The organism is Nocardioides sp. NPDC023903, from assembly GCF_040639295.1.
Taxonomy (GTDB): domain Bacteria; phylum Actinomycetota; class Actinomycetes; order Propionibacteriales; family Nocardioidaceae; genus Nocardioides.
The window spans coordinates 111432-225341 of sequence record NZ_JBEZZS010000005.1 but is presented as its reverse complement, the minus strand read 5'-3'; the positions used below and the strand labels follow the sequence as shown (position 1 = coordinate 225341).

General features: G+C 69.1%; 104 protein-coding genes (1 of these 104 cut by a window edge). 67 read left to right on the top strand and 37 right to left on the bottom strand.

Going from position 1 to position 113910, the window contains the following annotated elements:
• The 3 genes from AB0F44_RS08790 to AB0F44_RS08780 form a co-directional block, all read left to right on the top strand.
• A protein-coding gene (locus tag AB0F44_RS08790; protein WP_357354573.1) for an acyl-CoA dehydrogenase crosses the window boundary here: on the top strand, positions 1-1725 show its 3' portion. The gene continues 189 nt to the left of window position 1, outside the view; the window shows 1725 of its 1914 coding nt (coding positions 190-1914); the start codon falls outside the window, past its left edge; it ends in the stop codon at positions 1723-1725.
• 362 nt (positions 1726-2087) lie between these two features.
• Positions 2088-2891 carry a hypothetical protein gene (locus tag AB0F44_RS08785; protein WP_357354571.1) on the top strand — a complete coding sequence of 268 codons (804 nt, stop codon included), beginning with the start codon at positions 2088-2090 and terminating at the stop codon, positions 2889-2891.
• A gap of 26 nt (positions 2892-2917) precedes the next feature.
• Positions 2918-3469 carry an AAA family ATPase gene (locus AB0F44_RS08780; RefSeq protein ID WP_357354569.1) on the top strand — a complete coding sequence of 184 codons (552 nt, stop codon included), beginning with the start codon at positions 2918-2920 and terminating at the stop codon, positions 3467-3469.
• 126 nt (positions 3470-3595) lie between these two features.
• Here the strand turns inward: AB0F44_RS08780 and AB0F44_RS08775 are convergent, their stop codons facing one another.
• Positions 3596-4087, bottom strand: a complete 492-nt coding sequence (locus AB0F44_RS08775) for an inorganic diphosphatase (RefSeq protein WP_350660226.1) — start codon at positions 4085-4087, stop codon at positions 3596-3598.
• Between the two features lie 86 nt (positions 4088-4173).
• Here AB0F44_RS08775 and dacB point away from each other — a divergent pair, with 86 nt between their 5' ends.
• The 6 genes from dacB (at position 4174) to folE (ending at position 11033) form a co-directional block, all read left to right on the top strand.
• Positions 4174-5553, top strand: a complete 1380-nt coding sequence (dacB, locus tag AB0F44_RS08770) for a D-alanyl-D-alanine carboxypeptidase/D-alanyl-D-alanine-endopeptidase (protein ID WP_357354567.1) — start codon at positions 4174-4176, stop codon at positions 5551-5553.
• A gap of 24 nt (positions 5554-5577) precedes the next feature.
• On the top strand, positions 5578-6627 hold the full coding sequence (locus tag AB0F44_RS08765) for a zinc-dependent metalloprotease (protein ID WP_357354565.1): 1050 nt from the start codon (positions 5578-5580) through the stop codon (positions 6625-6627).
• The gene (tilS, locus tag AB0F44_RS08760; protein ID WP_357354563.1) at positions 6624-7607 is read left to right on the top strand and encodes a tRNA lysidine(34) synthetase TilS; all 984 of its coding nucleotides are present in this window, start codon (positions 6624-6626) and stop codon (positions 7605-7607) included. Before AB0F44_RS08765 ends, tilS begins: the two co-directional genes overlap by 4 nt.
• 10 nt (positions 7608-7617) lie before the next feature.
• Complete coding sequence (hpt, locus tag AB0F44_RS08755; protein ID WP_141801736.1) at positions 7618-8169, top strand: hypoxanthine phosphoribosyltransferase; 552 nt, start codon at positions 7618-7620, stop codon at positions 8167-8169.
• Between the two features lie 151 nt (positions 8170-8320).
• Entirely contained in the window at positions 8321-10384 is a 2064-nt protein-coding gene (ftsH, locus tag AB0F44_RS08750) for an ATP-dependent zinc metalloprotease FtsH (RefSeq protein ID WP_357354561.1), read from the top strand.
• Positions 10385-10394: 10 nt separating this feature from the next.
• The gene (gene folE, locus AB0F44_RS08745; RefSeq protein ID WP_350660221.1) at positions 10395-11033 is read left to right on the top strand and encodes a GTP cyclohydrolase I FolE; all 639 of its coding nucleotides are present in this window, start codon (positions 10395-10397) and stop codon (positions 11031-11033) included.
• Between the two features lie 5 nt (positions 11034-11038).
• Here folE and AB0F44_RS08740 read toward each other — a convergent pair whose 3' ends face one another.
• Entirely contained in the window at positions 11039-12559 is a 1521-nt protein-coding gene (locus AB0F44_RS08740; protein WP_357354558.1) for a polysaccharide pyruvyl transferase family protein, read from the bottom strand.
• Positions 12560-12664: 105 nt separating this feature from the next.
• On the opposite strand from AB0F44_RS08740, the gene folP reads away from it, so the two are divergent.
• The 8 genes from folP (at position 12665) to AB0F44_RS08700 (ending at position 19109) form a co-directional block, all read left to right on the top strand.
• Complete coding sequence (gene folP, locus AB0F44_RS08735) at positions 12665-13468, top strand: dihydropteroate synthase (protein WP_357354597.1); 804 nt, start codon at positions 12665-12667, stop codon at positions 13466-13468.
• A complete protein-coding gene (gene folB, locus AB0F44_RS08730) occupies positions 13468-13848 on the top strand; it encodes a dihydroneopterin aldolase (protein WP_357354556.1) in 381 nt (126 codons plus the stop codon). The genes folP and folB overlap by 1 nt, the downstream gene beginning before the upstream one ends.
• Positions 13845-14411 carry a 2-amino-4-hydroxy-6-hydroxymethyldihydropteridine diphosphokinase gene (folK, locus tag AB0F44_RS08725; protein WP_350660218.1) on the top strand — a complete coding sequence of 189 codons (567 nt, stop codon included), beginning with the start codon at positions 13845-13847 and terminating at the stop codon, positions 14409-14411. Before folB ends, folK begins: the two co-directional genes overlap by 4 nt.
• 82 nt (positions 14412-14493) lie before the next feature.
• Positions 14494-14931, top strand: coding sequence for a DUF3180 domain-containing protein (locus AB0F44_RS08720; RefSeq protein WP_357354554.1), 438 nt, complete (start codon positions 14494-14496; stop codon positions 14929-14931).
• Between the two features lie 15 nt (positions 14932-14946).
• Positions 14947-15540 (top strand): hypothetical protein, encoded by a 594-nt coding sequence (locus tag AB0F44_RS08715; RefSeq protein ID WP_357354552.1) that lies wholly within the window; start codon positions 14947-14949, stop codon positions 15538-15540.
• A gap of 225 nt (positions 15541-15765) precedes the next feature.
• A complete protein-coding gene (locus AB0F44_RS08710) occupies positions 15766-16446 on the top strand; it encodes a hypothetical protein (protein ID WP_357354550.1) in 681 nt (226 codons plus the stop codon).
• The gene (locus AB0F44_RS08705) at positions 16437-16805 is read left to right on the top strand and encodes a hypothetical protein (protein WP_357354548.1); all 369 of its coding nucleotides are present in this window, start codon (positions 16437-16439) and stop codon (positions 16803-16805) included. Before AB0F44_RS08710 ends, AB0F44_RS08705 begins: the two co-directional genes overlap by 10 nt.
• A gap of 9 nt (positions 16806-16814) precedes the next feature.
• Positions 16815-19109: a glycosyltransferase family 2 protein gene (locus tag AB0F44_RS08700; protein WP_357354546.1), complete on the top strand. Its 2295-nt coding sequence runs from the start codon at positions 16815-16817 to the stop codon at positions 19107-19109.
• A gap of 12 nt (positions 19110-19121) precedes the next feature.
• Here the strand turns inward: AB0F44_RS08700 and AB0F44_RS08695 are convergent, their stop codons facing one another.
• The 5 genes from AB0F44_RS08695 to AB0F44_RS08675 are packed head-to-tail and all read right to left on the bottom strand — an operon-like array spanning position 19122 to position 24407.
• Entirely contained in the window at positions 19122-20756 is a 1635-nt protein-coding gene (locus AB0F44_RS08695) for a hypothetical protein (RefSeq protein ID WP_357354544.1), read from the bottom strand.
• Positions 20753-21592 (bottom strand): hypothetical protein, encoded by an 840-nt coding sequence (locus tag AB0F44_RS08690; RefSeq protein ID WP_357354542.1) that lies wholly within the window; start codon positions 21590-21592, stop codon positions 20753-20755. The genes AB0F44_RS08695 and AB0F44_RS08690 overlap by 4 nt, the downstream gene beginning before the upstream one ends.
• Before the next feature lie 60 nt (positions 21593-21652).
• Positions 21653-22411 (bottom strand): class I SAM-dependent methyltransferase, encoded by a 759-nt coding sequence (locus tag AB0F44_RS08685; RefSeq protein ID WP_357354540.1) that lies wholly within the window; start codon positions 22409-22411, stop codon positions 21653-21655.
• Positions 22408-23412 carry an NAD-dependent epimerase/dehydratase family protein gene (locus AB0F44_RS08680; RefSeq protein ID WP_357354538.1) on the bottom strand — a complete coding sequence of 335 codons (1005 nt, stop codon included), beginning with the start codon at positions 23410-23412 and terminating at the stop codon, positions 22408-22410. Before AB0F44_RS08680 ends, AB0F44_RS08685 begins: the two co-directional genes overlap by 4 nt.
• Positions 23409-24407, bottom strand: a complete 999-nt coding sequence (locus AB0F44_RS08675; RefSeq protein ID WP_357354536.1) for a glycosyltransferase — start codon at positions 24405-24407, stop codon at positions 23409-23411. Before AB0F44_RS08675 ends, AB0F44_RS08680 begins: the two co-directional genes overlap by 4 nt.
• Positions 24408-24480: 73 nt before the next feature.
• Between AB0F44_RS08675 and AB0F44_RS08670 the strand changes: the two genes are divergently transcribed.
• Positions 24481-26778: a hypothetical protein gene (locus tag AB0F44_RS08670; RefSeq protein ID WP_357354535.1), complete on the top strand. Its 2298-nt coding sequence runs from the start codon at positions 24481-24483 to the stop codon at positions 26776-26778.
• 24 nt (positions 26779-26802) lie between these two features.
• Here AB0F44_RS08670 and AB0F44_RS08665 read toward each other — a convergent pair whose 3' ends face one another.
• The 4 genes from AB0F44_RS08665 to pseB form a co-directional block, all read right to left on the bottom strand.
• Positions 26803-27948, bottom strand: coding sequence for a hypothetical protein (locus tag AB0F44_RS08665; RefSeq protein ID WP_357354533.1), 1146 nt, complete (start codon positions 27946-27948; stop codon positions 26803-26805).
• Positions 27949-28024: 76 nt separating this feature from the next.
• Positions 28025-28747, bottom strand: coding sequence for a glycosyltransferase family protein (locus tag AB0F44_RS08660; RefSeq protein WP_357354531.1), 723 nt, complete (start codon positions 28745-28747; stop codon positions 28025-28027).
• A complete protein-coding gene (locus AB0F44_RS08655; RefSeq protein WP_357354529.1) occupies positions 28744-29865 on the bottom strand; it encodes an aminotransferase class I/II-fold pyridoxal phosphate-dependent enzyme in 1122 nt (373 codons plus the stop codon). The genes AB0F44_RS08660 and AB0F44_RS08655 overlap by 4 nt, the downstream gene beginning before the upstream one ends.
• Complete coding sequence (gene pseB, locus AB0F44_RS08650; RefSeq protein WP_357354527.1) at positions 29865-30899, bottom strand: UDP-N-acetylglucosamine 4,6-dehydratase (inverting); 1035 nt, start codon at positions 30897-30899, stop codon at positions 29865-29867. Before pseB ends, AB0F44_RS08655 begins: the two co-directional genes overlap by 1 nt.
• 111 nt (positions 30900-31010) lie before the next feature.
• Here pseB and AB0F44_RS08645 point away from each other — a divergent pair, with 111 nt between their 5' ends.
• A complete protein-coding gene (locus AB0F44_RS08645) occupies positions 31011-32066 on the top strand; it encodes a spore coat protein (protein ID WP_357354525.1) in 1056 nt (351 codons plus the stop codon).
• Here AB0F44_RS08645 and pseI read toward each other — a convergent pair.
• Positions 32063-33118, bottom strand: coding sequence for a pseudaminic acid synthase (pseI, locus tag AB0F44_RS08640; protein ID WP_357354523.1), 1056 nt, complete (start codon positions 33116-33118; stop codon positions 32063-32065). The two genes, AB0F44_RS08645 and pseI, sit on opposite strands and share 4 nt — an antisense overlap.
• The gene (locus tag AB0F44_RS08635; protein ID WP_357354521.1) at positions 33118-33654 is read right to left on the bottom strand and encodes a GNAT family N-acetyltransferase; all 537 of its coding nucleotides are present in this window, start codon (positions 33652-33654) and stop codon (positions 33118-33120) included. The genes pseI and AB0F44_RS08635 overlap by 1 nt, the downstream gene beginning before the upstream one ends.
• Positions 33655-33706: 52 nt before the next feature.
• Between AB0F44_RS08635 and AB0F44_RS08630 the strand changes: the two genes are divergently transcribed.
• From AB0F44_RS08630 to AB0F44_RS08610, 5 genes are read left to right on the top strand one after another with little or no spacing between them, the layout of a single operon-like run.
• Positions 33707-33958, top strand: a complete 252-nt coding sequence (locus AB0F44_RS08630; RefSeq protein ID WP_165109426.1) for an acyl carrier protein — start codon at positions 33707-33709, stop codon at positions 33956-33958.
• A complete protein-coding gene (locus AB0F44_RS08625; protein ID WP_357354519.1) occupies positions 33955-35175 on the top strand; it encodes an AMP-binding protein in 1221 nt (406 codons plus the stop codon). The genes AB0F44_RS08630 and AB0F44_RS08625 overlap by 4 nt, the downstream gene beginning before the upstream one ends.
• Entirely contained in the window at positions 35168-35914 is a 747-nt protein-coding gene (locus AB0F44_RS08620) for an SDR family NAD(P)-dependent oxidoreductase (RefSeq protein ID WP_357354517.1), read from the top strand. Before AB0F44_RS08625 ends, AB0F44_RS08620 begins: the two co-directional genes overlap by 8 nt.
• Entirely contained in the window at positions 35914-36336 is a 423-nt protein-coding gene (locus tag AB0F44_RS08615) for a hypothetical protein (protein WP_357354515.1), read from the top strand. Before AB0F44_RS08620 ends, AB0F44_RS08615 begins: the two co-directional genes overlap by 1 nt.
• A gap of 59 nt (positions 36337-36395) precedes the next feature.
• A complete protein-coding gene (locus AB0F44_RS08610; RefSeq protein ID WP_357354513.1) occupies positions 36396-39965 on the top strand; it encodes a CDP-glycerol glycerophosphotransferase family protein in 3570 nt (1189 codons plus the stop codon).
• Between the two features lie 90 nt (positions 39966-40055).
• Here the strand turns inward: AB0F44_RS08610 and AB0F44_RS08605 are convergent, their stop codons facing one another.
• Positions 40056-42401, bottom strand: coding sequence for a hypothetical protein (locus AB0F44_RS08605; RefSeq protein ID WP_357354511.1), 2346 nt, complete (start codon positions 42399-42401; stop codon positions 40056-40058).
• Between the two features lie 147 nt (positions 42402-42548).
• Between AB0F44_RS08605 and AB0F44_RS08600 the strand changes: the two genes are divergently transcribed.
• Positions 42549-44486: a glycosyltransferase gene (locus tag AB0F44_RS08600; protein ID WP_357354509.1), complete on the top strand. Its 1938-nt coding sequence runs from the start codon at positions 42549-42551 to the stop codon at positions 44484-44486.
• A 10-nt stretch (positions 44487-44496) separates the two neighbouring features.
• Here AB0F44_RS08600 and AB0F44_RS08595 read toward each other — a convergent pair whose 3' ends face one another.
• Genes AB0F44_RS08595 through AB0F44_RS08585 form a run of 3 tightly spaced genes read right to left on the bottom strand, consistent with a single transcriptional unit; the run spans position 44497 to position 48613 of the window.
• Positions 44497-46062, bottom strand: coding sequence for a class I SAM-dependent methyltransferase (locus AB0F44_RS08595; protein WP_357354507.1), 1566 nt, complete (start codon positions 46060-46062; stop codon positions 44497-44499).
• A gap of 9 nt (positions 46063-46071) precedes the next feature.
• On the bottom strand, positions 46072-47193 hold the full coding sequence (locus AB0F44_RS08590; RefSeq protein ID WP_357354505.1) for an acyltransferase: 1122 nt from the start codon (positions 47191-47193) through the stop codon (positions 46072-46074).
• A 4-nt stretch (positions 47194-47197) separates the two neighbouring features.
• On the bottom strand, positions 47198-48613 hold the full coding sequence (locus AB0F44_RS08585; protein WP_357354503.1) for a bifunctional cytidylyltransferase/SDR family oxidoreductase: 1416 nt from the start codon (positions 48611-48613) through the stop codon (positions 47198-47200).
• Between the two features lie 300 nt (positions 48614-48913).
• On the opposite strand from AB0F44_RS08585, the gene AB0F44_RS08580 reads away from it, so the two are divergent.
• From AB0F44_RS08580 to AB0F44_RS08545, 8 genes are all read left to right on the top strand, one after another.
• Positions 48914-49834: a DUF2520 domain-containing protein gene (locus AB0F44_RS08580; protein WP_357354502.1), complete on the top strand. Its 921-nt coding sequence runs from the start codon at positions 48914-48916 to the stop codon at positions 49832-49834.
• Positions 49834-50700, top strand: coding sequence for a pantoate--beta-alanine ligase (gene panC / locus AB0F44_RS08575; protein ID WP_357354500.1), 867 nt, complete (start codon positions 49834-49836; stop codon positions 50698-50700). The genes AB0F44_RS08580 and panC overlap by 1 nt, the downstream gene beginning before the upstream one ends.
• Complete coding sequence (panD, locus tag AB0F44_RS08570) at positions 50697-51122, top strand: aspartate 1-decarboxylase (protein WP_350660187.1); 426 nt, start codon at positions 50697-50699, stop codon at positions 51120-51122. The genes panC and panD overlap by 4 nt, the downstream gene beginning before the upstream one ends.
• A gap of 92 nt (positions 51123-51214) precedes the next feature.
• Complete coding sequence (locus AB0F44_RS08565) at positions 51215-52891, top strand: L-aspartate oxidase (RefSeq protein WP_357354497.1); 1677 nt, start codon at positions 51215-51217, stop codon at positions 52889-52891.
• Positions 52891-53820, top strand: a complete 930-nt coding sequence (gene nadC / locus AB0F44_RS08560; RefSeq protein ID WP_357354495.1) for a carboxylating nicotinate-nucleotide diphosphorylase — start codon at positions 52891-52893, stop codon at positions 53818-53820. Before AB0F44_RS08565 ends, nadC begins: the two co-directional genes overlap by 1 nt.
• A gap of 11 nt (positions 53821-53831) precedes the next feature.
• Positions 53832-54614 carry a type III pantothenate kinase gene (locus tag AB0F44_RS08555; protein ID WP_357354493.1) on the top strand — a complete coding sequence of 261 codons (783 nt, stop codon included), beginning with the start codon at positions 53832-53834 and terminating at the stop codon, positions 54612-54614.
• A 123-nt stretch (positions 54615-54737) separates the two neighbouring features.
• The gene (locus AB0F44_RS08550; protein ID WP_141801691.1) at positions 54738-55061 is read left to right on the top strand and encodes an Lsr2 family protein; all 324 of its coding nucleotides are present in this window, start codon (positions 54738-54740) and stop codon (positions 55059-55061) included.
• 216 nt (positions 55062-55277) lie between these two features.
• Entirely contained in the window at positions 55278-57863 is a 2586-nt protein-coding gene (locus AB0F44_RS08545; protein ID WP_357354490.1) for an ATP-dependent Clp protease ATP-binding subunit, read from the top strand.
• A gap of 137 nt (positions 57864-58000) precedes the next feature.
• Here AB0F44_RS08545 and AB0F44_RS08540 read toward each other — a convergent pair whose 3' ends face one another.
• On the bottom strand, positions 58001-58867 hold the full coding sequence (locus AB0F44_RS08540) for an A/G-specific adenine glycosylase (RefSeq protein ID WP_357354488.1): 867 nt from the start codon (positions 58865-58867) through the stop codon (positions 58001-58003).
• Positions 58868-58947: 80 nt separating this feature from the next.
• On the opposite strand from AB0F44_RS08540, the gene AB0F44_RS08535 reads away from it, so the two are divergent.
• Entirely contained in the window at positions 58948-59667 is a 720-nt protein-coding gene (locus tag AB0F44_RS08535) for a hypothetical protein (RefSeq protein ID WP_357354486.1), read from the top strand.
• Positions 59668-59768: 101 nt separating this feature from the next.
• Here AB0F44_RS08535 and disA read toward each other — a convergent pair whose 3' ends face one another.
• Positions 59769-60851 (bottom strand): DNA integrity scanning diadenylate cyclase DisA, encoded by a 1083-nt coding sequence (gene disA, locus AB0F44_RS08530; protein ID WP_141801687.1) that lies wholly within the window; start codon positions 60849-60851, stop codon positions 59769-59771.
• A gap of 88 nt (positions 60852-60939) precedes the next feature.
• Positions 60940-62325: a DNA repair protein RadA gene (radA, locus tag AB0F44_RS08525; protein ID WP_357354484.1), complete on the bottom strand. Its 1386-nt coding sequence runs from the start codon at positions 62323-62325 to the stop codon at positions 60940-60942.
• 122 nt (positions 62326-62447) lie between these two features.
• On the opposite strand from radA, the gene AB0F44_RS08520 reads away from it, so the two are divergent.
• Both AB0F44_RS08520 and AB0F44_RS08515 read left to right on the top strand, forming a co-directional pair.
• The gene (locus AB0F44_RS08520) at positions 62448-63485 is read left to right on the top strand and encodes a LacI family DNA-binding transcriptional regulator (RefSeq protein ID WP_084100324.1); all 1038 of its coding nucleotides are present in this window, start codon (positions 62448-62450) and stop codon (positions 63483-63485) included.
• A gap of 28 nt (positions 63486-63513) precedes the next feature.
• Positions 63514-64674: an FAD-dependent oxidoreductase gene (locus AB0F44_RS08515; RefSeq protein ID WP_357354481.1), complete on the top strand. Its 1161-nt coding sequence runs from the start codon at positions 63514-63516 to the stop codon at positions 64672-64674.
• A gap of 5 nt (positions 64675-64679) precedes the next feature.
• On the opposite strand, the gene AB0F44_RS08510 is transcribed toward AB0F44_RS08515, so the two are convergent.
• The 4 genes from AB0F44_RS08510 to AB0F44_RS08495 form a co-directional block, all read right to left on the bottom strand.
• On the bottom strand, positions 64680-65444 hold the full coding sequence (locus tag AB0F44_RS08510; RefSeq protein WP_357354479.1) for a M15 family metallopeptidase: 765 nt from the start codon (positions 65442-65444) through the stop codon (positions 64680-64682).
• A 66-nt stretch (positions 65445-65510) separates the two neighbouring features.
• A complete protein-coding gene (locus AB0F44_RS08505; protein ID WP_357354477.1) occupies positions 65511-66332 on the bottom strand; it encodes a class I SAM-dependent methyltransferase in 822 nt (273 codons plus the stop codon).
• Positions 66221-66877 (bottom strand): VOC family protein, encoded by a 657-nt coding sequence (locus tag AB0F44_RS08500; RefSeq protein WP_160026421.1) that lies wholly within the window; start codon positions 66875-66877, stop codon positions 66221-66223. The genes AB0F44_RS08505 and AB0F44_RS08500 overlap by 112 nt, the downstream gene beginning before the upstream one ends.
• Before the next feature lie 88 nt (positions 66878-66965).
• The gene (locus tag AB0F44_RS08495) at positions 66966-67727 is read right to left on the bottom strand and encodes a hypothetical protein (protein ID WP_357354475.1); all 762 of its coding nucleotides are present in this window, start codon (positions 67725-67727) and stop codon (positions 66966-66968) included.
• Between the two features lie 58 nt (positions 67728-67785).
• On the opposite strand from AB0F44_RS08495, the gene AB0F44_RS08490 reads away from it, so the two are divergent.
• From AB0F44_RS08490 to AB0F44_RS08480, 3 genes are all read left to right on the top strand, one after another.
• Complete coding sequence (locus AB0F44_RS08490) at positions 67786-68163, top strand: hypothetical protein (RefSeq protein ID WP_357354473.1); 378 nt, start codon at positions 67786-67788, stop codon at positions 68161-68163.
• A gap of 310 nt (positions 68164-68473) precedes the next feature.
• On the top strand, positions 68474-68776 hold the full coding sequence (locus AB0F44_RS08485; RefSeq protein WP_357354471.1) for a hypothetical protein: 303 nt from the start codon (positions 68474-68476) through the stop codon (positions 68774-68776).
• Positions 68776-69099, top strand: coding sequence for a hypothetical protein (locus AB0F44_RS08480; protein ID WP_357354469.1), 324 nt, complete (start codon positions 68776-68778; stop codon positions 69097-69099). The genes AB0F44_RS08485 and AB0F44_RS08480 overlap by 1 nt, the downstream gene beginning before the upstream one ends.
• Before the next feature lie 42 nt (positions 69100-69141).
• On the opposite strand, the gene sigJ is transcribed toward AB0F44_RS08480, so the two are convergent.
• Positions 69142-70026: an RNA polymerase sigma factor SigJ gene (sigJ, locus tag AB0F44_RS08475; RefSeq protein ID WP_357354467.1), complete on the bottom strand. Its 885-nt coding sequence runs from the start codon at positions 70024-70026 to the stop codon at positions 69142-69144.
• A 135-nt stretch (positions 70027-70161) separates the two neighbouring features.
• On the opposite strand from sigJ, the gene AB0F44_RS08470 reads away from it, so the two are divergent.
• From AB0F44_RS08470 to AB0F44_RS08435, 8 genes are all read left to right on the top strand, one after another.
• Complete coding sequence (locus AB0F44_RS08470) at positions 70162-70749, top strand: NAD(P)H-dependent oxidoreductase (protein ID WP_357354465.1); 588 nt, start codon at positions 70162-70164, stop codon at positions 70747-70749.
• A complete protein-coding gene (locus AB0F44_RS08465) occupies positions 70746-71177 on the top strand; it encodes a nuclear transport factor 2 family protein (protein WP_357354463.1) in 432 nt (143 codons plus the stop codon). The genes AB0F44_RS08470 and AB0F44_RS08465 overlap by 4 nt, the downstream gene beginning before the upstream one ends.
• A gap of 161 nt (positions 71178-71338) precedes the next feature.
• Positions 71339-72601, top strand: a complete 1263-nt coding sequence (locus AB0F44_RS08460) for an MFS transporter (RefSeq protein WP_357354461.1) — start codon at positions 71339-71341, stop codon at positions 72599-72601.
• A gap of 42 nt (positions 72602-72643) precedes the next feature.
• Entirely contained in the window at positions 72644-73231 is a 588-nt protein-coding gene (locus tag AB0F44_RS08455; protein WP_357354459.1) for a helix-turn-helix domain-containing protein, read from the top strand.
• Positions 73224-73721: a hypothetical protein gene (locus AB0F44_RS08450; protein ID WP_357354457.1), complete on the top strand. Its 498-nt coding sequence runs from the start codon at positions 73224-73226 to the stop codon at positions 73719-73721. The genes AB0F44_RS08455 and AB0F44_RS08450 overlap by 8 nt, the downstream gene beginning before the upstream one ends.
• Positions 73722-73832: 111 nt before the next feature.
• Complete coding sequence (locus AB0F44_RS08445) at positions 73833-74342, top strand: hypothetical protein (RefSeq protein ID WP_357354455.1); 510 nt, start codon at positions 73833-73835, stop codon at positions 74340-74342.
• A 58-nt stretch (positions 74343-74400) separates the two neighbouring features.
• Positions 74401-75357 carry a Ppx/GppA phosphatase family protein gene (locus AB0F44_RS08440; protein WP_357354453.1) on the top strand — a complete coding sequence of 319 codons (957 nt, stop codon included), beginning with the start codon at positions 74401-74403 and terminating at the stop codon, positions 75355-75357.
• A gap of 11 nt (positions 75358-75368) precedes the next feature.
• A complete protein-coding gene (locus tag AB0F44_RS08435) occupies positions 75369-76139 on the top strand; it encodes a sugar phosphate isomerase/epimerase (protein WP_357354451.1) in 771 nt (256 codons plus the stop codon).
• A 21-nt stretch (positions 76140-76160) separates the two neighbouring features.
• On the opposite strand, the gene AB0F44_RS08430 is transcribed toward AB0F44_RS08435, so the two are convergent.
• Positions 76161-77366 carry an MFS transporter gene (locus AB0F44_RS08430; RefSeq protein ID WP_357354449.1) on the bottom strand — a complete coding sequence of 402 codons (1206 nt, stop codon included), beginning with the start codon at positions 77364-77366 and terminating at the stop codon, positions 76161-76163.
• Between the two features lie 74 nt (positions 77367-77440).
• Here AB0F44_RS08430 and AB0F44_RS08425 point away from each other — a divergent pair, with 74 nt between their 5' ends.
• The 10 genes from AB0F44_RS08425 to AB0F44_RS08380 all read left to right on the top strand — a co-directional run bounded on the left by AB0F44_RS08425 (position 77441) and on the right by AB0F44_RS08380 (position 89277).
• Positions 77441-78631, top strand: a complete 1191-nt coding sequence (locus AB0F44_RS08425; RefSeq protein WP_357354447.1) for a heparan-alpha-glucosaminide N-acetyltransferase domain-containing protein — start codon at positions 77441-77443, stop codon at positions 78629-78631.
• Positions 78632-78640: 9 nt separating this feature from the next.
• A complete protein-coding gene (locus AB0F44_RS08420) occupies positions 78641-79237 on the top strand; it encodes a TetR family transcriptional regulator (RefSeq protein WP_357354445.1) in 597 nt (198 codons plus the stop codon).
• Positions 79238-79280: 43 nt separating this feature from the next.
• Positions 79281-79994 (top strand): ABC transporter ATP-binding protein, encoded by a 714-nt coding sequence (locus AB0F44_RS08415; RefSeq protein ID WP_357354443.1) that lies wholly within the window; start codon positions 79281-79283, stop codon positions 79992-79994.
• Positions 79991-80728, top strand: coding sequence for an ABC transporter permease (locus AB0F44_RS08410; protein WP_357354441.1), 738 nt, complete (start codon positions 79991-79993; stop codon positions 80726-80728). Before AB0F44_RS08415 ends, AB0F44_RS08410 begins: the two co-directional genes overlap by 4 nt.
• 142 nt (positions 80729-80870) lie before the next feature.
• Complete coding sequence (locus AB0F44_RS08405) at positions 80871-82910, top strand: molybdopterin oxidoreductase family protein (RefSeq protein WP_357354440.1); 2040 nt, start codon at positions 80871-80873, stop codon at positions 82908-82910.
• The gene (locus tag AB0F44_RS08400) at positions 82907-84364 is read left to right on the top strand and encodes an FAD-dependent oxidoreductase (RefSeq protein ID WP_357354438.1); all 1458 of its coding nucleotides are present in this window, start codon (positions 82907-82909) and stop codon (positions 84362-84364) included. Before AB0F44_RS08405 ends, AB0F44_RS08400 begins: the two co-directional genes overlap by 4 nt.
• Entirely contained in the window at positions 84361-86988 is a 2628-nt protein-coding gene (gene nirB / locus AB0F44_RS08395; RefSeq protein WP_357354436.1) for a nitrite reductase large subunit NirB, read from the top strand. Before AB0F44_RS08400 ends, nirB begins: the two co-directional genes overlap by 4 nt.
• Complete coding sequence (gene nirD / locus AB0F44_RS08390; protein ID WP_357354434.1) at positions 86985-87344, top strand: nitrite reductase small subunit NirD; 360 nt, start codon at positions 86985-86987, stop codon at positions 87342-87344. Before nirB ends, nirD begins: the two co-directional genes overlap by 4 nt.
• Before the next feature lie 107 nt (positions 87345-87451).
• Positions 87452-88606 carry a uroporphyrinogen-III synthase gene (locus tag AB0F44_RS08385; protein WP_357354431.1) on the top strand — a complete coding sequence of 385 codons (1155 nt, stop codon included), beginning with the start codon at positions 87452-87454 and terminating at the stop codon, positions 88604-88606.
• Positions 88603-89277 (top strand): CbiX/SirB N-terminal domain-containing protein, encoded by a 675-nt coding sequence (locus AB0F44_RS08380; RefSeq protein WP_357354429.1) that lies wholly within the window; start codon positions 88603-88605, stop codon positions 89275-89277. The genes AB0F44_RS08385 and AB0F44_RS08380 overlap by 4 nt, the downstream gene beginning before the upstream one ends.
• Positions 89278-89287: 10 nt before the next feature.
• On the opposite strand, the gene argJ is transcribed toward AB0F44_RS08380, so the two are convergent.
• Together argJ and AB0F44_RS08370 are read right to left on the bottom strand one after the other, a co-directional pair.
• Positions 89288-90436: a bifunctional glutamate N-acetyltransferase/amino-acid acetyltransferase ArgJ gene (gene argJ / locus AB0F44_RS08375; RefSeq protein WP_357354427.1), complete on the bottom strand. Its 1149-nt coding sequence runs from the start codon at positions 90434-90436 to the stop codon at positions 89288-89290.
• 172 nt (positions 90437-90608) lie between these two features.
• The gene (locus AB0F44_RS08370) at positions 90609-91070 is read right to left on the bottom strand and encodes a hypothetical protein (RefSeq protein ID WP_350660154.1); all 462 of its coding nucleotides are present in this window, start codon (positions 91068-91070) and stop codon (positions 90609-90611) included.
• Positions 91071-91402: 332 nt separating this feature from the next.
• On the opposite strand from AB0F44_RS08370, the gene AB0F44_RS08365 reads away from it, so the two are divergent.
• The 3 genes from AB0F44_RS08365 to AB0F44_RS08355 all read left to right on the top strand — a co-directional run bounded on the left by AB0F44_RS08365 (position 91403) and on the right by AB0F44_RS08355 (position 94337).
• Positions 91403-93244 carry a phosphoenolpyruvate carboxykinase (GTP) gene (locus tag AB0F44_RS08365; protein ID WP_357354425.1) on the top strand — a complete coding sequence of 614 codons (1842 nt, stop codon included), beginning with the start codon at positions 91403-91405 and terminating at the stop codon, positions 93242-93244.
• 164 nt (positions 93245-93408) lie between these two features.
• Positions 93409-93783 (top strand): DUF805 domain-containing protein, encoded by a 375-nt coding sequence (locus AB0F44_RS08360; RefSeq protein WP_357354423.1) that lies wholly within the window; start codon positions 93409-93411, stop codon positions 93781-93783.
• Between the two features lie 56 nt (positions 93784-93839).
• Positions 93840-94337, top strand: a complete 498-nt coding sequence (locus tag AB0F44_RS08355; RefSeq protein WP_350660150.1) for a PGPGW domain-containing protein — start codon at positions 93840-93842, stop codon at positions 94335-94337.
• 6 nt (positions 94338-94343) lie between these two features.
• On the opposite strand, the gene AB0F44_RS08350 is transcribed toward AB0F44_RS08355, so the two are convergent.
• The 3 genes from AB0F44_RS08350 to AB0F44_RS08340 all read right to left on the bottom strand — a co-directional run bounded on the left by AB0F44_RS08350 (position 94344) and on the right by AB0F44_RS08340 (position 98264).
• Positions 94344-96251 carry a DUF5107 domain-containing protein gene (locus AB0F44_RS08350; protein WP_357354420.1) on the bottom strand — a complete coding sequence of 636 codons (1908 nt, stop codon included), beginning with the start codon at positions 96249-96251 and terminating at the stop codon, positions 94344-94346.
• Positions 96252-96359: 108 nt separating this feature from the next.
• Entirely contained in the window at positions 96360-97733 is a 1374-nt protein-coding gene (locus AB0F44_RS08345) for a hypothetical protein (protein ID WP_357354418.1), read from the bottom strand.
• A 3-nt stretch (positions 97734-97736) separates the two neighbouring features.
• Positions 97737-98264, bottom strand: coding sequence for a hypothetical protein (locus tag AB0F44_RS08340; RefSeq protein WP_357354416.1), 528 nt, complete (start codon positions 98262-98264; stop codon positions 97737-97739).
• 97 nt (positions 98265-98361) lie between these two features.
• Between AB0F44_RS08340 and AB0F44_RS08335 the strand changes: the two genes are divergently transcribed.
• From AB0F44_RS08335 to recD, 4 genes are all read left to right on the top strand, one after another.
• Positions 98362-98892 (top strand): hypothetical protein, encoded by a 531-nt coding sequence (locus AB0F44_RS08335; RefSeq protein ID WP_357354414.1) that lies wholly within the window; start codon positions 98362-98364, stop codon positions 98890-98892.
• Between the two features lie 114 nt (positions 98893-99006).
• Positions 99007-102393 carry an exodeoxyribonuclease V subunit gamma gene (gene recC / locus AB0F44_RS08330; protein WP_357354413.1) on the top strand — a complete coding sequence of 1129 codons (3387 nt, stop codon included), beginning with the start codon at positions 99007-99009 and terminating at the stop codon, positions 102391-102393.
• Positions 102393-105680: a UvrD-helicase domain-containing protein gene (locus AB0F44_RS08325; RefSeq protein WP_357354411.1), complete on the top strand. Its 3288-nt coding sequence runs from the start codon at positions 102393-102395 to the stop codon at positions 105678-105680. The genes recC and AB0F44_RS08325 overlap by 1 nt, the downstream gene beginning before the upstream one ends.
• Positions 105677-107434 carry an exodeoxyribonuclease V subunit alpha gene (gene recD / locus AB0F44_RS08320; protein WP_357354409.1) on the top strand — a complete coding sequence of 586 codons (1758 nt, stop codon included), beginning with the start codon at positions 105677-105679 and terminating at the stop codon, positions 107432-107434. The genes AB0F44_RS08325 and recD overlap by 4 nt, the downstream gene beginning before the upstream one ends.
• Before the next feature lie 9 nt (positions 107435-107443).
• Here the strand turns inward: recD and AB0F44_RS08315 are convergent, their stop codons facing one another.
• The 5 genes from AB0F44_RS08315 to AB0F44_RS08295 all read right to left on the bottom strand — a co-directional run bounded on the left by AB0F44_RS08315 (position 107444) and on the right by AB0F44_RS08295 (position 109923).
• Positions 107444-108025, bottom strand: coding sequence for a DinB family protein (locus AB0F44_RS08315; protein WP_357354407.1), 582 nt, complete (start codon positions 108023-108025; stop codon positions 107444-107446).
• 7 nt (positions 108026-108032) lie between these two features.
• On the bottom strand, positions 108033-108644 hold the full coding sequence (locus AB0F44_RS08310; RefSeq protein WP_355017536.1) for an amino acid-binding protein: 612 nt from the start codon (positions 108642-108644) through the stop codon (positions 108033-108035).
• Between the two features lie 71 nt (positions 108645-108715).
• Positions 108716-109165 carry a nitroreductase family deazaflavin-dependent oxidoreductase gene (locus AB0F44_RS08305; RefSeq protein ID WP_357354405.1) on the bottom strand — a complete coding sequence of 150 codons (450 nt, stop codon included), beginning with the start codon at positions 109163-109165 and terminating at the stop codon, positions 108716-108718.
• A 45-nt stretch (positions 109166-109210) separates the two neighbouring features.
• Entirely contained in the window at positions 109211-109546 is a 336-nt protein-coding gene (gene trxA, locus AB0F44_RS08300; protein WP_357354403.1) for a thioredoxin, read from the bottom strand.
• Positions 109543-109923, bottom strand: coding sequence for a MerR family transcriptional regulator (locus AB0F44_RS08295; protein ID WP_357354401.1), 381 nt, complete (start codon positions 109921-109923; stop codon positions 109543-109545). The genes trxA and AB0F44_RS08295 overlap by 4 nt, the downstream gene beginning before the upstream one ends.
• Before the next feature lie 73 nt (positions 109924-109996).
• Here AB0F44_RS08295 and AB0F44_RS08290 point away from each other — a divergent pair, with 73 nt between their 5' ends.
• Entirely contained in the window at positions 109997-110944 is a 948-nt protein-coding gene (locus AB0F44_RS08290) for a 1,4-dihydroxy-2-naphthoyl-CoA synthase (RefSeq protein ID WP_357354399.1), read from the top strand.
• A gap of 33 nt (positions 110945-110977) precedes the next feature.
• Here the strand turns inward: AB0F44_RS08290 and AB0F44_RS08285 are convergent, their stop codons facing one another.
• A complete protein-coding gene (locus AB0F44_RS08285; RefSeq protein ID WP_357354397.1) occupies positions 110978-111592 on the bottom strand; it encodes a TetR/AcrR family transcriptional regulator in 615 nt (204 codons plus the stop codon).
• 95 nt (positions 111593-111687) lie between these two features.
• Here AB0F44_RS08285 and AB0F44_RS08280 point away from each other — a divergent pair, with 95 nt between their 5' ends.
• Positions 111688-113178, top strand: a complete 1491-nt coding sequence (locus tag AB0F44_RS08280; RefSeq protein ID WP_357354395.1) for an FAD-dependent monooxygenase — start codon at positions 111688-111690, stop codon at positions 113176-113178.
• Positions 113175-113840 carry a DUF4386 family protein gene (locus tag AB0F44_RS08275; protein ID WP_357354393.1) on the top strand — a complete coding sequence of 222 codons (666 nt, stop codon included), beginning with the start codon at positions 113175-113177 and terminating at the stop codon, positions 113838-113840. The genes AB0F44_RS08280 and AB0F44_RS08275 overlap by 4 nt, the downstream gene beginning before the upstream one ends.
• The last annotated feature ends 70 nt before the right edge of the window (positions 113841-113910 follow it).

Sequence of the window (113910 nt, the reverse complement as noted above, 5' to 3'; positions counted from 1 at the left end):
GGGCTCGGGTTCCCGAAGGAGTACGGCGGGGGCGGTGACGTCGGCGCCTCCATCGCAGCCTTCGAGGAGATGGCCGGCGGCGACCTGTCGCTGCTGGTGAAGTCGGGCGTGCAGTTCGGGCTCTTCGGTGGCGCGATCCTGCAGCTCGGCACGGCGCGTCACCACGATCGCTATCTCGCCGACATCGTCTCCGGGCGCCTGCTCGGCTGCTTCGCGATGACCGAGCACGGCCACGGGTCCAACGTGGCCGCGGTGGGGACCGTGGCCACCTACGATCCGGCTGCGCAGGAGTTCGTCATCGAGACGACCCGGGAGGATGCGTACAAGGACTACATCGGCAACGCCGCGGCCCACGGTGAGGTCGCGGTCGTCTTCGCGCAGCTCGTGGTCGGCGGCGAGGAGCGTGGCGTCCATGCTCTGGTGGTGCCGATCCGGATCGACGGCGCGCCCGCTCCCGGCGTCCGGATCGAGGACGACGGGCCCAAGATGGGGCTCAACGGCGTCGACAACGGACGGCTGTGGTTCTCGGGCGTGCGGGTGCCGCGTACGTCTCTCCTGAACCGCTTCGCGGACGTCACCGAGGCCGGCGAGTACGTCTCCGAGATCGAGTCCGCCGGACGGCGCTTCTTCACCATGCTCGGCACGCTTGTGCAGGGCCGCGTCTCGGTCGGCGGCGCCGGGATCCGGGCATCGGAGGTCGCGCTGACGATCGCGGTCCGCTACGCGCTGCGCCGCCGGCAGTTCGAGGCGTCCTCGGACGCCGAGGAGTCGCTGCTCCTCGACTACGGCCAGCACCAGCGGCGACTGCTGCCGCTGGTCGCGCGGACCTACGCGCTGCGCTTCGCGCAGGAGGTCGTACGCGACGACCTGCACGACGTCTTCTCCGGCGTCGCCACCTCCGAGCACGCCCGGCGCGAGCTCGAGTCGCGAGCGGCCGGCACCAAGGCCCTGGCGACCTGGCACGCGACCCGGACGATCCAGGAGTGCCGGGAGGCCTGCGGCGGGGCGGGCTATCTGGCCGCCAACCGGTTCGCGGCCCTGAAGGCCGACACCGACGTCTTCACGACCTTCGAGGGCGACAACACGGTGTTGTTGCAGCTGGTCGCCAAGGGGCTGCTCACCAACTACTCCGGCGAGTTCGAGGAGATGGACCAGCTCGATCTGGTCCGCTTCGTGGCCGGTCTCGCCGTCGAGACGGTCCTGGAGCGGACCGCCGTGCACAAGCTGCTCGAGCGGGTCCGCGACGTCGTCCCCGTGGCAGGGGAGCGCGAGCCGGACATCCTCGACTCCGACTACCACCTGGCGATGCTGCGCTTCCGCGAGGAGCACATGCTCGCCGGCGTCGCCCGCCGCCTGCAGTCGGGGGTCAAGGCCGGGCGTGAGCCGGGGGCGGTCTTCTCGACCGTGCAGGACCACGTCATCGGCGTCGCTTACGCGCACGTGGAGCGGCTGATCCACGAGGCGTTCCGGGAGAAGGTCCGCGGGCTCCCCGAGGGTCCCGTACGCGACCTGATGGACCTCCTCTGCGACCTCAGCGCCCTCTCCGTCATCGAGGCCGACCGCGCCTGGTTCATGGAGCACGGCCGCCTCTCCTCCGAGCGCTCCAAGGCCATCACCGCCGAGGTCAACCGCCTCTGCCGCCAGCTGCGCCCGGATGCAAGGTTGCTCGTCGACGGCTTCGGCGTGCCGGAGGAGCTGCTGCGGTCGAAGGACCTGCTCGGCTGAGGGGCGGTGGATGCTCACCGAGGTAACTCGGTCGGGTGTCGCTTACTTCGTGGAGTTCCGCGAGGTAAGCGGGTGTCCACCGAGGTACCTCGGCGAGCATCCACCCGGCGCACCACGCGAAAGTGGGCCGCTGACTCTCCACAGGCGACGTTCGGGTCTGGGTTATCCACAGCCAGCCGATATCTGGTCGGAAACATCGGTGTGAGGGCAAACCCTGGGACGCATGGACCCACTACGACTCATCACCGCCACAGAAGGCTTCTTCACCCGCCGCGAGGCCAAGAACGCCGGCTAATGCAGACCGTGAGATCACTGGTGTCGTCCGCCAGGGCGCATGGCATCGGATCAGACGCGGGGCATACGTGTTCGCCGACGAGTGGGCAACGCTGGACCCGGTCGGACGACATCGCGTGCGTGCCCGAGCCGTGCAGCGCTCGCTGGGCAGCAAGATCGCTCTGAGCCACGTGTCCGGCATGGTCGCTCACGGGATCGACCTGTGGGGTGTGGACCTCGCGAAGGTACACGTGACCAGGCTCGATGGTGCAGGAAGACCGCTCGAGGGAGACGTCGTCCATCACCTGGGTGTCGTCGGGGAGGAAGAGGTCGAGACACGCGACGGGCTACGTACGCTGCCTGCGGTGCGATGCGCGCTGGAGACGAGCCTCCAGGCCAACGACGAGGTCACTCAGTGCCTTCTCGAGGCCGGCCTTCGAGCGAAGGCATTCACCAAGGAGGAGCTGATCGCCGAATACAAGCGGATGAACCAGTGGCCCTTCAGCCATCCGCTCGGAGCCGCCGTCGCACACGCTGATCCGTTGTCGGGATCGATCGGGGAGTCGCGATGCCTGTGGCTGTTCCGCGTCGGAGGTCTGCCGCGTCCGCAGCTGCAGGTGCCGGTCTACCGAGCGGACGGTTCGCTGGTCGGCATCGTCGACTGGGCTTGGCCCCAGTTCCGGTTGTTCGGTGAGTTCGACGGCAAGGTCAAGTACGGAAAGCTGCTCAGGCCCGGCCAGTCGCCCAGCGATGCGGTCTTCGAGGAGAAGCGGCGCGAGGACGAGATCCGAGAGATCACCGACTACGGTTTCGTTCGCTTCATCTGGGAGGACCTGGACAGTCCCCGGCGGACGTTGGCTCGGGTCGAGTCCCGGATGCGAATCGCCAGCTGAACGCCCACGGGTGGTTGACTGGTCACGTGGCCAGGCTGATCCTCATCAACGGAATGCCCGGTGTAGGAAAATCGACGCTCGCCAGGCGCTTCGCGGCCGACCACCCCGGCACGCTGGTGTGCGACATCGATCTGCTGCGTACCTTCATCAGCGGGTGGAGAGACGACTTCATCGGGGCCGGCGCACGGATCAGGCCCGCGGCGCTGGGGCTGATCCGCGGCTATCTCAGCGAGTCCGGCGACGTCGTGCTTCCACAACTGTTCGCCCGAGTCAGCGAGCTCCAACGCTTCGAGCGGGCGGCGCACGACGCCGGCGCCGAGTTCGTAGAGGTCATGCTCGAGGCAGTCGAGGACGACGCACTACGTCGTTTCCACGCACGGGATGACGGCAATGATCCCTGGCATCCGCTCGTGAGGGAGATTGTGGCGGAGTCCGGTGGCGACGAGCATCTGCGTGCGTACGCCTCCAAGCTCGCCGAACTGGTGGCCCAACGCCCCGCGACGAAGGTCCTCGCGACCGTCGCGGGCGAGGTGGACGCGGCCTACGCCTCCTTGCACGCCGCGCTGGGCGAATGCTGACCGAGTTACCTCGGTGAACGAACACTTCCTTCGTGGAACTCCACGAAGGAAGTGACACTCAACCGAGTTACCTCGGTCAACATTCGCGCGCCCCGACCGAGTTACCTCGGTCAACAAGCGACGGCCTCAGTGAGCGGTGTTCTTGAACCGGTCGATGGAGGCGGCGATCTCCGACTCCGCGGCGGCCTTGCCGACCCAGTCGGAGCCCTTGACGGACTTGCCGGGCTCGAGGTCCTTGTAGTGCTCGAAGAAGTGCTTGATCTCGTTGAGCGTCCACTCGTCGACGTCGGCGAGGTCCTGGATGTGGTCGAAGCGGGGGTCGCAGGGGACGCAGAGGACCTTCTCGTCCTGGCCCTGCTCGTCCTCCATGACGTACATCGCGACGGGGCGGGCCTCGACCAGCACACCCGGGAAGAGCGGGTAGGGGGTGAGCACCAGCGCGTCGAGCGGGTCACCATCCCCACCGAGGGTGTCCTCGATGTAGCCGTAGTCTGCGGGGTACATCATGGAGGTGAACAGCACGCGGTCGAGTCGAAGCCGGTTCGACTCGTGGTCCACCTCGTACTTGTTGCGGGATCCCTTGGGGACCTCGATCAGTACGTCGAACTCCTGCGTCACTTCTCTGCCTCCAGACAAACCCAAAAACGGAATGCCGGACAGTCTGACATCGATCGGCGTCAGATCCGGCATCGAGGAGGATATCCGTGGAGCCCCAAAGCGCGCCGAAGTGGCCTTCCGAGGAGCCGGAGGAGAGCCGCGGAAAGCTCGTGGTCGTGCTGCCGCTGGTGCTCGCGCTGCTGGTGGGCGCGGCGGCCGCGGCGTACGCCTTGGGGTGGGCGCGCTATGCCCGCGGCAACGTCGCGCCGACCCCTCCACCGGCCCCGCTGAGCATCGCCGCGGTCAGCCCCGCGGCGGTCGCGGGCGAGCAGACGAGAGCCCCGGGAAAGCCTGATCAGGCCGCGCTGGAGCAGGTGATGCGGGAGATGGTCGGCGACAAGCGGCTCGGCAAGCACCTCAAGGCGGCGATCGCGCCGCTCGAGGGCGCCCCGCTGGTCACCCACGGCTCCGGGGCCGCGACCCCGGCGAGCGTCACGAAGGTGCTGACCAGCGTGGCGGTGCTGGAGGCGTACGGCCCGGAGCGCCGGTTCGAGACCAGCACCACGCTCCAGGGGAGCACCGTGACCCTCGTCGGGGGAGGTGACGCATCTCTCAGCACCAGCGACCTCGACGACCTCGCCGCGGAGACGGCGCGGGAGCTCGGCACCACCAAGTCGGTGACCCTCGCCTACGACGACACTCTCTTCGGCGGCCCGACGCTGAGTCCCACCTGGCGACGCACCTACCTGGGCGAGGAGGTCGGCGGGATCACCGCGCTGCTGGTCGACCACGGCGGCTCCCAGTCGACCGGCTACAGCCGGGACCCGTCCACGCAGGCCGCCGAGCAGTTCAAGAAGGCCCTGGTCAAGCACGGGATCAAGGTCAACGGGAAGCCCGCGCGGGGGACGAAGGCAGGCACCCAGCTCGCCGTACGGCAGGGCGACACCCTCCGCGAGATCGTCGAATACACGCTGCAGCACAGCGACAACCAGCTCGCCGAGGTGCTCGCCCGGCAGGTCGGGCTCGCGGCGGGCGCGCCGACGTTCGACGGTTCCACTGCGGCGATCACGGCCACGCTGAAGGACCTCGGCATCGACACCACCGGCCTGGTCCTCCGCGACGGCTCCGGCCTCTCCCGGCAGAATCTGATCCCGCCGGCGCTGCTGGTGAGCACGCTCCAGACCGCCGCCAGCCCCAACCGTCCCGAGCTGGCCCCGGCGATGACCGGCCTCCCGGTCGCCGGCTGGGTCGGCTCCCTCTCGCGGCGGTTCAACTTCGACGCCGAGCCGGGTCGCGGCCGCGTCCGGGCGAAGACCGGCACCCTCACCGGCGTCTCCGGGCTCGCCGGCATCGCGATCGACGCCCGCGGCACGCCGTTCGTCGTCGTACTCATGGCCGACGGGTTCAAGCCCGAGCAGACCCTGGACGTACGCGACGCCCTCGACGACGCGATCACGGCGGTCGCGACGTGTCGATGCTCGGCATAGGTCCGGTCGGATACGGTCGTACGCATGACCCATCGTGCTGAGGACCCCGCCCCGTCCGGAGCCGCCATGGTCGACTGGGACCTGGCCGTACGCCTCGGCGCGAAGGTCGCCGGAGATGGCCCGATCGTCTCGCGCAGCGAGGCCCAGCACGCCGTCGAGGAGCTGCGGGCGGACGCCGCCAAGGCGACCGAGTTCGTGCGCGCCTTCACCGGCCTGGACGCGCCCCGCGACACCGCGCCCGTCCTGGTGGTCGACAGAAGGGGCTGGATCCAGGCCAACGCCGACACCTTCGCCCACGTGATCTCGCCGGTGGTCGACCGGATCACCGCGAAGCGAACCCCCGGCGCCCTGACCATGGCGGTCGGGTCCAAGGTCAGCGCGGCCGAGGTCGGCGGCCTGCTCGGCTTCATGGCCTCGAAGATCCTCGGCCAGTTCGACCCGTTCTACGGGCCGTCGGGGCGGCTGCTGCTGGTCGCGCCCAACGCCGTCCACGTCGAGCGCGAGCTCGGCCTGGACCCGACCGACTTCCGGCTGTGGGTCTGCCTCCACGAGGAGACCCACCGGGTCCAGTTCACCGCCAGCCCGTGGATGCGCGAGCACCTCTTCGCTCAGATCGAGGGCCTCTCCGAAGCGATGGACCCGGCCTCGATCTTCGACGGCGGGCTGCAGCGCGTCACCGAGGCGCTCAAGGGCAACGGCAGCATCGTGGACGCCTTCGCCAAGCCCGAGCAGAAGGAGATCATCGACCGGGTCACCGGGATGATGTCGCTGCTCGAGGGCCACGCCGACGTGGTCATGGACGACGTAGGTCCCGGCGTCATCCCGAGCGTCACCACGATCCGCAAGGCCTTCAACAAGCGTCGTCAGGGCATCGGCGTACTCGACCGCCTGCTGCGCCGCCTGCTCGGGCTGGAGGCCAAGATGGCGCAGTACCGCGACGGCGCGAAGTTCGTACGCCACGTGGTCGACCGAGTCGGTATGGAGGAGTTCAACGCCGTCTTCGCCGGCCCCGAGAACCTCCCGTCGAAGGCCGAGATCGTCGACCCGGACGCCTGGGTCACCCGGGTCCTGTGAGCCTGCACCCTTCGATCGCAGCCGTACGCCGCCCCGTCCGCGCCACACTCGCCCGGCTCGAGCCGGGCGAGAAGGTGATGGTGGCCTGCTCCGGGGGAGCGGACTCCCTGGCGCTGGCCTCGGCCGCGGTCTTCGAGGGCCACAAGCTCGGGCTGCACATCATCGGCGCGACCGTCGACCACGGGCTGCAGGACGGCAGCCAGGCACAGGCCGCGAGGGTCGTCGGACAGCTCGCCGAGATGGGCGTCGACGAGACCGTGACCGCGACGGTGGAGGTCAAGGCCGACGGGGAGGGTCCCGAGGCTGCGGCGCGGCAGGCCCGCTACGCGGTCCTCGACCAGCTCGCCGAGCGCGTCGGCGCGAGCGTGATCCTGCTCGGCCACACCCGCGACGACCAGGCCGAGACCGTGCTGTTGGGGCTGACCAGGGGCTCGGGTGCGCGCAGCCTCTCCGGGATGCGCGCGATCTTCGACCGCTATCGACGGCCGCTCCTCGCGACGACCAGGATCGACACCGAGACCGCCTGCCAGGTCGAGGGCCTCGACGTCTGGCAGGACCCTCACAACCGCGACTTCGCCTACACCCGCGCGCGCATCCGCCACCGCGTCCTGCCCACGCTCGAGGAGGACCTCGGCCCGGGGGTCGCCGACGCGCTGGCTCGCACGGCCGAGCAGCTCCGCGAGGACGCTGACTTCATCGACGACATCGCCGAGGCGATGCACCGCGAGCTCGGCGGGACCCTCCCGGTCGAGACCCTCGCCGCGTATCCGTCCGCCGTCCGGACCAGGGTCCTCCGGATCGCGGCGATCGAAGCCGGCAGCCCGCCCGCGGAGCTCACCCGTGAGCACGTCAAGGCCGTCGACGAGCTGGTCACCGGCTGGCGCGGCCAGCGTTGGATCGACCTCCCAGGACACCTGCGGGCGAAGCGTACGAACGGTCGTATCGTCTTCGAATCGGGACCGTTCACACCAAGCCCTTAGAGTGACGGACATGGACACCGAGTACGTCGGCGACGACCTCGTGAAGACCCTGTTCACCCACGACGAGATCCAGGCGAAGGTCGAAGAGCTGGCCCGCCGGATCGAGAAGGACTACGAGGGCCAGGAGCTGCTGATCGTCGGCGTCCTACGTGGTGCGGTGATGATCATGGCCGACCTCGCGCGCGCCCTGAACCGCCACGTCGAGATGGACTGGATGGCCGTCTCCTCCTACGGCTCCGGCACCAAGTCGTCCGGTGTGGTGAGGATCCTGAAGGACCTCGACACCGACGTCACCGGCAAGCACGTGCTCGTCGTGGACGAGATCATCGACTCCGGCCTGACCCTGACCTGGCTGACCTCAAACCTCACCAGCCGCGGCCCGGCGAGCATCGAGATCGCCACCCTGCTCCGCAAGCCCGAGGCGGTCAGCATGCCGGTCGACGTGAAGTACGTCGGGTGGGACATCCCCGACGAGTTCGTGGTCGGCTACGGCCTCGACTTCAACGAGAAGTACCGCAACCTGCGCGACATCTCGACCCTCGCGCCGCACATCTACAGCTGAGGCTGGAACTGAGCCGGCGAGCGCCTGCTGTTACGCCAACAGCGGAACCGCACAGATGGGGCGGGCACGATTTGGCGTGTACCGTCGTTCTAAATGACGTGCGCGCTGCCCTGCGTGCGTGTCTGACCCCGTAAACGGTTGAAAGAAGCCTGTGAAGCGCATATTCAAAGGTCCCTGGCTGTGGATCATCGTGGCAGTGCTCGGTGTGATCCTGGCGCTGCAGTATCTGGCCCCCCGCAACGGCGGCGACGAGATCACCACCAGCGAGCTGACCGAATACATCCAGGACGACAAGGTCAAGGAGATCACGTTCGTCGACGGCGACCAGGAGATCAAGGCGACCCTGGTCAAGGGCACCCGTGATGGCGGCTCCGAGGTCACGACCTCCTGGGTCGACGGTGACCAGGAAGCGCTCATCGAGATGGTGCGCAAGACCGAGGCCGAGGGTGAGAACCTCGAGGAGTTCAACTCCGAGGTGGCCAAGCCCTCCGTGCTCGGCTCGATCCTGAGCTTCGCTCTGCCGTTCGTGCTGATCATCGTGCTGTTCCTGTTCCTGATGAACTCGGTCCAGGGCGGTGGCGGTCGCGGGGTCATGCAGTTCGCCAAGTCCAAGGCGAAGCTGATCACCAAGGACATGCCGAAGACGACGTTCGCCGACGTCGCCGGTGCTGACGAGGCGGTCGAGGAGCTCCAGGAGATCAAGGAGTTCCTCCAGGAACCCGCGAAGTTCCAGGCCGTCGGCGCCAAGATCCCCAAGGGCGTGCTGCTCTACGGCCAGCCAGGCACCGGTAAGACCCTGCTCGCGCGCGCCGTCGCGGGCGAGGCCGGCGTGCCGTTCTACTCGATCTCCGGTTCTGACTTCGTCGAGATGTTCGTCGGTGTCGGTGCGAGCCGTGTCCGCGACCTGTTCGAGCAGGCCAAGGAGAACGCTCCCGCCATCGTCTTCATCGACGAGATCGACGCCGTCGGCCGTCACCGTGGTGCCGGCATGGGCGGTGGCCACGACGAGCGCGAGCAGACGCTCAACCAGCTCCTCGTGGAGATGGACGGCTTCGACGTACGCGGCGGGGTCATCCTGATCGCGGCGACCAACCGTCCCGACGTGCTCGACCCGGCGCTGCTGCGCCCGGGCCGCTTCGACCGCCAGATCCAGGTGGACGCTCCCGACCTCGCCGGTCGCGAGAAGATCCTGCAGGTCCACGCCCGCGGCAAGCCGCTGGCCGGCGACATCGACCTCGACTCGGTCGCCCGCCGAACCCCCGGGTTCTCCGGTGCCGACCTGGCCAACGTGCTCAACGAGGCCGCGCTGCTGACCGCTCGCAGCGACCAGAAGCTGATCACCAACAAGGCACTCGACGAGGCCATCGACCGGGTCATCGCCGGCCCGCAGAAGCGCACGCGTCTGATGAGCGAGCAGGAGAAGCTCATCACCGCCTACCACGAGGGTGGCCACGCGCTGGTCGCCGCGGCTCTGCCGGGCCCGGACGTGGTCCAGAAGATCACGATCCTGCCGCGCGGCAAGGCGCTGGGCTACAACCTGGTCATGCCCGACGACGACCAGTACTCGCAGACCCGGTCCTCGATGCTCAACAAGCTCTCCTACATGCTCGGTGGACGTGCCGCGGAGGAGCTCATCTTCCACGACCCGACCACGGGTGCCGGCAACGACATCGAGAAGGCGACCAACCTCGCCCGCGCGATGGTCACCCAGTTCGGTATGACCGAGCGCCTGGGTGCGATCAAGCTCGGCGAGTCCAACGGCGAGCCGTTCCTGGGCCGTGACATCGGTCACCAGCGCAACTACTCCGAGGAGGTCGCGGCCGTCGTGGACGACGAGACCAAGAAGCTCCTCGCCACCGCGCACCAGGAGGCCTTCGACATCCTCGAGGAGAACCGGGACGTCCTCGACAGCCTGGTGCTGGAGCTCCTCGAGAAGGAGACGCTCTCCAAGCACGAGGTAGCCGCGATCTTCGAGCCGCTGCGTCGCCGTGACCCGCGTCCGGCCTGGACCGGCTCCGACACCCGCCGCCCCTCCGAGCGCCCAGCGGTCGAGATCCCGCGGTGGATCGTCGAGCGCGACAAGGAGAACCTCGCCAAGGCGATCCGCGCGGCCGGGAAGCAGTCCGGCGTTCAGTCCGGCACCCAGTCCGCCAACGGTGTCGACGTCACGAAGCCGACCGAGGCCGGTTCGCCCGAGGGCACCCCGCCCGCCTGATACTGAAGACATGTCCGACAACTTCGATGACGTAGCGCCCGTCCATGTCCCCGAGCGGGACGTGGCGGACGTACCGGTGTTCGACCAGAAGCGGGCCGAGGCGGCCGTGCGCGAGCTGCTCTACGCGATCGGGGAGGACCCCGACCGCGAAGGGCTGCTCGAGACTCCCGCCCGGGTCGCCCGCGCCTACCAGGAGGTGACCCGCGGGCTGCACCAGACGCCCGAGGAAGTCCTCACCACGACGTTCGATCTCGGCCACGACGAGATGGTCCTGGTCCGTGACATCGAGCTGTGGTCGATGTGCGAGCACCACCTGGTGCCGTTCACCGGTGTCGCCCATGTCGGCTACATTCCGGCGTCCTCCGGCAAGATCACCGGCCTGTCCAAGCTCGCCCGGCTGGTCGACGTCTTCGCCAAGCGACCGCAGGTGCAGGAGCGGCTCACCACCCAGGTGGCCGACGCGCTCATGGAGCTTCTCGAGGCGCGCGGCGTCATCGTGGTGGTCGAGGCCGAGCACCTGTGCATGACGATGCGCGGCGTCAAGAAGGCCGGCGCTCGCACCATCACCAGTGCCGTACGCGGCACGATGCGCTCCAACGCCACCACCCGGGCCGAGGCCATGGCCCTGATCCGGGGCGGGACCCGCTAGGTCCCCTAGCTCGCGGAGCGCCGCAGCCGGCGGCGAACCCGTCGGACGAAGCCGCGCAGGCCCGCTCGTTCCTGGTGACGAGCGAGGTCTGCGCGCAGCTCGTCGATCAGGCCTCGCTGGCGGTCCAGGCGGCTGGTCTGCCGTTCGATCCGCGCCTGCTGCTTGCGCGTGGTCGACTCGAGGGCTGCGATTCGCTTGGCTTGGCCCTTCACCGACGCGGTGAGCTTCTTCTCGAGCTCCCGCTCGCGCCGCTTGGCGGCGGTGTCGGCGTACTCGGAGGCGACCTTGAGCGCGTGGATCCGGTCCTCGATGCGCCGGATGGCGTCATCGCCCGACCCGCGGAGCGTGGCGACGGGTGCCGCCGGCTCCAGCGCGGCGAGCTCGGCGTCGTACGCCGCACTCGACTGGTCGGGCTGCGCGACGTTCGCCAGACCGGCGTCGTCCAGGAACGCGGTCAGCCGCTTCCAGCCGTCGGCCAGGCGGTTGTGGAAGCTGGTGAAGTCGGCTGCCTGGAACAGCTCGTCGACCGTGGTCTCTGGCGTGATCGAGTCGAGCATCGTGTAGGGCAGACCGTGGTAGTCGCACAGCTCCAGCACGCGTGAGTCATGGGCGATGACCATGGCGGGGGTCCCGGCGAGCACCGCGGCGACGTTGCCGTGGATACGCGTGCCGAAGGCGAACCGCTGGGTGGCCAGGAACCGCATCCAGGATCCGGCGTCGAGGAACATCCGGGTCCGGTCCTCGAAGTAGAGCCGGTGGTCGCGGTCGATACCCATCTCGGGCTGACTGTGCCGACCCCACTGGAGCATCGCGAAGTCGTGGTGGGTCTGGCCGACGTACGTCATCTGCGGGTGCCGGTCGGCGAAGGCGTCGACGTACGTCTCGAACCAGGGCGAGGTCAGCGGGCTCATCGAGACCGCGATCGGGTCGTCGTCGGCGATCGGGGTGGAGCGCTCGTCGCGGACGGTGAGGTCCGGTCCGTTGAGGTAGATCGACGGACAGCCGATGATCTCGACGTGATCGTCGCCGTAGCCGAGACGCCGCAGGTACTCAGCGGTGATCTCGCCGCGTACGCCGACCTTCGGGGACCGTTCGAGGACGCTGTTCATGAACCGCCGGTGCAGAGCGGCCAGCTCGTCGTCGGGAGCGGTGTCGAGCTCGTCGAGGGAGAGCTGCGCGCCGATGCCGACGATGGTGGTCGGGATCGAGAGCTGCTCGATGAAGGCGGTCAGACGCGTCAACGGGCGGGTGAACTCCGGCCGGAGGGCGTTGGCCAGCGGCACCACGAAGTGGTCGTACTCGTCGTTCGTCGCCGCGACCTCGTCGGCGGTGAACGCACGCCGCTCATGGACGAAGCGGTTCGCGACGATCTCGGTTCCGGGCACGCTGAGGAGCCGGTGGGTCGAGTCGGCGAAGAGGAGGTTGCCGACGTTCGTGCCATAGAACCCGATGCCCCACGCACGCGGGTCGCCCGCCTCGATCACGTCGAACGGGTCCCTCGCTGAACGGAGCAGGATCTTGGCCACGATGCCTCCCTGGGTAAATGAGATGGCGGGCAGCCTGGCTGAGCCGGCCCACCTCGTCAAGTCTGCTCCTCCGGAACCGCCGGATAGGGTCGTGGCGTGCAGGTCATGGGAATCGTCAACGTCACGCCCGACTCGTTCAGCGACGGCGGACGATTCTTGGCGACCGATGACGCGGTGGCTCACGGTCATGCGCTCCTGGAGCAGGGGGCCGACCTCCTCGACATCGGCGGCGAGTCGACCCGTCCAGGGGCGACCAGGCCGCTGGTGGCCGACGAGCTGGCCCGGGTGGTGCCGGTCATCGAGACGCTGGCCGCGGAGGGGGCGACCCTCTCGGTCGACACGATGCGTCCTGAGGTCGCCGATGCCGCCCTGAAGGCCGGGGCGAAGATCATCAACGACGTCTCGGGCGGTCTGGCCGACCCGGGGATCCTGAAGGTCGCGGCCGACCACGGTGCGACGTACGTCGTGATGCATTGGCGTGCGCACGGTGCGGAGATGCAGCACCAGGACCATCTCGTCTACGCCGACGGCGTGGTCGCCACGGTCAAGGCGGAGCTGGAGCAGCGGATCGAGGCGGCGCGGGCGGCGGGGATCCAGGACGACAACATCGTCGTCGACCCCGGGCTCGGCTTCTCCAAGACGGCCGACGACAACTGGCGGCTGCTGGCGGGCGTGGAGGAGTTCCACAAGCTCGGCTTCCCGGTGCTCATCGGGGCCAGCCGCAAGACCTTCCTCGGCCGCCTGCTGGCCGCCCCCGACGGCACGCTGCGTCCGGTGACCGAGCGTGAGAGTGCTCACGATGCGATCACCGTCTTTCTCGCGCAACGCGGTGTCTGGGCCACGCGTGTTCATGACGTACGTGCCGCCAGGGACACCCTCGCGGCGGCAGCGAAACTGGAGAGCATTTGATGAACATTGTGGAACCCGCGGACGAAATCCAGATCCTCGGTCTGGAGTGCTTCGGCCATCACGGAGTCTTCGACTTCGAGCGCCGCGAGGGGCAGAAGTTCATCATCGACCTGGTCATCGGCACCGACTCCCGCAAGGCGGCGGAAACGGACGACTTGCATGACACCGTCGATTACGGAAGTCTCGCGATGGCGGTCAAAACCAATGTTGAGCGCGACCCGGTGGACCTCATCGAAACGCTTGCCCAGCGGATCGCGGACATTTGCCTTGCAGACATCCGCGCACTTTGGGTACGTGTTACGGTTCACAAACCGGGGGCGCCTATCGAAGCGACGTTCAAAGACGTCACCCTGACGATCACCCGGAGGCAGAGCACGTGACAGAGGTACCCAACCCGTACATCATCGACGCCGACACGCTCACCGGGGAGATGCGGCCGATCCGACGGGCGGTGCTGTCGTTGGGCTCCAATCTCGGGGACCGGTTGGCAAATCTGCAGGACGCGTTGAACACCCTCGCCGAGACCCCGGATGTCTGGGTGACCACGATCTCGCCGGTCTACGAGACCGAGCCGGTCGACTCGCCCGAGGATGCTGAGCTCTACCTCAATGCCATCGTCCTAGCCGACACCACGCTCACCCCGACGCGCCTGCTCGAGCGTGCGCTCACCATCGAGGACGCCTACGGCCGTTCGCGCAGCGGCATCTTCAACGAGCCGCGCACGCTCGACATCGACGTCATCTCGGTCGGCGACAAGATCCTCGAGGAGGAGTCGCTGACGCTGCCGCACCCGCGCGCGCACCAGCGGGCGTTCGTGCTCAAGCCGTGGCTCGACCTGGAGCCGAGCGCCGATCTTCCTGGCGTGGGTCCGATCGCCGAGCTGCTGGAGCAGTCCGACCAGTCCGGCATCACCCGCCGCGACGACCTCACCCTCGACCTCTGAGCCGGATCTGAGCACAGCACCCGAGGACCCCGACCAGGGTCCTGAGAAGGATCCAGCCGACGACGAGCGCCGGCTCCGCCCGATGTCGGGCGGAGCCATCACGGCGTGGGCCGTCATCGGGATCGTCGGTGGCTGGCTGGCTCACCCCGTGCTGGAGTCCTGGCGCGGCGTCGCTCCGGTGGTCACCTGGGCGCAGCCGGTGGTGCTGCTGCTGATCGCGGCGGCACTGGGCGTGACCGCCTGGATCACCCACCGCCAGCTGCAGGTACGCGGCGAGCGCATCGAGGCTCATCAGGCGGTCAACCGGCTGGTGCTCGCCCGCGCCTGCAGCCTGGTCGGCGCGCTCCTCGCCGGCGGCTATCTGGGCTACGCGGTGAGCTGGCTCGGCTACGACGCCAACACCGCAGCAGGGGAGCGGCTGGTGCGCTCGGCCCTCGCGGCCGTGGCCGGAACCGCGATCCTGGTGGCCGCTCGACTCCTCGAACACGCGTGCCGGGTCCGCAAACGCGATGAAAACTAGCCGTACCGTGGAAGCATGCCTTCCCCATCCGCAACTCCAGTCACACGCAGGCGTCAGCGCAGCACACGCCTGACGGTTGCTGTAGGCCTGCTGGCGCTGGCCGCCATCACGATCACCGCCGCGGTGGCCTCCGGGTCCTGGCTGGTTGTCGTGCTCGCAGCCGTTCTCGGGCTCGCCTGTGGCGCTGCCGCAACCAAGATCACCCACTCCGAACTCCTCCAGACCCGCCGCGACTGGGCGCGCGACCGCGCCGAGCAGGCCCAGGCCTACCGCGTCGAGTCCGAGAAGCGGGCCGAGGAGAACGCTGAGTTCCGCGAGCACATGGATGCCAAGCTCGCCGAGCGCGTCCAGGCCGTCGAGGAGCTCGAGTCCGCTCTGGCCGCCGCTCACCAACGCGCCGCCGAGGCCGTCCGTCGCCGTGGCGAGGAGGCCCGTCGGGCCGCCCAGGCCGAGATGCGTGGCGAGCAGCTCGAGGCGAGGCTCCAGGCCGTCGAGGCCGACGCCGCCGAGGCAGCCATCCGGGTCGCCGAGCTGGAGTCCGAGCTGGACGCCGTACGTGCCGAGCTCGAGGCCGAGCGTACGAGCTGGACCGGGGCTCAGTCCGCCTGACCAGCGCGCGACGCACAGATGTATGGATGGTGACGAGGCGCCAACAGCGTCGTGGCACTTTGCGTCGGAACGCGTGAAAACGCGCCGCGACGCTCAAATCGATACTCGGGTGGGTAACTGTCGGAGGTCTGGCTCGTTATGATTTTTCCGAACGGGTAACGCGCCTGCCGCGTCCCCGCGATCTGTGACGACGCTGCGACGAGAGTCGTCGGAAAGGGGAAGCCGGTGACGTTGATCGCCGAACGGGCAGTCACGATCACTGAAGGCTTCGCCTACCTACGCGACCTGATGACCACGTACGCCAAGAGGGCGCCGGTGAGGTCGGTCGCAGTGCTCGGGAATGCTCCTCTGGGGCCCAGCGACGACCGAGCGAAGGCCATCGACGACTCGGATCTGGTGATCCGGGTGAACAGCTTCGTGCTGGATGTCCCGGATGAGCCGCGCGCCCAGGGATCACGGGCCGACGTGGTGATCTGGAACCGGATCACCCGCCCGACGCGGTTCACCTTCGACCGCTACCGCGAGCGCCTCTACCTCCTCGCCGAACCGATGCGCTTCCATGGCCGCCTCGAGGTGTGGCCGATGTCCTGGCCGCCCGATCTGGGCTTCGTACCCATCCCGAACGGGGAGCTGCTCACCGGCACCGGGGCCGACCTCGACATCCCCTGGCGGACCGAGAAGCTGGCGCCGACCACGGGCTTCACCGCCGCGTGGCTGGCGGTCAACCTGTTCCCGGAGTCCGACATCCTGCTGTCGGGGTTCTCGTTCGTCGACAACCCTGGGCAGACGGAGTGGACCTATCAGGCCGGCGGCTCTTCGCCCGTGGCGCCGGAGCATCGGATCGAGGCGGAGGCACGCGTCATGACCGGCTGGCTCGAGGAGGAGCGCGTTTCCCTATGGCGATGAACCGACTGCGCGGCAAGGTCAACAGATTGGCCGGATCCGCAGCCGACCTGGACGAGGCTCGAGCCACCATCGAGGAGCTGCGTGCCATCACGGACCGGCAGCGCGTCCGTATCGGCGACCTCGAGCGCGAGCTCGCTCGGGTCAGCCCGCAGGTCGCGGCCCTCGAGGCACGTCTGGAGACCCTGCGTGACACCGTCGAGCGCGGCAACCTCACGGCCGGAGCGCCGTCGGACGGCCACGTCGACGCCTCCTCGATCTGGGCCGAGATCCAGCGTCAGCAGGAGCAGGTGCGTGCCCGCATCACGGCTGCCACGCGTTTCGAGGAGCGGTTGCGAAGGCTCGAGGACGGAGCGACTTAAGGTGAGTTTGTGCCGCATCCCGCTCTGAGCATCGTCATCCCGTTTCACAACGTGGAGCCCTTCCTTCAGACGTGCCTGGAGTCGCTTCGCGCCCAGACCTTCTCGGATTTCGAGGTGGTCATGGTCGACGACGCATCCACCGACGGGTCCGCGACAGTTGCCGACCGGTTCGCGTCGAGCGACTCGCGTTTCCGAGTGGTCTCCTCGGAGAAGGTCGGCGTCGGTGTGGCCCGAAACATCGGGGTCGAAGAGAGCAGCGGTGACCTGCTGGCGTTCGTCGACGCCGACGACTACGTCCCGGAGTACGCCTACCAGCTCATGACGGACACGCTGGCGCGCTCGGGCTCCGACTTCGTGGCGGGCAACGCCCGCCGGTTCGACTCGGTGTCGGTCTGGCAGTCGTGGTCCCACCGGCGCCCGTTCGTCACGACCCGCATCGCCACTCACTGCAGCCGGACCCACATCCTGGGCATCGACCGCTACATCTGGAACAAGGTCTACCGGCGCGACTTCTGGGACTCAGCCAGCCTCAGCTACCCGGACATGCTCTACGAGGACTACCCGGTCGCCCTCGCCGCGCACATCCGCGCCCGACAGGTCGACATCCTCGCCGAGCCGATCTACTACTGGCGCCACCGCGACGGCGGCGAGGCCTCGATCACGCAGAGCCACTGGAACCTCGACAACCTCGGTGACCGCGTACGTTCGGCCGAGATGCTCTTCGACATGGTCGAGGAGCAGGCTCCCTACCTGTCCGACCTGGTCAAGTCGCATCTCGCGGCGACGGATGTCCAGGTGCTCGCCCGATCGATCGAAGACCATCCGACCGATGAGTCCGGACGCATCTTCGACCTGGCGGAGCGCTACCTGGCGCGCGTCGACGACGCGATCCTCAACCGTCAGGGACCGTACGAGCGACTGGTGTTCGACCTGCTGAAGCGCCGTCAGCGTGACGCGCTGTCTGCGCTGACCCGTTATCGGGCCGAGAACGGGACCCAGGCGCCGCTGGCCCGACGGACGGATGGCTGGTACGCGAAGCTCCCGTCCTTCGAGGACGCCGCCGTCGGCGCACCTGACTCGGTGTTCCGTCTGGCGCCTGCGTACATGAAGCCCAAGGCAGTGGCGACCGAGGCCTGGTGGAGCGGCTCCCGGGTCACGGTCCGGGTCAACATCGGCGTCAACACCCTCGCCCTCGCGCCACGAACACGCTTCAAGGTGTGGCTGGAGAGCCCCAACGGCGGCAAGGTGCCCGTGGATCACGTCGCTCGTCCGCGGGCGATCCCGTTCGGCCAGGTGGACAGGTCCACGCTCGAGCTGAGCATCGACCCGTCGCGACTGGCCGGTGATCGCCAGTGGCGCCTCATGATCAGCATTCGCAACCGCGACGTCCGCGACGTGATCCAGGTGACGACGTCGGGGGACGGACGGGAGCGGTGGCAGGGCTGGCGGCGCATCGGCAACCGCTGGTGTCGCCCAGGACGCCTTCCCGGCGGCTTCGGGGTCACCGTTCGTGATCTCCCGGACGCGTGGGTGGATCACACCACCGACCTCGGCGACGAGATCGAGATCCGGGGCGCGTTCCGAGGCACTCCTCCTCAGCATGCGGAGCTGACGCTCACCGACCGCAGCGGTTCGGTGGTGACTCACGCGCTGACGATCGGCGAACGGGGCGAGCGAGGCATCACCCCGTGGCGACTGACGGTGCCCGTCGAGGCTGTCCTCGAGAAGTCCGGATTGGACATGCCCATGGAGGAGATCGTGCCGACCCGGGTGAAGCTGGCCAGGAAGGGACGTACGTCTCCGCTGCCGGTGCATCCGGACTTTCTCGGCTCTCGATCCCTGATGAAGGGGCGCGCGGTGAACGCCACCCGCGACCCGAACGGGTCCTTCGTGATCACCGCGACGCCCGACCGTCCCGTCGTTCACGACGCGTGGTGGCAGGGTGAGGACCTGGTCCTGCGTGGTCCGGACGGTCCCCGGCTGGAATCCACCGGCGCGGTCCTCCGGACCTGGCCGACCCCGGAGAAGCCCCTCGATGTCACCCTGGACGTGACCGACCGTGACGGCGTCTTCCTGATCACCGTGCCGGTGAGTGCGTTGCGGAGCACCGCGATCGAGCACGATGCCTGTGAGACGTCGCGGTGGTCGTTGCTGGACGGCCGCGACCACAAGCCGATCGTCGTCGCCCGTGAACTCTGTGAACGAGTGCCTCAGCCCACCGCGACCGAGGCAGCGAAGCTCGAGTTCGGCTGGTCGGACGAGATCCACCTGCGGCTCGTGCCGGCCACGCCCACCGAGGCGTGACCGGCTGACGTCCTAACGCTTGGCCACGCGTCGGATCCTGCGGAGAACCCTCCTGAGCAGGCGGGCCGCGCGCCGGGCCCCGGGCACACGCCCGAAGCCGGAACGCGCCCGCCCGGGGACGGCTGACGCACGCTTGGCGACCCGGCTGACGGCCGGGGCCTGCAGAGCGCTGAGCTGACCCTCCAGCTCCTTGATGCGATCGTTCAGTGCCTCGACGTCGCGTCGGGCCGCAGTGCGTACCTCGTGGGTCATCGTCTGACGTTGCCGCATCTGCTGCTTGAACCAGGTCACCTGACCGCGCAGCGCCTCGTTCTCCTCCGCCAGCTTCCGCAGCTCGCTCGGATCAGTGTCCTGCGCCGCCTGCCGACCTGCGACCACGGGAGTCATGCCGGTCGAGGAGAGCGCGGACTCACGCCGCTGACGTACCAGGCGAACCTCTGCCGGAGTGACCGCGACATCGATGGTCGCCGCGAGCAGGACGGCGAGCTCGTCCCGGCCGCGTCCGGCGGGCCAGGGGTGGCGCCACCCCGCCGCACAGAGGAACGCGGCAAGCTCGTCCAGCAGCCCGAGGAGGATCTCTTCGGCGGACTCGCCGAGCTTCACCGTCGACTCGTGGACAGGGACGACGACGCCGGCGTCGAGGCCGATCTCGTCGACCTGAAGACCGCACCACCGCTCAGGGGCGTCGGCGATCGCGTCGTGCAGCTGGCGTACGTGGCGGCGAAGGCCCGACGCGTCCCGCCGTGCCGACTCGCGCATGGCTTCGACCAGCCAGGACCGCTCGGCAGCGGTCCAGGACGTCTCGTCACCGGTCCGGTCGACACCGACGACAGAGGAGATCGGGTCGAGGCCCCGCGTGACCAGCCAGCCGCCAGCGGCGGCCGCGGGTCCCAGCGCGTCCAGTGCCTGGCCCAGAGCGGGCTGAACCTCGCGCAGCGTGGAGGTCTCGGAGGGCCGGCCGTGAGCGACCGCGAGCGCGACCGAACAGGCTTCGGGAACCGCGGCCAAGGTGGGCGAGCCGACGTCGGGCCACAGTGTGTATCCGCGACCGCCGAATCGTGCGCTCGCCTCCGCCAGGCTCAGCGGGTTCGCACGGTCATGGACGGGGAAGGACCAGTCGGCGTTCTCGTTGGAGGCTTCGGAGGGGACGGCCCTGAGCTGGGCGAGCGGGGATCCCGGGTTGGGGACGACCACCGCCAGACGGGAGTCAGCCGTCGCGAGGCCGGTGAGGTGCTCGGAGATCGCGTGCCAGTCCGCCGGGTCCGTGTCGATCGTCGCGACGCGTCCGAACCCGTCCAGCGCGAGCACGGCGTCGGCCGGCTGGACGGGGGTCCAAGCACGGAGATCGCCGCAGACGACGGCGACAGCCTTGCCTGCGTACCGCTCGGAGACGAGCTCCGCATCGGAATGTGTCCGGAGGACGATGGTCGTCGTCGCGGCTCGGTCGACGACCGCATCGAGGAGGTCGAGGTCGTGCGGGCCGACGACGAGCAGGTGGGAGGTACCGGTCGCCGTCGCGACGGCGAATCGGGTCAGGACCGGTCCGCGAGGGAGCGCGCCGCCGCCGGCCATGTCGGACCAGTCGTACATGTCGCCCGGGACGACGCTGTAGGCGGCGACCTTCGAAGGCGTGTCGGTGTCGTTCATGCGGTGATCTCCCATCCGAAGAGCGCGCGCAGCTCAGCAGGCGACGCCATGGCATCCAGCCCGAGCTCGCGCATGGTCGTGGCGCGTACTTCCTCTGCGTCGGTCTCCACCCCGTGGAACTCGGGGAACAGCCGCTTGGCCTGCTCGTTCCCGTCCCTCACGCTGGCGTCCCTGACGTCGGCGAAGGTCATCGGGTCGCCGTAGACCGCGACCTCGGAACCGACCGAAGCACCGTAGAAGATCGCCGTGGTCAGGCGGTTCGAAGCGACCCGGCGGTGGCGGATCTGCTCCGAGTACTGCTTGTGGAGGAAGCGGGTGTCCGTGCCCTGACGCAACGTGCCGCGCTTGCCGTGACAGATGACCCGAAAGCCGGCGTCCTCATAGCGGCGACGGATCTCGGGCATGTCGTACTCGATCCAGTAGAGACAGACGGTCACCGGGCCGTCCTCGGTGTCCCGGATCTCCTCGATCAGCCGGTCATGGTCGCCGCTGACCTCACCGTGGTCCCAGGTGTGGAACGGGTAGAAGATCGTGCCGTCGCGCTCCTCAGCCGGGGGAACGGGCTCGACGTCCTTCTTGAGCTCGAGCAGGTAGTTCCACGGAGCGCCGATCACGGCATAGTCGCGCCAGCCGACCGCCTGGCCGCGGCGCAGGTTCGCGTGGGACCAGACGAACTTGGGGAAGCCATAGGGCGGCTCGTGGCCCGGGCCGAAGCCGTGAAGAAGGTTCCAGCCGTGCTGGAGCACGCCCCAGATCGGGCGCGGCTGCTCGAACGAGAGTCCGCAGTACTCCGAGAGGATGTGGGCGTGTCCGTACCAGTGATTGCTCGTGTCCAAGTCTTCAGTCTCCACGGTCTGGCGAACGGCGACCGGCCCGCCCTTGAAGTGTAAGCATTTTCAGCCGGCCTTGACCGCCGCGACCAGCACGGAGGACCCGAACGGCAGATCGAGTCTCGGCAGCAGCCGCTCGTCGACGCGGGTGGCGCCGAGCAGAACCTTCTCGATCGCGGGCGAGACCTCGGGGAGCGGTGCGACGCCGCCGTCGGGAAGCTGCTGCGCACTGGCCGGACCGCGCTCCTTGACCCGGGTGACCAGGCGCTGAGCGGCGAACATCGGAAACGTCCCCGTGAAGCCGTACGTCGCTCGCAGAGGCGACAGCCCGGCTGCCCTGACCGCCGCCACCGCCCGCCGCCGGGTGTAGCGCCGATAGTGGTGGTTGAGGTCGTCGTGGCCGGTCCAGGCCCAGTTGTACGCCGGCACCGACATGAGGAAGCGGCCGCCGGGGGCGAGGACGCGCTCGATCTCGGCCAGGGCGTCGGCCTCGGGATCGCAGTGCTCGATGACGTCGAAGGCAGCGACCACGTCGAAGGAGCCGTCGGCGAACGGAAGTCGGATCGCGGAGCCGCACACGCCGCCGTCGGCGAGGCCACGCGGGTCGACGTCCAGCGAGACGTGATGCTCGGCGGTGCCCCGGAGCCAGGTCACGCTCGGCCCGTCGGCGCTGCCGACATCGAGGAGGCGGCGGGGTGTCCCGACGTACGGCTTCATGACGGTCTCGAGGATCCGGGTGCGCGCTCGGTACCACCAGTAGTCGCTCTGGGCGATCGATGGAGAGCCGCCCGTCCTGGTGCCCAGCAGCATGCCCGTTTCGGTCATCGGATGGAGATCTCACTCACGTGGGTCGGAAGTGCGGAGGTACCAGCAGCGTAGGCCAGCGCGATCTCATCGGCGATGCGACGCACGCCAACGGAGAAGGGTGTTTGTGTCCGTTTGTCGAGCTCCGGCCAGACGACGCTGCGGACGCGCAGGTCGCGTGCTTGGCCGGGCGTGCCTGCTCCCGGTAGGCGCAGCCTCGCCCGTCGCCGGAAGACGCGGTTGGTCTCGCCGATGACGGCCGAGAGGGTCACTCCGGTGCCGGTGGCCAAGATCTTGACGACGGCGTTCGATCCGGCGCCTCGGACGTGCTCGTGGAGCCCGTCGAGGGCGTCGACGACCATCTCGGCGCAGTCGCCGACATAGAGATAGTCCCGGATGGTGTCGAAGGAGACCCAGACCGGCAGTGGCGTGCCGCGCAGCTGAGCCAGACACAGCTGAGAGACCAGGCCTTGAGGCTTGGAGAGCTTCTGGCCGGGCCCGTAGAGGTTGGTGATCCGGCCGAGCAGCGCCACCGATCCGGTCTCGGCGCAGAACGCGGTCACCGCTTCCTCCATGGCCAGCTTGGCCCTGCCGTACGCCACCAGCGGGCGAGGCTCGGAGAGCTCGGTGAACGGGGGATCGGCGGAACCGGCGTAGACGCCACCGACGGAGGAGGCGAAGAAGAACGCGAGCCGGGTGGTCGGCCCTAGTGCCTGACGCAGGTCGGCGAGTACGTCGCGGAAGAGCGACACCTCGGTCTCGAGCTCGTCTGCCGGGGTGGCCACGACGCCCGCACCGGCACACCAGGCGATGTTGACCCGGCCGTCCGGTGAGGAGCCGATGAAGGAGGTGAGCTCGGACCTCAGGACGGCGCGGGCGGCGATCGGGTCGTGCCAGGGCACGCTCACCCTCCGCACAGGCGCCCCGGAGCGCTCGAACGCGCTGCTCACATGGCGGCCGAGCAGACCGCCGCCACCGACGACGAGCGTGGGCGGTCGGGATGGGCGCTGAGCGCCGGTCACTCGGGATGACCCGGCGGGGGTGACTCGCGAAGCGGGCCGTTCGCGGGGTCACTGACGATGACGTACAGCGGCTTGCCCATGGCCATGTTGACGGAGACGCCGAGGTATTCGGCGATCACTCCGAGGGTGAGCATGATGAAGCCGGAGCAGACCAGCACGGCCGCCATCAACGAGGTCCAGCCCTGGACCGGGACCCCGCCGGCAAGGCGGGCGACGACCAGCGCGACCGCGAGGACGATGCCGGAAGCAGCGAGCAGGGCTCCACAGATGCTGACCGCGCGCAGCAGACGGGTGCCGCCGGTGAGCACCATCCGCCAGAAGTGAGACATCAAGGAGCGGTAGTTGTAGCCGGAGGGCCGCTCGCCCTCCTCGCGCAGCTCCACCGGGCACGTCGCCACATCCGAGATCACCCAGCTCAGCGCGACGTCGAGGTAGACCCCGTTCGCGGCGTAGGCGGACACGCTCCGGCCGTACTCGCCCACGATCAGGCGGAAGCTGTTGAACTGCCGGGCGCTGCCGCCGGGCATGAGGCGGTCGATGACGACCTTCGAACCGCGCGACGTCAGGTTGCGCAGCGGACCGTGCGGCGCCGCGTTGGTGGGGCGGGCGTAGACGAGGGCGGCCCGCTCCTTGAGCGCGGTGTCGAGCATCGGCAGGATGTACGCCGGGTCGTGCTGTCCGTCCTCGTCCATCGTGACGATCCAGTCCGACCCCGACGAGGCCAGGCCGGCAAGGGTCGCGGCGTGCTGACCGAAGTTGCGGCTCAGCCAGATCGGGCGAACGATGTCGTACTTCTCGGCGAGCTGTCGCATGGCGAGATCAGAGGTGTCCGGGCCGTGGTCGTGGACCAGGAGGATCTCGGTGACACGTCCCTGGTGCCCGCTCGGGGTGGCGAACGGTTCGGCGAGGTCGACGACCTCGCTCACCACGTCCGGAAGCGTCTCGGCACCGCGGTAGACCGGGATGACGACGGAGACGGTGTGGGTGGGGGACATTGCTAGGAAAATAGCGCATTCGGAGGGGCTTCGGAGTACTCCGTGTAGGCGTTTTGTTGGCATGATCTCCCGGGTGACTGCAGACCCGGCAACCGTGGGCGTCGCACCCGACGCGAAGCCTTCCTCGGACCGCATGGGTTCGGGAAGGTCGTGGTCCGGACCTCTCCCGGGTGTGCTGGTTGTCGTCACGACGCTCGTTCTCGCGATGCGGGTCGCCGGGGTCGACCTCGGCGACGCGCTGCTCTACACCGGGTACGTCCTGGCGTTCCTCACCCTCCCGGGCACCGTGGTGTGGCGAGCGGTCGCCAAGCCGGGACCGAGCCTCGGCAACGACCTGATCCTCGGCACCATCCTCGGGCTCGTCCTCGAGGCTCCGCTCTACGTGCTGCTGCGGCTGTTCGATCTCACCGAGCTGATCTACGGCTATCCGGTCGCTGTGCTCGCCGGCGCGCTGGTCGTCGTCTGGCGCCGACGGCGGGTCGGTCCGGTGGTGATCGGTCGGGCGAGCCTGTGGTCGTGGGCCGGTGCGGGGGTGGCGTTCGTACAGATTCTTCTGGTCACGAACCAGATGTGGTCATACCGACCGATCGACGCCTTGCGGGCGCCGTACGTCGACGAGCCCTTCCACCTCGCGATCGCCGGCGATCTGCTGCACCACTTTCCCGCCCAGATGCCGTGGGTGGACGGCACCCCGCTCTTCTACCACTGGCTGGTCTACGTCCACCTGGCGTCGGCAGCGACGGTGACTCACATCGAGCTCATCGTGCTGATGCGCAGCCTGTCGATCGCGCTGCTCGTCCTGCTCGCCGTCGGCGGGGCGTATGCAGCGGCCACACGTCTCACCGGACGGAAGTGGCCCGGGTGCGTCGCCGCTCTCGTCTTCGCCATGGGTTCCACTCCGGACTTCTTCGGCTGGACGAGCCTGGTCAGCCCCGCGCAGCTGGCCTTCGACTCCGTCACCCGTGCGTTCTACAGCCCGACGCACGCTTTCGTGATGCCGCTCCAGATGGTCCTGATGGTGCTGGTCGTCGAGATGATCCGGCGGGAGCGATGGCAGTGGCGGCCGTGGTTGCTGACGGTGGTCGTCATGGTCGCTGTGGCCGGTGCGAAGTCTTCCGCCCTGCCGACGATCATCGGCGGCCTGTTCCTGGCTCTGGTGATCTCGGGCGTGCTGCGTCGCAAGCCGATGGTTCGCACCCTCGCCGCCCTGCTCGGTTCGGCTGTCGCGGTCTTTCTGGTCGCGCAGCAGCTGTTCTACGGCGGCGGCACCAGGGCAACAGGGATTGACCTCAACGGGAGCACCGTCCAACGGCTCGGCATCCTGATGCTGCCGGAGGGCGAGACCCTCCCCGGTTCCGCGCCGTTGTCGATCTGGGTCACCTTCACCGTCGGGTTCGCCCTCGTCGCCGTGCCGGTGGTCATCGGCTTGGTCCGTGGCGGCTGGCGACGACCCGAGCTGCTGTTCCTGGCGGGCACCTGGGCCGCCGGCGCCGGCGCGATGATGGTCCTGAGCCATCCGGCGCTGAGCCAGGCGTACTTCCTCCTGGGCGCCAGCGGGTTCATCGCCGTCGTCATGGCCGTCTCGCTCTCGGACCTCATCCCCGTCGACCTGTCGTGGCGCGACGGCCTTCGGATCGTCAGCTGCGCCGCTTTCGGCTGCCTCGCCCTCGTGACCGTGAGGCTGTTGGTGGGCGACGACATGCCGGAAGACGGCTCGGCGTTCACGCCGACGTTGCTGACCCAGCTCGTCATCGGGCTGCTCGTGCTCGCTGTCGCACTCGCCGTCGTGCTCGTGTACGCCAAGCGCTCGACGATCGCGGCGCTCCCGGCTGTGGCGGCGCTGATGATGGGGGTCGTGCTCGCCGGGGCGCCGCAGACCATCGCTCTGGCGACGGTCGGCCCCGCGCTTCCCCGGGCTCCTGACACAGACATCATCGGCCCAGGTGGGGTCGCCGCCGCACGGTTCGTCCGCGAGCACTCGCAGCCCGACGATCTGATCGCGACCAACGCCCATTGCATCGGGCTGCCCGTGCCCGACTGCGATCGGCGGAACTTCTGGATCGCGGCGTACGCCGAGCGCCGGGTCCTGGTGGAGGGATGGGCCTACATCGACCCGCTCGTGGTCGGGCTGCCGTCGACGGACCTCAACAACTCCGCCTACCTGCCGTTCTGGGATCCAGAGCTGCTCGAGGCCAACGATGCGGCCATCATGCACCCGTCTCCGGCCACGCTCGCCGCGCTGCGCGACGAGCACGAGGTCGACTGGCTCGTCGTCGATCGTCGCTATCGCGCCGACCTCCCCGGCCTGCGTCGCGAGCTCGGCCAGCCGCGCTTCAAGGGCGGCCTGTACTCCGTGTTCGACCTGCGCTAGCAGGGCGGACCGATCACGCTCCGGTCAACGGCGCAGGAGGCGACGGAGCCGGCCCCGCTGTGAGGCCTCCGCTTCCCTTCGACGGGCGCGGGCGTCCTCGACCTCCTGCTGGATCTCCTCCGGAATCGTGTGCAGGCCCTGCATGACCAGCTTCACGACTGCCATCACCTCGTCGCCGGGGATCGTGGCGTAGTCGCCGATGTTGTATTCGGGGAAGCTGCTCTGCTCGATCATGTCGGTGAACGAGAAGCCGCCGAGCTTGCCGATGAGGAGGTTGTCGTCGCGATAGTCGTCGAGCAGCTCCTGACGGAACTCGGAGGTCATGTAGACCGCGCTGGAGTCGTTCCAGCCGAGCTCGGTGGCCTTGGTGACGAACTCGCCGCGAAGGATCTGGATCCACTTCAGACGAGTGGCCTTCCAGGAGTCGACGCCTCGGAGCCGGCCACGCATCGGTGCCGCCGCCACGATCGGAGCCAGGTGCCGCGCGGTCTCGACGGTCCGCCAACCGGATCCGACGTTGCTCGACCCCGCCCCCTCGCCCTGGATCGGGAGCTCGCACGTGCTGAGGAAGTCCGCGACGGCGTTGCCGTGGCGCAGCTCCTTGCGGATGAAGGGGCGAAGCCGCAGGTCGACGTCGGGGATGGCAGTGGTGATGGTGTCCGCGAACTCTCCGTATCGCAGGAAGCTCATGTCGAGTGGTGACCACTCGCGAAACTCCTCGAAGGGGAGATCGACCAGCTCGGCGTGCTCTGGCCTCATCACCATCAGCCGCTCGACGTAGAAGGCGTTGTAGAACGTGGCCTGATCGCGAACGTAGTGGACCCAGCGGACCTTGGCGCCTGCTTGGCGGGCGTACTCACCGATCGCGCTGATGTGCTCGGGCTTGAGCAGCGAGAACGACTCGCACGAGATCACCGTGGTCTCGGCGCTGCCCGAGGCGATCGACTCGACGAGCTGCTCCCAGGTGCCGAGGGCGGGCGTGAAGAGCACCTCGCCGAGGAGCTGGGAGTAGAGGTTCTGGTGCTGGACGCTGTGCGTGCCTCGCCCGATCGTGGGATAGGCGACCTCGGGCGGAAGCTTTCCCTCGCGGCTCGCGCGGGCAAGGAAGGTCTGGATCGCCGTGCTCCCGGTCTTGAACGTGCCGGAATGGACGATCAGAGTCTTCTGCATGCACCGCTCCAAATGTCGCTGCTGGGATGGGGTGCGGCGCGACGTCCCGCGTGGCACGAATCTTACCGGCCGGGGCTTATTGGCCGAGCTTCTTCTGCTCGATCTGAGCGTTGATCTCGACCAGCTCGGGATGGCTCTCCAGGAGGGAGACGAGGCCATTGGTGTCGAGACGGTGAGCGTCGTGGTCCTCGATGAGGATCTGCAGGAGCCGCATGTCCTCGGGGGTGTCGAGGGTGATCCGGTACGCCGAGGCGTCCCGCTCCCACGGCAGGTTGAGCTTGGGCCGGGTGTCGTCGGTGTAGAGCCACGGGGTGACGTGCTCGCGGTGGGGCGTCTCGGTCGCGAGCCGGTCGGCCTCGAGCAGCGCCGCCGCTGAGAAGACCTCGAAGTCGAGCCCTCGCGGGTAGGTGCGTTCCAAGGCGTTGCTGGCATAGAGCGCGGGATCGTCGGCGGCGGCCCAGGCGTCGATGCCGCGGCGTACGACCTCGCCGTCGATCAAGGGGCAGTCGCTGGTCACCCGGACGACGACATCGGGCTCGAACTCCCGCACCGCCAGCGCGAAGCGCGACAGCACGTCCGGCTCGCTGCCACGTACCACCCCGGCGCCGAGCTTGTCGGCCAGGACGACGACCGGGTCGTCGTCGACGTTGGTGGTCGTCGCAACGATCACCGGGAGTCCGGCCGCGGTGAGCCGGGTGAGGTGGTGCTCGAGCATGGTGACGCCCCCCGCTTCGCGAAGCACCTTGCCGGGGAGGCGGGTGCTGGTCATGCGTGCCTGGGTGATGACCGCGGTCTTCACAGGGTTCCGATCAGCGTCTCGACGACCTGGTCGACCTGGTCGTCGGTCAGGTCGGGGTAGAGCGGCAAGGAGAGTTCCTCGGCGTAGAACGCCTCTGCGTTCGGGCACATCCCGCGCTGGTAGCCCAGGTCCGCGTAGACCGGATGCCAGTAGACCGGGATGTAGTTGACCTGTACGCCGATGCCGGCTGCCCGCATCTTCTCGAAGACCTCGCGCCGGCGGTCCTCGAGGATGCGCACGGGATAGAGGTGCCAGGCAGGGTCGACGCCCTCGCGCTGGACCGGCAGCCGCAGCCCGTCGACGCCGGCGAGCGCGGCGTTGTAGCGGGCGGTGATCTCCGCACGCCGCTGCTTGAACCCGGCCAGCCGGGCGAGCTGGGAGAGCCCGAAGGCGCACTGCAGGTCGGTGAGCCGGTAGTTGAGCCCGAACTCGTGGACCTCCTGGTGCCAGGGCCCCTCGTCCTTGATCCGGAACCGGTCGGCGTCACGCATCAGCCCCACGAAGTGGAACTCGTGGGCTCGCTGCGCGATGGCCGCGTCCTTGGCGACGACAGCGCCGCCCTCGGCGGTGGTGAGGTTCTTGGTCGGGAAGAACGAGAGCGTGGTCAGGTCAGCCAGGTCTCCGACCGGGCGCCCGCCGGCGAAGCCGCCGATCGAATGGGCGGCATCGCCGAGGGTCGGCGCGCCGACCCGGTCGGCGATCGCCTGCAGCGCGGCGTAGTCGGCCGGATGGCCCGCGTAGTCGACGGCGGCGATCACCTTGGTGCGGTCGGTGACGAGCGCGTCGACCGCGGCCGGGTCGAGGAGGGCGGTGTCCTCCTCCACGTCGGCGAAGACGACCTTCGCGCCGAGCAGCGAGGCCCCCGACGCGGTCGCGACGAACGTCATCGGCGTGGTGACGACCTCGTCACCGGCACCCACCCCGGCAGCGGCGTAGGCGATGTGGAGGGCAGCGGTGCCGGAGGTGCACGTGACCGCCCGGTGCCCACCGACCAGGTCGGAGAGCGCCTGCTCGAATGCGGCGACGGTCGGCCCGGTGGTGAGCCAGTCGCCGCGCAGGATCGCCGTGACTGCCTCGATGTCCTCCTCGGAGACCGACTGGCGGCCGTAGGGCAGCACTAGATCCCTGACTCCAGAACCTTGCGGAGGTCCTCGGCGTCGTACCAGATGTCGTTCTTGTCCGAGGCGCAGTGGAAGCCGTCGGGAACCGGCACGGCGTCCATGATCGGCTTGTAGCCCCACTGCGGGTTCTCGGGCTCGATCACGTAGTACTTCCCGTCGCGGATGCTGACCGCGCGGCGGCCCTCCTCCGGGCTGATCATCTCCTCGTGGAGCTTCTCGCCGGGGCGGAGCCCGATGTCGACGAGCTTCGCCCCAGGTGCGACCGCCTCCGCCAGGTCGACGACCTTGTGGGAGGGGATGTGCGGGACGAGCAGCTCGCCGCCCTGCATGATCTCGAAGGTGTCGAGCACCATCTGCACCGCCTGCGGCAGCGTGATCAGGAACCGGGTGCACCGCATGTCGGTGATGCCGAGAGCCTCGCCGCGCTCGGCCATCGCCTTCCACTTCGGGATGATCGAACCGCGCGAGCCGGTCACGTTGCCGTAGCGCACCACGGAGAACCGGGTCTCGTAGGAGGAGGCGTAGTTGTTGCCGAGGATGAAGATCTTGTCGGCCGTCAGCTTGGTCGCGCCGTAGAGGTTGATCGGCGAGGAGGCCTTGTCGGTCGAGAGGGCGACGACCTTCTTGACGCCGGCGTCGATGGAGGCCTCGACGACGTTCTGCGAACCCAGGACGTTGGTCTTGATGAACTCGAAGGGGTTGTACTCCCCGGTGTCGACCTGCTTGAGCGCAGCGGCGTGGACGACGTAGTCGACGCCGTGGAGCGCCCGGTGCAGACGGTCGCGGTCACGTACGTCGCCGATGAACCAGCGCAGCCTCGGGTCGTTGCCGAACAGCTGGCGGCACTCGTACTGCTTCAGCTCATCGCGCGAGAAGACGATCACGCGTCGCGGGTTGAAGGTGTCCAGGAGATGGCGGATGAACGCCTTCCCGAACGAACCGGTCCCGCCGGTGACCAGGATGCTGGCGCCATCGAGAGGATGGTTGATCGGGGCGTCGGACTCTTGAACGTCCGAATTGGGCACGGTCACAGGGATGCTCTCTACTCTGGGCCTCACTGGTGCGCCAACGACACGGCGCGCAAAAGGTGACACATGCCGTGCCGTCCGCCGAAACGGACGAATCCGAGAGGTTGCGCATACATGTCCGTGGGATCGGTCGAGGCCGAAGGTCTTTGCGTGGCCATGGTGTGCGATGCCGGTCCCGATGTCGGGATCGGGCACGTCATGCGCTGCCTGGCCCTCGGGGAGGAGCTCGTCGCCCGAGGCGTACGTGTCGTGATGGTCGCGGACCTGGACCGGGTGCCGTGGGCAGCGGAGCAGGTGCGGCGGCGGGGGATCGAGATCGCCTCGCCGGGACCGGACGACGTCTGCGACGTTCTCGCCCGCCTCGAGCCGTCGTCGGTGGTCGTGGACTCCTATCTCCTCCCGGCCGCGGTCTACGCCGACCTGAGGGAGCGCTGGCCGCTGCTGGCGCTCACCGACGGCGATCCGCGCGGACGAGACGCCGACCTCTACCTGGACCAGAACCTCGGCGCGGAGGCCTCCGCGTGGGCCATCCCCGAAGGGTCCAGGCATCTCGGTGGGCTCGGCTACGCCCAGCAGCGACGCGAGATCGTCCGGCAACGCCCGAGCGCGCCCAAGACCGCCGCCGATGAGCACACCCCCCTGCGGGTGCTGGCGTTCTTCGGCGGCACGGACGCCTTCGGGGTCTCACCACGCGTCGTGCGCCTGGTCGCGCGAGCGGGGATCGCCGTGCAGCTGACCGCCATCGCCGCGACCCCTGAGCTGGCCGAGGAGATCGCCGCCATCGTGCCGGCGCCGGGGCAGGCCATCCACGTGATCGGGCCGACCGACACCCTGGCCGAGCTCGTCGCCGACACGGACGTGGTGCTCAGTGCCGCCGGCACCTCGGCCTGGGAGCTCTTCTGCCTCGGCGCCGCGGTCGGGTTCGTCTGCGTCGCCGACAACCAGCAGGACGCGTACGTCCGGATGGACCAGGACCAGTTGGCCGTCGGGATCGCCACCCTGGCCGAGCTCGACGGCGACTCCGAGGATGCCGTGGCCCGGATGCGTGAGCTGCTGGGAGACGTACGTCTGCGGGAGCGGCTGCGCGCCGCCTGCTGGGCCATGGTCGACGGCCGAGGGCCGACGCGCGTCGCCGACGCGCTCCTCGCCCTCGACCGCGATTCCGTTTAGACCAGGTCCCAGCTGAGCGGTGTGCCGGCCGGGGCGTCCTTGGTGAACGTGCGGCCGAAGACGATGTCGACGTCGCCCGGCGGCAGCCCGTCGGCGGGGCGGACGGAGCGTACGTTGTCCGGTCCGACCTTCTCCCCGGCACGCACGTCGCGGGTGACGAAGAGCGAGCGACGGAACCGCAGGCCCTCGCGCTCGGCCGACTTCGGTCCGATCCGGGCCTCGCCGAGCGCCTGCCAGGCGATCCTCGTCTCGCTGACCAGCGAGGCGAACTCGTGCGGCTCCAGGGAGAAGTCGGAGTCGACGGCACCATCCGCGCGGGAGAGCGTGATGTGCTTCTCGATCACGCAGGCCCCGAGGGCGACGGCCGCGACCGAGGCGCCGATGCCGAGCGTGTGGTCGGAGAGGCCGACGGCGACGTCGAGCCCGTCACGCAGCACCGGGATCCCGCGGAGGTTGGAGGCCTCCGGAGGAGCCGGGTAGGACGCGGTGCAGGCCAGCACGACGAGGTCCTCGTTGCCGGTCGCTCGTGCCGTACGCACCGCCGCGTCGATCTCGGCGAGCGTCGCCGTGCCGGTGGAGATGATCGTCGGCAGCCCGGCCTCGGCGATCGCGCGGACCAGCGGCAGGTCGGTGATCTCGGAGGAGGCCGACTTCAGCATCGGGACGCCGAGCCCGACCAGGAAGTCGACCGCCGTCGGGTCGAATGCGGCGCTGAACGGCACCATGCCGAGCTCGCTCGCCAGGGAGAAGATCGGCTCGTGCCACTCCCACGGCGTGTGCGCCTCCTCGTAGAGCTCGTGGAGGCGGCGGTTGGGCCACAGCGGGTGGTCGGCCGAGAGCCGGAAGGCGGGGGTGTCGACGTCCAGGGTGATGGTGTCGGCGGTGTAGGTCTGGATCTTGAGCGCATGTGCTCCGGCCTCGCCCGCCGCGCGCACGATGTCGAGCGCCCGCTCCAGGTCGCCCCCGTGGTTGCCGGACATCTCCGCGATCACGAACGGCTCGTGGCCGGGACCGATCGTGCGGTCCCCGACGGTGATCTCGTGGTGGGTCATCACTGCTCCTTGGCAGAACGTCGGGTCGGTCGATCGTCGCGGTGCAGGCTGACCGGGATGGCGGTCACCACGCCGCCGTCTGCGGTCTGCTCGTAGGGCTCACCTTCGGTGAACCCGAGCCGGCGGTTCATGGCGCGTACGGATTCGTTGTGGGGGAGCACCTCGCCCTCGAGGAGGTCGATGTCGAGACCGTCGGGCTCGGGGGCGAAGGCGTACGCCACCGCCTCGCGCATCACCTTGGTCCACGCCAGCAGCGCGGTGCCGTCGGCGGTGGTGCCGTCATGGTCGAGGTAGAACCCCCAGGAGGCCGACCTGGCGACGGGATCGTGGTCGAAGAAGGTCACCACGCCGAGCGGGCGGGAGGCGTACTCGAACATGAGCACCCGCCGGGTCGGGTCCTGGCTGGCCCGGGACCACCAGGCGGCGTGCTCCTCGGCGGTGATCAGGTGCTGGTTGATGCTCACCGACCGGTTCGCGTCCTGGTTGCGCCACGCCAGCATGCTCGTCAGGTCGGCGTCGGTCGCCGGTCGTAACATTGGTCTCCTCGGACATCAGGGGATGCGCCGTCACGTTATATGGTCCGAGGCCATGGAGACTCTTGACCGACCGGCGGTCCGCAAGCTCATGGGCGAGGTGCTGGCCGTGCAGGGAAAGACCCTGCCCGATGACGACACCGCGAAGCTGGCCGACATCGGCTTCCGCTCTCTCGACTTCTCCGAGCTCGCGCTCCGGGTCGAGGACGAGATCGGTGACGAGCTCAACTTCGAGGCGGCCGGACTTCGCTCGATCGAGACGATCGGAGACGTGCTCGACCTGCTCGTGGAAATCCAGGGGCAGTGATCGCCGACAACCTCGTCGTCGACGCCCGGACGGGGACGCGCGCGACCTGGGGTGAGCTCGTCCAGCACGCAGCCCCGCGGTCGGCGCCGACGGCCTTCGTGGTGGAGCACAGCGTCGATGCGCTGCCGGCGGTCGCCGGCCTGAAGGACGGCGGCGAGCTGCTCGTCGTCGCGGCCGGGCGGCTCGACGAGTCCCTTGCTGCGGAGCTGCGCGGCGCGGGGTTCGACCTCGTCGCCGGCGACGACGTCCAGGAGGCGACCGACCGCCGTCCGGCCGAGGACGGCCGGGTCTGGTTGCTCACGTCCGGGTCGACAGGCCGGCCCAAGCGGGTCGGTCACACCCTGGAGTCGCTCTCGACCGTGACCGGGGTGGCGCCACACACCTGGTTGTGCCCCTACTCGCCCGGCACCTACGCGTGGTGGCAGGTGATCACCCTCGGGCTGGGCGTGCCCGGGCAGGACCTGGTTCTCGTCGACCCGGCCGACCTGGACGACTGGGTGACGCCCGCGCTCGAGCACGGCGTCACCGCCGTATCCGGGACTCCGACGTTCTGGCGGCGTACGTTGATGCGCCACGGCGCCGAGCTGCAGAAGCTCCTGCTCGAGCAAGTCACGCTCGGTGGCGAACCGGTCGACCAGGCCGTGCTGTCGCAGCTCGGTGAGGCCTTTCCGGACGCGCGCGTCTCCTGGATCTACGCCTCCTCCGAGGTGGGCGCCTCGATCGTCGTCCACGACGGTCGCGCCGGTTTTCCGGAGGAGTGGCTGGACCGCGACGTCCCCGGCCGCCCGCGACTGGCCGTGGTCGACGGTGAGCTGGTGATCACCTCGCCGCACCACGGCACCGACGCCTCGGGCGCCGAGATGGCCGGCGCCGTACGCACCGGCGATGCCGCCCGCATCGAGGACGGCCGGGTGCTGGTCACCGGTCGCCTGGACCGCGACGAGCTCAACGTCGGCGGCTCCAAGGTGTCGGCCGGTGCCGTACGCGACCTGCTGCAGTCCCACCCCGCGATCGCCTGGGCGGCCGTACGCGGCCGGAAGGCGCCGCTGGTCGGCACCATGGTCGTCGCCGACGTGGTCGCCGACCACGACTCGGACGTGACCGCCGACGACCTGACCCGTTGGGCCGCCGAACGCCTGCCCGAGTACGCCGTGCCGCGGCGCATCAAGATGCTTGCCGAGATCCCGGCCAAGGAGACACTGAAGAGCGATGTCTGATCTGCAATCCTTCCCGCCCGTATCCGTCGTGCTCGTCTCCGGCGCTTCGCGCGGCCTCGGCCTCGCCATCGTCACCGACCTGCTCGAGCGCGGGGTGAAGGTCGCCGCTTTCGCGCGCACGGTGACACCCGAGCTCGAGGCGCTGGCCTCGAAATACCCCGAGGACACCCACTTCGGCTCGGTCGACGTGACTGACGAGAAGGCGGCCCAGGCGTTCGTCAAGGAGGTCGAGGCGACGCTCGGTGTGATCGACGGGCTGGTCAACAACGCCGCGATCGGCCAGGACTCGCTGCACGTGCACACCTCCTCCGACCGGATCGCGCAGATCATCGAGACCAACCTGACCGCGCCCCTGGTGCTGACCCGGTTCGTGCTCCGACGCCTGATCGGCAAGGGCCTGAAGGGCCGGGTCGTCAACGTGACCTCGATCTGTGGCCAGCGTGGCTATCAGGGCCTGGTGGCCTACTCGGCCACCAAGGGAGGTCTCGACGCGGCGACCCGCTCGCTGGCCCGTGAGCTCGGAGGCCGGGTGCTGGTCAACTCGGTCGCTCCCGGGTTCTTCGCCTCGGAGATGTCCGCGGTGCTCGGTGCGAACCAGCTCGAGTCGATCGCGCGGCGTACGCCCTCGGGTGCGATGACCACCCCCGAGGACGTCGTGCCGACCGTGCGGATGCTGCTGCTCGAGCAGACCAACATCAACGGTCAGTCGATCGTCATCGACGGAGGCGGCTCGATCTGATGTCGGACCGGCTCCGCGTCGGCAGCGATGCCGAGCTCGCCGGATACCGCGCCCGCAGTCACCTCCACGACGGCCGGGTGGTCGCTTGGGCGGGCTCCTACGACGTCCCGGTGGCGGTCGACGCCGAGGTGGAGCGTACGGTCCCGGCGGCCCTCGCGAAGCGGTTCGGCACCGACGGGTTCTGGGAGCGATGGACCCGGGCCGAGTGCGTCGTCAAGCTCACCGGCCGCGGCGTCGTCGACATCGTGGACCTGATGGCCGACGACCCTGATCGGGATGACCGACTCGGCGCGGAGGTGTGCCTGAGCACCGTTCACCTGCCGGGTGACATCGTGGTGTCGATCGGCACACTCCACGGCGAAGGTTCCCCGAGGGGTATCGGCCGGAGTGCGGGAGACTGTTCGTTCGCCTGTAACCTCTGAGTTCGATCAGATTCGCGGGCGCGTCATTCGGGACGCCCTCGGACCGAGAGGGAATGTGCATGGGTCAGGGAATCGTCGACGTCTTGCGTCGCGCCGAACGAAGGATGCCTCAAGGCGTCCGTCGACTGGCTCGTGACGCCGGGCATCGCGTTCTCGGCCACGAGCGCGGCCCGCTCGTCTCGGTCGTGGTGACGGTGACCGACCAGGACAAGCAGTACCTCGCCGAGTCGCTCCTCTCCGTGCGCGAGCAGACCCACACGACCCTCGAGATCCTCATCGCACCCTATGGCGAGGCCAGCGTGGTGAGCGACCAGATCCTCGCCGACCTCCCTGACGACTACCGCCTGCGGCTGCTGGACAGCTCCGCGACGCAGGCCGAGGCCCGCGACCGTGGTGGTCGCGCGGCGCGCGGATCCTACGTCTGCTTCCTGCTCGCCGCCGATCTCCTCACCCAGAACGCGATGCGCACGCTGGCCACCTCCCTGGAGGAGAGCGGGTCCGATCTCGCGGTCGGTCGCATCGAGAGCCGCCAGCGGCTCTCCCCGCCGGTGGTGCCGGCCTACGACCTCGTGCACGCGGAGAACCGCTCTGGCCTCACCCTCGACGAGTTCCCGGAGGCACTGAGCGATGTCGGGGTGAGCAACCGGCTCTTCCGCACCTCGTTCTGGCGTCAGCAGGGCTTCAGCTTCGGCGGCCGTGGTGGTGCCGATGCGGTCGGGTTCGACGGCTACCTGAAGGCCAACCGCTTCGACGTGGTCACCGCGCCGGTGTGCGTGGACATGGACCGTGCCGACGGCACCCCGGTCGAGCAGCTCCACGACCAGACCCTCGGGATGGCGGAGTGGATCGAGCAGACCCGCTCGACCTGGGTCGCGATCGGCGAGCTGGCCTCCGACCTGCGTGACCACTGGGCGCTCGGCGGGCTCGCCGGCCGCGCCAACACCATCCTCGGTGACGTCGAGCGGATGAGCGCGGAGCAGTGGACCGCCCTGCGCGACCTCGTCGTCGAGATCGAGCGCGACGTCTCCCCGGAGGTGTGGCTCAAGCTCCCGGTCGAGGTGCGGGCCCGGCTGACCTACCTCATCGCCGACCAGCGCGAGGAGCTGACCGCGTTCGTCGCGTCGCGCTGGTTCGAGCGCGGCAACCTCCGCACGCGGGTCGTCGGCGGCCAGGTGCGCGGGATCTTCCCCGACACCGACCTGCCCGAGGCCGTGACCACGCTCAACGAGCACGAGACGCCCGCGCGGGTGCTGGTGCGGGACGTACGTCCTCTCGACTCCGACCGGGTCGTGGTCGACCTGGTGGCGCGGATCGAGCTCGTCGACCTCGCCGAGACGACCCCCTTCTTCACGGCCCGCCTGGTGCCGGACTTCGTCACCGTCGCCGACGAGGACGGCGTCGCGAGCGATCCCGACACGGCGCTGCCCGACCCGATCGACCTGACCGTGACGCCGCGGTATGACGCGCAGGCCAACATGACCATCGGTCACAAGTACCAGGACTACCGCGCCGGCGGGTGCCGCACCGAGATCGACCTCACCCGGCTCACCGCCGGGCGCTGGCACCTCGAGGTCACCATCGGCGTCGACGGCGTCGTCCGCACCACCAGCGAGGTCCAGATCGACACCCGCGGCCCGGCGGGCAACCTGGCGACGCGCTACCGGCCGCGGGTGCACACCTCCGCCGGCCTGTCCGTGGCCTGCGACCGCTACCTCGACCAGCTCAGCTTCCGCGCCGTCCCGACGACTGCCACCTCCCTGGAGAAGGCGGAGGTCGACGGCCGCACCGTCTCCCTGACCCTCGCCGGCGAGCTGCCGCAGGCCGTGCGGGCGATCGGTGGCGGCGTACGCATCGAGGCGCCCGTCAAGGACGGCAAGGTCACGCTCACCCTCCCCGCCCACGGTGCCGTCGAGCCCGGGGCGCCCGCCGCCTGGCGGCTGGACACCCTGCAGGACGGAACCTCCGGCAGGATCGTCTGGACCGACCCGATCGGCACGCCGTGGATCGGCGAACGAGGCGGCAGCCTGCTGGCCTCGCGAGACGGCCGCGGCTACACCCAGGTCATGGAGGTGGCCGACACCGTCGCGATCGACCGCGTAGAGCTCGGCGAGGGCCAGATCACGGTGCGAGGCGAGTGGCTCAGCACGATCCCGAAGCACGCCCGGCTGACTCTCTCCGGCTCGCGGCACAGCGAGACCGTCAAGATCGACACCCGCGCCGCCGAGTTCGAGGTCGTCTTCCCGCTGCGCTGGGACGAGTGGGGCCTGGGCGAGTCCGTCGTGCCCAGCGGCATCTACCAGTTCCAGCTCACCTGCGGGGCCAAGCGCCCCGGCAACGTACGCCACACCACCGCGTTCCTCGAGCACCAGGCCGAGTTCCAGACCAGTGACGAGGTCCGGCTGCGTCCGGTCAACGGCAACGGCCCGGGAGTCACCCTGCAGCCGCCGATCCCCGTCGACCACGCCGGCAGCTACGCCCACAACCTCGCCCGCGAGCGCGTGCTGGCGGCCGAGGAGCCGCTCGACGAGTCCGCGGTCTATCTCTCGACCTACGCCGGCTCGACCGCCACCGACTCCCAGCTCGCGATCCATGAGCACCTGCGTCGCACCCGGCCCGACCTCACCCTCTACTGGGGCGTCGCCGACCACGCCTCCCGCGTCCCCGAGGGCGGCACCCCGGTCGTGCTGCAGAGCCCGGAGTGGTACCGCGTCATCGGCACCGCGAAATACCTCGTGCAGAACATCGACTTCGACCGCTGGTGGCGCAAGCGGGAGGGGCAGCGGTTCCTGCAGACCTTCCACGGCTACCCCGCCAAGTCGATGGGCCTGCGGATGTGGCGCGCGAAGATGTTCTCGCCGCTGCGCTGCGAGGCCGAGCTCGACCGTACGACCGCGGGCTGGGACCTGATCCTGACCCCGACGCCGGAGATGGATCGCTACTACCGCGAGGAGTACGCCTACGACGGCCCGATCCACAGCGAGGGCTACCCGCGCGACGACGCGCTGGTCCTCCCGTCGGCGGCGGAGGACCGCGAGCGTACGCGCAACCTGCTCGGCATCGGCTCCCACCAGAAGGTCGTCCTCTACGCCCCGACCTGGCGGGACCACCTGGCGCTCAACTACCGCTCGGCGAAGATGGTCGAGCACCTCGACGTGGTCGCGGCCAGCGAGGCGCTGGGCGACGAGTACGTCATCCTGCTGCGCGGTCACCGGTTCAACTCCAAGGGGAGCGAGCGCAGCGAGCGCACCGCCCGGATCATCGACGTCACCGACTACCCGGAGATCAACGACCTGATCCTGGCCTCCGACGCCGCGGTGCTCGACTACTCCAGCCTGCGCTTCGACTTCGCCCTCACCGGACGGCCGATGGTGTTCTTGGTGCCGGACCTGTCCGACTACACCGGCGGCATCCGCGGCTTCCTCTACGACTACGCCGACACCGCCCCTGGGCCGATGCTCGACACCGCCGAGGAGGTCGTCGCGGCCCTGTCCGACCTGGACCGGCTCGAGGCCGAGCACCGCGACCAGATCGCCGCGTTCAACGCCAAGTACCAGTACACCCAGGACGGAAAGGCGACCGAGCGGGTCGTCGAGGCCTTCTTCGACAAGCCCAGCTTCGACAAGCCCTGACGGTCACAAAAGCAGCGATGGCGCGTCCCCTTGCGGGGCGCGCCATCGCTGCTTTCTAGGGCCTCAAAGCCCCAGAGATCTAGCTCAGGATCACGGCATCCGGGCGAGAGCCGGCTTGGCCACGGCGGTCTTGCCGGGGATCGCGTTCCAGCGCTCCGGCAGGACCGCGCGGTGCGGGCCGACCTCGAGGAGGAGCACGTTGCGGTAGGTCATCCCGTACGTCTCGACATAGGGCGCGAGCGAGGTGAGCAGGTCCTGAGTGCGCCACTGAGCGGCGTCGAGGACGAGCACCTCGATGTCGAAGGCGTCGAAGTCGAAGGCGTGCCGCTGGTGGCCGTCACGACGCAGCTCGGCCGCCTCGGTGGTGCGCTCGGCCTGCTTGTTGGCGGCGGCGTGGATCTGCTGGAAACCGCTGACCGCGCGGGTGCCGACGACGTCGGTGGCAGCCAGCAGGTTGCCCTCCAGATCGGTGTCGGCGAGCCCGGCGATGTCCTCGGTCAGCACGGCCGAGACCGGGAGGATGACGAGCTTGTCGACGTCGGGGAGCAGGTCGGCGACCACGAGCCGCTCGACCTGGCCGATCGGGAGGGTGCTGCCGTCGGGCTGCTTGATGCCGTCGAAGCCGGACACGTCCAGCGCGCTGAGCGTGATCCCCGGCCGAGCGAGCTCGTCGAGCCGCAGGTCGGCGCCACCGGTCTGGACCCACAGGTGGACCGGACGGGAGGAGTAGGCGGCGATGGACTTGATCAGCCGGCGCAGCTTCGGGCGCTGCTTCGGTCGGGCCGAGACGGCGACGTGGATCGCGTCGGCCGGGACCTGCTCCGGGGTGTTGACCGGGTTGCTGCGTACGTCCTCGGCGATCGAGCTGACCAGCTCGCCCACCTTGCGGGCGCCGGCGCGGCGCTCACGGGCGATCTCGACCTCGGCGGCGTTCATCTCGCGCCACAGCGTGTAGACCTCCTCGACGCTGGCGCCGGAGAAGATCTTGGTGAGGATCGTCTCGAGCCGGTCGTTCATGCTCTCCCGGATGCCGTCGAACTCGGCGGGGGTGAGCGGGTTGAGGCCGGCGAAGCGCGGGTCGGAGAGGTTCTTCGGGCGGAAGTCGATGTCGATGCCGATGCTGCGACCCGGCAGGTAGCAGTGCAGACGGCTGGTGACCAGCTTCTGGTGGTCGCGACGGTAGCCCTCGAGCATCGTGATCGCGTCGTCGATGTTCTGCACGAACGGGCGGAACCGGACCTCGTCGAGGCCGCCCTGGGCGTAGGTCGGGGCGCCCTCGGGGATGGAGCCGTCGAAGACGTCGACGTAGCCGATGGGAGCGTCCGGGCCGGGGAGCTCCTCCGCATCGGGGAAGACCGTCGAGACCGTGGTCGTGAGGCAGCCCGAGAAGAAGGCGGGCACGCCGACGGAGAGCAGGATGTCGACGGTCGTCCAGTCGCGGCAGCCGATCGGGGCGTACTTCTTGAGGTACTCGATCGTCTCGTCGGTCATCATGGCGCGGGTGCTGCAGTGGAACGAGACGAAGATCGGGCGCAGGTTCTTGTGGAACGGCATCCCGTAGCGCATCTCGAAGATCGGGTGCATGTACCACCCGAAGCCGAGCATCCAGGTGTCCTTCGGGACAGGCTGGTACATCGACGCGTCGCGCTGCAGGGTCATCAGCTGGACCTTGGCGGACAGGCCCTCGCGGACGCGCTCGGGGCGGACCCGCTCACGCAGCCGGTTGGCCATGTCGTCGAGCTCGGACTCGCCGGTGAACTCCAGGTCCTTGTGGCGCACCACGTGACCGAGGGAAGCGACGGTCTGGACGTGGTCGCCGATGTTGGCCGAGGCGCGCGAGCGGCCGGGGTGGCCGTAGTCGACGACGGCGTAGGAGACGGTGCCCTCCGGCACGGCCGGGCCCTCGGGCTCGTCGTTGCCGGCCGCCACCCACGGGCGCAGCCAGTCACGGCTCTCGACGACCCACTTGGTGTCGCCGTTGGTGCCGTCGCCGACGGCCTCGTCGAGCCGGGCGTAGAGGCTGCGGGCCAGCTCCTGGTCGCCGAAGCCGAAGACGCGGCTGGTCATCGCGAGCCACGCGCGGCCCGAGACGTACGAAGCGCCGGACTCGGCGAGCTCGCGCAGGGTGGCGCGGGTCGCGTCGGGGTCGACGTGGAGGCCGGACATGACGTACTCGTCGGCGGCCTTGGCGGCCCACGTCTCCACCGGGATGCCCTGGAAGAGGGCCCAGGCGCGCTCGTAGAAGCCGCCACCGGCGGCGTTGACAGCACCCTCGAGATCAGCGGCGACGACGAGCGGCTCGACCTCGATGGAGATCGGCGCCGGCTTAGAGTCCTGCGACGCGCCCTCCGAGATGGACGGGACGCGAGCAGTCAGACTCTGACGCAGGCGCTCGGGAAGCAGCTGGCGAGCGAGTCGTCGAGCTGGGCTGGCCATGGGACTCCTTCATTGATGGTTCGACGCAGTGTCGTCGGGCGGAGCCGCGATGTTCGCGGTCCGTTCACACGTTTCCCCCTATGATCCAGGCCGGATATCCTGCCCGAAGAATCGGCAATCCCCAAAGACGCCGACTAATCTCTGCGCATGCCGATCCCCAACCCCCACGAGCAGGTCGCGTTCCCCGAGGGCCGTTACCTCACGATGTGCAACGAGATCGCGACCAAGTTCGGTGGACAGACGCGGGCGATGATCATGCGCAACCGCCTGATCACCCAGCACACCGGGATCCCGACCACGCTGCTGACGACCGAGTCGAAGCCCGTCTACGACGAGGTGCGCGAGGCGCTGCGCGAATCGGGCCAGCTGGTCGAGGGCATGGACCTCCTCAACCTCTACGAGTGGTACCGGCTGAACACCCCGACCGACGCGCCGGACGAGTCCGTGGACGCGCTCGGTGGCCAGCTGGGTGAGGTGGCCGGCACGACCATCTCGGACGTACTCCACCCCGACGGCACCGTCTACTACACCGCCCACTCGCAGTCCGGGAAGGACCTGGCGCGCGACTACCGTCGCGCCGACGGGTCGATCTACCTGCGGGCGCCGGGCCCGGGTGCTCCGGCCGCTTCCCGGGTGCCTTACATCCTCACCGACGCCGAGGGGCGCCCGATCCGGTCGTGGGAGACCCTGGGCGGCTGGCTGTGGCACTGGCTCGAGCTGCTCGCCGGCGACGCCGAGCGGGTCTTCTTCGTGACCGACTCCCGGTTCGCGCTGCGCGACGCCATGCCCCGCCAGGACGACCGCTTCTACTTCCTTCACCTCATGCACAACAACCATGTCGTGAAGGAGCGGCGCTGGAACTCCCAGCTCTCGGGCAAGTACGCCCCGCTGCTCGACAACATCCACGAGTACGACGCGCTGGTGAACCTGACCCATCGTCAGTCCGAGCACATCGCGATGCGCTACGGCTCGACCTCGCACCGGTTCGTCGTGCCCAACCCGGTCGAGCTGCCCGAGCTGCCCGAGACGATGCCCGTGCGGGAGCCGGCGACGTTCGTCACGGTGGCCCGGCTCGAGCCGCAGAAGCGCCTCGAGCACGCCATCAAGGCGTTCGCGAAGGTGATCGAGAAGCGGCCCGAGGCCAAGTTCCAGATCTACGGCGACGGCAAGCTCTACAAGCCGCTCGCCGACCTGATCGAGACTCTCGACGTCGGCAAGAACGTCCAGCTCATGGGTCACGACCCGCGAGCCAAGGAAGCGCTGCTGCACGCCACCGGCTTCATCATGACCAGCGTCAACGAGGGCTACCCGCTGGCGACCCTCGAGTCGCTCTCCTTCGGCTGCCCGGTGATCAGCTACGACATCAACTACGGTCCGCGCGAGCAGATCAGCGATGGCGTCGACGGCTACATCGTCGAGGCCGAGGACATGGACGCGGTCGCCGAGCGCTGCATCCAGATGATCGACGCCCCCGACAAGGTGGCCGAGATGTCCCGCAAGGCCCTGGAGAAGGCGAGCAAGCACGACTGGCGCGCGTTCCTCGACGACTGGCGGGTCGCCTTCGAGGGCGCCGTCGCGCAGCGGCCGGGCCGGATCGAGAAGGCCCGTGCCCGGCTCGACGTCCACGCCCTCGGCTGGGCGCGGCCGATGCCCGAGGGCGTCGCGACCCGGCTGCCGGGTCCGGCCAGCCGGCTGGGACGTACTCAGGCGAGCTCCGCTGCCTTCCGTGACTCTCGTATGCTCCGCTTCGACGCCATGCTCACCGTGATGGGCGAGTGGCCGAAGGGCGTGATGGCGGATCGCATCGTCACCCTCGACGCCGTCTGCAACGACACCGGCGAGGTGGCCGCGCTGCCGCTCGAGGTCTCACCTGAGGGCAGGGGCGAGTTCCGGCTCGCCTCCAGGTTCGACCTCGCGGAGGTCTTCGAGGAGTTCTCCGAGGACGCGCGCAACCTCGACCTGCGGCTCCGGTTCACCGTCCACAACTGGAACTGGCAGACCACGCTGGGCCGGCCCCGCCACGTACGCCCGAACTTCGAGGTGTCGTTCGGTCCGAACGACGTGCTTCACCTGCAGCGGCGCTGACCGGCGGGCGTCACGCTCCGGCGGTGCGGACGACGTGGAGCTTCGTACGCCGCTCCAGCCGGAAGCCGGGACGGTCCTTGAAGTACTCGTCGACAGCGTCACGGCACCCGCTGTAGTGGAAGTAGTCGTCGAGCACGATCCGTCCCCCGACGACCAGGTGGGGGGCGATCCGCTCCAAGCAGGTCATCGTCGACTCGTACCAGTCGCCGTCGAGGTGGGCGAAGGCGACCGGCTCGTCGATCTTCAGCGTGTCCTGGAACAGGCCCTGCACCAGTTCGACGTTGTGCTCCGCCGGATCGATCCCGTGCCGGGTGAATGAGTCGCTCACCTCGTCGTAGAGGTTGTCGCGATAGCCGTAGTAGGTCTCCCCGCCGATGCCCTTCGACGTGCCGCTGACGATCTTCTGGTAGCGCTTGTGCACGTCGTCGCCGTCGCGCTCGGACGGCTCCGGGATCATCCCGAAGACGTCGTAGACCCTCATCGGCCGCTTCGGGTCCTTCGCCGCCGCCATCACGATCGCGGAGCCACCGAGCGCCGCCCCGGTCTCGATGATCAGGCCGGGCCGGTCCTGCAGGTCGGCGTCCAGCACCTGACGGGCGAGCACCTGCAGGTTCTCGGGCTTGAGGTAGGTGAGGTGCTCGGCGCGGACGCCGTCGAGGACGGTGCGGACCTCGGCAGTGAGCGGGAGGTCGACCAGCGGGTCGCGCACGGACTCGCGGGTGCGTACGGTCTCCGTCCGCAGCCGCTCGACCTCCGCCTGGAGCTCGGCCATGGTCGGGGCAGCCTTCGTCTTCGTCTCGACCTCGGGCTGCTTCGACACGGGCGGCGCCCCGTCGGCAGGCTTGCGCGCGACGACGACGTAGTTCTTCGGCATCCCGCGCTCGAAGCGGCGACCGGAGACCTCCAGCCGCGCGTAGAGGCGGCTGAGCCGGACCGCGAGCTTCCGGTTGAGGAGCACGATCGGAGCGACGTAGGCGAGCTTCCAGCGCAGACCTCGTCCGCGGAGCTCACCGACGCTCGCAGGGAGGTTCTTCGCCATCATCTGATAGCTGTAGGCGACCGTCCCGAAGTAGCCCTCGAGCCAGTTCATCCTGGCGATCTCGAAGCCCGTCTCCTCGAACATCTTCCGCAGCGAGAACTGGGTGTAGCGGAAGAAGTCGTAGGGTTTTTGGTGCTCGGCGAAGAAGAGGGGTGCGGAGAGGAAGATCCGGCCGCCCGGCTTGAGCACGCGGTAGAGCTCGGCGATGGCCTTCTCCGGCTCGGGCACGTGCTCGAGCACCTGGTTGCAGATCACCCGGTCGAAGCGCCCGTCATCGACCGGGATGTCGGTGATGTCGCAGACGTAGTCCAGCGGTGCGTACGCCGAGCTCAGCTGCGCGAAGTCAGCAGCCTCGTACTGGGCGTGCTTGAACAGCTTCCGGTAGGGCGAGCGGCCCGCCCCGGCGTCCAGGACACGCATGCCACGCTTGGTGCCCTTGGCGAAGCGTGCCATCTCCTGGCGGAGACGAACGCGGGAAGGATTGATGTGTCGGGGCTGAACCGCAACGCCGCGATTCTGCCGGCCTCGAGTCAGCATGCAGAGACATTAGCGCTCTTGCTGCGGAGTCTCCCGTAAACCACGCAACACGGCGTCGCGCACCGGGTCGTGGAGGCGGCGCTCAATGAGGTAGTGGAGCGCGATGGCCAGCACGAGGGCGGTCGAGACGGCAGCAGCCAGGACGACGTACTCGTCGTAGCGGCCGTGGAACATGTCGATGATCCAGAACGCGAACTGCGCGTGGATCAGGTAGAGCGGGTAGGTCAGTGCCCCGAGTGTCGTCAGGAAGCGCGCCTCCACGCGGCCCAGCGGGCCGGCCGAGACCAGCCAGACGAGTGCCGCGAACCCCACGATCGCCCAGCCGGTGATCACCGGCGAGACAGTGGCGCCGACGAGCTCGGTGGCCCGGTCGGCGTACTCGGTCGCCTGGCGGATGCCCAGGATCACGTTGTAGGCGACCGCGAGCCAGGCGATGAACGAGTTGCCGAACCGGTAGATGAGGAAGAGCGCCATGCCCATCGCGAAGAACGGGGCGTACTCGGCGAACAGGAGCGAGTTGAGCATGCCGGAGTCGGTCGCGCGGGCGATCTGGGCGAGCAGCGGCCACAGGAAGACGACCGCGATCACTCGCTGCTTGGTGATTCCGACGAGCAGGAAGACCCCGATCAGCAGGTAGAACTTGAGCTCGATCCAGAGCGTCCAGAAGGCACCCTGGGCACTGAGTACGTCCCAGGCGTCCTGGGTCATCGTCATGTTGATCAGGCCGCCGACGAACCCCTGGTCGCGGCCGCCTTTCCAGTACGCCTGGAGGATCAGCGTGATGATGACGGCGACCCAGTAGGCCGGGAACAGCCGGGCGACTCGGGACGAGACGAAACGGGGCAGGTCACGACCCCATGCGGTCATCAGGATCACGAAGCCGCTGATGATGAAGAAGAGCTCCACGCCGAGGTAGCCGTAGCGGGTGACGTGGTTGAGCGTCGGGAAGACCTCCCGGGGGTCGATACCCCAGTAAGGGGTCGCGATGCCGGTCAGGTGGTAGCCCACGACGACGGCTGCCGCGATGAACCGGAGCGCGTCGAGCGCGCCGAGCCGGGAGCGGCGTACGGCCTTCTTCTTGGGCTCGGGGGCAGGGGCCGTGTCCGCGGGCGCGGTCGGGGTGCTGGTCATCGGGTCAGTTCCCCGCCGCAGCGTCCAGGGCCTCCTGGATCGGGTCGATGCGGCGCAGGTCGATGACGTGGCCGGTGCTCGACGCGATCAGGGTGTCCAGCGACGCCCGGGCGACCGCCTTCGACTCCAGGAGCGTGTGGGACGGCTCCTGGCCGAACGCCTTGGTGCGCATCGGGGTGCCGGTGCGCTCGGGGTTGATCGCGTTGACGCGTACGCCCTGGTCGGCCCACTCGTCGGCGAGGGCCTGGGTCAGGTTGACGGTGGCCGCCTTCGCCGAGGAGTAGAGCGCGTAGCCGCGGCGACCGCGGGTGTAGGAGCTCGAGGTGAAGAAGAGGAGCGAGCCCTTCGCCCGGGCGAGGTAGGGGAAGAACTCCTGCGCGATCAGGACCGGCGCGATGTAGTTGATCTCGGTCGCGTTGTAGATCGTCTCCTCCGAGACGGTGGCGAGCTCGCCGCGCGGCAGCACACCAGCGGTGTTGACCACGTAGTCGATCGAGCCGAAGCGCTTGCCGGCGTCGGCGGCCGCGGCGACGATGTCGGCCCGCTTGGCGACGTCGGTGCTGGTGGCCGAGCGGCTGTAGGAGGCGACGTTGGCGCCGTAGGACTCGGCCAGCTCCGCGATGTCGGCGCCGATGCCGTAGCTGCCACCGAAGACGACCATGTTCTTGCCCTCGAGGGCGGCCCGGTAGTCGGCCTCGTCCTTCTGCGGGAACTGCTGGTGGGCGGTGAGCTGGAAGAGCTTGTCGGCGATGTAGACGTCGATCGGCTCGGTGACCTTCATGTTCTGCTCGTGACCGTCGACCACCCAGATCTTGGTGTCGGGCAGGTACTTCAGCACCACGCTGCAGTCGTCGGTCGCCCGGAACTCAGGGTCCTGGTCGGCGATCTCGTAGGCCCGCTTCAGGGTCGAGGCGAGGAAGGCCTGCGGGGTCTGGCCGCGGCGCAGCCGCGAGCGGTCCGGGATCTGCGAGATGGTGTTGTCGTCGTTGAGCTCGATGATCGTGTCCGCGGACGGGATGGCCACGTCGACGGCCTCGTAGGTCACCAGCGCCTTGAAGCAGTCGGTGATCACGTCCTCGCTGAGCAGCGGACGTACGGCGTCGTGGAGGAGGACGTTGCAGTCCTCGCCCTCGGGGAGGGCGGCCAGGGCGCGCTTGGTCGTCTCGTTGCGGGTGTCGGCGCCCTCGAGGATCTTGGAGACCTTCGGGTAGCGGCCGTCGCGGGTCATCGCGTGCACGGCGTCGAGGTGGCCGGGAGCCATCAAGATGATGATCTCGTCGATCTGGGGGTGGCGGTCGAGCACGCCGAGGGTGTGCTCCATGATCGGCATCCCTGCGATCTTGATGAGCTGCTTCGGGATGTCGAGACCCACACGGGAGCCCACACCGCCGGCAAGCAGCACGGCAACGTTACGAAGCACTGAACTCTGACCCTTTGATAGATGACGAGGAGCCGTGGATTCTTCCACGATGCGCGGGAAGGACTCCAATGCTGGGTGCGAGGTGATACCGAGCCGTTGGTTCGGCGTGTGATCCGCGGAGGCCGCGCGCTGGTGTGATCGCAGTCACGGCACTGTGGTGTTTCGGATGAGTGTCGGGCGGCGTACCTTTGTTTCGTCTCGGTCACGGTGGCCGAGGAGACAGGCACAACGTCTGGTACCCATCCCGGCTCCGCTCACAAGGGGAGTGGTCGGAGGGACTGGAACGAAAGGTCTACAACCATGAACCCACTCAGGGTGGGCGTCGTCGGCGCGGGTCGCGTCGGGGCCGTCCTTGCAGCAGCGCTGCGGTCCGCAGGTCACGAGATCGTGGCTGTGGCCGGAGAGTCCGACGCCTCTCGCGCGCGGATCGCCTCTCTTCTCCCGGGGGTCCCGGTCGAGAAGCCGACAGCTGTCGCTCGCGCGTGCGACCTCCTTCTTCTCACCGTCCCCGACGACATGCTCGGCAACGTCGTCAAGACGATGACGGATGCCGGCGCGATCCGCCCCGGGATGTACGTCGCGCACACCTCCGGCCGCCACGGCCTGGCGATCCTCGAGCCGGCCGCCGCGATCGGCGCCCACGTGATGGCCGTCCACCCGGCGATGACCTTCTCCGGCACCTCGGTCGACCTGGCCCGGCTCACCGGCTGTGTCTTCGGCCTGACGGCCGCCACTCCCGCCGACCGGGCCTTCGCCGAGGCGCTGGTCCATGACCTCGGCGGCAAGCCGATGTGGGTGCCCGAGGAGATGCGGACGCTCTACCACGCCGGCCTCGCCCACGGCGCGAACCACCTGGTCACCCTGGTCACCGAGGCGATGGAGATCCTCTCCGCCGCCGGCGCCACCGACCCCGCGGGCACCCTGCGGCCGTTGCTGACGGCCGCCCTCGACAACGCCCTGGACCACGGCGACGCGGCGCTGACCGGCCCGATCGTCCGCGGCGACGCCGGCACGGTGGCGGCCCATCTCGACGACATCCGCACCAACGCTCCGCAGACCCTGGCGTCGTACGTCTCCATGGCGCGAGCCACGCTCGACCGCGCCGTCTCCGACGGGCGGCTGCTGCCCATCCGGGCGCTCAAGATCAAGAACCTGCTCGACGAGGCGGATCGTGCTGCGGTGCAGCCCCTCCAGCGTCCGATCCACACCTGGAACCAGTGATGAGCGAAGTCGCCTCCTCCCGCGAAGAGCTCGCGAAGCTCCTCGACCCCGCCCGTCGTGAGGGCACTCTCGTCGGGTTCGTGCCCACGATGGGCGCCCTCCACGAGGGCCACGCGTCGCTGATGCGCGTCGCCCGCGAGCGGGTCGGCGGTGGCCCCGTCGTCGTGTCGATCTTCGTCAACCCGCTGCAGTTCGGCGCGGGGGAGGACCTCGACCGCTACCCGCGCACGCTCGAGGCGGACCTGGAGGTCTGCGAGCGTGAGGGCGTCGACGTCGTCTTCGCGCCGTCGGTGGACGAGGTCTATCCCGGCGGGCTGCCGCAGGTGACCGTGGCCCCCGGCGAGCTCGGTGACGTGCTCGAGGGCAAGACCCGGCCGGGCCACTTCGGCGGCGTACTCACCGTCGTCGCGAAGCTGTTCGGGCTGGTCAAGCCCGATGTCGCCGTCTTCGGCCAGAAGGACTACCAGCAGCTTGCGCTGATCCGCCGGATGTCGGCCGACCTGTGCCTCGGCGTCGACGTCGTCGGCGCGCCGACCCAGCGCGAGCCCGACGGCCTCGCCCTCTCCTCGCGCAACCGCTACCTCTCGCCCGAGCAGCGGGAGGAAGCGACGACGCTGTCGCGGGCGCTCTACGCCGCGCAGCGCGAGGCCACCCACGGAGTCGAGGCTGCCCTCCAGGCGGCCCGCGCCGAGCTGCGCCGGGCGAAGGGGGTCGACCTGGACTACCTCGTGGTCACGGACCCTGCGCTCGGAGAGCTGTCCGCCAACCCGGAGCCGGCCACCGAAGCCCGGATCCTCGTCGCTGCCCGCCTCGGCACCACCCGACTCATCGACAACATGAGCCTCACGATCGGAGCATCCCGATGACTCGTCTGCGCACCATGATGACCGGCAAGATCCACCGCGCCACGGTCACCCAGGCAGACCTCCACTACGTCGGCTCGGTCACCGTCGACGCCGACCTCCTCGACGCCGCGGACATCCTCCCCGGCGAGCTGGTCTCCATCGTCGACATCACCAACGGTGCCCGCCTCGAGACCTACACGATCGCGGGCGAGCGCGGCAGCGGCGTACTCGGTATCAACGGCGCCGCCGCCCACCTGGTCCACCCCGGCGACCTGGTCATCCTCATCGCGTACGCACAGATGAGCACCGAGGAAGCCCGCGCCTTCGAGCCGCACGTCGTGCACGTCGACGAGGCCAACCACATCATCGCGCTCGGCTCCGACAGGAGCGAGCCGGTTCCAGGGACCGACCAGATGCGTGGACCGCTCGTTCTCACGCAGTAGCGTGCGGGCATGAGCGAGCGCCAGCGAGCGACAGACGAGATCATCATGCTGTCGCCTCCGTATGCTTTCCTCTCCTCGACGGAGGGGGCAGCATGAACATCGAGCTGCTCTCTGCCCGTGACCCGGGTTGGACCGAGTGGGCAGACGTGATCGTGGTGGGCTCGGGGATCGCCGGGCTGACCGCGGCGCTGCGGCTCAAGGACCAGGTCGAGCGGGTCGCCGTCGTCACCAAGGACGAGCTCAAGGCCGGTTCGACGCAGTGGGCCCAGGGCGGCATCGCGGCGGCTCTCGGCGAGGGCGACACCCCCGCTCAGCACGAGGTCGACACGCTCGTGGCAGGCGCCGGGGCGTGCGACCTGGAGGCCGTACGTGTCCTGGTCGGTGAGGGCGCCGAGGCGGTCCGTGAGCTGATCGAATGGGGTGCTGAGTTCGACAAAGACCCCTCCGGCAACCTCTCGCTCACCCGTGAGGGCGGCCACCGAAGGGACCGGATCGCGCACGCCGACGGCGACGCGACCGGTGCCGAGATCCAGCGTGCGCTGATGGAGGCCGTACGCCGAGCCCCCGAGATCCTGGTCTTCGAGCACGCGATGGTCGTCGACCTGCTGACGGCCGCCGACGGCGGTGTGGCCGGCCTGACCATCCACGTGATGGGCGAGGGCGATGCCGACGGCGTCGGGATCGTGCGTACCCGTGCTGTCGTGCTCGCCTCCGGCGGCCTCGGCCAGGTCTTCTCGCAGACCACCAACCCCGCCGTCGCCACCGCCGACGGGATGGCGATCGCACTGCGGGCCGGTGCGACCCTGCGCGATCTCGAGTTCGTCCAGTTCCACCCCACGGTGATGTATCTGGGCGAGGACTCCCGCGGCCAGCAGCCACTGATCTCCGAGGCCGTACGCGGCGAGGGCGCCTTCCTGGTCGACTGGGACGGCAACCGCCTCATGGAGGGCGTGCACGAGCTCGGCGACCTGGCTCCGCGCGACATCGTCTCCAAGGCGATCATGAAGCGGATGCTCGAGACCGGACACCCCAACATGTGGCTCGACGCCCGTCACCTCGGTCGTGAGTTCTGGGAGAAGCGGTTCCCCAACATCCTGGCCTCGTGCGAGCAGCACGGCGTCGATCCGTCCGTCGACCTGATCCCCGTCGCTCCGGCGTGCCACTACGCCTCGGGCGGCGTACGCACCGACCTGTGGGGCCGCAGCGACGTTCCCGGGCTCTATGCCACGGGGGAGGTTGCCTGCAGCGGCGTGCACGGCGCCAACCGACTCGCCTCCAACTCGCTCCTCGAGGGGCTGGTCTTCTCGCGCCGGATCGCCGAGGTCCTGCCCGGCGAGCTGCGTCAGCTGGAGGACCCGGCCCCCGGTCCCGGCACCGGGCGCGCGCTGGTCCCCGGCACCGCGCTCAAGCAGCTGCAGGAGACGATGACGACCAAGGTCGGGGTCCTCCGCAACGCGACCGGTGTCGCCGAGGCGATCGACGAGCTCGAGCAGCTCGGTGGCACCCCGGCGACCGAGATCGACCCGGCCGCCTGGGAGGCGACCAACCTGCTGACCGTCTCGCTCGCGCTGGCGACGTCCGCGCTGCTGCGCGAGGAGACCCGCGGGTCCCACTGGCGTGAGGACTTCGCCGAGCGCGACGACGCCGGATTCGCCGGCCACTTCGACCTGAGACTCCGGGACGGCGAGACTGTCGCCATCTTCACCCCGGCCCCAGCGACCGACCCGTCCCAGACCGAACCAAACCAGTCAACCTTGGCAGGAGCCTGATGACCATCCGACGCGTGCCCTTCGACGAGATCCCGCAGCCGCTGCGCGACGAGCTGACCAACGCCGGCCTGGACGCCGGCGAGGTCTACGACGCCGTGGAGCTCGCTCTCGACGAGGACCTGCCCACGTCTGCACCCGGCGAGATGCCCAGCGAGGACGTCACCTCCGTGGCCACCATCGCCCCCGACTCGACCGGGATCGGCGTCTTCGCCGCCCGTGAGGAGGGCGTCGTGGCCGGCCTCGGCGTGGCTGAGCTCGTCTTCGCGTACGTCATGGGTGACTCGGTCACGGTCACCGACCGCGTCAAGGACGGCTCCAAGGTGAAGGCCGGAGACGTCATCATGCGGATCGCCGGGCCGACCCGCGGGCTGCTGACCGCGGAGCGTACGGCCCTCAACTACGCCTCCCACCTCTCCGGCGTCGCCACCGGCGTCGCGGCCTGGACCGAGGAGCTGGAAGGCACCGGCGCGCAGGTCCTCGACACCCGCAAGACGTTGCCGGGCTTCCGGGCGCTGGAGAAATACGCCGTACGTTGTGGCGGCGGCGCCAACCACCGGATGTCGCTCTCCGACATGGCGCTGGTGAAGGACAACCACATCGTCGCCGCGGGTGGCGCGGTGCAGGCTTATGAGGCCGTGAAGTTCGCCTATCCGGACGTGCCGATCGAGGTCGAGGTGACCACGCTCGAGGAGCTCAAGGCGCTCCTCGATGCCGGTTGCGGCCGGATCATGCTCGACAACATGTCGACCGTGATGATGAAGGAGGCCGTCGAGATCACCGCCGGGCGTGCGGTGCTCGAGGCCTCCGGCGGGCTGACCCTTGACCGGGCCCGCGAGGTCGCCGAGACCGGTGTCGACTATCTCTCCGTCGGTGCGCTGACCCACTCGGTGAAGGTCTTCGACATCGGCTTCGACCTGTCCGAGGGCTGAGGCGTCCCGCCATGTCTTTGCTCGCCGTCAACATCGGCAACAGCCACACGGTTCTCGGGCTGATCGCCGACGGCGTCGTGTCCGCGGACTGGCGGGTCTCCACGCTCGAGCACCGCACTGCCGACGAGTGGTGGGCGCTGCTGCGGGGGATTCTCGGCGACACCTTGGTGGCGAGCATCGACGGCGTGGTGGTGTGCGCGACCGTGCCCTCGGTCCTGCACGAGTGGCGCGAGATGATCGCCCGCCATCTCGGCTCGGTCGAGAGCGTGGTGGTCGAGCCAGGCGTACGTTCCGGCATCCCGATCCTCATGGACAACCCGCGCGAGGTCGGCACCGACCGGATCGCCAACGCGGTCGCTGCCGTGGCTCTTCACGGAGGCCCCGCGATCGTGGTCGACTTCCGGGGAACGGCGACGACCTTCGACGTGGTCAACGCAGCGGGACAGTACGTCGGTGGCGCGATCCTGCCGGGGATTGAGCTGTCGCTGGAGGCGCTGGGGCGGCGTGGTGCGCAGCTGCGCAAGGTCGAGCTCGCCCGCCCGCGCTCGGTGATCGCGAAGAACACGGTCGAGGCGCTGCAGTCGGGAATGGTCTTCGGAGTCGCCGCGCAGGTCGAAGGTCTGGTCGCTCGGATCATCGCCGAGCTGGGTGTCTCTGCCGAAGAAGTGACCGTGATTGCGACCGGCTATCTGGCGGAGTTCGTTCTCGACGAGAGTAAATGCTTCTCGTCGCATTCTCCGTGGCTGACGATGCAAGGACTGGAACTCATATTCCAGCGGAATGCCATTCGTTAGTCTTTTCAGTATGGCGACCTGTTGATTCATCCGGATCGTATGTAATGCTATGGGCATCTCGCTTAACGGCGATAGCTATATTCGGCCCGTTTCCGGGTGAAGAAGAGCAGTGAAGGTAGGAACATGGCTAAGAAGGTTCAGATCATCCTCGAGGATGACATCGATGGCTCGGAAGCTGCGGAGACGGTGTCTTTTGCCCTGGACGGCACGTCCTACGAGATTGATCTCAGCGATGCCAATGCGGCAAAGCTTCGTGATTCTCTCGCGCTCTTCGTCGGCCACGCCCAGAAGGTGAGCGGCCGTCGCGGCAGCGCCAAGAAGGCGCCCGCCGCCGGTGGCTCGACCCCGAAGGTCATGCGCGAGTGGGGGAAGGCCAACGGTTACACCGTTCCCGACCGTGGTCGCATTCCGGCTGACGTCCGAGCGGCTTTCGAAGCGGCTCACTGACAAACTGGTCTGACCGCACCGAACGTCCGGCTGTCGCGCCCTCCGGGGCGCGGCAGCCGCCTTTGTGTGAGGTCGGCTGTGTGCAGGCGTCTGTCCGGCGTACGGAACGCGTGTTCGCTCTCAGCGCACGGATCGCGTTGTGTTGTCGGGAACGCGTAGGCTGTCTGCGGGGTTGAATCTTGGTGACGCCCCAGAATTCTTAGGAGAGATGCGTACATGTTCGAGCGGTTCACTGACCGAGCCCGCCGGGTGGTCGTGCTGGCCCAGGAAGAGGCCCGCATGCTCTCCCACAACTACATCGGGACCGAGCACATCCTGCTCGGCCTGATCCACGAGGGAGAAGGCGTCGCTGCCAAGGCCCTCGAGTCCCTCGACATCTCGCTCGAGGCGGTGCGCAACCAGGTCGAGGAGATCATCGGCCAGGGCCAGCAGGCACCGTCCGGGCACATCCCGTTCACGCCGCGTGCCAAGAAGGTGCTCGAGCTGTCCCTGCGCGAGGCGCTGCAGCTCGGCCACTCCTACATCGGCACCGAGCACATCCTGCTCGGCCTCATCCGTGAGGGCGAGGGCGTCGCCGCCCAGGTGCTGCAGAAGCTCGGCGCCGACCTCAACCGGGTCCGCCAGCAGGTCATCCAGCTGCTCTCGGGCTTCCAGGGCAAGGAGGGCCAGGCCGGCACCTCCGGCGCGACTGCGTCGACCGGCACCACCTCGACCGAGGCGCCGTCGTCCAGCCTCGTGCTGGACCAGTTCGGCCGCAACCTGACCCAGGACGCCCGCGAGGGCAAGCTCGACCCGATCATCGGTCGCGAAGGCCAGATCGAGCGCGTGATGCAGGTGCTGTCGCGGCGTACGAAGAACAACCCGGTCCTCATCGGTGAGCCCGGCGTCGGCAAGACGTCGATCGTCGAGGGCCTGGCCCAGGACATCGTCAAGGGCAACGTTCCCGAGACGCTCAAGGACAAGCAGATCTACACGCTCGACCTGGGCGCGCTCGTCGCCGGCTCGCGTTATCGCGGTGACTTCGAGGAGCGCCTGAAGAAGGTGCTCAAGGAGATCAAGACCCGCGGCGACATCGTGCTGTTCATCGACGAGATCCACACGCTCGTCGGTGCCGGTGCGGCCGAGGGCGCGATCGACGCGGCGAGCATCCTGAAGCCGATGCTGGCTCGCGGTGAGCTGCAGACCATCGGTGCGACCACGCTGGACGAATACCGGAAGTACCTGGAGAAGGATGCCGCTCTCGAGCGTCGTTTCCAGCCGATCCAGGTGCCGGAGCCGACGATCGCGGTCGCGATCGAGATGCTCAAGGGCATCCGCGACCGTTACGAGGCCCACCACCGGGTCACGATCACCGACGAGGCTCTGGTCGCTGCGGTCACCATGGCCGACCGCTACATCTCCGACCGGTTCCTGCCGGACAAGGCGATCGACCTGATCGACGAGGCCGGCTCGCGCCTGCGCATCCGCCGGATGACGGCCCCCGCCGACCTGCGGGAGTACGACGACAAGATCGCCGACGTGCGCCAGCGCAAGGAGGCCGCGATCGACGGTCAGGACTTCGAGGCGGCGGCCCGTCTGCGCGATGAGGAGAAGCAGCTCATCGCCAAGAAGGCCGAGCGTGAGAAGGCCTGGCGTGCCGGCGACATGGACGAGGTCGCCGAGGTCGACGAGGAGCTCATCGCCGAGGTGCTCGCCGTCGCGACCGGCATCCCGATCGTGCAGGTCAACGAGGAGGAGTCCGCGCGGCTGCTCCGCATGGAGGACGAGCTCCACAAGCGCGTCATCGGTCAGGACCAGGCGGTCAAGGCGCTGTCCCGTGCCATCCGACGCACCCGTGCCGGCCTGAAGGACCCGAAGCGCCCCGGCGGTTCGTTCATCTTCGCCGGTCCGTCCGGTGTCGGTAAGACGTGGCTGTCCAAGACGCTCGCCGAGTTCCTCTTCGGCGACGAGGATGCGCTGATCCAGCTCGACATGTCGGAGTTCGGCGAGAAGCACACCGTCTCGCGGCTCTTCGGTTCGCCTCCGGGCTACGTCGGCTACGAGGAGGGTGGCCAGCTCACCGAGAAGGTGCGCCGCAAGCCGTTCTCCGTGGTCCTCTTCGACGAGGTCGAGAAGGCTCACCCGGACATCTTCAACTCGCTGCTGCAGATCCTGGAGGAAGGTCGCCTGACCGACTCCCAGGGCCGGGTGGTCGACTTCAAGAACACGGTCATCATCATGACGACCAACCTCGGCACGAGGGACATCGCGAAGTCGGTCAACCTGGGCTTCTCCCAGGCCAGCGACGTCGCGGGCTCCTACGAGCGGATGAAGTCCAAGGTCTCCGACGAGCTCAAGCAGCACTTCCGGCCTGAGTTCCTCAACCGTGTCGACGAGGTCATCGTGTTCCCGCCGCTGTCGCAGGAGCAGATCGTCGCGATGGTCGACAACATGATCGCCGCCGTCGAGATCCGTCTCAAGGACCGCGACATGGGCATCGAGCTCACCACGGCCGCGAAGAAGGTGCTCGCCGAGCGCGGCTTCGACCCGGTCCTGGGTGCTCGTCCGCTGCGCCGCACGGTTCAGCGCGAGCTCGAGGACGTGCTCGCCGAGAAGATGCTTTACGGCGACATCGGCCCCGGTGAGATCGTGCTGGTCGACGTCGAGGGTGAGGGTCCTGCCGCGCAGTTCACCTTCAAGGGCCAGAAGCGCTCCGTCGTCCCGGACGTACCTCCGCTGGAGGGTGCGACGGTCTCCGATATCGAGCTCCCCGACCAGGATGAGCCGACGAACATCGAGAAGCCCAAGCCGGATTCCGAGTAGTCCGACAAAGCAACGCCCCGGCCATAGCGGCCGGGGCGTTGTCTTTTCCCCGAGTAGGTCGAATTGGCGGCCGAGTCGTTAGTTGTGGCGGACGAAAGTAGAGTTTCGTCCGCCATTTCTGCGGTTTCGGCGGTTGGTTAGGGGAGGGCGAAGAAGTCTGGTTCCACTTCGGTGGCGAGGTTGTCTTTCAGGAGACCTTCCAGAGCCCGTTGGCGTTGGGTTTCGTCGGACCAGACGACGTCGAGGCGGCTGCGGTGGACGGGGGAGTCGGCGTCACGGAGAACGGCCATCAGGCGGCCGCGGCACTGACGGTCTGTGCCGGCCCAGGTCTGGACCTTGCGAGGCGGCCCGTCGTACGCCGGGTGGCCGGCGGCGCGCCAGGCGCACTGGTCGGCGACCGGGCAGCGGGTGCAGGACGGGTTGGCTGCGGTGCAGACGAGGGCGCCGAGCTCCATGACGGCGACCGACCAGGTGGCGGCGGTCGGCTCGTCCTGCGGGAGTACGCCGGCTGCGAGCTCGCGCTCGGCCTTGTTGACCGACTGCGCGGGGAACTCGACGCCGCTCAGGGTCCGGGCGAAGACGCGGCGTACGTTCGTGTCGAGGACCACGTGGCGCTTGCCGTAGGCGAAGGTGGCGATCGCCGCTGCGGTGTAGTCGCCGACGCCCGGGAGCGCGATCAGCTCGTCGTACGTGGCCGGCACCTCGCCGTCGTGGTGCTCGACGATCGCGGTGGCGGCCGCGTGCAGCCGCAGCGCCCGACGGGGGTAGCCGAGGCGGCCCCAGGCGCGTACGGCCTCGCCGGTCGGCTCCGCGGCGAGGTCGGCCGGGGTCGGCCAGCGCTCCAGCCAGGCCTCGTGGACGGGGAGTACGCGGGAGACCGGGGTCTGCTGGAGCATGAACTCGCTGACCATCACCGACCACGGTGTCGCGGTCGCGGAGCGCCAGGGGAGGTCGCGGGCGTTGGCGTCGTACCAGTCCAGGACGGCGTCGTGGAGAACTGTCACACCCGAATTGTGCCGTGCGACAGGTATTGCCACGGAGTGGCACCCCGAAACCCGGGCACGGGATCATTACGGTGTCGCCTATGGCCCGCTCGAGAAGGACTGGAGGACGGTTGCCGGCCTCGGTCTACTGGCGCCGGCGGCTGGCGGTGCTCGGCATCGTCCTGCTCCTGATCGTCGGGATCTCGCGGTTCTTCCTCAGCGGTTCCGACGGGGTGGACGACACCGCGACCCCCGTGGCCGACGAGCCCACCGCGACCGTGACGGTCACGCCGACGCCCAGCGCGAAGCCGTCGAAGGAGGCGGGCAACGCGGGCGGCAACAACAAGCCCAAGAAGTCGAAGAGCAGTGCGCCACCGGAGCCGACCGGCGAGTGCTCGCCCTCCGACATCATCGTCGAGCCGGCCGTCTCCGACGGCTACTCCTACGACAACGTCACCATCCCGCTGCAGCTGCGCACCGTGAAGGCGTCTGCGTGCACCTGGAAGCTGTCCGCGGACGCGCTTCAGGTGCGGATCTCGCAGAAGGGCGGCGACCTGGTCTGGTCGACGGTCGACTGCGCCAAGGCGGTGCCGACCAAGGAGATCGTCGTACGTCGCGACGTCGTCACCACGCTGCCCCTGACCTGGACCGGCCGTCGCGTCGTCGCCGGCGAGTGCACCGACCACGGCCCGTGGGTGAAGCCGAACTTCTTCGTGATCGTCGCCTCCGCCCTCGGTGGCGAACCGTCATCGGCCACCTTCGGCCTCTACAAGCCCGGCTCCGCCCTGTCGCGTACGGAACCCGACTCCCCGGTCAACTAGCTGCCGAGGCGTCACGCCCGTCGGCCGAGATGGCACCGGGGTGCCGGCTCGACCGACGTAGCTGACGCCTCGGCCGACGCGGGTGACGCCTCGGCGAGGGGTCAGACGTAGCGTTCGAGGATGGTGGACTCGGCGAGGCGGGAGAGGCCCTCGCGTACGGAGCGGGCACGGAGCTCGCCGACGCCCTCGACGGCCTGGAGGTCGTCGACGCTGGCGGAAAGGAGCTTCTGCAGGGTGCCGAAGTGGTCGACTAGGCGGTCGACTACGGCCGGTGGGAGGCGGGGGACCTTCGCGAGGAGGCGGTAGCCGCGCGGGGCGACGGCGCCGTCGAGCGCGTCGGAGGTGGTCAGGCCCAGGACCCGGGCGGTGGCGGCCGGGTCGACGAGCTCGGCGGAGTTGAGCGCCTCGAGCTCGGCCAGCAGCTCCTCGGGGCTGCGGGCGCGACGGCCGCGGGGGAGGTAGTCACGGATGACCATCTCGCGCTCCGCGTCGACGCCGGTGATGAGCTCCTCCAGCTGGAGGGACAGCAGCCGGCCGTCGGTGCCGAGCTCGAGCACGTAGTCCTCGATCTCGCGGGCGATGCGGGTGACCATCTCCAGGCGCTGGGCCACGACGGCCACGTCGCGCACGGTCACCAGGTCCTCGATCTCGAGCGCCGACAAGGTGGACGCCACCTCGTCGAGGCGCAGCTTGTAGCGCTCCAGGGTCGCCAGCGCCTGGTTGGCGCGGGAGAGGATCTGACCGGAGTCCTCGAGGACGTGGCGGGTCTCCCCGACGTACGCAGCGATGATCTGCATCGACTGGGACACCGAGATCACCGGGTGACCGGTCTGCTTCGCGACCCGGTCGGCGGTGCGGTGCCGGGTGCCGGTCTCGGTCGAGGGGATGGTGTGGTCGGGCATCAGGTGGACTGCGGCCTGCACGATGCGACTCAGCGAGTCGTCGACGATGATCGCCCCATCCATCTTGGCGAGCTCACGCAGGCCGGTGGAGGTGAACGGAACGTCGAGCGTGAAGCCACCGGTCGATATCCCATCGACCATCTTGTCGTAGCCGAGCACGATCAGCGCGCCGGTGCGGCCGCGGAGGATCCGCTCGAGCCCGTCACGCAGCGGTGTCCCGGGCGCGATCAGGGCAAGCGTCTCGCGCAGTCGGATTGAGTCCGCGGTGCGGTCGGCGGGCACGAGATTCCTTTCGGAGTGGGATGGGGCGATTCTAACCGTGGATCCAACCGTAATGCCGAGAACGTTCGGCCACGAGTCACCAAGCCGATCACACCAAGCGGAGGAATTCCAGCGCACCACTGATGCTGTGCACCTCAAAGACACGCATCCCGTCGACTTCGCGCTCATTGGGACGGTTGGGCACCGGGGTTCCGGGGTCGGCCGGAACGACGGCCACGGTGAACCCGAGCCGTGCCGCTTCGGAGAGCCGCTGGTCGAGATCGCGCACCCGACGCAGCTCGCCGGCGAGGCCGATCTCCCCGAGCGCCACCACCCCGCGCGGCGTCGGCGTGCCGGTGTGGCTGGAGGCGACCGCGAGCGCCAGCGCCAGGTCGGCGGCCGGATCGCTGATCCGGGCCCCGCCGACCGTCGAGGCGAACACGTCGCGACCCGAGAGACCGACTCGCGCGTGGCGCTGCAGCACCGCGAGGATCATCGCGAGCCGGGAGCCGTCCAACCCCGAGGTCGTACGCTTCGCCCGCTCCTCCGCGCCGAGCACGGTCAGTGCCTGGATCTCGGCGAGCAGCGGCCGGCGACCCTCCATCGTCACGGTGACGCACGTGCCGGGGACCGAGACGTGATGGGTCTCCACGAAGAGCCCTGAGGGGTCGGTGACCGCGACGATGCCCTCCGAGGACAGGTCGAAGCAGCCCACCTCATCGACCGGGCCGAAACGGTTCTTCATCGCCCGCACCATCCGGAACCGTGAGTCGCGTGCACCCTCGAAGTGGAGGACGACGTCGACCAGGTGCTCCAGCACCCGTGGCCCGGCGATCGCCCCGTCCTTGGTCACGTGGCCGACCACGACGGTAGTGATGTTGCGGGTCTTGGCCACCCGGATCAGCGCCGCCGCCACCTCGCGCACCTGGGTCACCCCACCGGGAACGCCCTCGACACCGGAGGCGCCGATGGTCTGCACCGAGTCGACCACGATCAGCTCGGGCCGGCTCTCCTCGATGTGGGTCAGCACCGCGCCGAGATCGGTCTCGGCGGCGAGGTAGAGCTCGTCCTGGATCGCGTTGGTCCGGTCGGCCCGCAGCCGCACCTGTGAGGCGGACTCCTCACCCGTCACGTAGAGCGCCCGGCGTCCGTAGCGCGCCGTCTGCGCCGCCACCTCGAGCAGCAACGTCGACTTCCCGACGCCCGGCTCGCCGGCCAGCAGGATCGCGGCTCCCGGCACCAGCCCGCCACCGAGGACCCGGTCGAGCTCCGGCACGCCCGACGTACGCCGCTCCGATTCGGTCACCGACACCGTGCCGATCGGGACCGCCGCGGTCGAGACCGGTGTCGCCTGCGTACGTCCGATCGGGGCGGCCGCCTCGGCGACCGACCCCCACGCCTGACACTCGCCGCAGCGACCGACCCACTTCGCGGTCTCCCAACCGCACTCGGAGCAGCGGTAGGTGGCGCGTTTGGACGAGCGAGCGGTAGCCATGCCCAGCAACCTAGACCACGGCACCGACAGGAATGGGGCCGAAGGCATCGTGACGGGTCAGCCTTCGTTACCATGGCTTGGAACGATCCAGAGTTCCACATCGGCATCAAGGGAGGCAGAGCGTGGCGGTGCCGCGTTCCGGCGGTCATATCTCGGCCGCTCCGCCGACCCTGGCGGACGTCGCGGAGCTGGCCGGCGTGTCCCGGCAGACGGTCTCCAACGCGGTCAACAACCCCGATCTGCTGCGCGCCGACACCCTGGCCAGGGTGCAGGACGCGATCGACAAGCTCGGCTACCAGCCCAACCGCGCCGCGCGCAGCCTGCGCACGCGAGCGAGCCACCTGATCGGCCTGAGGATGCCGGCCCTCCAGGAGGGCACGGCCAACGCGATGATGGACCGGTTCGTCCACTCCTTCGTCGAGGCCGCGGCCGAGACCGGCTACCACGTACTCCTCTTCTATGGTGACCCCGCCGACCCGCTCGACGGCTACGACGAGCTGCTCAGGTCGACCGCGGTCGACGCGTTCGTCGTGACCGACACCCACCTCGGCGGCCAGCAGACGACCTGGTTGCAGTCGCGGCGAGCCCGCTTCGTCTCCTTCGGGCGCCCGTGGACCCAGCCCGACGCCAAGCACCCCTGGGTCGACGTCGACCTCGCCTACGGTGCCGAGATCGCCACCGAGCACCTGATCGAGCGTGGTCACTCCAAGATCGCCTGGATCGGCTGGCACAAGGACTCGCTCCTGGGTGAGGAGCGACGAAGCGGCTGGATCCACGCGATGCACACCCACGGTCTCTCGACCACCGGCCTGGCCTCGCGTACGGAGGACTCGATCAGCTCGGGCAAGGCTGCCGCCGACGCGATCCTCGACGAGACCGAACCCACCGCGCTCGTCTGCGCCTCCGACACGCTCGCGATGGGCGTGCTCCACGCGCTCTTCGAGCGGCGGCTGCGGCTCGGTGAGGACATCGCGGTCGTCGGCTTCGACGACTCCCAGGTCGCTCAGACGGTGCCGCCGGGCATCACCTCCGTACGTCCTCCGCTGGAGGAGGCCGCGCGCGAGCTGGTCAAGGCGCTCGAGGAGCTCCTCGCCACCCCGTCCTACGCCGCGCCCGGCGTGATGCTGAAACCCGCCTTGACCGTCCGAGGGTCTTCTTAGTTCACGGCTTCCGAGCGACGATGGCGTCATGGGAACTGAGGAGATCGTCGTCATCGGTGCTGGTCTCGCCGCGGTCAGCGCCATCGAAACCCTTCGCGAGGAGGGGGACACCGGCCGCCTGACCCTGGTCGGGAAGGAACCGGAGCTGCCCTACGAGCGACCGCAGCTCTCCAAGGACTTCCTGGCCGGCGCCAAGGAGTTCAAGCTCTCCCGCGACGAGGCGTGGTACGCCGAGAAGGACGTCACCGTCCTCACCGGCACCACCGCGACCGCCCTGAACCTGGACAACGGGACCGTCACGCTCGACAACGGCGACGAGCTGCCCTTCGGCACCCTGCTCCTGGCCACCGGCGCAGAGCCGAAGACGCCGCCGATCCCCGGCATCGAGAACGCGGCGACCCTCCGCACCGTCGAGGACGCCCGCCGTCTCAAGGACGCGATCAAGCCCGGCACTCGGGTCGTCACGGTCGGCGGCGGCTGGATCGGGCTCGAGGTCGCGGCATCGGTCACCGCGCTCGGCGGGAGGGCGGTCGTGCTCGAAGCGGCCGCGCAGCCGCTGCTCAACGTCCTCGGCCCGGTGCTCGGCGAGCACGTCGCCGATCTCCACGCCCGCCACGGCGTCAAGATCCACACCGGGACGACCGTCGAGGCGATCGAGCCGAAAGCCGTACGCACCAGCGCCGGCACGATCCCCGCCGACATCGTCCTCGTCGCCGTCGGTGCGGCACCGGCCACGGCGCTGGCCGCGGACGCCGGCCTCGAGGTCGGTGACGGCATCGTGGTCGACGAGGGGCTGCGTACGTCTGATCCTCGGGTCTTCGCCGCAGGCGACGTCGCGCTCGCGAACCACACCGTGCACGGCCCGCTGCGGGTCGAGCACTGGGACAACGCGATCCGGCAGGGCCGGCTGGCGGCGCGGTCGATGCTGGGGAAGGGCGGCGCGTACGACTGGCAGCCCTACTTCTTCACCGACCAGTTCGAGTTCTCGATGGAGTACGTCGGCCGCTCCGCGCCCGAGGACGAGGTGCTGCTCCGCGGCGACACCGACGGTGACGAGTTCATCGCCTACTGGCGGCGCGGTGCGACCGTGACCGCCGGGATGAACGTCGGGATCTGGGACGTCAACGACAAGCTCCGCGAGCTGGTCGGGACCGATGCCGATCCCGACCAGCTCACCGAGTCACCCTGAGCGGGTCAGAAGCACTGCGAGGCGCTGTGGAAGACGCTCGACTGGATGCCGAGGTGGATGTGGTCGCTGTGGTCGGGGTAGCCCGGCCCGAGCACCTGCGGGAACGACTGGCGTGAGGCCCGCGCGATGCCGCACATGGTCGTCGCGCTGCTGCCGGGCACCAGATCCATGGCCCGGCCGTAGAGGTGGTTGCTGTTGGAGGCGCCGCCGACGGCGTCGTTGCACGCCTTCGAGCGGTAGGCGGAGGTCACCCGCAGTGGGTTGTCGCCGAGCCGGTGCCGGATCGCCTCGGCTCGCCACATCGCCTGCATCAGGTTGGCCTTGACCTGCGCGACGGTCACGCCGGAGATCGGCGTCGGCCAGCCCCCGTAGCAGACGTCGTCGACCTCGCTCCACGCGAAGTGGACCGGGGTGCAGTCGTCGTCCTGGAGCGCGTAGATCTTGTTGAACGTGTTCGCCCCGGCCACGCCGTCGGCGGCGAGCCCGTAGGCGGCTTGGAAGTTGCGGACCGCAGTCGTCGTCGCCGGGCCGTAGGACCCGTCGATCGAGAAGACCGTGCCGGAGGCCGCCCATCCGGCGACCCGGATCTGCAGCTGGGTGACCGCGCCGCCCGAGGACCCCTGCTGCAGGGTGCCGCTCCAGGTGTAGCAGGCGTCGGCGTGAGCCGGCGCGGCCGTGACGCTGACCGCGGCGAGCGAGGCCGCGACCGTGAGAAGGAGGGTGCCGATGACCGTGCCGAGCCGACGCCCGAGCCGTGGGATGTGGTGCATGGTGAAACTCCTTTCCTTGGGGGGAGTCTCAATGGTCACGCGTTTTCCTCGGCGGCGGGCGGTGATTCAGAAACGCTTCCACCAGAGGTTCACCGCGTAGTCGACATACGTCCCCTGGTGTTCTTCCAGGATCGCGGCCGCGGTGGCGGCGTCGAACTCGATGCGTACGACCGCCTCCAGGTCCGCGCGCGAGCCGAAGGACCAGTCCATGTCGACGGGGAGGCGCGTCCAGCCGTGCCTCGACCAGAACCGCTCCTGCTCGTCGGGCGGTGGGACTTTCGGGTAGCCGCGGCGGAACCACGCGCCGAAGCTCGACCGGGAGCCGTCGTTGTCGATCACCATCGCCACGCCGCCGCGGCGCATCACCCGGTCGAGCTCGCCGAGCCCCGGTTCCGAGCCGGGGCCGAAGAAGTAGGACCAGCGGGCGTGCATGACGTCGACCGACGCCGGCGGCAGCGGCAGCCGCTGCGCGATCCCGTTGTGGACGGTGACGTTCGAGAGTCGTTTCGTACGCCGCCGGGCCAGCGTCACGAGGTCTGGATGGGGCTCGATGCCGGTGACGGCGCGGGCGGTCTCGGCGAACTTGGGCAGGTAGAACCCGGTCCCGCAGCCCAGGTCGAGGACGTCGCGTCCGGCCCACGGCCCGGTCTCGGCCATGGCGGCCCAGAGCCGGCCGTGCGGGTCGAGCGCACGGTTCTCGATCTCGTACGTCGCGGTGTGGTTCCAGATGTTGGGGGACGGGATCGCGCCCGTCGCCCCCGGCAGGTCGAGCCTGGTCAGATCCGGACCTCGCCGCGGGGCGTGACGAACTGCGCGGCCAGGAGGCCGGGAGTGCCGTGCTCGGCGACCCAGTCGATGTGGACGTTCTCGGCGGGCTTGCCGGTCCACGGGTCGACGCGTTCCTTCAGCTCGTCACCGAGATAGTCCTTGACCCGCTCGGGGTCGCCGGAGATCTCCAGGCACGTGAGGGTGATGTCCGATCCGGCGTTGCCGGGGTGGAGATCGGGGGTCTCCCACTTGATGAAGTAGGGCAGCTGCGGGTCGGCGATCAGGCCGTTGATGCCGATCTGCTGCCAGTGGAGCTCGCGGCCGTCGGGGAGGTGACGGTTGCCGGGGACGGCCTTGCGGCCGAGCCGCTCCTCGATCGGGGTCATGTCGTCGACGCCGATCACGAAGCCGATCCAGCCGCCACCGAGCGCGGAGCGGGCCTTGACGGCCTGCCCGAACGGGGCCTTGTCGCTGGCCGGGTGCTCGAGTGCCTCGACGACCTCGAGGTAGAGGCCGCCGCGCATCGGGAGGATGTAGTTACGGGTGCCGAAGCGGGGGTGGACGCCGCCGTCGACGAACTCCTGGCCGAGCAGCTCACCGAGCTGCTTGGCGGTCTGTACCAAGCCATCGGGTCCTGCAGCGTACGAAACATGGTCCAGGCGCATGTAACGATTCTGAACTCTCGCTGAGAGAGAGACCAATCCAGGGTCACTATCTCTTGATGTCGAGATACACCCCGGGGTTCAGTGCCGCTCAGCGCGGGCTGGCGGGATGGAGCGCCAGCGCGGACCTCGACCGGACGTGCGCCTCGCAGTGACGGACGAGCTCGGCGTACGCCGCCTTGCCCATCAGCTCGGTCAGCTCGGCCTGGTTGGTGAGGTAGACGGGCTCGACGGCGACATGGGCCTCGGTGTTGCCGGAGCAGTACCAGTCCAGGTCGTGGCCGCCCGGACCCCAGCCGCGCCGGTCGTACTCGGTGATCGTCACCTCGGTGTAGGTCGTCCCGTCGGTCAGCTCGACGTCGCGGAACGTACGCCGGATCGGCAGCTGCCAGCACACGTCCGGCTTCGTCTCGAAGTGCTCCCGGCCCTCGGCCGCGGCCAGGATGTGGAGCGCGCACCCCGATCCGCCGGCGAAGTCCGGCCGGTTGGCCAGCACGCACGACTCCTGCCCGCGAAAATCCGTTACCCGGGTCTTCCGCTCGCCTTCGTCGTCGAGCTCGACCCAGTCGTCGCTCTTCACCTCGCGCCTCGGGTGCTGCTCCCACAGATCCGGGGTCAGCTTCCGCACGAACTCCGCCGTCCGGGCCTCGTCCTCCTCGTCGGCGAAGTGCGCCCCGAGCGTGCAGCACCCCACGTCCGGCGAGCTCTTGAACATCCCCGGGCAGCCGTTGCCGAAGATGCAGGAGTACGCAGACGTCAACCAGGTCAGGTCGCAGCGCATCCGCTCGTCCGGGTCGTCGGGGCTCACGAACTCCACCCACGCACGCGGGAAATCCAGGGGTACCTCAGGCACCTGCCAAGCCTACGTCGTGATTGCGTACCGCCCGCATGACTGGTCATCTGGCGCGCGGATGACGACTGTGGTGTCGGGTGGGGATGGGGCATTCCGTGTACGAGCGACGGACGGAGCCTTTGTGAGTCGAGTGGTCCTGTTGTCTTGGGCAGACGTCGACGACGTGAGGTGGGGAGAGGTCGCTGCGTTCAAGGTCAGTAAGGCGGACCTGAAGTCCGCTGGGCTCACGTTCGATGTCGTGGACTTCGACGGTCTTCAGGTGGAGGTCGCTGCGTTCCAGGTTGAGTCAGGTGAAGTCGCGATGATCGGCAGCGGACACAACTCACCCGATCTACTCAGCCTCGCCGTCGCTGCCGATGCCGTCTCGACACCAGAGGACTTCATGGTTGCTCTCGGTGTTGACTTTGAATGGTCGGAGTGGCAGCCCCTGCGCTAATCAAGTGCGGCGAGGTGGCTGGATGACTGCTGAGCCTAAGGTGCGGGCGGCTAGGACAGAGGGTCCAGCTTTGTGAATCTTTCACAAAGCGGAGTTCGATGAGTGCTCTACACAACGGCGACCAGCGTCCAGATCGCCGACCGGTTGTACGTCGAGCGAAAGGGTCATGATGGGCGTCGAGTCCGCTGTGTACCGAGCCGTTCCTGCCGCTGGGACGTCTGCACCGTATGTCTCGGCTCTGGTGGACGCCGGTGCCGAGAGGCGGGGAGAAGGTCGCCTCGTGATACGAGGCCAGCGTTATTGGATCGACATGGAGGTCGACGTGCCTGCCCCTTCAGTCGGTCTGCGGGTGTCGTTCAGCAATCCGACCGACGTGGTTTCCCAGATTCGTCGCGTCTTTGACGTCCTCGCATACGCGGGCAACGGTGAGGTCGTCGATCCCACGGCGAAGAGGCGCTTCAATGTCGAAGATGCCACAAAGGTCGAAGAGTTGCTCACGGGCTACGTTCGCCGGCGGGAAATGTTTCAGCGGGACTTCGGGCCGTTCGAGGCCGCTGTCAGTGCTGATGATGTGTTCAGGCTGATGCGCGAACGGTCGGCGGAGCGCCAATGATGCGACAAGAAGTACTTGATCTCGTTCGGTTTGGCTCGCTGCCATCGGAAGACAGCAGCGACAAGCAGATCAACGAAGCAGAAACCCTGCTCTCTCGGCTGTCGAAGCCGTTGTCGGACGAGGAGGCCAACGCCTTGGTCGCCGTCTTTGGGCCGGACGATTGTCATGGCCTGGCCTGGACGCTTCTGCACTTGATCGAGACAGCCCCAAGTGCTCGGACCGCCACGTACAACCGTGGTGATGACAGCCCTTGGATCCGGCTTCTGAACGACCGGGTCGCCTCGATTGGGCCGAGCGATGACAACCGCGGGCCTACTCCGTAGTCGTGATGATCCTGATTGATGAAGTGCTCAGGCATCTGCGCGTCAGGCCCAAAGGCGCAGCTTCTCGGGGTTGCGTACGGCCCAGATGCGGGTGATGCGGCCGTCGGCGACGTCGAAGGCGTAGACGGAGACGGTGGCGCCGTCGAGCTCTCCGACCAGGCCGGGCTGGCCGTTGACCGTGCATTCGCTCAGGGTCACCGCTGGGCCGCGAGCGGCGATGTCCATCCAGGCACCGGCGATCTGTTCGGCGCCGCTGATCGGTTCGAGGAAGGCCAGGGCCAGGCCGCCGCCGTCGGCGGTGGCGATCGCCTGGGGGTCGAGCAGCCCGACGAGGGCCTCGATGTCGCGGGACTCCCAGGCCTGTTTGAAGCCCCGGACCAGGTCGGCGCGCTCTGCGATCGACGGGTCCCGGGAGGTGTCGATGCGGCGGCGGGCGCTGGAGGCGAGCTGGCGGCAGGCCGCCGGGGTGCGGCCGACGACCTCGGCGATCTCGGCGAAGGTGTAGCGGAAGATGTCGTGCAGGACGAACGAGACCCGCTCGGCGGGGGTCATCGAGTCCAGCACCACCAGGAAGGCCATGCTGATCGACTCGTCGAGGGTGACCCGGTCGGCGGGGTCGGCCTGCGCAGATCCGGTGCCGTCGAGCCAGCCGCCGGGGACCGGCTCCGGGATCCAGTCGCCCACGTAGTGCTCCCGTCGGGCGCGTGCGGAGCCGAGGAGATCCAGGCAGATCCGGCTGGCGACCGAGGTCATCCAGGCGCCGGGAGAGGCGATCGCCTCCCGTTGCCGCTCGGACAGGGCGTACCAGCGGGTGTAGGTCTCCTGCGCGACGTCCTCGGCCTCGGCGAGCGAGCCGAGCAGGCGGTAGGCGAGATTGATCAGCTGGCGGCGCTCGCTGATCACCTCGGCGAGGTGCGGGTCGGTCATGGCGGCTCCTTCGTCTGCAGGTCTACATCCCTACCGACGAAACATCGACCCGATCTGTGAGACCGCCCTGACATTCCGTACGTCTCCTTCGTCGGAGGGACAGCAGACCCATCACGGAGAACAAGGAGTCCGGAAGTGATCAGCATCGGCATCATCCTCGGCAGCACCCGCCCCAACCGCAACGGCGCACAGGTCGCCCAGTGGGTCCATGATCTGGCGTCGCATCGCGACGACGCGACCTTCGAGCTGGTCGATCTGCTCGACCACCCGCTCCCGCACCTGGACGAGGCGGTGCCGCCGATGTTCGGGCCGTCGGCCAACCAGCACACCCGCGACTGGGCCGCGCGGATCGCCCCGTTCGACGGTTTCGTGATCGTGACCCCGGAGTACAACGGCGGTATGCCTGGGGTCCTGAAGAACGCCATCGACCACGCCTGTGCGGAGTGGGAGAACAAGGCGGTCGGATTCGTCTCGTACGGAGTCAGCGGCGGCGCTCGGGCGGTTGCCCAGCTGCGTACGGTCTGCGGGGCGCTGGGCATGGCCGACGTGAGCCGCCCGGTGGAGCTCTCGCTGTTCGCCGACTTCGAGAACCACACCACCTTCGTGCCCGGGGAGCGGCACGCGGCTGCGTTGGCCGCCACGCTGGATCAGGTCGTCGCGTGGAGCACCGCGCTCGCTCGGCTGCGCGAGGGCAGCCTGGTCGGGGCCGAGGCAGGTCGGTGAGCGCGCACGAGGAGGCCGCGATCCGGCGGCAGATCGAGAAGGTCGTCGAAGGGCTGCGGGCCAAGGACCTCGAGGCCCTGCGAGAGCCGTACGCCACCGATGTCGTCTCCTTCGACGTCGAACCGCCGCTCCAGCACGTCGGGATCGGGGCGAAGCTCGCCAACTGGGCGAGGGTCTTCGAGGTCTTCGAGACCGTGGACTACGAACTGCGGGACCTCGCGCTCACCATGGGTGGCGACGTGGCGTTCGGGCATGCCTTCGGCCGTCTCAGCGGGACGATGAAGAACGGCGTCGCCACGGTCGGTATGTGGGTGCGGGTCACGTACGGGCTGCGCAAGATCGACGGCACCTGGAGGATCGCGCACGACCAGGTGTCGGTGCCGCTCGACATCCTCAGCGGCACCGGGATGGTCGATCTCGAGCCCTGACCGGCGCCCACCTCGGCGATTCGGGTGGCCGGGGTGGGCGGCGTAAACTTGTAGGTACGGAGCCACCGCTCCGTATCCATTGTGTGTATCACCTCGCGCTGGCCCCGCCGGCGGACCAAGGCGGCACAGAGCCGCGGTTCGCAGCGGGAGGTTCGAAAGAGATGTCACAGCAGGGCGAGCAGAGTCTGGTGCGCGCCGTCGGAGGGACGTACTTCCCACTCGCGCTGGTCGCGCGGATGCCGTACGCGATGATGGTCATCGGCGTGCTGACGCTGGTCGTCGCGGGCCGCGACTCGCTGGCGCTCGGCGGTCTGAACTCGGCGATGGTCGGGATCGGAGCCGCGACGTGCGGCCCGCTTCTCGGCGCCGCGGTCGACCGGTTCGGCCAGCGCCTAGTGCTGCTGGTGGTCGGCGTCGCGAGCAGCGCGATGCTGGCCGCGATGGCCTGGGTGGTCTACAGCCCGCTGCCCGACGCGGCCGTGCTGGGCGTGGCGTTCCTGGTCGGCGCGACCGCCCCGCAGATCGCACCGCTCTCGCGGTCCCGGCTGGTGGCGATCATCTCCGCGTGCATCGTCCCGGGACGCCGCGTGCGAGTGATCAACTCGACCATGGCCTACGAGTCGGCGGCCGACGAGATCGTCTTCATCGTCGGTCCCGTCGTCGCGGGCGTCCTCGCCGTCACGATCGACCCGTGGGCGCCGGTCGTCGCCGCCGCGGTGCTCACCCTGGTCTTCGTCTCCGCGTTCGCCCTCCACCCGAGCGCCGCGACCGCACAGGCCTCGTCCGGCCGTACGCCGGCCGCTGGCTCCGTGCGTGAGCTCGCCCGTCCGAACGTGGTCGTCATCGTGGTCGGCATCCTCGGCGTCGGGCTCTTCTTCGGCTCGATGCTCACCTCGCTGACCGCGTTCATGGCCGACCACGGACGCCCCGAGGAGGCAGGCGTGGTCTACGCCGCGATGGGCGTCGGCTCGGCTGCACTGGCGCTGGGCGTCGCCGTCTTCCCGGTGGGCTTCACCTCGGCCGCGCGCTGGCTGGTCTTCGGCGGGCTGATGCTCGCCGGCGCCCTTGTGCTGCCAGGAGTGTCGTCGGTCACCGGGATGGTGGTCGCGCTGCTCGTCATCGGTCTCGGGATCGGCCCGACGCTGGTCACCCAGTACGGCCTCGGTGCCCGCCGCAGCCCGGTCGGCCGGTCGGCCACCGTGATGACCATGCTCGGCTCCGCGGTGATCCTCGGCCAGTCCCTCGCCTCCGCGATCACCGGCGGCATCGCCGAACGCTGGGGCACCGAGGCGGCCCTGGCCCTGCCCGCCGCCGCCGCGCTCGTGGTCGTGCTCGCCGGGGCGGTCAACGCCCGGATCGGGGAGCGGCCGGTGCCCGCTGCGGCAGCCAGCCCCGAGCGCGCTGTGGCCACCGCCGACCGCTGAACTGGGTGACGTTTTCGTAAAACGCACGGTATGGTTCGTTTTATGAAAACGTCGAGTCCGACTCTTCTGCCGCTGCTGCGTTCGCGGCTGCAGGGAGAAGTGCTGGCGTGGGTGTTGCTTCACCCCGACGAGCAGCCGAGCCTGTCCGAGATTGCGGCGGCGGTCGGTACGACGGTGCCGACGGTCAAGCGCGAAGTCGATCGTCTCGAGGAAGCGGGCCTGGTCAAGAGCACGGCACGCGGGCGCAATCGGGCCGTCACCCCCACCACGGACCATCCGCTGTACCGCCCGCTGGCTGAGGTCATGGCGCTGACCTTCGGGCCCGTCGGGCTGCTCCGCGAGGCACTCGAACAGGTATCGGGGATCGACGAGGCCTTCATCCACGGCTCGTGGGCGGCTCGCTATGCCCAACAGCCAGGCGCCGTGCCGGGGGACATCGACCTGGTGGTGATCGGGACCCCCGACCGCGACGAGCTGTTCGAAGCGATCGAGCCTGTCGAGCGGACGCTGCGTCGCGAGGTGAACTACCGTGTGGTGACGCCGGAGGCGTGGACGGCTGACGGGGGCTCCTTCAAGGCGACGATCATGGCCCGTCCTCTTGTTCATCTGATGGGAAGCGGCGATGGCTGACCAGCCTGAAGCGGCGCCAGGACACTGGCCTCAAGGCGACGCAGAGATCGAGACGATGATCGACCACGGTGATCTCGAGCGGGTCGCCCCGTCGTCGGAGCATGCTGATCTGCTGATGAGTCACGCCGACGAGCACCTCGAAGCAGCAAAGCTGATGATGGACACACATCCGACCTCCGCGTTCCCGCTGATCTACGACGCAGCACGGAAGGCGCTCACCGCAACCCTCGCCAAGCAGGGACTTCGACCGCACGCACGCTCGGAGATCGGCGCCCACAAGGCGACCCAGCAGGCCGTCCAGGCTCAGTTGGGACGTGCCGCCGGCGTGGTACGCCCGTTCGGGCCCATGCGGTTGCGTCGGCACGACACCGAGTACCCGTCCCTGGGTGACGCGCCTATCACCGTTGGTGAGACCCGCCAGGCCCTGGACGACGCGATGGGCATTGTCGAGGCCATGAAGAAGTTGCTCCCGCGCCTCGGGCCGTTCTAGTTCATCGCCGTGACAATCATGGATATCGCATCGCTGATCCGAGTGGTTGATGCTCGGCCGCGGACCTTTGACTGGGCAGCGATCTCTGAGGAGTGGGGACGCGTGCCCCCGGTGGACTACGTCGACTTCATGCGAGACGTGGGTCCCGGGGAGCTCGGTGACTACCTGTCGATCATGGCTCCGACCGCCGACCTCGAAGCCATGCGAGATGCCGACGCCGAGACACTCGGCGACCACCTTGCGAGTGCGGCTCCCACCGCCGATCTCGGGGATGTCGGGGTTTTCGACATGGCGATCGAGACCCGAGATGCCCAACATGGCTGGGAGATCGAGACGGTGCCCAAAGTTGGGCGGCTCGCTGGGGCTTCGCCGAGGTTGCTGTGCTGGGCGGTGTCGAGTGACGCCAACCAATACTGTTGGGACTTGGCGGACGACTCGATGCCGATCATCGTCTTCGACCGAGGATTCCTGGAGTGGACCGCGTACGACTTGTCCTTCACGGACTTCGTCGTGGGGATGATTCAGGATTCGATCCCCGGCTACGCAGGCGATCGGATTGCGAGCCACCTGGGATGGCAGATGCCGGTGACGTACAAGGTGCACAAGCGCGATCGCTGGTAGCGCCTCGTCCATGCACAGGGGTTCCGCGCGGATGAGGGTGTGGCACTAAAGTCGACCTATGCGTCTGGGCGTACTCGACATTGGATCGAACACGGGACACCTGCTCGTGGTCGACGCCCACGGCGGGGCAGCCCCGTCACCGGCGTACTCCTTCAAGCAGCCGTTGCGGCTGGCTGAGCACCTCGACGAGGCCGGCGATGTCACCGAGGCCGGGATCGAGGCGCTGACCGCCTTCACCCGTGAGTCGGTCGCGGTGGGGGAGGAGAAGGGCGTCTCGGAGATGCTGGCGTTCGCGACCTCGGCGGTGCGCGATGCCGGCAACTCGCAGCAGGTGCTCGACCGCGTACATGCCGAGACCGGGGTCGAGATCGAGGTCCTTCCGGGCGACGACGAGGCGCGGCTGACCTTCCTGGCCGTACGCCGCTGGTTCGGCTGGTCGGCCGGACGGCTCGCCGTCTTCGACATCGGCGGTGGGTCCCTGGAGATCGCGGCCGGCCTGGATGAGCAGCCGTACGTCGCCTGGTCGCTGCCGCTGGGCGCCGGCCGGCTCGCGCGCAGCTACTTCGGTGACCGGCCGACCGAGGAGGAGCTGCGGGAGCTGCGCCGGACGATCCGCGCCTCGATCGCCGAAGACGCGGGCAAGATACTGCGCGACGGACACCCGGACATGGCGGTCGCGACCTCGAAGACGTTCCGCTCGCTGGCACGCATATGCGGTGCCGCGCCGAGCGGTGAGGGGCTGCGGGTGCGCCGCCAGCTGCCGCTGTCCGAGCTGCGCGAATGGATCCCGAAGCTGCTGGAGATGTCGCTCGAGGAGCTCTCCGAGCTGCCCGGGGTCAGCCCGTCACGGGCCCATCAGATCGTGCCCGGTGCGCTGGTCGCCGAGGCGTGCCTCGACATCTTCGACCTGCCCGCCTTCGAGATCTGTCCGTGGGCTCTACGGGAGGGTCTGATCCTCGACCGTCTCGACCACCTGTCCTTCATCGGCAGCTCTAACCCTGGAAGCTCCGACTAGGAGGCCCCGCGATGATCTCGCTGTCGACGTCCTCAACCTATCCCGAGTCGACCGCCCGCGGCTTCGCCTATGCGGCCGAGGTGGGCTACGACGGGGTCGAGATCATGGTCGGCATCGACGCGCTGTCGCAGCAGACCCATGCGGTCAAGCAGCTCGCCGAGCACCACGGCCTACCCATCGTCGCGATCCACGCGCCGACCTTGCTGTTCACCCAGCAGGTCTGGGGCTTCGAGCCTTGGGGCAAGCTCGAGCGGTCGGCCGAGATGGCCGTCGAGGTCGGGGCAGGGGTGGTCGTCGTACATCCGCCGTTCCGCTGGCAGCGTGAGTACGCGGCCGGGTTCGTGGAGGGCATCGCCGCGCTGGAGCGCTCGACCGGGCTGCGGTTCGCGGTGGAGAACATGTACCCGTGGCGGGCGGCCAAGCGCGCCACGCAGATGTACCTGCCTCACTGGGACCCCTCGACCGAGGAGTACGCCAACACCACCATCGATCTCTCCCACGCCGCGATCGCAGGGGACGACGTCATCGAGATGGCGAAGCGGCTCGGGTCGCGGCTGCGGCACATCCATCTCACCGACGGCACCGGGTCGGCCAAGGACGAGCATCTCGTGCCCGGGCGGGGCCGCATGGGCGCCGACCGCTTCCTGCGCCACCTGGCTGCCACGGGGTTCGACGGCGAGATCGTCCTCGAGATCAGCACCCGACGTGCCCACTCCCGCGCCGAGCGCGTCGCCGCCCTCCGCGAGTCGCTCGAGTTCGCGCGGAAGCACTTCCAGGTCTGACCTTCGCTGGTCGAGTCACCGTCAGTCGTGGGCGGCGAGCCAGGACCAGGTGAGCGAGGTCAGGGCGAGGACGAGGACGGCGGTGGCGACGCCCCACCAGCCGACGACGTACGCATAGCCGAGCAGCCAGCCGAAGAGGCTCGAGCCGCCGTAGTAGAAGAGGTTGTAGAGGGCGCTGGCCTGGGCCTTGCCGACCCGGGCTCGCGCGCCGACCCAACCCGAAGCGACGCCGTGGGCGCCGAAGAAACCGGTGGTGAGGACGAACAGGCCGGTCAGGACCATCGCGAGGTTGTCGGGGAAGGTCATCGCGACGCCGACGATCGTGATGACGACGCAGGTCAGCATGACCTTTCGCCGCCCGTGGGTGGCGGCCAGCCGGCCCGCGACCGACGACGAGACGGTGCCGCCGAGATAGGCGAAGAAGATCTGGCTCGAGATCGCCACCGGCAGCCCGAAGGGCTCGCGTTCGAGGCGGAACCCCAGATAGTTGTACGTCGCCACGAACCCGCCCATCAGCAGCGCTGCCTGTCCGTAGAGGACGAGCATGCCCGGGTCGCGGAGGTTGGCGAGCACCCCCTCGCGTACGGACGTGGTCGGCCTGCCGATGGGGCGGACCCAGCCCTGGGCGCGCGGGATCAGGGTGATCGCGATGATCGCGGCGATCGCGGAGAGGACGCCGCCGGCGGTGACGCCCAGGCGCCAGCCGCCGAGGTCGGCGAACGGCCCGGTGATGACACGGCCGAGGAGGCCGCCGACGGTGGTACCGGAGATGTAGATGGCAGCGGCGAGGCTGACGTGGCGTACGTGGATCTCCTCGGCCAGATAGGCGACCGCGAGGGCGGGTACGCCGCCGAGTGCGAGACCTTCGAGGCTGCGCAGGACGAGGAGCGTGGTGAAGCCGGGGGCGAGCGGGGTGAGCAGGCCGAGGACGAGGGAGATCGAGAGCGCGATCTTCATCGCCGGTGCCCGGCCGATGCGGTCGGCGACCCACGACCAGCCGAGGACGCTGACCGCGAGTCCAAGGGTCGCGGTGGAGACGGTGAGCGCGGCGGAGGCCTCGTTGACCTCGAGCGCGTGCGCGACGGTGGGGAGGATGCCCTGGGTGGAGTACATCTGCCCGAAGGTCGCGATCCCGGCGGCGAAGAGTCCGATCAGGATCCGCCGATAGCCGCTGCTGCCGGCATCGTGCCCGACCCAGGGGCGGGTCAGGGAGGCATCGACGGACATCGTTCTCACGGTAAAGCAGGTGTTGTGGGTGGGTGAAGCCGCGGCGTACGTGAGATATCTCTACTCTTGGGGCGATGTCCGCGCTGACCGATCGACTCTCGACCCGTCTCGTCGGTGTCGACGTGGCTCGGTGCCTGGCGCTGCTGGGAATGATGGCGACGCACGTGCTCGACCCGGTCGACGCGTCCGGGGAGCTGACCAGGATCCAGGCCGTCGCCGGTGGCCGGTCCGCGGCGCTCTTCGCGGTGCTCGCCGGCGTCAGCCTGGCGCTGATGACCGGACGTCAGGAGCCGGTGCGGGGTCAGGTGCTCGCGTCCCGGTCGCTGGGGCTGGTCGCACGGGCCGTGCTGATCGCAGCGCTCGGGCTGGTGCTCGGGTCGCTCGGCACCAACATCGCGATCATCCTGACCTACTACGGGGTGCTGTTCCTGCTCGCCATCCCGTTCCTCGGGCTGCGGGCGCGGTGGCTGTGGCTGCTCGGTGTGCTCTGGATCGTCGTCGGGCCGCTGTTGTCGCAGGTCATCCGGCCGATGCTGCCCCCGCGGCAGTTCTCCAGCCCGGATCCGGCCCAGCTGCTGGAGCCGGGCCGGCTGCTCGCCGAGCTGCTCTTCACCGGCTACTACCCGGCCGTCCCGTGGCTGGCCTACGTGTTGATCGGGATGGCCATCGGCCGCGTCGATCTGCGCAACCGGCTCGTGGTCGACATGATCTGGACCAGCGGCATCATCATCTCCGTCTCGGCCACCTGGTTGTCGGGGAGGCTGACTCGGCTGCCCTCGGTTGCCGAGGTGCTGCTGCGTACCTATCCGGAGCTGGACATCGACGGGGCGTTGACCGCGATGAGCCACGGCCTCTACGGGCAGACGCCGGTCGACGGCGGCTGGCAGTGGCTGCTGGTCGTCGCGCCGCACTCGTCCACGCCGTTCGACCTAGCACAGACGATCGGCACCTCGATGTTCGTCATCGGCGCCTGCCAGATGATCGCGCTGCGGCTGTCGGACCGGTGGCGTGCCGGGATGGCGGTGCTGTTCGGCGCCGGCACGATGACCCTCACCCTCTACACGCTGCACGTGATCATGAAGACCGCTGCCGTCTGGCCGCCGGAGACGCCCGACACGTACGTCTTCCATGTGCTCGTCGTGATGGCGATCGGCGCGCTCGTCACCGCTTGGGGTCGTCCTGGTCCGCTCGAATGGCTCGTCGGCCGCCCCGCGGCCTGGTTGCGCCGGACGGAGCCTCGCCCCGAGCTGCCGTCGTCGGGTTAGCGTGCTTCCATGAGCACGAAGGCACCGCGGCGAGGGCGCAGGCCCGGTTCGCCGGACACGCGGGCGGCGATCCTGGCGGCGGCTCGGCAGCGCTTCGCGCAGCAGGGGTACGCGGCGACCTCCGTCCGCGGGATCGCGACCGCCGCCGGGGTCGACTCCGCGCTGGTGCACCACTACTTCGGCACCAAGGAGGACCTCTTCGTCGCCTCGCTGGAGCTGCGGGTCGACCCACGAGACGTCGTGCCCGTGGTCGCAGCCGGGGGCCGCGACGGTGTGGGGGAGCGGCTCGTACGTCTCCTCCTGAGCGTCTGGGACGACGAGGAGTCCCGGCTCCCGCTGATGGCGTTGATGCGCAACGCTTTCGAGCCGGAGGGGAAGGCTCTGGTGCCGGATGCCTTCGGCCGGCTGATCCTGGCTCCGGTCAGCGAGGCACTCGAGCTCGATGAACCTGAGCGGCGGATCACGTTGGTGGCCTCGCAGCTGGTCGGGCTCGTCGCGTTGCGCTACATCGCCCGGATAGAGCCGCTCGCCTCGGCTCCGGTGGAGACCTTGGTGGCGACGTACGCGCCGGTGGTCCAGGGATATCTGACCGGACCGTTGCCGTAGCCCCTTGCGCGGGGACCGCGCTCGTGCCACATTTCATCATGTGATGAATAACGTGGTGGAGGCATCCGGCCTCCGGGTCGTACGCGGGAAGAACGAGGTGCTCCATGGCCTCGACTTCTCGATCCGGGCAGGTGAGGTCACCGGGCTGCTCGGGCCGTCCGGCTGCGGCAAGACGACGCTGATGCGTGCCCTGGTCGGCGTGCAGGCGAAGGTCACCGGGACCCTCACCGTCCTCGGCAGCCCGGCGGGCTCGGCCGCGCTGCGCCCGCGGATCGGGTACGTCACCCAGGCGGCCAGCGTCTACGACGACCTGACGATCACGGAGAATCTCCGTTTCTTCACCCGGGTGCTCGGTGCGCCGATGTCGTCGGTCACCGAAGCCATCGAGACGGTCGACCTCTTCGATCAGAAGGATCAGGTCGTACGCGATCTCTCCGGTGGCCAGCGTTCGCGGGTCGGACTCGCCGCCGCGCTGCTCGGATCGCCGGACCTGCTGGTGCTCGACGAACCGACCGTCGGGCTCGACCCGGTGCTCCGCGAGCAGCTGTGGGGCACCTTCCGCGACCTGGCCGCCGCGGGTGCGGCCGTCATCGTCTCCAGCCATGTGATGGACGAGGCCGAGCGCTGCGACCGGCTGCTGCTGATGCGCGACGGCGCCTTCCTCGCCGACGGCAGCCCGGCGGAGATCAAGCAGAAGGCGAGCGCCGACGACATCGAGCAGGCCTTCCTGACGCTGGTGAAGGAGGGAGCGCGATGAGCCTGCGACGAACCCTTGCCGTGACCGGGCGGGTCCTCGCCCAGATCCGGCGCGACCACCGCACCCTGGTGATGCTGGTGATCCTCCCGACGCTGCTGATGACCCTGCTGTGGTGGATGTACGAGGAGTCGCCCGCGCCGATCTTCGACCGGATCGGGCCGGCTCTGCTGGCGATCTTCCCGTTCATCGTGATGTTCCTGGTCACCTCGGTGACCACGCTGCGCGAACGCTCCTCGGGGACGCTCGAACGGCTGCTTGCGATGCCGCTGGGCAAGGGCGACTTCCTCCTCGGCTACGCGTTGGCGTTCGGCCTGCTCGCCGCCGTCCAGTCCGGCGTGGCCGTCGGCGTCAGCGTGGGTCTGCTCGGGCTGGAGATCACCGGCTCGGTCGCCCTGCTCGTGGTCGTCGCGATCGTCGACGCCGTCCTCGGCACCGCGCTCGGGCTGCTCGTCTCCGCCTTCGCCACCACCGAGTTCCAGGCCGTGCAGTTCATGCCGGCGATCGTGGTCCCGCAGATCCTGCTCTGCGGTCTGCTCGTGCCGCGCGAGTCGCTGCCAGCGGTCCTGGAGGCCATCTCCAACGTCCTGCCGCTCTCCTACGCCGTCGATGCGATGACCCACCTGGTCACCTCCGCCGACACCGGCGAGGTCTGGACCGACCTGGCCGTCGTCACCGGGTTCGTCGTGGCCGGCCTCGCCCTCGGATCGGCGACGCTGCGGCGGCGTACTCCCTGATCGCCGAGGGCCGCCGCAGCGGCGGGTCTGTGAGGTGGTGAGCGGAAGTTGACGGAAGGGGTACGGAGAGCGGATCGGGGCGAAACCTTGACGCCGGAGAGTAGAGGTCGCCAGTCCCCGACCCGAAACGGTGTGAGTACGCGTGACCGACACCCACTGTCCTTACTGCAGCTTGCAGTGCGGGATGACCCTTTCACGCAAAGGGCCGCGCCTGGAGGTCAGTGAGCGATCGTTCCCGGTGAACGAGGGTGCCTTGTGTCGCAAGGGGTGGACGGCGGCGGGGCTGCGCGGCAGCCGCGAGCGGCTCACCACGCCGATGATGCGCGACCGGACGACGGGGGAGTGGAGCGCGGCGACCTGGGACGAGGCGCTCGACCTGGTCGCGTCGAAGCTCTCTGACCTGCGGGAGACCCACGGCGCCGACGCCAACGCCGTCTTCGGCGGCGGTGGGCTGACCAACGAGAAGGCGTACCAGCTCGGGAAGTTCGCCCGGGTCGCCCTCGGCACCTCCCAGATCGACTACAACGGCCGCTGGTGCATGTCCTCGGCGGCCTCGGCCGGCAACCAGGCCTTCGGCGTCGACCGCGGCCTGCCGTTCCCGCTGGCCGACATCGAGAAGACCGACGTCTGTGTGCTCGTCGGCTCCAACCTCGCCGAGACGATGCCGCCGGCGGCCCGCCACCTCGACCGGCTGCGGGAGAACGGCGGCAAGGTCGTCGTCATCGACCCGCGGCTGACCCCGACCGGCGAGCGTGCCGACCTCTTCCTCCAGCCGGTCCCCGGCACCGACCTGCCCCTCGCGCTCGGCGTCATGCACCTGCTCGACGCGGCCGGCGCTGTCGACGAGGACTACATCGCCGAGCGGACCACAGGCTTCGAGGACGTACGCCGCTCCGTGGCCGCCTGGTGGCCGGAGATGGTCGAGCGGGTCAGTGGGGTCGAGGCCGCGCAGCTGCGCGAGCTCGCCGACCTGCTCGCCAGCGCCGGGAAGGTCATGGTCCTGACCGCCCGCGGCGCCGAGCAGCACGCCCAGGGCACCGCCACCGTCCTGGCCTGGCTCAACGTGGCGCTCGCGCTCGGCATGCCCGGAAAGGCGTACGCCGGCTACGGCTGCCTGACCGGCCAGGGCAACGGCCAGGGTGGCCGCGAGCACGGCCAGAAGGCCGACCAGCTTCCCGGCTACCGGATGATCGACGACCCCGCCGCCCGGACCCACGTCGCCGCGGTCTGGGGCGTCGATCCCGAGACCATCCCCGGCAAGGGCCGCTCCGCCTACGAGCTCCTCGACGCGCTCGGCACTCCTGAAGGCCCCAAGAGCCTCATCGTCTTCGGCTCCAACATCGTCGTCTCCGCCCCCAACGCCACCCACGTCACGTCGCGGCTGGCTGACCTCGATCTGCTGGTCGTCGCCGACATGGTGATGAGCGAGACCGCTGCGATGGCTGACGTGGTCCTGCCGGTGACCCAGTGGGCCGAGGAGACCGGCACCATGACCAACCTCGAGGGCCGGGTGATCCTGCGCAACCAGGCGATCAGCGCCCCCGACGGGGTCATGAACGACCTCGACATCATCACCGGTCTCGCCACCCGCCTCGGTGCCGCCTCGACCTGGTCGACCGACCCCGAGGAGATCTTCACCGAGCTCCGCGCGGCCTCGAAGGGCGGCAAGGCCGACTACAGCGGCATCACCTACGACCGCATCCGCGACGAGGACGGCGTCTTCTGGCCCTGCCCGGAAGACACCCAGGGCACCCCGCGCCTCTTCGCCGACTCCTTCTTCCATGCCGACGGCCGCGCCCGCTTCATCGACGTCGCCCACCGTGGCCCGGCCGAGCAGCCGAGCGCCGACTACCCGCTCCACCTGACCACCGGCCGGGTGCTCGCGCAGTACCAGTCCGGTGCCCAGACCCGGCGGATCAAGGACCTTCCCGACGAGGGCGCCTTCGTCGAGCTCCACCCGCTGCTGGCCGACCGGGTCGGCGCCCACGACGGCGACCCGGTCGTCGTACGCACCCCGCGCGGCGAGATGAAGGCGCCCGCGCGGATCGTCACGACGATCCGTCCGGACACGGTCTTCGTACCGTTCCACTGGGTAGGCGCCAACAAGCTCACCAACGACGCCCTCGACCCCTCCAGCCGGATGCCGGAGTTCAAGGTCTGCGCCGCGGCGGTGACGGCATGAGCGAGCCCGTGAGCGAGCCCGTGAGCGAGAAGCGGATCGTCATCATCGGTGGCGGCATGGCCGCGGCGCGGCTGGTCGAGGGACTGGTCGCGCGCGGCCTGGGTCCGCAGACGACCGTGCTCGCGGAGGAGCAGCACGCTCCGTACAACCGGATCCTTCTCTCCGCCGTGCTCGAGGGCACCCACCGTCCCGGGGCGCTCGCGCTGCGCGAGAAGCAGTGGTACGCCGACAGGGGAGTCGACCTCCGCCTGGACAGCCTCGTCGTCGACATCCACCGTGACCGCCACGAGGTCGAGCTCGCCAACCGGACGAGGGTTCCCTACGACGCCGTCGTGCTGGCGACCGGGGCCATCCCGACCCTGCCGCCGATCCGCGGCGTGGTGCGGATGGACGGCTCGCTGGACCCGCGGGTGCAGGCGTTCCGCAGTCTCGACGACTGCGGGCGGCTGCTCGACACGCTTCACGACCACCCCCGGACCGCGGTGATCGTCGGCGGTGGTCTGCTCGGTCTCCAGGTCGCCCGTGCGCTGGCGGTCCGCGGCATCGAGACCGAGATCGTCGAGGGCCGCGACCACCTGCTCAGCAGCCAGGTCGACGCGTCGGCAGGCAAGGTGCTCAAGCGGTCGATGGCCAAGCTCGGCACCCAGGTCTACCTCGGCGCCCGCGCGACCAGGCTGACCGACGAGGGGCTCAAGCTCGACAACGGCTACACGCTCGAGACCGACCTGGTCGTGCTCACCGCCGGCGGCCGCCCGCGCGCCAACCTCGCCCGCCGCGCCGAGCTCACCGTCAACCGCGGCATCGTCGTCGACGACCGGCTTCGCAGCGTCGACGACCCGGACGTCTACGCGATCGGCGACTGCGCCGAGCACAACGCAACCGTGACCGGCTTCGTATCGCCGGCATGGGAGCAGGCCGGCGTCCTCGCCGACGTCCTGGCCGGCGGCTCCGCGACCTACGAAGGACACCGCGTCGTCGCCCGGCTGCGCGCCACCGACCTCGACGTCTGCGTCCTCGGCGAGCCCGAGAACGAGACGGGCGAGGTCGTCGAGATCGCCAACCCGGTCAAGGGCACCCACCGCAAGCTGGTCGTACGCGACGGCCGCATCGTCGCCGGCGCCCTCGTCGGTGACCTCAGCCGGGTCGGCCTGATCACCCAGGCCTTCGACCGGCAGACAGTGCTCGGCGAGCACGAGGCCGGGCAGCTGCTGCTGCCCGAGCCGTCCAACGGTCCCCGTCCGGAGCTCCCCGACGACGCGGAGGTCTGCGCCTGCGCCGGTGTCAGCGCCGGCCGGATCCGGGCCTGCCGGTCCCTCGAGGACGTACGCGACACCACCCGCGCCACCACCGGATGCGGTGGCTGCGCGCCGACCGTACGTCAGCTCCTGGCCACTCGGCCCAGCGGTACTCAGCTCAATGCAACGAAGCTCAGTCTGGAAGGAACTACGTCATGAGCCCTCACCTCCGCAAGAAGGTCGTCGTCGTCGGCCACGGCATGGTCGGTCACCGCTTCGTGACCGCGGCCATCGAGCGCGGTCTCACCGAGACCCACGACATCGTGGTCTTCGGTGAGGAGCCGCGCCCGGCGTACGACCGGGTCGCCCTCACCAGCTTCTTCGAGGTCGGCGCCGAGGCACTCTCCTTCCTGCCCTCCGGCGTCTACGAGGACCCGCGCGTCACCCTGCGCACCAGCACGAGCGTCGTCGAGATCGACCCCGCCGCGCAGACGGTGATGCTCGCCGACGGCGAGGAGATGGCGTACGACGAGCTGGTGCTCGCCACCGGAGCGGCGCCGTTCGTGCCGCCTGTGCCGGGTTCTGAGCTCGGGAACGTCTTCGTCTACCGCACGATCGAGGACCTCGAGGCGATCCGCGAGGCCGCGAAGACCGCGAAGACCGGGGCCGTGATCGGCGGTGGCCTGCTCGGGCTGGAGGCCGCCAACGCGCTGCACCAGCTCGGCGTCGAGACCCACGTGGTCGAGCTCGCGCCGCGGCTGATGGCCGTGCAGGTCGACGACGCCGGCGGCAACACGCTCAAGCGCCACATCCAGAAGCTCGGTCTCACCGTGCACACCGGCGTGATGACGGAATCGATCTCGCCGGACTCCGCGGCCGAGATCTCGGTCGTGGACGAGGACGAGAGCGGCGTGCTCGACGGCAAGGTCAGCGCTCTGAAGTTCAAGGACGTCGAGGAGCCGCTGCCGATCGACATGCTCGTCTTCTCGGCCGGCATCCGGCCGCGCGACGCGCTCGCCCGCGCCGCCGGCCTGGACCTGGCCGAGCGCGGCGGCGTGCTGGTCGACGAGCAGTGCCGCTCCTCCGACCCGCACGTGTGGGCGGTCGGCGAGTGCGCCGCGCCCGGCGGCAAGATGTACGGCCTGGTGGCCCCCGGCTACGACATGGCCGAGGTCGTCGCCGACGCGCTGCTCGGCGGTGCCGGCACCTTCACCGGCGCCGACATGTCGACCAAGCTCAAGCTGCTCGGTGTCGACGTCGCGAGCTTCGGTGACGCGCACGGCACCACCGACGAGTGCCTCGAGCTCACGTACTCCGACGCGGTTGCCGGCGTCTACAAGAAGCTCGTGATCAGCGAGGACGGCACCCGCCTGCTCGGCGGCGTGCTGGTCGGCGACGCCTCCGCGTACGGCCTGCTGCGGCCCATGGTCGCCTCGGGCATGGTCCTTCCGGAGAACCCGGAAGAGCTGATCCTCCCCCAGTCCAGTGGCGGTGGGGGAGGAATTCAGCTTCCTCCCGAGGCGCAGATCTGCTCCTGCAACAACGTCACCCGCGGTGACATCGAGGCGGCCGTCGACAACGGCTGTGAGAGCGCGGCGGACGTCACCAAGGAGACCAAGGCCGGCTCGACGTGTGGATCCTGCAAGGTGCAGGTGAAGAAGATCGTCGAGGACTACTTCACCGCCCAGGGCAAGACCGTCGACACGAGCCTGTGCGAGCACTTCAAGATGACCCGCGCCGAGCTCTTCGACGTGGTCCTGATCCACGGCTACAAGACCTTCGACCAGATCATCGAGGCCCACGGCACCGGCCGCGGCTGCGACCTGTGCAAGCCGGCTGTCGCGAGCATCCTGGCGAGTCAGCTCAACGGGCACGTGCTGGCCAAGGAGAACCGCAAGCTCCAGGACACCAACGACGCCTACCTGGCCAACCTCCAGAAGAACGGCTCCTACTCCGTCGTCCCGCGCATCCCCGGCGGCGAGATCACGCCCGAGGGCCTGATCGTGATCGGTGAGGTGGCCAAGGACTTCGGCCTCTACACCAAGATCACCGGCGGCCAGCGCATCGACATGTTCGGCGCCCGGATGGAGGACCTCCCCGCGATCTGGAAGCGCCTGGTCGACGCCGGGTTCGAGTCGGGCCACGCGTACGGGAAGTCCCTGCGGACCGTGAAGTCCTGCGTCGGTTCGACCTGGTGCCGCTACGGCGTCCAGGACTCCGTCGGCCTCGCGATCATGCTGGAGACCCGCTACCGCGGGCTGCGCTCGCCGCACAAGCTCAAGGGTGGCGTCTCCGGGTGCGCCCGCGAGTGCGCAGAGGCCCGCGGCAAGGACTTCGGCGTCATCGCCACCGAGAAGGGCTGGAACCTGTACGTCGGGGGCAACGGCGGCGCCATCCCGGCCCACGCCCAGCTGCTCGCCGGTGACCTGAGCACCGAGGAGCTGGTCAGCTACCTCGACCGTTTCCTCATGTACTACGTACGCACCGCCGACCGCCTCCAGCGCACCTCGACCTGGATCGACTCCCTCGACGGCGGCCTGGACCGGGTCCGCGAGGTCGTGGTCGACGACGTCCTCGGCCTCGGCACCGAGCTCGAGGCCGCGATGGCCGCGCACGTCGACGGCTACTTCGACGAGTGGAAGGCGACGATCGAGGACCCGGAGAAGCTGAAGCGGTTCGTCTCCTTCGTCAACGCCCCGGACATCCCGGACCCCAACATCTCCTTCGGGTCCACCCGCGGCCAGATCGTCCCGGAGGTCGGCGAGGAGCCGGCCGCTGTCGGCCCGGTCTCGCTCGGTTCCTCGATCCCTGTCGGAATGCCCACCCTGGAGGAGACGCGATGACCGAGACCCAGACCCAGATCCAGCCCGTGACGTACATCGCCGTTTGTCGCCTCGACGACATCGACCCGGAGACGGGCATCGCCGCGCTGGTGCGCGGAGAGGCCGTCGCCGTCTTCCGGACCCTCGACGACCGTGTCTTCGCGTTGTCGAACTTCGATCCGTACGGCCACGCCTCGGTGCTCGCCCGCGGGATCGTCGGGACGCGTGGTGAGGTGCCGTTCGTGGCCTCGCCCCTGCTCAAGCAGCCGTTCTCGCTCGAGAGCGGTCAGTGCCTCGACGACCCGTCGGTGTCGGTCCCGACCTACGAGGTCGACGTCATCGACGGCGAGGTACGCATCGGGGCACGCCGGGCGTAGGCCCGCGGTTCTCCCGCTCCTCGGGGCTGTGAGGCCGTGAGCGAAAGTTAGCCGTGGCGATCAAGCAGCCCACGGATGGCGAAACGCGGCTGCCGCAGGGTGGAAGCATGGCGGTGCAGAATGCGCAGGAGATCTACGATGCGGATGTGGACAGTGGCGCGCTGAGCGGCTTCCGTGTCGGCGTGACCGCGGCGCGGAAGGCCGAGGAGCAGATCAACCTGCTCGAGAGGCGGGGAGCCCAGGTGGTCTGGGCGCCCGCGCTCTCCGTCGACCCCAACCGGGTCGACGCCGGTGCGCTGCGTGCGGTGACCGAGCAGATCATCGGCCAGAAGATCGACATGTTCCTGGCCACGACCGGCATCGGGACCCGCACCTGGTTCGACGCCGCGGAGGAGTGGGGACTGCTCGACCGGCTCCTGGAGACGCTCGGCGGCGCCGAGATCCTGGCCCGCGGACCGAAGTCGGTCGGTGCGATCCGGCGGCGCGGGCTGCGAGAGCTGTGGGCGCCGGAGTCGGAGGAGTTCGACGACGTCCTCGAGCACCTGCGCGGCCGCGACCTGACCGGAAAACGGATCGTGGTGCAGGAGCACGGGCAGTCGCTGTCGATGGTCGCGCACGCGCTGACCCGGCAGGGCGCCGAGGTCATCAACGTGGTCGTCTACCGGGTCGAGTCGGCAGCGGACCCCGAACCGATGTTCCGGCTGGTCGAGACGTTGACCGACGGCGAGCTGGACGCGGTCACCTTCACCTCCGCGCCGGCCGTGGCCGCGTTCATGCAGGCCGCCGGGTCGGTGGGCCTGCGCGACGAGGTCGTGGCGGCGTTCCAGGCCGACGTGGTCGCTGCCTGCGTCGGCCCGGTGACCGCCGCCGCCTTCGAGATGTGGGGCGTACCCACCATGATCCCCGACCGCTCCCGCACCGCGGCCATGGTCAAGATGCTCCAGAACGAGCTGCCGCTGCGGCGCGAGGGCCTCCTCATCGAGCTCTCCGGCGGCCACCAGCTGCTGCTCCATGGCGACGCGGTGATCCTCGACGGCGCGGAGGTGAAGCTCTCGCCGGCGCCCGCCGCCGTCCTGGGCGCCCTCGTCGCCAACCCCGGCATAGTCGTCTCCCGGCAAGCCCTGCTGGCCATGCTCCCCTCCGGCACCGCCGGCTCCGAGCACGCGGTCGAGATGGCGGTTGCCCGGCTCCGGTCGGCGCTCGGCACCAAGACCATCCAGACCGTCGTGAAGCGCGGCTACCGGCTGGCGGTGGACTCATGAGGCTCGTCGTCGTCGCCCACGGCACCCGTCAGCTGCTCGGCAACGCGGTCGCCTCGATCATCGCCAAGCGCGCCGGTCGCGTGCTGGGGATGGAGTCGAAGGCTGCGTACGTCGAGCTCTGCGAGCCGCTGCTGACCGACGTCCTGGCCGACGGCCAGCCGTCGGTCGTGGTCCCGCTGCTGCTCTCGACCGGCTATCACATCAAGGTCGACCTGCCGCAGGCCGCCGAAGGGCTGCCGGTGGCGATGGGCCGCGCCCTCGGACCGGATCCGCTGCTCGCCTCCGCGCAGGTCTCGCGGCTGGTCGCCGCCGGGGCCGTCCCCGGTCAGCCCGTGGTCCTGGTCGCCGCCGGCTCCAACGACCCCTCCGCCCGCGGCGACATCGCGGCCGCCGGTCAGATGCTGGAGAAGGCCTGGGGCGGTCCGGTCAGGGTCGCCACCGTCTCCGGCTCCGGCGCCCCGCCCATCGACCAGGTCGTACGCCCCGGCGACGCCGTCTCGCCCTACCTGCTCGCCCCCGGCTTCTTCTCCGACCTCGTCCGCTCGCGCTCCTCGGCCGCAGGTGCGGAGACCGTCGCCGACGTCATCGGCCCCCACCCCGACGTGATCGAGCTGGTCGTACGCCGCGCTGCCGCGCTCCTCGCGGAGGAGCGGTCCGCGCAGGCCGGTTAACCAGCGGGGCTCAGGTCGTGTAGTCGGCGTTGATGCGGATGTAGCCGTCGGTGAGGTCGCAGCCGTAGACAGTGAACTCACCGTCGGCGATGCCGAGGTCGGCCTCGATGGAAACTTCATCGCCAGACAGATAAGTCGACAAATCCGCCAATAGATTTGCCGAGACCTGCGCGGGGTACGTCTCGGTGCCGCCGAAGGCGATGCGTACGTTCTCGGGAGAGATGTCGGTCTCCTCGCGGAGCTTGCCGATGGCCATCGCGACGCGGCCCCAGTTGGGGTCGGCGCCGTGGACGGCGGTCTTGACCAGCGGTGAGTTGACGATGGCCTTGCCGACCCGCTTGGCCTGGGCGTCGTCACGGGCGCCGCCGACCGAGACCGTGATCAGCTTGGAGGCGCCCTCCCCGTCGGAGGCGATCTTCTTCACCAGCGCGAGCGCCGCGTCGTAGAGCGCGCCCTCGAACTCACCCAGGTCGACGGCGCCGGCCGTTCCGGAGGCGAAGATCGCGGCCGTGTCGGAGGTCGAGGTGTCGGTGTCGATCGAGACGGCGTTGTAGGTGCGGTCGACGACCCGGCGGAAGGCCGCGTCGAGGTCGGCGGCGGGCACCGCGGCGTCGGTGAAGAAGTAGGTCAGCATCGTGGCCATGTCGGGCTCGAGCATCCCGACGCCCTTCGCGATCCCGGTGATCGTCGCGTCGCCGACGGTCCGGGTCTCGATCTTGGCGATCGTGTCGGTCGTCATGATCGCCGCCGCGGCAGCGTCGAAGTCGGCGTCGCCGGCGGTCCCGGCGAGCTTCTCGAGCGCGGGCGTGAGCACGTCCATCGGGTACTGCACGCCGATCACGCCCGTCGAGGCGACCAGCAGCTCCTCGGGGCGCACGCCGACGACCTCGGCCGCCAGGCGGCGTACCTCCAAGGCGTTGGCCTCGCCCGTCGGCCCGGTCGCGACGTTGGCGTTCTTCGAGATGGTGACCACGCCGCGGAATGCGGAGACGTCGGAGGCCCGAGAGAGCAGCACCGAGGCGCCGGCGAAGCGGGATCGGGTGAAGACCGCGGCGCTCGTGACCGGGCCCGAGGGGGCGGCGACGACGGCGAAGTCGTCAGCGCCCTCCTTGAGACCGAGGTTGGCGGTGACTCCGATGAATCCAGCGGGCTGCGACATAGGCGGATTCTATGTTGGTCTATTGGCGCCGCAGGATGAGTCTCGCGCTCATGGCTAACCGCATGGCAAGACGCCGTGGATTACTGGGTGGGCACTTCGTGGACGTGGTGGGTGTTTCAGTGCCCGTCAAGCCCAGGGATACCCGGTCGACCGGGTATCCCTGGGTGACCGCTCATGTCCGCAACCACGCGAACGCGGCGGCTTCCAGGATCATCCAGGACCGGAGTACGCGGCCCACGAACGTGATCGCGACGAAGAGCATCAGGTTGGCCTTGAGCGTGCCGTAGACCACCGCCAGGATCGCCAGCGGCGGAAGCCCGCTCAGTGCGGCGACCGCGAGTAGTCCGCCGGCATAGGCGGGCCGGCCCTGCGTACGCCGCTCCCACTTCTCCATCCGCTTCTGCCACTTCTCACAAGACATCTTCTTGCGGACGAAGGGGAGAGAGGTGGTGCCGTGGCCGGCGTAGTACCAGAGGACCTTGGAGCTGGTCTGGCCGATTCCCGCCACCAGAGCGAGCACCAGGGCGGAGAAGGTCAGGTTCGAGGCGGCCACCGCGAGGTAGGTCTCGAAGTTGATGACGGGGAAGAGTCCTCCGGCGAAGGAGGCGGCGAAGGTCCCGAGAATGAGGTCCATCAGGCGACCTCTGGACCGTTCAGGAATTGAAACAATTCAACGTCTGTGTGTTGGGGGATCACTCGCGAAACCTTAGATGTAATCCGTGTCACGATGCGACATCGGCGTCACATCCACATTACGGACCGCCTGCCGAAATGAGTCGTTTCTCACTTAAACATGGGGGTCACAAGGGTCTCGGGACCGGCTATCGGAACATCGCCTGCAGTTGGATCGATCAATTGTCCAGGCCCGTGATCGATGACCCACTCTGGTGCACGGTACCCCGGTTGGAGGCCTCTTCAACTGGGGTAACGTGCCTGCAATCGGCGAAACTTTTGAAGGGTGTCGGAATGGTTGACGTGGACAAGGTCCTCGATGAGGCGGGGCTGACGAATCCTCATGTGCGGGAGTATGTCTCCTACTGGGCAGGGGTGACCGGAGCCGAGCAGATCGAGGTTGTCAGCGCAGCCGACGACGAGCGGCTCCTCCAGGAGTCCCTGGCAGCGGGCGAGCTTCTCCCCGTGACGGGCGGTCGCTACTACAGCCGTTCCTACAGCAAGGACACCGCGCGCTCTGAGGAGCGCACCGTGGTCGCCACCTCCAACCCGGAGGACAAGGGCGTCTACAACAACTGGAAGCCCGCTGACGAGACCGTCAAGACGCTCACCGAGCGGATGACCGGCGCCTCGGCGGGCAAGACGATGTACGTCATCCCCTACCTGATGGCTCCGGCCGGCTCGCCCCTGGAGGCGTACGCCGCGGGTGTCGAGCTCACCGACAGCCGTCCGGTCGTGCAGCAGATGATCCGGATGGCCCGCGTCGGCATCGACTACATCAACAACCTCGCGGACCCGAACTCCTTCGTCCGTGCGGTGCACGTGACCGGCGACCTGCCCAACCTCGGGCAGGGGACCGACAAGGACCAGCGTCTGTTCGCGACGGTCGCCGACCAGCGTACGATCCTCCACTTCGGCTCCTCCTACGGCGGCAACGCGCTGCTGGGCAAGATCGCCCACGGCCTGCGCCAGGCCTGCTACGACGGCCGCGCCTCCGGCAAGTTCCTGGCCGAGCAGTTCCTGCTGCTGGGCATCAAGGACAAGGAGACCGGCGAGGAGTTCCACGTCGTCGGTGGCTTCCCGTCCGCCTCCGGCAAGACCAACCTCTCGATGACGCTCTCGCCCGACGCCCTCGGTGAGCGTTACGAGGTCACCTTCTACGGCGACGACATCGCCTGGATCTGGGTCGGCGAGGACGGCAAGCTCTACGCCTTCAACCCGGAGAACGGCGTCTTCGGCGTCGCCAAGGACACCAACGAGAAGACCAACCCGGGCGCCGTCCAGGCGATCCTGCCGGGCTCGGGCGCGATCTTCACCAACGTCGCCTACAACGAGAAGACCCAGGAGGTCTGGTGGGAGGGGCTCACCAAGCACCACCCGGACGACCTCGACGGCTGGATCGACTGGAAGGGCGAGCGCATCGCCGACCGGATCGACGACGAGCTGGGCGACCCCTGGGCCCACCCCAACTCCCGCTTCACCGCGCCGATCTCGCAGGTGCCCAACGCGGCCCCCGACTACGACAGCCCGGCCGGCGTGCCGGTCGACGCGATCATCTTCGGTGGCCGCACCCGTGACCGCGAGCCGCTGATCCGCGCGATCACCGACGTCGCCGAGGGCGTCTACGACGGCCTCACCCTGGGTGCCGAGGCGACCGCCGCGGCCGACGGCCTCGAGGGCGTGCTCCGCTACGACCCGATGTCGATGCGTCCGTTCCTCGCCTACGAGGAGGGCGACTACGCCCGCCACTGGCTGAAGATCATCGGCGAGGCCACCGACAAGCCGGTCTTCGCCCACGTCAACTGGTTCCAGCGTGACTCCGAGGACGGTCACTTCCTGTGGCCCGGCTACCGCGAGAACGTGCGCGCGCTGCTGTGGCTGCTGCAGTTCAAGAAGGGTGAGGTCAAGGGCCAGCAGAGCCCCGTCGGCGTCATCCCGACCGAGGACGAGCTCGACCTGCGCGGCCTCGACCTGCCGCAGAAGGACCTCGACCGGATCCTCTCCCTCGACCTGAACCGCTGGAAGCAGGAGATGGGCTTCCGCGAGGAGCACCTCAAGCAGTTCAAGCTGCCGGAGGAGATCTGGGAGGCGCACAAGCGCGTCGCTGCTGCCATCGACGAGGCCGCTCAGGCCTGATCGAGACCACAGCCGGGGCGGCGTACGGAAATCTTTCCGTACGCCGCCTCTGTTGTTTACGTCTGCGTTCGTTTCCTACGGGAAGATGAACTTTGTTCGTATCTGGAACAGATGCCCGGCCAGACATTTACGTAGCCGATGTCCCCCACCTAAGGTTCCTGCCCGTGACGATCCCCTTGAGCCAGCCGCTTCGTGCGGCCTCGATCACCGAGGCGTACGCGCGGTTCTGGAAGAAGTACGCGACATTCTCGGGTCGCGCCAGCCGCACTGAGCTGCTCTGGCCGATGCTCGTGAACCTTCTGATGCTCATCGTTCTCGTACTCGCGCGAAACGAGGTGGTGAGCCTCGTGGTCGGCCTCTACGGGCTGGTGGCGTTCGTGCCGACCATCGCGCTCGGCACGCGCCGGCTACACGACATCAACCGCTCCGGTTGGTGGCAGCTGGTCCTGGTCGTACCTGTGATCGGTGACATCGTCCTCGCGGTGCTGTGGCTGAAGTTTCCGAGCCCCGAGGGCGTCAAGTACGACCTGGCCGCATGAGGCGTAAAATTCCCCTAGTGGTTCTCGGGGTTGTCCCCGAATGGCAGGCTATTGGCATGAAGTCCCTCGCAGGAGCCGCAGCGAAGCGGCTCGCCTACGAGACCGTTGGGTGGCTGCTCGTGGTCGCCGGAATCGCCGCGATGGTGTTGCCGGGGCCGGGGCTGTTGATGCTCTTCGGTGGGTTGGCTGTGCTCTCCCGCCAGTACGCCTGGGCTCGCCGCTACGTCGAGCCGGTCCGCCTCCGCGCACTGCGCGGGGCTGCTGAGGGCGTCGAGACGTGGCCGCGGATCGTGGCCTCCACCCTGGGGGCGCTCTCCATCGGTGTCGTCGGCGTCATCTTCCTGATCAACCCGCCTGCGCCCCACTGGTGGCCCCTCGAGGCGTCCTTCTGGCTCCTCGGTGGCGACTGGACCGGTGTCACCCTTCTCGGCTCCTGCGTCCTCGCCCTCGTCATCCTGGGCTACTCCTACCGCCGCTTCCACGGGCACCCCGACGCCCGCCACCAGCTCGACGAGTCCATCGAGCACACGGGTGAGATGAACAAGGTCGCCTGACGGTCGTCAGTCGGAACTCATCCGGAAGTCGTACGCAGGCGGCACCGGCTCGCCGGAATGGACGGCAAGCCAGAGCGCGTCCAGGGCGGCCTCACCCTCGCGGAGGTTGTCGACCGTGATGCCCGTGTCGAGGAGCCGGCGGACCCGGTCGAGGTCGCCCACGGCGAGTGCGGCCTGCGCGGTGCACAGTCGGATCCGACCGTGGTCATGGTCTGCGTCGGCAAGGGTGGCGACCACCTCGAGCGCTTCGGCGGGGCGGTCGGAGGCGATCAGTGCCTGGAGCAGCTCGATGGTGAGCTCGCGCAGGTCGGGACGGAGGCGGTGGGCCTCGAGCAGGAGATCCGCAGCAGGCGGGTCCGTGGGATCCGCGAGGTCTGCGAGATGCGCGAGCGCGCGCAGGGCCCATGGGTTGGGGTGGTCGGCGACCGACCGTTCCAGGATTCTGCGCGCTCCGGGGCGATCGTCGTCGGCCAGCAGGAGCAGGCCGAGGTGATACCACGCATGCCAGTCGTCGGCAGAGGCCTCCAGCAGCTCTCGCCAGTGCGCACCGATGACCGGAACCGCGGGTGGATCGCTGATCGGCAGCCGACCGTGCTCCAGCAGATCGAGCCAGGGCTTCTGGTCTTCGCCGCACGCCCCGAACGGCCGCAGCGGGTCCGCCGACAGATCTCCGGCCGCGACCTCGAGCGCGCCCCATCCGGACCCGTGGGCGAGCAGATCCGCGGGCCCCGCGAAGCGTCCCGCCACGCTGAGCGCGTCTTCCAGCTCGGCCCGCGGCACGAGTATCTCGACCGCCTCATCCACGGCCGCCCGGGCCGAGTCCCACGAGCCGTGCACCTGCGTCGGGTCGACCTCGAGCAGGCCGAATGCCTCGGTCCACTCCCAGGTCTCTCCTCCGGGCAGCGCGACGTGCTCGAGCTGCGTACGCGCCAGGCCGGCCTGGATCTCGATGTAGGCAGCGTCCGGTCCGGACAGCCACTCCTGCCACCGCTGCCCGCCCGCACCGGTGCCCCACTGGAAGAGCTTGCGGCCAACGAGTCGGTCGGTGGAGGTCTGGACGAGCCCACGGCCGTCGCCGTCGAGCGCGGCGATCCAGCGGCGCTCGCCATCCGGGACGTCCATGAAGAAGTCGGCGGCGTGGGGGAACCTCGCCGGATAGCTCTGGTCGCCGCCCGCCGTCTCCGGAAAGTCGATCAGCCTCAGTTGCTCCGCGTAGTCGAAGTGGAACGCCCGCTCGGCCGGCGCGACGACGCGTACGTCCGGACGCTGCGGCACCGCGATGTTCGTCCACCAGTAGACCGGCGTCGGGGTCGGTGCCGGGTTGTGGAGCGAGACGTGGACCAGCAGCACCGGCGATCCGGGGGGCAACCAGGCGTCGATCGTGACCACGACCCGCCGCATCCGCTCCAGCTCGTACATCCGCAGGACCGGTGTCCCGTCCGGTGCGGTCAGACTCACCGCGTGCAGCGGGGAGCAGGTGAGCGGCCAGTGCCCCGTGGCACCGAGATTCCACTCCACCCCGCCGGCCACCCAGGCGTCGCGCAGCGCCAGGTTGGCGGGCTGCAGGACGGGATTGCGGTGCAGCAGCTCCCGGCCCGAAGGCCGGTGCACCAGCGACCACAGCCGCCCACCGTAGCCGGGCAGGAACGTGGCGGAGAGCAGTTCGTTCTCCAGCACCAGGCTCGGCAGATCGCGCATCCCGCGTCGACGCGTGTAGGAGTCCTGAGCCGTGTACGGCAGCAGCGTGCTCGGCCGGCCGTACTCGAGGTTGGCCGCCATGTCCGGATAGGGCGCGGCGCCGGGCTCGAACGCCGGCCGCGCCACGCCGTGCAGCAACGGAAGCGACCCATTGGTCGGGTCCTCCGCCCCCTCGATCGAGAGCCGGTCCATCCTCAGCGTGGTCATCTCGACCATCCAATCAGGCTGAGGACGCTGCCACCCGGACAATGCGAACCGCCGACCTCATCCACGATTTGTGTTCCGTGGCTGAGCTCGGCGGTTCGGCTGCGAGCGCACGTGTTGCTAGGGCTTGCGGCCGTTCTTGTCGGCGCCGGAGTCATCACCCTGTGGCGCGTTCGGAGTCCAGCCCCGGGCCGCGTTGGGATCCAGGACGTCGCTCGCGGTCTCAGTCCAGTCGTCGGAGTAGTCGGCCTGCCAGTCCTGGTCCTGACCGTTCCTCTTGCCGTCCTTCTTGCCGCCCCGGCCACCGGCACCGCCGGCTCCGCCGCGTCCGCCACGGCTGCCCGCTCCGGTCGGACCGCCTCGGCCGCCACGCCCACCAGCTCCGCGGGCGCCTGCCCCAGCGCCGGCGCCACGTGCGCCAGCCCCGGCTCCGCGTGCACCCGCGCCGGCTCCGGCACCCGCGCGGGCACCGGCAGCGCCGGCCCTGGCGGATGCGGACCTCGACGTGGCGCTGGCTGTCGCCGCCTTGGCAGCCGCTCCCGACGCGAACTTGTTGGCAAGCGCCTTGGCCACACCGGCACCGAGCAGAGCCCCGCCGCCACCGATCGCGAGCGCGGCCATGCCACTCGTGCCACCGCCAAGCGGTGCCAGCCCGTCAGCCGTCTCGACCATCGCGTACGACGTCGAGGGCGCCGGTGTCCCGTCGGCGTTGACCCACTGCGTGCCGTTCCACTCAGGCTTGTTCTCAGCCTGGTGCGCCTCGATGTTCGCCTTCTCCTGAGCGATCAGCTCGTGGCCCCAGCCGTCGGGGTAGAGGGTGCCGGAGTTGTATTTCGCCATCTGGGCGCGGGATGCCGCGATGGCGCTGTAGGAACCCGGAGATGCAGGTGCCGCTGGAGCTTTGCCGGAGTCGGTGTTCGGTTCATCGGTGATCTCGCGGACCGGGGGATCGGCCAAGTAGTTGCTTTCGTCGATCTGCCTGATCTGCTTCGCGGCGGCCGCCTCGGCATCTGCGATCGCTTGCTCTCGGGCAGCGAAGGCGGCGCGATCTGACTGGAGCGCCTTCTGGTTCTGGACAGCCTGGGCAGAGTCGATGCCGGTGCCGGATTGTGCGTACCTAGGATCCGAGGGATCAGGCGCTGGGCCATGGGTCACGGGCAGAGATGCCTCGAGTTGAGCGTGGACGTCCTGCGCTCGCTTGGTGGTCGACTGCGCCTCGCGGAGTGCGATGACCGCTGCGTCAAGTGTGTCGGCTTTCGCCGAGAGCTTCTCAGAGGAGGTCTGGAACGCGCGGGTGGCGGCTCCAGTCGTTAACGATGTCTCTTCGAACGCTTCGGGCAACTTTCCCGCAGCCATGTCCAATGCGCGAGCGGCCGACCTCAGTGTGTCGCGGGCCTTCTCCCACTGGTCCAGTCTGACCCTGACGTCGTCAGGGTCAGCGGTTGCGATGTATTCCTTCAGCACGACCATCATCGTGCCCTTGACTCCAGCCACCGGTCAGTCCTCCTTGTCCTGGCCGAACTCAGAGCGTGACGCGATCTCTTGCAGAGTTTCGGGAGACAGCGGGAAAAACGGCAACTGGATGCCTGGCATGTCTGGACGGTCATCCTTCATTAGGTTCTCGAAGAATGGCTTGCTGATCGTGTCGACCGCGGAGGTCAACTGATTGCGGAAGGCGTCCTCGGCTTCCTCATCAGCGTTCTTGACCGCGCGCACCGCGTTGTCTAGACCGTCGACGAAGTCGATCAACGCATCGGATGTCTCAGACAAAGTGGAGTTGATCCGGTCTGTGGCTAGGTTCATCAATTTCGCGAGATTCGTCGCAGTGGAACTGCCGCCGAGCGTGCCGCCTCCGGGCTTATCGACGTGGACCTTGTCCACGTCCACCTTCGCATCGACGAGGACCTCCTTGATCTTGTTGACAAGGGCCTCATCGACTCCGGTTGATTTTGATCCCGCCATGTCGGCCTCCCCGAGTGTTCGCGCGGTAGGCAAAGTGTAAACACACGCACTGCCTGCGGTCACGGTCAATCATGAAGCCCTCGGAGCCACTACGCTCTCGGACATGACTGCGTCTCGGACGGGCCGCGCTGCCCGACTCACCGCCACCGTTGCGGCCGCTTTGGCCGCCGTCGTCCTCGGGGGCTGCGGAGGTGACCCGGAGGGCACTTCGGAGTCCGCCACGCCTTCGCCGTCCCCGACGGAATCCACGGCACCGTCGGAGCAACCCGGAGAAACCCAGGCCGTCGAGGTGAATGGTGCTCAGCTCGAGGTTCCGGCCGACTGGATCGTGACAGCGCCGTCGACCAGCGAGCGCGCCACCTTGGGTGCGCCGAAGGACGCGTCTGGCCATTCGTACGGATCCGGAATCTTCAACTCCGATATCACGCTCGCTGATGACACCGAGGACCTCGCCGAGTCTCAAAGCCGGGTTGCTCCGAAGGCGAAGCGTCTCGCCGACGTAACGTTCGCCGGTCAGACGTTCTTCCACTTTCGAGAGCTTGAGGGCGCCGAGTCACTTGACACCTACGGGACGGTCATCGACGGGTCAGAGGTCACGGTCGCGTGGGGATTCAACAGCAAGCTCGCGACTCGCGAGCAGATCGATGAATACATCAACCAGGTGATGCCGAGCTTCAAGTTCGTAGGCTGAGCCGGCCAACTGAACTCGGACCCGAGGCCGGCCTGGAACACAGCATGCGAGGACCTGGCTGGCTCGTTGGAGTCCTGACGTCCCCTGTCGGTACCTCCCGATAGGTTGCGGTCTGTGGTCGTACATCTGCACCGCGCGCCGCGGACCGATCTGCTCGCCGACTCGCTCGGCGAGCTGTTGTCGGTGCCGCTGGCAGATCCGTTCGCGACGGAGGTCGTGGTGGTGCCGGCGCGAGGGGTGGAGCGGTGGTTGTCGCAGCGGCTCTCGCATCGGCTGGGGGCTGCTGACGGGCGCGCGGACGGGATCTGTGCAGGGGTCGACTTCCGGTCCCCCTGGTCGCTGTTCGCGGAGGTCGCGGGCACGGGGGATGAGGATCCCTGGGCGCCGGAGTCGCTGACCTGGCCGGTGCTGGCGGCGATCGACGCATCGCTGGACGAGCCCTGGGCCAAGGCGCTCGCGATGCATCTGGGGCACGGGGATGCGACGGAGGAAGGCGTACGTCGGCGCGGGCGGCGGCTGGCGCTGGCTCGGCGGCTGGCGCGGTTGTTCGCTGCGTACGCGGACCAGCGGCCGGCGGTGGTCGCCGACTGGAGTGCGGGGCTGGACACGGACGGGCTCGGAGCGAAGATCGCCGAGGATCTGGCGTGGCAGCCGCCGTTGTGGCGGGCCGTTGCCGGGCTGGTCGGTGGGCCGACGCCGGTGGAGCGGCAGTTGGCGACGGTCGAGCGGCTGAAGGAGAAGCCCCGGGAGTTCGAGCTGCCGGAGCGGGTCTCGTTGTTCGGGCACACCCGGCTCTCGGTGACCGACATCGAGCTCGTCGCGGCGCTGGGGGAGCACCGGGAGGTGCACCTGTGGCTGCCGCATCCCTCCGAGGCTCTCTGGGAGGCACTAGCCGGGCTGGACGGGACGGTCGCGCGTACGGCGGATCGGTCGCACGACGAGGTCGGGCATCCGTTGCTGGCGACGCTGGGGCGGGATACGCGGGAGCTGCAGCGGGGGCTCTCGGCGCTCGCTTCTGAGAGCGACTGTGTTGGTTTCGACACGCTCGCTGGCGCTCGCGACTCAACCGGCGGCGGGCTGCTCTCGTGGTTGCAGGAGGACATCCGGGGCAACACAGTTGGGGAGAGCGGCGGAAGGGTGATCGAGCCCGGGGACCGCTCGATCCAGGTGCACGCCTGCCACGGCGAGGCGCGCCAGGTGGAGGTGCTGCGCGAGGTGCTGCTGGGGCTGCTCGAGGACGACCCGACGCTGGAGCCGCGGGACGTACTGGTGATGTGCCCCGACATCGAGACCTTCGCGCCGCTGATCGAGGCCGGGTTCGGGCTCGGTGAGATGACCGGCGAGACCGGGCACCCCGCTCACCGGCTGCGGGTGAAGCTGGCGGACCGGTCGTTGACGCGTACGAACCCGCTGCTGGACGTGGCCACCCGGCTGCTCGACCTGGCCGGGGGACGGGCGGGGGTGAGCGAAGTACTCGATCTTGCTCATCTCGATCCGGTGCGGCGCCGGTTCGGGCTCAATGACGACGCCCTGGAGCAGTTCGAGGACTGGGCCAAGGACGCCGGGATCAGGTGGGGATTCGACGCGGAGCACCGCGAGCCCTTCGGGCTGGAGACGTACGTCGCCAACACCTGGCGCTTCGGGATGGACCGGATCCTCACCGGGGTCGCGATGTCCGAGGACTCGGCGACCTGGCTCGATACGACGCTGCCGCTCGACGATGTCGGGAGCGGGTCGGTCGAGCTGGCCGGGAGGTTCGCCGAGCTCGTCGATCGGCTCCAGAACGTGACCGACGAGCTGGCCGGGGTGCATCCGCTGAAGCACTGGCTGAAGGTCATCGAGGAGGGTGTCGCCGCGCTGACGTCGGTCTCGACCAACGACGAGTGGCAGTCGGGCCAGGTGACCAGGGAGCTGTCCCGGGTGCGGGACGCTGCCGCGGGGCATGAGGTCGATGAGCTGCGACTGCCCGACGTGCGGGCGTTGTTGGGGGCGCGGCTGGCCGGGCGGGCGACGCGCGCCAACTTCCGCACCGGCACGCTGACCGTGTCGACGCTGGTGCCGATGCGGTCGGTGCCCCATCGCGTGGTCTGCCTGCTCGGCATGGACGACGGGGTGTTCCCGAGGGTCGGGATCACCGACGGCGACGATCTGCTGGCCCGCGACCCGCAGACCGGTGAGCGCGACTTGCGCAGCGAGGACCGTCAGCTGTTCCTCGACGCGTTGCTGGCGGCGACCGAGACGCTGGTGGTGACCTACACGGGCGCCAACGAGTATTCCGGCCAGCCGCGGCCGCCCGCGGTTCCGCTGGGGGAGCTGCTGGACACGCTGGACGCGACCGCCGTCTCCGCTGACGGGAGGCCGGTCAAGGAGGTCGTGACGACCAGGCATCCGCTGCAGCCGTTCGACCCGCGCAACCTGACTCCCGGGGCGCTGGTCGACGGGCACCCCTTCTCCTTCGACAAGGCCGCCGAGGCCGGCGCTCTCGCCGCGGTGTCCGACCGCGTCGAGCCGCCGGAGTTCCTGCCCGACCCGCTGGCGCCGACCCGAGCCGGAGACCTGACGCTCGAGGAGCTGCTGGCCTTCTACCGTTCACCGGTGCGCGCGTTCTTCCGCGACCGGCTGGACCTGGCGCTGCCGCGTGATGACGACCCGCTCTCCGACGGTCTGCCGGTCGAGCTCGATGGCCTGGGCCAGTGGTCGGTGGGCGACCGGCTGCTCCACGATCTGCTCGCCGGGATGTCGGAGGAGCAGGCGACCCAGCAGGAGTGGCGCCGCGGCGTACTTCCTCCGAAGTGGCTCGGCTGGCGCATCCTCACCGACGTGATCACCAAGGCGAAGCCGATCGCCGCCGAGGCGCTGCGGGTGCGGCAGGCGGGCATCTCCACCGGACAGGCGCGAGCCGTCGACGTCGAGGTCGATCTCGGCGACGGGCGGCGGCTGACCGGCACCGTCCCACAGGTCTACGGCGACCGGCTCGCTCCGGTGACGTACTCCCGCCTGGGCGCCAAGCAGCGGATCGAGTCGTGGGTGCAGCTGGTCGCGCTGGCCGCCTCCGACGAGGACCGGGCCTGGAGCGCCTGGACGCTGGGTCGTCCGGGCAACTCCCGGTCGCGTACGCCGTACGGGCTCTCCCAGCTCGGGCCGCTCGACCACACCGCGGTCGACGTGCTGCGTGACCTGGTGCGGCTGCGCGACCGGGGGCTCTCCGCGCCGCTGCCGCTGCCGCTGAAGACCTCGCTCACCTACGCACGCCAGCGGCGGACCCAGGCCGGCATCGACGACGCGCTCTACAAGGCCGGCTGGGAGTGGAACGACGGACGGTTCGAGGGCGAGGAGTCCGATGTGGAGCAGGTGAGGGCTTGGGGCAAGGGGTCCGGGATCCCTGGCCTGGGGGACCCGCCGGAGGCCGGCGAGGAGTTCGACGGGGAGACGACCCGCTTCGGAGCGCTCGCGATGCGCGTGTGGTCGCCGTTGCTCACGGCGGAGCAGGGGAGCTGGTGATGGACGGATTCAACCTGACCGGGCCCCTCCCCACCGGAACCACGCTGATCGAGGCCTCGGCCGGCACCGGGAAGACCTTCACCATCGGCGCCCTGGTCACCCGCTACGTCGTAGAGGGCGAGGCGACGCTCGACGAGATCCTGGCGATCACCTTCGGTCGCGCCGCCTCCCAGGAGCTGCGCGACCGGGTGCGGAAAAGCCTGCTCGACGCCGAGCGGGCACTCGCAGAGGCTGTCCGCGGTGGGCGTCCGAACCCGCTCGACCCCCATCTCGAGCTCCTGCTGGACGTGTCCGAGGAAGAGATCCGGGTACGCCACCAGCGCGTGCGCGACGCGCTCGCCTCGTTCGACGGGGCGACGATCGCGACGACCCACCAGTTCTGCCAGCTCGTGCTGCGCTCGCTGGGGGTGGCCGGCGACACCGACGCCGGTGCTGAGCTGGTCGAGTCGCTCGACGAACTGGTCGTGGAGGTCGTCGACGACCTCTATCTGAAGTGGTTCGGCGAGGCCCGGGAGCGCCCGCCGTTCGACCGCGACGACGCGCTGGGGCTGGCGCGCACGGCGGTCGAGGACCCGCAGTCGGTGCTGGCCCCGGCGCCGGCGGAGGACCCGGTCGCAGGTGCGCGGGTGCGGTTCGCCGAGGCGGTTCGGGACGAGGTCGACCGGCGCAAGCAGATGCGCGGCGTCCTGTCCTACGACGACCTGCTCTCCCGGCTCGCGATCGCGCTCGAGGACACCTCGGCGCCGGCACGGGCGCGGATGCGACAGCGATGGCGGATCGTCCTGGTCGACGAGTTCCAGGACACCGACCCGGTGCAGTGGCAAGTGCTCTCCCGGGCCTTCGAGGGCCACGCCACCCTCGTGCTCATCGGTGACCCGAAGCAGGCGATCTACGCCTTCCGCGGCGGTGACGTCTTCACCTATCTGGAAGCCGCCAGAACCGCTCAGACACAGGCCACGCTCGGCACCAACTGGCGCAGCGACGCCCCGCTGGTCGAGCGGCTCCAGGTCGTGATGCGGGGTGCGGCGCTGGGGTCTCCGGAGATCGTCGTTCACGACGTCGGGGCTCATCACGCCGGCTCCCGGCTGGTCGGGGCGCCGAACCCGTCGCCGTTCCGGATCCGTCGGGTCGGACGCCGGGGCTTCAAGCTCACCCGCGGCAAGATGATCACCGCCGGTGACGCGCGCACCCACATCGCCCGGGACCTCGCTGGGGACATCGCCGAGCTGCTCGGCTCGGGTGCCACCTGGTGCGACCGCCCGGTCCAGGCCGGCGACATCGCGGTCATCGTCGCGGTGCGCACCCACGGACTCCTGGTGCAGCGAACCCTGCAGGAGCACGGCATCCCGGCGGTGATGGCCGGCGGTGGCGACGTCTTCCTGACTCCCGCCGGCGAGGACTGGCTCGCGCTGCTGCAGGCGCTCGACTCGCCTCACCGGACGCCGCTGGTGCGGGCAGCCGGGCTGAGCGTGTTCTTCGGCTACACCGCGACCGAGCTCGACGCGGGTGGCGAGGCGCTGACCTCGCGCATCGCCGACACGCTGCGCGGCTGGGCGCTGCTGCTGCGTGGCCGAGGTGTCGCCGCCCTGATCGAGGCGGCGGAGGAGCGCGGGCTCACCGCGCGCGTGCTGCGGCGCACCGACGGGGATCGGCTGCTCACCGACGTACGTCATCTGGGGCAGCTGCTCCACGACATCTCCGTGCGCGACTCGCTCGGGCTGCCGGCGCTGCTGGCCTGGTTCCGCGACGAGCGGCGGCGTTCGGCTGCCGCCGAGCGGCCGCGGCGGCTCGACTCGGACGCCGCGGCGGTGCAGATCGTGACGGTGCACGGGTCGAAGGGCCTGGAGTACCCGATCGTCTACCTGCCCTTCGCCTACGACTTCTTCGTGCGAGACCCCGAGGTGGCCCGGTTCCACGACGCTTCGGGACAGCGGACGATCGACGTCGCCCGGACCGGTGCGCAATGGGCCGTGCATCTGGCGCGTCACCAGGCCGAGGAGCTGGGGGAGGAGCTTCGAGATCTGTACGTCGCGCTGACCCGGGCGCAGTCCCAGGTCGTCGCGTGGTGGGCGCCGACGGCCAACACGGCCACCGGCGGACTGCATCGGCTGCTGTTCGGGCGAGGTCCTGGCCAAGCAGCGGTTCCTGACAACGTCGCAGTGCCGAGCGATGAGGACGCGGCAAGCCTGCTGAGCAACGTTGCGCGCCACGGCGGTCCGGTGGCCGAAGAAGCGGTGCCGGTGACAACAGCGCCGCCGGTCCGAGAAGCGTCGCCCGGCAAGCTCGCCGCGCGGCCGTTCACCCGGGAAGTCGACGCCGAGTGGCGGCGTACGTCCTACTCGGGGCTCATCCGCGTCGACGAGGGCGTCGCGGCGACCTCGGAACCGGAGGTCGAGGGCAAGGACGACGAGCCGATCGCCGAGGACGTCGATCTCATCGAGACCCCCGCCGAGGAGGAGCAGCTCTCGCCGATGGCCGAGCTGCCCAAGGGTGCCGGCTTCGGATCGCTGGTCCACGCGGTCCTGGAGCACACCGACCCGGACGCCCCTGACCTGGGCGAAGAGGTGCTGACCAGGACCCGTGAGCAGCTGCGCTGGTGGCCGGTTCCGGCTTCGGCCGAGGATCTCGCGACCGGGATCCTGCCGCTCAACCTGACCTCGCTCGGTCCGCTGGCCGACGGGCTGACGCTGGTCGAGATCCCGCTGCGCGACCGGCTGCGCGAGCTCGACTTCGAGATCCCGCTCGGGGGTGGTGACACCCGCGGGGCGGAGGATCCCGACGTACGCCTGCGCGACCTCGCGCCGCTCCTGCGTGCGCACCTTCCGGCGGACGACCCGATGGTGACGTACGCGGACCGGCTCGAGGCTCCGCCGCTCGGCGACCAGTCGCTGCGGGGCTACCTGACCGGCTCGGTCGACGTGGTGCTGAGGCTGCCGAGCGGACGGTTCGTGGTGGTCGACTACAAGACCAACTTCCTGGGGGTCGAGGCGATGGACTACACCCAGCCGAAGCTCGCCGAGGCGATGCTCCACTCCCACTACCCGCTGCAGGCGCTGCTCTACTCCGCGGTGGTGCACCGCTTCCTGCGCTGGCGCCTGCCCGAGTACGACCCCGAGACGCATCTCGGTGGCGTGCTCTACCTCTACGTGCGCGGGATGCTCGGCCCGGACACGCCCGTCGTCGACGGCATCCCGACCGGCGTCTTCACCTGGCAGCCGCCCGCGTCCCTGGCGGTCGCGCTGTCCGACCTGCTGGACGGAACTCTTCCGGATGGAGTGGCCTCATGATCGAGCGCTGGGAGTCCGAGGACCCCTTCGACGCACGCCTGGCCCGGTCAGCTACCGGGCTGCTCGCGTCGTTCAACCGCGAGGGCGTGCTGACCGCGGCCGACGTACATGTCGCGACCCGAGCTGCCGCGCTCGCCGGAGAAGAGCGCGACGAGGTGCGACTGGCGGTGGCGCTGGCGGTCCGCGCGGTCCGGCACGGGTCGGTGTGCGTTGACCTGGCCGCGCTGCGGGAGACCGAGGAGACGCTGCCGTGGCCGGCTGCAGCCGGTTGGCTCGAGGCTGTCGCAGACAGCCCGCTGGCGGCGCAGTCCCTGGTGCAGGTCGAGGACGGCCTGCTCTACCTGGACCGATATCACCGCGAAGAGGGACAGGTACGCGACGACCTGCTCACCCGGCTGGCCTCGCCGCGACCTGTGGCCGATGAGGTTCTGCTGGAGGCGACCGCGGCCCGGCTCTTCCCGGGCGAGGGCTACGCCGAGCAGCGTGCCGCCGCACTCGCCGCCGCCCGGCAGTCGACGACGGTGCTCACCGGCGGCCCCGGCACCGGCAAGACGACCACCGTGGCCGGCCTGCTGGCGCTGCTCACCGAGCAGTCCTCGACCCCGTTGCGGGTCGCGTTGACCGCCCCGACGGGCAAGGCGGCCGCGCGGCTGCAGGAGGCGGTCGAGGGTGCCCAGCGAGCGCCGCAGTTCACCGCCGACGACCGCTCCCGGCTCCACGGTCTGACCGCCTCGACGCTCCACCGGCTGCTCGGTTGGCGACCCGGCTCGTCGACGCGGTTCAAGCACCACCGCACCAACCGGCTTCCGCACGACGTGATCGTCGTCGACGAGACGAGCATGGTCTCGCTGACGATGATGGCCCGGCTCCTCGAGGCCGTACGCCCCGAGGCGCGGCTGATCCTCGTCGGCGACCCCGACCAGCTCGCGAGCGTCGAGGCCGGGGCGGTCCTCTCCGACCTCGTCGCCGGACTCGCCGTGCGCTCGCCCGACGCCGTCGCCGCGCTCCGCATCACCCATCGCTTCGGTGGCGCGATCGGCGCCCTCGCCGAGGCGCTGCGGGTCGGCGACGCCGACGCGACGCTTGACGTGCTGAAGTCCGGTGACCCCGCCGTCGAGCTCGTCGACCCTGCCGACGAGGCCCGGGTGGCCGAGGTCGAGCGCGGCCTGGTCGTTCACGCCGCCGCCCTTCATGAGGCCGCCCTCGCGGGCGACGCGCAGCGCTGCGTACGGATGCTCGACGAGTCGCGCCTCCTCTGCGCCCACCGGGACGGCCCCTGGGGAGTCGCCCACTGGAACCGGCAGATCGAGCGCGGCCTCGCCGAGACCACCGGTGAGCCGCTCGGCATCGGCTGGGGCCACGAGTGGTATCCGGGCCGGCCGGTCCTCGTCACCGCCAACGACTACGGCCTCGGTCTCTTCAACGGCGACACCGGCGTCACCTACACCGACGCCGGCGGCGACCTCCGCGTCGCGATCGCGGGCGGCGCGACGTACGCGCCCTCACGGCTCGGCGACATCGAGACCCTGCACGCGATGACCGTCCACAAGTCTCAGGGCAGCCAGGCCAGGTCCGTCACCGTCCTGCTCCCACCCGACGACTCGCCCCTGCTCACCCGCGAGCTCTTCTACACCGCGGTGACCCGGGCGCAGGAGCGCGTACGCATCGTCGGCACGCCCGACGCCGTCACCGCCGCGATCACCCGCCGAGCCCAGCGCGCCTCCGGCCTCCGCCAGCGGCTCGGCCACCACTGAGCCGCAGCCTCAGAAGCGCTCCGCGAGCTCCGTCAGCTTCGCCACGTACGCCGGGAAGTCGACGCTCTGCGGGACGTTGTCGTCACGCGAGAGCCAGCCGACGGCGCCGTCGATGCCCTCGCGGAGGATGTCGGCCTGGCCGGCGTGCTGCGCGATGTCGCCGTAGGTGTACGTAGCGATCTCGTGCAGCGTGACGGGCGTGCCGCCCCAGTGCTTGACGTGGCCGACCGCGTCCAGGTCGAGCGCGTCGATGGTCGCGTTTGCGTGCGCGATCACCCGGCGGTAGAGATCGATGATGCCGGCGACGGTCTCGTCCTCGGTCGCGTACCAGTCGACCTGCGGATCGGTCTCGTAGCGGTCCAGCGAGATCAGCTCGTCGGCCTGCGGGAACGGCCGCTCGAACGTGTCGCCGAGGTAGATCGCCTCGACGTTGAGGCAGTGCTTGATGATGCCGATGAGGTTGGTGCCGGTCGGCGTGCGCGGCATCCGGGCGTCCCGCTCCGGGACGTCCTCGACCTTGCCGATCAAGGCGTTGCGGACGGAGTCGAGGCGCTGCTTCAGCGTCTCCTTCGGATCTGCGTCGGCGACCATCGGTCTGTCAGGACCGCGCGATGGAGGTGGCGAGGGAGGCGAGGTGGCCGAGGCGGGCCAGCTCGGAGTCGAGGAAGTCGGGGCCGCCGCGGCGGCCGATGATGACGATCTCGTTGCCGTCGATGCGGGCGCCGGCGAACATGTTCTCGTCCTCACCCTCGACCTCGATCCGTTCGGGGCGGTCGAGCTCGATGAAGGGGACGTTCTCGGGCGAGCCGTCGGTGGCTCGGCTGATGCCCTTGACGCGGTGGACGCGGATCGCCCAGTCGGCACGGAAGGTCAGCGGCAGCACGTCCACGAGCCGGTCGAGCGCCTCGAGGGCGTTCTCGGTGAGGTCCTCGACGGCCTCGAGGTCGAGGAACAGGTTGCCGCCGGCGGCGTAGCGGGAGATCCAGACGACGTGCACGCCGTCGAGCTCGTTGCACGCCGACACGATGGAGTCCGGCATCGTTCCCGGTTGGGTCTCGAGGAGCACATCGTCGACAGCTCTTCCGTCGACTTTGTTCTTCTCGACGATCTCGATCGCCTCGATGTCGCCACCGGCTTCACCGATGGCGGAGGCGAGGCGACCGAGGGAACCCGGGATGTCGGGCAGCTCGACGCGTAGCAGGAACGGCATGGCCATAGACCCTAGCGTCGCGAACCGACAGTCGTGGCACTGTCCCGGTTACACACCCGTCAATTGGCGAGCTATTCGCCCGCCGGCTCCAGCAGGAAGAGCGGGAAGATCCGGGACGTGTTGGGCTGGTATTCGCCGTACGTCGGCCAGGTCTTCACTGCGTAGGCCCACCACTCCTCGCGCTCGGCCCCGGAGAGCTCGCGAGCGACGTACGCCTTCTTGGTGCCGCCGTCCTGGAGCACCATGTCGGGGTACTTGCGGAAGTTGGCCACCCAGGCGGGGTTCTTGTCGCTGCCGCCCATCGAGGCGACCGCGAGGTAGCGGCCGTCGCGCTCGACGCGCATCAGCGGAGTCTTGCGGATCGCGCCGGTCTTCGCGCCGCGGTTGGTGATCAGGATGATCGGCTTGCCGTCACGCTCGAGGACGTTGGCCTCGGCGCCGTCGGAGGCTTCGAACGCGGCCACCTGCTCGCGCACCCAGTCGGCCGTGCTCGGGACATATTCACCTTGCAGTTCGGTCATGCCCACTACAACACCATCGGGCGGTGCCTATTCCAAGAGGCCCGATCAGGCCAGCGCCTTGTCGATCTCGCGGTCGAGGTGCGACTTGGGCCGCGCGCCGACCAGCTGGAGCACGGGCTTCCCACCCCGGAAGAGGAGCATCGTCGGCACCGCCATGACCCGGTAGTCGGCGGAGGTGGCCGGGTTCTCGTCCTGGTTGAGCTTCACGACGCGCAGGCTCCCGGCCCGTTCCGTGGCGATCTTCTCGAGGATCGGTGCGAGCTGACGGCACGGTGGGCACCATTCTGCCCAGATCTCCACGAGCACCGGCGTCTCGGACATGAGTACGTCCTCTACGAACCGGGCATCGGTGATGTCCTCGATCATGGCGGTATGACTCATCGCTTCTCTCCTTCTGGTTTCGGTCGATAGGACTCGGCTTCGCGCAGCAACCCCGCGAGCTCGCCGCGCAGGGCGGTCAGCTCGGTGACCCGCCGGTCGATCTCGGCGATGCGCTGCCGATAGGCGTCGAGCGAGGCGGGGCACACGTCGGCACGGTCGTTGCCGGCCCGCAGGCAGTCGACGAACGGCAGCGTCTCTTCGGCGGTGAGACCGAGCGAGAGCAGCGCACGGATCTCCCGCACCACCTGCACATCCACGTCGGCATAGTCGCGATATCCGTTACCGGCCCGCCGCGGAGCGAGCAGTCCGCGTGACTCGTAATAGCGCACGGGCTTCACCGTCACACCGGCCTGATCCGCGAGCTCCTTGATCTGCACGCATACGACCGTAGACCTTGCCCCTGGGGGCAAGGTCAAGCCCGTGATCGGCCCGCCGGATAACCTCAGGGCCATGAGCGCCATCGAAGGAGTCTCCGACACGTTCGACCCGAGCCGCTGGGACGAGGTGAAGGGCTTCGAGGATCTGACCGACCTGACCTATCACCGGGCCAAGGAGCACGGCACCGTACGCATCGCCTTCGACCGCCCCGACGTACTCAACGCCTTCCGCCCGCACACCGTCGACGAGCTCCTCCGGGTGCTGGAGCACGCCCGGATCTCGGCCGACGTCGGCTGCGTCCTGCTCACCGGCAACGGCCCCTCGGTCAAGAACGGCAAGCACTCCTTCTGCACCGGCGGCGACCAGCGCATCCGCGGCAAGGCCGGCTACCAGTACGAGGAGACCGAGGCGTACGCCGCCGGCCGGACCGGCGCGGAGGAGCCCACCCCGATCGACAAGGCCAAGCTCGCCCGGCTGCACATCCTCGAGTGCCAGCGACTGATCCGCTTCATGCCCAAGGTCGTCATCTGCGTCGTCCCCGGCTGGACCGCCGGCGGTGGCCACTCCCTCCACGTGGTGTGCGACCTGACGCTCGCCAGCGCCGAGCACGGGCGTTTCAAGCAGACCGACGCCGACGTCGGCTCCTTCGACGGCGGCTACGGCTCCGCCTACCTCGCCCGCCAGGTCGGCCAGAAGTTCGCCCGCGAGATCTTCTTCCTCGCCGAGGAGTACTCGGCCGAGGACGGCGTACGCATGGGCACCGTCAACCGCGCCGTCCCGCACGCGGAGCTCGAGGACGTCGCGCTCGACTGGGGCCGCAAGATCAACGGCAAGTCGCCCACGGCCCAGCGGATGCTGAAGTACGCCTTCAACCTGCTCGACGACGGACTCGTCGGCCAGCAGATGTTCGCCGGTGAGACCACCCGCCTGGCGTACATGACCGACGAGGCCCAGGAGGGCCGCGATCAGTTCCTGGAGAAGCGCGAGCCCGACTGGTCGCCCTACCCCTGGTACTACTGATCTGGCGCGTCTGACCTGCCGAGACCCGGCAGGTCAGCCACAGAGGGTGCGTTCTGCGGTCAGCGACAACAGGTCTGCCGCGTCGTCGACGGAGAGGTTTCGTCCGACGTGCGCGAGGTAGAAGGCGTCGAAGCTGCCTAGCACCCACAGCAGGTCGAGTGCCTGCTCGACCGTGACGTCATCTCGGAGGTGACCGTCCTCGGCCAGCCGCATGGCCAGGTGCTTCATTCCGTGCTTGCGGTCGGACTCCGTCCTCTCGATGACTTGGCCGACGGCGTCCGGGTCCAGCCGCGCCATGGTGAAGAGCACGCGGTAGACGTCGAGGTCGCCGGCGAACATCCGGCACGCGGCCCTCATGGCTCCGCGGAGGTGTTCGAGCGCGTCGGCGCTCTTCGTCGCCTGCGACAGGTCGGCTAGGCCGGTGCGCTCCCACAGGTCCTCGGCGAAGGCCTCGAACAAGCCGGCACGGGAGCCGAAGACGACATAGATCGTGGATCGCGACACCTTCGCGAGACGTGCCACCTGGTCGATGCTGACCGGCTCGGTCGGTGCCGTTCGCATGCGGTCGGCGACTGCTACCAGGATTCTCTGACGGGTTTCGGCGGCGGACTCGGCGCGCAGTCGCTGCTTGTACTCACGGGTCGGCATGCCGGCATTCTTTCACATTTCAGTTGACACCGTGTCTTCTGTGATACACAGTGTATTCTGAAAGACAAACCGTCCGATGAAAGTGGGTCCTGATGATGGCATCACTCACCGTCGGTCAGGTTCGTCCGGTTGTGGTCGTCGGCGCCGGCCCGGCGGGACTCACGGCCGCCGTCTCGCTGGCCCGGTACGGCATCGAGGTCGTCCTCGTCGAACGGCGCGCGGTGGGCTCGGATCTCCCCCGGGCTACCGTCCTGGGCGTTCGCACCATGGAGATGCTTCGCTCCTGGGGTCTGGCTGACCGCGTTCTGGCCGGTGGCGTCGACGTCGAGATGTCGATGCTGGAGATACCGACAGCGGCGAGGGTCACCGAGGGATTCCGCATCGACATCGGGTATCCCTCACCCCAGCAGAGCGCGATGGTGAGCCCGATGTCGCCGGCCTGCGTACCGCAGGACCATCTGGAGTCGGTCCTTCTCGAGCACCTGGCCGCAATGCCCACCGCGCGCGTCGTGCGCGGCGTCGAGGCCGTCGATGTCCGACACACCCCTGAGCAAGCGGTTCTGACCCTGAGAGAGGTCAGCTCCGGCCAGAGCTTCGAGATGGCTGCCGAGTACGTCATCGCCGCGGATGGCGCCAAGAGCCGAATCCGTACGTCGCTCGGCATCCAGCACACAGGTCTCGACGGCCTCATCGAGGGTGTCATGGCCGAGGTCCATGCTCCGCTTTGGGAGCTGATGGGAGATCACCGGCACGGGGTGTACGCGATCACCGACTCGGAGGGTGCGGGAATCCTCGCGCCAGCCGGACCCGACGACCGTTGGCTCTTCGGCTGCGACCTCGCCCGCGATCTGGTCGACGACACATCCTCGGCTCGCGAGCTGCTGCGGCATCGGCTCGAGCGTGCCTCCGGAGTGCCCGGCCTCCCGATCCGGATCGACCGTTTCGGCTGGTTCACCTCGGCGGCGCAGCTCGCCGACACCTTCAACAGCGGTCGGGTCTACCTGGCCGGCGACGCAGCACACCGTGTCACCCCGCGCGGTGGAACCGGCCTCAACACGGCCATCGCCAGCGGACGCGACCTGGGCTGGAAGCTGGCGTGGGTGCTGCTCGGGTGGGCGCCGCCTGAGTTCCTGTCGACGTACGAGGACGAACGCAGGCCAGCCGCCGCGCACAACGTCACCCGTTCAGCTGACCCAGAGGGCACCCGACGCGATGCGCTCAGCGAACTTCAGGTCGATCTCGGCGGCCGCGTCGGGCACACGTGGGTGGACGTCCCATCGCCCGATCGTGACGCGGGCCGATCGACCATCGACCTGGTCGGACCCGGTCTCACCCTGATCGTCGGGCCTGACGCCGAGGCGTCGCCCGACAATCCGACGCAAGCGGGATCGCCGCCCATCATGACGACGCGACTGCCCCGAGCGGCTGCCTGCGCTATCGGCATCAGCCCCACCGGCGCCGTCCTCGTCCGCCCCGACGGTGTGCCCCTCGCCAGCTGGTGGACCGTCGACTATTCACGCTCCGACGTCCACCGGGCGATCGACACCTTCCTATCTCGAGCTCGGGCCCCAAGGAGTGCAGCATGAACACATTCACGGCCTCCCGCGCCACCGCCAACGCGACACGCACTCGGATTCGCGTCGTTTCGGTCGTGCTGACCGTCACCGCAATCCTCACCGTCCCCGGCGGCCTGCTCTGGCCGGAGACATCCACTGGCAACGAGACCTACGCCTACGGCGACATCGAGCCGATCCGTCAGCTGTGGTGGGGGTTGCTGCTCGGTCTCGGAGCCGTCGCCTCGCTCACCGTGACAGCTCAAGCCGTTGCCACCCTGGTCCTCGTCAGGCACCGTGGCTCGACGTGGGCGACATGGGGTGCAGGCTTGATGTGGGTGGGCATCGCCGTCCAAGCCGTCGGCGCCGGATTCTTGGCCGGCGCGTACTACTTCCCCACGAGCCCCGATGTTCCCCACGCCGACGGCGTCGCCGTGGTCCAAGCAATCGCCGAAGACCAGCTGCACCTGTTCGGCCCGTTGGCGATCGGCGGTCTGATCGTCATGGTCGGCACAGTGCTCCAGGCCGTCGGCCTCCTCCGGTCAGGAACAGTTCCCCGATGGATCCCCGTCGCGACCCTGTTCACTCTCATCACCTTCGTCGTGCCAGGAGACGGCATTGCTGGCCTGATCACCAGCCTCCCGATGGCCGCCGCCGCCATCGGCCTGGCCGTCCACGTCTGGCGGCGGGCCTGAGAACAGAGACATAGGTGCCGACCGGCCTCCGGTGCGTCACACAGGCTGCGTGATGCCGATGACGGGCGCG

What these genes read in the sequence shown, in the direction of transcription:
- AB0F44_RS08765 (WP_357354565.1), top strand. Translation starts at nt 5,578, where the DNA reads ATGACCCATCGTGCTGAGGACCCCGCCCCGTCCGGAGCCGCCATGGTC.
- hpt (WP_141801736.1), top strand. Translation starts at nt 7,618, where the DNA reads ATGGACACCGAGTACGTCGGCGACGACCTCGTGAAGACCCTGTTCACC.
- folE (WP_350660221.1), top strand. Translation starts at nt 10,395, where the DNA reads ATGTCCGACAACTTCGATGACGTAGCGCCCGTCCATGTCCCCGAGCGG.
- folP (WP_357354597.1), top strand. Translation starts at nt 12,665, where the DNA reads ATGGGAATCGTCAACGTCACGCCCGACTCGTTCAGCGACGGCGGACGA.
- folB (WP_357354556.1), top strand. Translation starts at nt 13,468, where the DNA reads ATGAACATTGTGGAACCCGCGGACGAAATCCAGATCCTCGGTCTGGAG.
- AB0F44_RS08720 (WP_357354554.1), top strand. Translation starts at nt 14,494, where the DNA reads ATGTCGGGCGGAGCCATCACGGCGTGGGCCGTCATCGGGATCGTCGGT.
- AB0F44_RS08715 (WP_357354552.1), top strand. Translation starts at nt 14,947, where the DNA reads ATGCCTTCCCCATCCGCAACTCCAGTCACACGCAGGCGTCAGCGCAGC.
- AB0F44_RS08705 (WP_357354548.1), top strand. Translation starts at nt 16,437, where the DNA reads ATGGCGATGAACCGACTGCGCGGCAAGGTCAACAGATTGGCCGGATCC.
- AB0F44_RS08695 (WP_357354544.1), bottom strand. Translation starts at nt 20,756, where the DNA reads ATGAACGACACCGACACGCCTTCGAAGGTCGCCGCCTACAGCGTCGTC.
- AB0F44_RS08685 (WP_357354540.1), bottom strand. Translation starts at nt 22,411, where the DNA reads ATGACCGAAACGGGCATGCTGCTGGGCACCAGGACGGGCGGCTCTCCA.
- AB0F44_RS08675 (WP_357354536.1), bottom strand. Translation starts at nt 24,407, where the DNA reads ATGTCCCCCACCCACACCGTCTCCGTCGTCATCCCGGTCTACCGCGGT.
- AB0F44_RS08665 (WP_357354533.1), bottom strand. Translation starts at nt 27,948, where the DNA reads ATGCAGAAGACTCTGATCGTCCATTCCGGCACGTTCAAGACCGGGAGC.
- AB0F44_RS08645 (WP_357354525.1), top strand. Translation starts at nt 31,011, where the DNA reads ATGTCCGTGGGATCGGTCGAGGCCGAAGGTCTTTGCGTGGCCATGGTG.
- pseI (WP_357354523.1), bottom strand. Translation starts at nt 33,118, where the DNA reads ATGACCCACCACGAGATCACCGTCGGGGACCGCACGATCGGTCCCGGC.
- AB0F44_RS08635 (WP_357354521.1), bottom strand. Translation starts at nt 33,654, where the DNA reads ATGTTACGACCGGCGACCGACGCCGACCTGACGAGCATGCTGGCGTGG.
- AB0F44_RS08630 (WP_165109426.1), top strand. Translation starts at nt 33,707, where the DNA reads ATGGAGACTCTTGACCGACCGGCGGTCCGCAAGCTCATGGGCGAGGTG.
- AB0F44_RS08620 (WP_357354517.1), top strand. Translation starts at nt 35,168, where the DNA reads ATGTCTGATCTGCAATCCTTCCCGCCCGTATCCGTCGTGCTCGTCTCC.
- AB0F44_RS08615 (WP_357354515.1), top strand. Translation starts at nt 35,914, where the DNA reads ATGTCGGACCGGCTCCGCGTCGGCAGCGATGCCGAGCTCGCCGGATAC.
- AB0F44_RS08610 (WP_357354513.1), top strand. Translation starts at nt 36,396, where the DNA reads ATGGGTCAGGGAATCGTCGACGTCTTGCGTCGCGCCGAACGAAGGATG.
- AB0F44_RS08605 (WP_357354511.1), bottom strand. Translation starts at nt 42,401, where the DNA reads ATGGCCAGCCCAGCTCGACGACTCGCTCGCCAGCTGCTTCCCGAGCGC.
- AB0F44_RS08600 (WP_357354509.1), top strand. Translation starts at nt 42,549, where the DNA reads ATGCCGATCCCCAACCCCCACGAGCAGGTCGCGTTCCCCGAGGGCCGT.
- AB0F44_RS08595 (WP_357354507.1), bottom strand. Translation starts at nt 46,062, where the DNA reads ATGCTGACTCGAGGCCGGCAGAATCGCGGCGTTGCGGTTCAGCCCCGA.
- AB0F44_RS08590 (WP_357354505.1), bottom strand. Translation starts at nt 47,193, where the DNA reads ATGACCAGCACCCCGACCGCGCCCGCGGACACGGCCCCTGCCCCCGAG.
- AB0F44_RS08580 (WP_357354502.1), top strand. Translation starts at nt 48,914, where the DNA reads ATGAACCCACTCAGGGTGGGCGTCGTCGGCGCGGGTCGCGTCGGGGCC.
- panC (WP_357354500.1), top strand. Translation starts at nt 49,834, where the DNA reads ATGAGCGAAGTCGCCTCCTCCCGCGAAGAGCTCGCGAAGCTCCTCGAC.
- panD (WP_350660187.1), top strand. Translation starts at nt 50,697, where the DNA reads ATGACTCGTCTGCGCACCATGATGACCGGCAAGATCCACCGCGCCACG.
- AB0F44_RS08565 (WP_357354497.1), top strand. Translation starts at nt 51,215, where the DNA reads ATGAACATCGAGCTGCTCTCTGCCCGTGACCCGGGTTGGACCGAGTGG.
- nadC (WP_357354495.1), top strand. Translation starts at nt 52,891, where the DNA reads ATGACCATCCGACGCGTGCCCTTCGACGAGATCCCGCAGCCGCTGCGC.
- AB0F44_RS08555 (WP_357354493.1), top strand. Translation starts at nt 53,832, where the DNA reads ATGTCTTTGCTCGCCGTCAACATCGGCAACAGCCACACGGTTCTCGGG.
- AB0F44_RS08550 (WP_141801691.1), top strand. Translation starts at nt 54,738, where the DNA reads ATGGCTAAGAAGGTTCAGATCATCCTCGAGGATGACATCGATGGCTCG.
- AB0F44_RS08545 (WP_357354490.1), top strand. Translation starts at nt 55,278, where the DNA reads ATGTTCGAGCGGTTCACTGACCGAGCCCGCCGGGTGGTCGTGCTGGCC.
- AB0F44_RS08535 (WP_357354486.1), top strand. Translation starts at nt 58,948, where the DNA reads ATGGCCCGCTCGAGAAGGACTGGAGGACGGTTGCCGGCCTCGGTCTAC.
- radA (WP_357354484.1), bottom strand. Translation starts at nt 62,325, where the DNA reads ATGGCTACCGCTCGCTCGTCCAAACGCGCCACCTACCGCTGCTCCGAG.
- AB0F44_RS08515 (WP_357354481.1), top strand. Translation starts at nt 63,514, where the DNA reads ATGGGAACTGAGGAGATCGTCGTCATCGGTGCTGGTCTCGCCGCGGTC.
- AB0F44_RS08510 (WP_357354479.1), bottom strand. Translation starts at nt 65,444, where the DNA reads ATGCACCACATCCCACGGCTCGGGCGTCGGCTCGGCACGGTCATCGGC.
- AB0F44_RS08500 (WP_160026421.1), bottom strand. Translation starts at nt 66,877, where the DNA reads ATGCGCCTGGACCATGTTTCGTACGCTGCAGGACCCGATGGCTTGGTA.
- AB0F44_RS08490 (WP_357354473.1), top strand. Translation starts at nt 67,786, where the DNA reads ATGACGACTGTGGTGTCGGGTGGGGATGGGGCATTCCGTGTACGAGCG.
- AB0F44_RS08485 (WP_357354471.1), top strand. Translation starts at nt 68,474, where the DNA reads ATGGAGGTCGACGTGCCTGCCCCTTCAGTCGGTCTGCGGGTGTCGTTC.
- AB0F44_RS08480 (WP_357354469.1), top strand. Translation starts at nt 68,776, where the DNA reads ATGCGACAAGAAGTACTTGATCTCGTTCGGTTTGGCTCGCTGCCATCG.
- sigJ (WP_357354467.1), bottom strand. Translation starts at nt 70,026, where the DNA reads ATGACCGACCCGCACCTCGCCGAGGTGATCAGCGAGCGCCGCCAGCTG.
- AB0F44_RS08460 (WP_357354461.1), top strand. Translation starts at nt 71,339, where the DNA reads ATGTCACAGCAGGGCGAGCAGAGTCTGGTGCGCGCCGTCGGAGGGACG.
- AB0F44_RS08455 (WP_357354459.1), top strand. Translation starts at nt 72,644, where the DNA reads ATGAAAACGTCGAGTCCGACTCTTCTGCCGCTGCTGCGTTCGCGGCTG.
- AB0F44_RS08450 (WP_357354457.1), top strand. Translation starts at nt 73,224, where the DNA reads ATGGCTGACCAGCCTGAAGCGGCGCCAGGACACTGGCCTCAAGGCGAC.
- AB0F44_RS08440 (WP_357354453.1), top strand. Translation starts at nt 74,401, where the DNA reads ATGCGTCTGGGCGTACTCGACATTGGATCGAACACGGGACACCTGCTC.
- AB0F44_RS08435 (WP_357354451.1), top strand. Translation starts at nt 75,369, where the DNA reads ATGATCTCGCTGTCGACGTCCTCAACCTATCCCGAGTCGACCGCCCGC.
- AB0F44_RS08430 (WP_357354449.1), bottom strand. Translation starts at nt 77,366, where the DNA reads ATGTCCGTCGATGCCTCCCTGACCCGCCCCTGGGTCGGGCACGATGCC.
- AB0F44_RS08425 (WP_357354447.1), top strand. Translation starts at nt 77,441, where the DNA reads ATGTCCGCGCTGACCGATCGACTCTCGACCCGTCTCGTCGGTGTCGAC.
- AB0F44_RS08420 (WP_357354445.1), top strand. Translation starts at nt 78,641, where the DNA reads ATGAGCACGAAGGCACCGCGGCGAGGGCGCAGGCCCGGTTCGCCGGAC.
- AB0F44_RS08415 (WP_357354443.1), top strand. Translation starts at nt 79,281, where the DNA reads ATGAATAACGTGGTGGAGGCATCCGGCCTCCGGGTCGTACGCGGGAAG.
- AB0F44_RS08410 (WP_357354441.1), top strand. Translation starts at nt 79,991, where the DNA reads ATGAGCCTGCGACGAACCCTTGCCGTGACCGGGCGGGTCCTCGCCCAG.
- AB0F44_RS08400 (WP_357354438.1), top strand. Translation starts at nt 82,907, where the DNA reads ATGAGCGAGCCCGTGAGCGAGCCCGTGAGCGAGAAGCGGATCGTCATC.
- nirB (WP_357354436.1), top strand. Translation starts at nt 84,361, where the DNA reads ATGAGCCCTCACCTCCGCAAGAAGGTCGTCGTCGTCGGCCACGGCATG.
- nirD (WP_357354434.1), top strand. Translation starts at nt 86,985, where the DNA reads ATGACCGAGACCCAGACCCAGATCCAGCCCGTGACGTACATCGCCGTT.
- AB0F44_RS08385 (WP_357354431.1), top strand. Translation starts at nt 87,452, where the DNA reads ATGGCGGTGCAGAATGCGCAGGAGATCTACGATGCGGATGTGGACAGT.
- AB0F44_RS08380 (WP_357354429.1), top strand. Translation starts at nt 88,603, where the DNA reads ATGAGGCTCGTCGTCGTCGCCCACGGCACCCGTCAGCTGCTCGGCAAC.
- argJ (WP_357354427.1), bottom strand. Translation starts at nt 90,436, where the DNA reads ATGTCGCAGCCCGCTGGATTCATCGGAGTCACCGCCAACCTCGGTCTC.
- AB0F44_RS08370 (WP_350660154.1), bottom strand. Translation starts at nt 91,070, where the DNA reads ATGGACCTCATTCTCGGGACCTTCGCCGCCTCCTTCGCCGGAGGACTC.
- AB0F44_RS08365 (WP_357354425.1), top strand. Translation starts at nt 91,403, where the DNA reads ATGGTTGACGTGGACAAGGTCCTCGATGAGGCGGGGCTGACGAATCCT.
- AB0F44_RS08355 (WP_350660150.1), top strand. Translation starts at nt 93,840, where the DNA reads ATGAAGTCCCTCGCAGGAGCCGCAGCGAAGCGGCTCGCCTACGAGACC.
- AB0F44_RS08350 (WP_357354420.1), bottom strand. Translation starts at nt 96,251, where the DNA reads ATGGTCGAGATGACCACGCTGAGGATGGACCGGCTCTCGATCGAGGGG.
- AB0F44_RS08325 (WP_357354411.1), top strand. Translation starts at nt 102,393, where the DNA reads ATGGACGGATTCAACCTGACCGGGCCCCTCCCCACCGGAACCACGCTG.
- recD (WP_357354409.1), top strand. Translation starts at nt 105,677, where the DNA reads ATGATCGAGCGCTGGGAGTCCGAGGACCCCTTCGACGCACGCCTGGCC.
- AB0F44_RS08315 (WP_357354407.1), bottom strand. Translation starts at nt 108,025, where the DNA reads ATGGTCGCCGACGCAGATCCGAAGGAGACGCTGAAGCAGCGCCTCGAC.
- AB0F44_RS08310 (WP_355017536.1), bottom strand. Translation starts at nt 108,644, where the DNA reads ATGCCGTTCCTGCTACGCGTCGAGCTGCCCGACATCCCGGGTTCCCTC.
- AB0F44_RS08305 (WP_357354405.1), bottom strand. Translation starts at nt 109,165, where the DNA reads ATGACCGAACTGCAAGGTGAATATGTCCCGAGCACGGCCGACTGGGTG.
- trxA (WP_357354403.1), bottom strand. Translation starts at nt 109,546, where the DNA reads ATGAGTCATACCGCCATGATCGAGGACATCACCGATGCCCGGTTCGTA.
- AB0F44_RS08290 (WP_357354399.1), top strand. Translation starts at nt 109,997, where the DNA reads ATGAGCGCCATCGAAGGAGTCTCCGACACGTTCGACCCGAGCCGCTGG.
- AB0F44_RS08285 (WP_357354397.1), bottom strand. Translation starts at nt 111,592, where the DNA reads ATGCCGACCCGTGAGTACAAGCAGCGACTGCGCGCCGAGTCCGCCGCC.
- AB0F44_RS08280 (WP_357354395.1), top strand. Translation starts at nt 111,688, where the DNA reads ATGGCATCACTCACCGTCGGTCAGGTTCGTCCGGTTGTGGTCGTCGGC.
- AB0F44_RS08275 (WP_357354393.1), top strand. Translation starts at nt 113,175, where the DNA reads ATGAACACATTCACGGCCTCCCGCGCCACCGCCAACGCGACACGCACT.